Below are 115,343 nucleotides of genomic sequence, written 5' to 3' on the forward strand. Positions count from 1 at the left end.
GAGCATAAATCCGGTATAGAACCCCAAAATAAGCGATCGATGTGGCGTGAATTGACGCATCATGATTGCTCCTCCACTATCTCTTCTGCCCGCATATCCACTATTTCTTCCATCGGCGTTGGATGAACACGTTGATAGGTGGGATAGGCCAGCCACACCAGTCCGGCCAACCCGAGGAAGAGGTAGCTGGCCAGTAGAAACGCGTCGTTCAACGCCAGGATGGCGGCATGCTGCTTGATGAGGGTCAGGAGCTTGCCATTGACCATGCCTTTATCAAGGCCGGAGGCCTCCAGCCGCGAAGAAAATCCTTGCAGCACATCAATGGAGGCGAATTGCCGCCCCCCGAAATGATCCGCCAAATGAAGCTGATGAAAGGGGGTACGCCGAAAAAGCACGACGCCTTGCAAAGTGATGCCGAAGCCGCCGGCAATAATCCGCAGAAACCCAGCCTCTTCGGCCGCGCGTATCTGTTGATTGCCAGAAAGTCCGTGCAGGGTCAATTTGGTCAATGGCGGAAAAAACGAACCCACAAAAAAACCAAGAAGCAACATGGGCCAAAAAATTTGATCGAATGAGCCGGGATCATCAAATAGACCTAGCCAATAAAAGGTGGCAGCGAAACCAAGAAGATTGAGGCAGGCCAACAGGCGAGCGTCGAGCCCTTTGGGCAGCTTATGTATCAGCACGGCCACCGGCACCGCAAGCAGGATCATAGGCATGTAAACCATACCCGCCAGAAATGAAGAATAACCCAGCAAAACTTGCATCTGAACAATAAACACAGAGAGCAGTCCCTGAATTGAAAAAAATCCCGCCGTGAGACAAATCACGCCTATTGTAAAATTACGGTGTGCGAAAACACGTATGTTGAAAGCGGGGTGGCTTTCGTCGAACTCCCAGATAAAAAAACAGGGCACCGCTACGATGAGGACAATCAGCATACTTTGCAGAAAGGGCGAATCCAGCCAGTCAAAATCGTTACCCATATTCAAAATAGTCTGCAGGCTGCCGAGAATCAAAGCCAGGAGTACAAAACCGATGCCGTCGAAACGCGTGTGTCTGTGTTCGAATCCACGCCCGGTTAGCAATGAGCCGGTAATCCCGGCAATGGCCAGGGCGATAGGAACATTCAGATAAAACAGATAACGCCAGCCAAGTTCGTCGGCGATCACGCCGCCGATCGGAAAGCTGATGGTAAACGGCATCAGCGTGACCAGCCCCCATATTCCTAAACCCAACAATTTCAGTTGGTCAGGGTACTCTTTCAACAACAGGGACTGTCCAATAAAGAGTGTAATTCCACCTGAAAATCCGAGTAAAATGCGAGCCGGAATAAACAACCATAAGCTCTGGCTGATGGCGCATAGATAAGAAGCAAAGGCATACACGACAAACGCCGCGATAAACAAGCGATAATCGCCTACTAGGCCTGTCAGCCAGCGTGCAATAGGAAAGGCCAGCGCCAGGGCAATGATGAAATAGGTCTGGCCCCAGGTGCCAAAGCTCGGCAACACTCCGCCCAGATCACCGGCAACATGAGGCAGTAGTGCAATATAGGAGCCTACGCCGAACAGCACGATCATGTGTCCAAGACCGAGTACGACATTAAACAGAATGAAACGCCAACCGCGCAGACGTTCGTCGTAGGCGATGGTCATGGAGTTAACCTATCAACCGGTGATTTGGCAGGCATGATGTGCTGGCCATAAACCTTCAGCGGCAGTCCGAGGTCACTAAACCCGCGAGCAACCAATTGTGCTCCCATCTCGGTCATGAGTTGCTTGAACTTTTCTGCCTCATGATTGAGCAAGGTTTGTGGCGAGTCCTCAACAGAGAAGGTTTTCGCGCTGGTTCTTCCGATGATTTGTTGGGTATTGGGGTCGATCAGCTTGATCAATACCTGCAATGACGTTTGAGCGTCAAAAATCCTGTAGGTATCGATGCCTACTTCCAATACGGCATCGACGTGTTCCTGGCCAAGTTGTCGATAATCAATGGTGGATGTACCCTGGTTGTACCATTCCGAAATAGCATCATGCCAATGCGCTAACTGAGCATTGCGATCTGCATCGGCCATGGGTAAGCGATAATAATCTCGACTCAATATGGCTTTAATGTTGTTCTCGGTCAATTGAGTTACCGCTTGCTGCGCCAAAACAAGCGTTGGTATCCACGCTTGTTTTGGCTCGGTAGCGATTGCCAAGCTCAGGGGTATTTTGTCATCTTGGATAGTCACATCCTGTTCATCGTCGCCTGGACTGACCAAACCGGCAATAATGACGTCCCCAGACGTTCTGTAAAGTTTTTTCTCTAAAGGAAAATCTACGGACATATTTCGATAATGCCTATATGCCGGGATACGCTCTTCAATCGGGTCGGGAATGATTTCAAGCGGGGGTGACTCGACCGGCACGACCAGAATGGTGCTGAGTTTGTTGATTTCAGAAACGGGCGGTTTGATTGCTGCCGCCCAACAACCACTGACTAGCAAGACCAGCGCAACAGCAACGCTTCGATTTATTAAGTGGGAATTAAATATAGACTGAGAATCTTGTGCATTAATGGGTATGTTGGATGACGTTTGCATTCGATTGGACTCCCCCAGAGTGTTGTGTACCGCTTCTGCACTGATCGACGATTGTTATTGCGAACAACTATAAGAACGCAGTCGATATAAGACAAACGATTTTTATTGGACTTTAATATCGATAAGTCCGACACTAAACTGATGGATATTGATCAAATCAAAACTTTTTTAAGTGTTGCAGCCAACGGTAGCTTTGTGGAAGCCGCCAGTAGGTTGTATGTAACGCAGTCGACGGTAAGCACTCGGATTCAGCGTCTGGAAGCATATATGGGCGTTGTATTATTTGTGCGGAATCGTTCTGGTGCCACTTTAACGCTGCCAGGACGTCGCTTTTTACGTCACGCTAAATCGCTGCTGGTAACGTTGGAGCAGGCGCGACATGACATCGGCTTACCCAGTCGCTATCGTACCAGTATTACCATCGGTGCGCGGATTGCATTGTGGGAGGCCTTATTGTTACCGGAATGGATAGGTATCATACGGGCACAGGTACCGGATGTTTCAATACGCAGCGATATCGGTTTTGAAGAAGATCTAATGCGATGCCTCATCGAAGGTTCGATGGACATCGGCATGATGTATACGCCGCAACACAGTCCGGGACTGCAAGTTGAACATATATTTGATGAAACCTTGGTGTTGTTGACCACCGATCCCAACAAACCCTGGCCCAATGATGATTACATCTATGTTGACTGGGGGCCGGGCTTTTATGCCCAACATAGTAATAGTTATCCTAATCTGGAACGCCCAGCCCAGGTGGTCAATATCGGCTGGTTGGCTGTACAGTTAATTCTCAGCAACGGCGGTTCCGGCTTTTTGCCTATTCGCATTGCCGAACCGCTGATTAAAGCTAAAAAACTGTTTCATGTACCCGATAGTCCGCAATATAAATTAGCGGCTTATATGGTGTCGCAGCGCGATAGCGATTCGATCATATTACAACAGGTACTTAATAGCTTAAGGTCGTTAGCCGCGATTGAACGGCAAAAAAACTATTGCTGACATCCTGCCTAATTGGCCACTCTGAAGCACCAGAAAACTCATGGGGATATTAACTCTACTAGCTGATGTTTAGGAGTACATGAAAGGTCGCCACTATTTAATTCGCTCAGTTGTCCTGAAGTTGAGTGATCCAACCGCCAAAAAGCTGGCTAGGTTTTACGTTGATTTTTGAGAACTCATCTTTAAATAAATCAGGATGGGGCATTATCGACCTGAGTGGCGGCTTTGGGTTATAGCTCAGACTATTGATGAAAGTGGTGACCAATGTCGCCTATGGGTCGGTGGACTAAACCGCTACGCGCTATGGTGGCTGCGATTTTAAGCCTACCGGTGATTGAAAGAATGTAACTGTTCCCTATGTTAAGAAATGAGGCAATCCGCCTTGTTTCAAAATAGGAGCAGTGTTATGACTTCGACAAGTAAACCCATTACCCGTTACGCCAACGCATGATCGACGACATGCGGATGCGCAAACTTTCCCCCAAAACCCAGGCTGGTTATATTCGAGTTGTAAAGCGATTCGCAGCATTCCTGGGACATTCGCCGGATACAGCCAGTTCCGAAGATCTACGCCGTTATCAGTTGTATCTGGTCGATCACGGCATTTCGTCTATTTCCCTGAATGCGGCTATCACCGGGCTCAAGTTTCTGTTTGAAACGACGCTGGATCACCCGGAATTGTTGACCAAGATGCATCCCGTGCATGAACCTCGCAAACTGCCGGTGGTCTTGAGTCGTGAAGAGGTGGCTCGCCTGCTCGCTGCCATTGACAACCTCAAGCACCAGACTGCATTATCGGTGGCTTACGGTGCCGGCTTGCGTGTCAGCGAGGTGGTGTCGCTGAAGATCGGCGACATCGACAGCCAGCGCATGACGCTGCGCATTAGAGGCGGCGGGAATAGATAAGCGGGTAACGATGCATACGCTGAGACATAGCTTTGCCACACATTTGCTAGAACAGAAGGTAGATATTCGGATTATCCAGGTGCTGCTCGGTCACAAGAAACTGGAGACTACGGCGCTATATGCTCAGGTGGCCACCGATATTCTGCGTGAAGTGATCAGTCCGATCGAGACCTTACAACCTTTGTAGGTCAAGGCCATGATACGTCCCGCACTGGAGGTGGCGGATATCTTCCGCGCCCACGGCCCCGCTTGGCGACAAGTCCAGCAGAATCACTTAAGTCTGGGGCAGCTGAAAGTCATGTCCGCCATCGAACAGTATCGTACCTCAACCTTGGGTGGGCATGTGTTGCACTGTCCTGCCTGCGAGCATGACGAAATAGCTTACAACTCCTGCCGTAACCGGCACTGCCCGAAGTGCCAGGCCAGTGCGGCCAAACGTTGGCTCGAAGCCCGACAGGCCGATCTGTTGCCGGTGGACTATTACCATCTAGTGTTTACTTGCCCGCGCCGATCAGCGCCATCGCTTTTTACAACAAGGCGGTGATCTATGGTCTGCTGTTTGAGATTGCCGCCGAGACGCTGCGTACTATCGCCGCTGATCCCAAACATCTGGGCGCACGGATCGGGATCACCCTGGTTCTGCATACTTGGGGATCCGCATTGACGCATCATCTAAATGCATTATAATTTTAGCAAAGGTTTTTGCACTAAAAATCAAAGGAATTGCAATTGGAAAGATACGGTGAAGTTAGAGTGCAAAAAGTACACTTTTTGCACTCACTGAAAAGTATAGTGGACCCCGAAAACCGGACAATAGTTTAAGCTATGCTCTGTCGATAAATGAGAAGCAGGAAATGAGCGAAAGCAAACGGAAGATTTATACAGGGGCGCAAAAAGCCAAGATCGCCTTGGAAGCGGTTCGAGGCACAAAGACGATCAATGAGATCGCCCAGGATAACAACGTACACCCGACTCAGGTCAGTCAATGGAAAAAAGAATTGATGGACAATGCAGGCAGCCTGTTTGATGGTAAGCGGGGACCGAAGCCTACCGATGCACAGAGCGATCCGGATCGGCTGTATGCCAAAATCGGGCAATTGAACATGGAATTGGACTGGCTTAAAAAAAAAGTCTGGACTCAGCCTATAGATGAGCGGCAATCGTGGATAGCACCGGATAATACACTGGCGCTATCCCTGCAATGCAAGCTGCTCCAGGTTACGCGCTCGGTCGTCTATGCCCATAAAAAGCGTTTACTGAAAGCCGTTGATGAAGATGAATGCCTGTTGTTGCAGTTGCTCGATGAAGAGTATACGCGGCACCCCTTTTATGGCTCACGGCGTATGACGAAATACTTATGCGGACTTGGGCACAGGGTTAATCGCAAACGAGTTCAGCGCTTGATGCAAACGCTAGGCCTGGCTGGGATGGCCCCTGGCCCCAATACCGGTAAGCCGCATCCGCAACATAAGATTTATCCCTATCTGTTAAGGGGCATCGACATCATTCGCCCCAATCAGGTATGGAGCACTGATATTACTTATATCCGGCTACCGCGCGGCTTCGTTTATTTGGTGGCAATCATCGACTGGTATAGCCGCAAAATACTTTCCTGGCGGTTGTCGAACACCATGGATGCGGGATTCTGTGTCGACTGTTTGGAAGAAGCCATCAAGGCCTACGGGATGCCTGAGATCTTCAACAGTGACCAGGGATCGCAATTCACCAGCGATGCTTTTACTGGCGTGCTGCTCAACAGCGGCATCACGATCAGCATGGATGGGCGTGGTCGCGCACTGGACAATATTTTTGTCGAGCGGCTCTGGAGAACGGTGAAATATGAAGAAGTCTATTTGAAGCAGCATGACAGTGTACAGAGCTTGCTGATGGGATTGACCGACTACTTCATGTTTTATAATGAAGAGCGGCGTCATCAATCATTGGGCTATGAAACACCCAGTGTGGTTTACCAAACAGCTAGGGGTGGCGGTGCAATGATCGTGGATAAATACGGGGCGGCAGAAATATCAGTTCCCGTATCAAAAAATTGGGACAGCGCCATTCAGCTGGAGTGTGAACAGGCCTCTATCTTAAATTAAGGCATTATTTGCCTGGACAATGGGCTCCACTATAACATAGCTGGGCAGCTTTGGAAACCAACTGCGCAAATGGCGATCTGCGCACTCATAAATTTTCTTGAGTTCTCGGATTTTATCAATGACGCCAAATAGATAGAGCGTGATAACCTCTTCATCGCTAAAACTCAAATCGGCGTAAGAACTCATCCTTTGGCAATAAACACAAAGGGATTGTTGATAGTGCTTGCTTACATAAAGGTAAAGCGTTATTAATCGATCCTGCCAGTTCATCGGTTCTTGTCCTATTGAGAGGGAGTCGTGCTTTTCTCAATAGTTTACTGGAGCTTATGGACTGGCTCTACTAGCTCTTAATTCGCATTTAACATCAGGTATATTGATCGCTGAGTAGTTACAAAACATCTTGATTTTTACCTTTCACTTATTAACCTATGCCCTCTATCATTTGCTTCGATCAAGTATCGGTCACTAACCATAAAAAAACACTGCTCGCCAATATCAGCTTTGCGTTATTCGCTGGAGAAAAAGCGGTGTTATGCGGCAAATCCGGCTCCGGTAAAAGCAGCGTGCTGAGAACCTTGTTGGGGCTGCATCCTCTAAAATCCGGCACGGTTTATTTTCAAGGACAACCGCTAACGCCGAAATCTGTGCAAAGCATTCGAAGCTGCACGGCTTACATTGGACAAGAGCCGATATTGGGTGCAGAAAGCGTGCGGGAAGCATTGTTGCTGCCTTTTCAATTTAAAATACATCGTAATCATCAACCTACGGAAGCGCAATTGATAGAGGTATTGCAACGGCTGCAACTGCCGGAGGATATTTTAAACCGGGACAGCAACCGTATTTCCGGCGGCGAAAAACAACGGATTGCTCTGGCTCGGGGGCTATTATTGGGCAAAAGACTGTATCTGCTCGACGAGGTGACCAGCGCCTTGGACGCGGACAGCAAACAAGTGGTGTTCGAGGTTTTCTCCGATCCTCAGCTGACCGTTCTATCGGTAGCTCACGACCCCGAATGGCTTGAACGCTGTGACATTGTTTTTGAACTCGAAGCGGGTCGATTGACCGAGGTAAGGCGACATGGAAACCCTTGACATTAAGCTGCCGCAGATGGCTCTGCTTTACGGCCTCTGTTTTCTGCCCTGGTTATTGCTCTGGCTAATCGGCCTGCGCTTGAGTCGGGATATTGGCATCGGCATCCTGCGCATGAGTATCCAGTTAGCGCTGGTTGGCATTTATCTGAAAACGCTATTCGATCTTAACAATCCCTGGCTCAACGGCTTATGGATATTGGTGATGCTGATAGTTGCCGATTTCAGTATTTTGCGCCGCGCCGGGCTGAAAGTGCGTTATTTTGTCCTGGCTACCTTTATCGCGATTGCCTCCAGCATACTGCTATCCACCGCCTATCTGGTGATTCTGGTCATCCAGCCTGCGCACTTTTACGATGCCCGTTATATCGTGCCATTAGCCGGTATGATTCTCGGCAACTGCCTGCAAGCAAACGTGATCGCCTTGGAGCGTTTCTATTCGGCGCTACGCAAAAACGAGAACGAATACACCACCTTTTTAATGCTGGGTGCGACACGCTGGGAAGCCGTGCGTCCATATTTTCGTGAAGCCGTCAAAGCCGCAATCAATCCGACTATCGCCAGCATGGCAACAATGGGGCTGGTATCCCTTCCGGGCATGATGACCGGACAAATTCTGGGTGGCAGCGAACCGTGGCTGGCGGTTAAATACCAAATTGCTATCATGATCTGCATTTTCACCAGCGCCACCCTTGCCAGCATTATCAACTTGAAACTCAGCCTGGCTATTGCATTCAACGCGTTTGATGTGTTGCGGGATGAAGTGATTGAAAAAAAGAATATCCGGTAAAAAGAATGTCCAACTGTCGGACGATGTAACCTTAGTATAAGGCGGCGCACTTTAAATAACTACCTTCTTCGCCCCCAAACCCCTGCCAATGCGCTACCGATCAGGCAATGAAATACGGCTGAGATCGCAGCGGAGACCGGAGCCATAGCCATGCCTCCGGTTGCCACCATGCCCACAAACAGCCGCTTACTATCCACAATGGAAACCACTCGGCTATTTTTATGCAGTTCCGTTGCCAAACTTTTAACATGGTGATGATCCTTTATTGCTTTGGGTGATGGGTGAGTGAGTTATTTAACCCAGTTTTTCGCGTTAATAATGTATGTTTTAAAGGCGGCTTTCGCGACAAAATCGCAAAAGGCTTCATCGATGATGTGTTGTTCCGCAAGTTGCTGCAAGCTAAGCTCGGCATCAATGGCGGCTGACTTTATCAGGATAAGTTCAGTTGCCGAAAGCGTCTGCCCCAGCCATGCCGCCAAACTGTCTGAGCTTATATCCCAAGATGCCGGTATTCCCGCATTATCGAGTTCACTAATATCCGGTGACCAAATGACGGTTTTGTTCCGGTTCTGCGGGTGTTTAATTGCAGCGATATTTTCAGCAACAGCGAAATGGGGTTTAAGCCCATTAAACATCAAGGCCATTTGCTGCATGGCTAAAAGCGCCATGTGGTGGGCGGTGTTATCGTTGAATTGCCACTGTTGTTGGGCCAACCTGACCTGATCGGCAAACGCGCCGCCGCCGGGAACAATAACTACCGCCCTGCCCTGATAGTTTTCCTCTACCGTATTCAAGCAGTTAATCAAAGCATCCGAGCGGGACAGACTGCCTCCGAGTTTGATAACGATCATGTTACGTCCGCTTAAATGTCAAGTTAACTTTCCGTAAATTGCTGCAATAAATCGAGCATGGCTGCCGCTTTGTCAAAACTCTCCTGATACTCGTCTTCTGCTACGGAATCATTAACGATACCGCCGCCTGCCCAGAAACGAATCTTGTTTTCCGAATGCACCAGGGTTCTAATGGCAATATTGGTGTCCATATTGCCATTGAAACCGATGTAGCCGATAGCCCCGCAATAAACGCCGCGCCGGTTGGGTTCGAGTTCTTCTATAATTTCCATGGCCCTAATTTTAGGCGCGCCGGTAATCGATCCGCCCGGAAAACAGCTTTTCAACAAATCCAGAGCGCACTGATTTTCCGCCAAGATGCCGGTTACGGTACTGACCAGATGATGTACGGTGGCATAGCTTTCCACATCGAATAACATCGGCACTTTGACCGAACCGCTCTTGCAGGTTTTACTGATGTCATTTCTGAGCAAATCGACAATCATCAAATTTTCCGCCCGGTCTTTATTGCTGGCTTCCAGGTTTTTTATCTGCTGCTGATCTTCTGCGTAATCAAGTTTCCTTGGCCGCGTACCTTTAATGGGCTTGGTCTCGACCACACCATCAGTCAGTTTTAAAAAACGCTCAGGAGATGAGCATAAAATCTGCACTTCGGGCAAATTAAGATAGCAACTGAAAGGCGCAGCATTCAATTTACGCAAGGTTTGATAAGCCGCCCACGGATCGCCCTCGCAATCGGCTACAAACCGCTGCGCCAGATTCACCTGATAACAATCGCCTTCCCTGAGATAATGCTTGATTCGGTTAAAAGCATGAACATAGGCATTCTTGTCCATATTGGACTTGATTTCACCGACGACTTTGAACATAGGTTCATTCGACCTTACCGGTAATTGGCTGAACTGCTTGATCAAGTTTTGCCATTTTTGCTGTTCGCAATACCCTACCAGATAACTTTTTTGCTGATGATGATCGATAATCACGGCCCACGAGTAGATCCCTACCGCCATTTCGGCAATATGTTCTGCATCTGCCGCAGTTTTAGGCAATGCTTCCAATCGACGGGCCAAATCATAGGAAAAATAGCCAATGGCTCCGCCGTTAAAAGGCAAATCATCATTCGACGTAAAGTCCGGAAACAGACAAAGCTGTTGTTTAACTAAATCAAATGGGTTTTCAGTCGATGTGAGTGTCAGGTCATCACTGGTAATCTCGGTTATCTCACCATGTGTGATCAAGGTGCATACTGGCTCAGCCGCGATAATATCGTATCGCCCCTGATGACTGCCGGGAAAACCGCTATCCAGAAAAACGGCCCACATTTTATCTGCACAAACGGAAAACAGTTCTGCACTGTCAGTAAAATAAGGGATAGGAGTAATACGTTGATTCGGTGAGGACATTTTTATGAGGAGACTGGATATTCAATTGATGTTACGTACTGTCCACGAAAAGCACGAAAAAGCTTTAGGTTCAACAGATGCGTGAAATGCGTGGAGTACAAGGTCGGGGCTATGGGTTTGGCTTAACGTATCCTCGACACACGTCATTTGTATCTAAGGAGCGGCTAAAGCTGCTCCTGTATTTTTCATGCTTTTCGTGGATAGAACGTCATTTACCGATAAACTGTCCGAAAGCACGACTGCCTTCTCCGGTTTCAATGGTAGCTATCACTTTCAGGGTTTTGGCATCGATCACCGAAACAGTGCTGTCAAACCAGTTAGCCACATAGACATGCCGATCATCAGGATGAGTGTTAATGCCTTCAGGTTTGTCGCCAACGGTAATCAGGGCTATTTCCTTTAGGGTTTCTATGTCAATAACGGAAACCGAACCGTCATTCTGATTAGTCACCAACAGCCGACTATCATTAAGCGCCAGCGTTGTTGCATAAGGCAACATATGGACCTTTATGGTAGCAATGGGCTGCATTCGCGCTGTTTCTACAACGGTTACGTCATCACTTTTTACGTTAGCAACATAGATGCGCTCACCTCTGGCATCAATGGTAAGTCCAAACGGATGAGTCCCAACTGGCACGGTTTTTTTAACGGTAAGTGTATTCAGGTCGATTTTTGAAACTGAATTACTGATTCGGTTAGCGACATATAACCAGCGGTTATCAGGACTGACAATTAAACCAGATGGCGACTCACCAACAGCTATGGTTTTAATTAACTGTAGGCTTTTCGCATCAATAACCGAGACGGTATTTTCATACCAGTCTGCTACATAAATGCGCTCACCCTCCGCACCAACAGCAATGCCGAGTACGCCGTCATTGACAATAACGGTGGCGATCACTTCGCGTTTTTTGGTATCTACAACAGCAAAACCTTTAGCCTCCGGCGTACTGACGTAAACTTTACTGCCATCAGGAGCAACCGCAACCCCAGCGGGTTTACCGGCAACAGCAATCGTATCGACTACTCTGCCCGTTGCTGTATCGATAACAGATACGCTATCGTCTAATTGATTGCTGATGTAAGCAAAAGGCTGCGCGGCAAGCGGTGTAGATAAAAAGGCTGTAGCGATGCAAATCGCTACAGCCTTATAGTTCACTAGGAACATGCTTACTTTTCAGCTAAAGCTTTCAGATGAATCAATCCTGCTTCCAGAACGGCTTTTACTGCGTTATTAGCGGCTTCGTCGTTCATTTCTTCCGGTGGATTATTGTTCATGTAGGCACGGTAGTAAGCGGCTTTCCAATCAACCTCAGTACTACCACCTTTTTCAGTTAAATCAATACTTGCTGAATAGTCAGTTACGGGTAAAGCGGGAACTTCTTCTTCTGCGCCGGCATGAGTAATCTTTTTACTTGAACTCATTTCAGTAATTTTATAAGCATAAGACAGCTTCTTGTCGTCATACTTTTTTAATTCTTCAGTAATCGTGTTGCCGTCTTTTAAGGTTAAAACACGCGTCGCACCTTGGGTATTGCCACCCTGAATGCTGGTGTTAACAATATCAGGATGCCAGGACATATCACCAAAGTCTTTGATAAGAGCCCAAACTTTTGCAGCAGGTGCATTGATGGTGATTTTCTCAGCGGTTTTTTGACGCACAGGACCATGAGCGCTGGCTACTGAAGTAAAAAAGAACAGTAAAACTGAAACAAATAAAGCAATTTTTTTCATATTAACTTACCTTCCGGGAACATAAAAATCTAAAACTCACATTATATGACAACCAAGCGCTGCAAGCATCAGCTTAAGCTAATTTAAAATATAATAGGACTAATATGTTTAAAAACAAGCCTAATATATTGTCAACTATTCACCGACTCAATCAGTCATCTGAACTATGGAATTTATAAAATTAGCAGTCAAAGAACAACTGCCAGTATAGATATTCGGTAATTGCAGTTGCATTTACCGATTTAATTTAAATAGGCCATCTTAATTCAAGCACTTGTTTTCAATAATAGCCAGTTTGTCAGATTGAATTCCCAGTAATAATTCGCCTTTTAACAAACCGACCAACTCCATTCCGGCCATGTTAAAACGCCAACCATGCAATAATGGACACTCATTACCGTCATTAAACAGCAGCTCTTCCAGATCTTTACGTGTCGCAAGAATAACGGGGTTTAATGCGTTTTCTTCGGCGCGTATTCTAACCAGTGCCGTTAAAATATCCAGTACCGCTTCTTGTTGCTGGGTTTTTTTTACAGGTCGTCCCTTTTCATTTAAAGGTATCGGTGCACGGTTCTTGGCAGCCATAATTAAGTCGCACAGTTCTGCGCCATAACGATTAGCCGTACGTTCATTAATGCCTCGAACATTGGCCAATTCGCTCACTGTTTCCGGTTGCAGCTTGGCTAAATCGAACAGCATCTCATCACGCAACAGCCAACTCTTGGGGCGATCTTCAGACTGCGCAGTATTTTCCCGCCATTCGGCCAAGGTTTGAACAATCGACAGTTGTTTTCCTGTTAGCTTGTTTTTACCTTTAATTTTTAACCAAGATTTTTCAGGCTTTACCTCATAAAGATCGGGATTAGACAATTCAGCAAAATCACGCTCCAGCCAATCGCCCCGTCCCAACTCGGCTAATTTCTGCAACATCATTTGATAAATCTTGCATAAATAAATGACATCATCCGCAGCATATTGAATTTCCGCCTCTATCAGCGGCCGCTTGCTCCAATCAGCCCGAGTATGGGCCTTGTTTAAATTCACATTTAATAAACTGGAAACCAGCATCGCGTATCCCGGATTCTCCTGAAAACCCAGCAACGGCGCAGCAATTTGGGTATCAAAAATCGGCTCGGGTAATTTTCCGGTTAATTGATAAAATATCTCCAAATCCTGGCGACAGGAATGAAATACTTTTACGATGGATGGGCTGTATAAAACTTCAAAAAGGATATCCAGAGATGGTAATGCTATGGGGTCAATGCATGCCACCCATTCCGGCGTAGCTATTTGTAGCAGACAAAATTTTGGGTAATAGGTTTTTTCCCGTAAAAACTCGGTATCAAGAGCTAACCAAGATTCTTTTTTTATCTGTTCACACAGCTTCGCCAGCTGATCAGGAGTATTAATGTATTGTATAGTTGTCATAATGTTAAACGAGCAGTCGTTAAATTAAGGGTAAAACTTATGTGTCTTACCCTTAATAGTGGTTTTTCATGTTAATGATAAAGTTTTGTTTGTTGTCTCCCATTACATAGGCGAGTTTATATTATTCCAGCTAGCACTTATCAATAGGACCGTTCCCTGCTGATTTTGCGAACAGTCCGATAAAGCTGCCATTATTGATCCCGGAGGCGATATGGGTAGAGCGATATTATTAAGGTGGACGAAGAAATACTGGATGTTTTTCACTGCCCTGAATATACACGAGGATATAGGTTTTTTGTTCGCCGCAACACCAAACTGGCCATCGTCGACGGCGTGTTATTTAAAGCCTCAATCGGTCGAACCGATTTGCCAAAAGGATATCAATACCCTGATTAATGCAATCAAAATAATCTATCGATTGCATTGACAGATAGGAGATAAAGCACCAAAAGTAGGCGCTTTTAGGCAATACAGGAGCAACGTAACAATGTGCAGAGAAGAACTTGTATTACTCCCGGTCACGGCCCCATGTCTACTTTTGATGAAGAAATGCTTAATAATGCCTACGTCGGTCGGTAACATTTAACCTTTGAATCCGTTCGATCGAACTAACTGCTACTGACTCGCTCGGAGCCGCTATTGCCGGACGAGCGAACACGCTGTTTTCCTCGTCGACATTGGTTTTTGTCACGTTTTTTATTACGTGATTTTACCCGCCTTATGTCCAATTTATGTTGTTTAATTTCCACTGATTTTAAATGCAGAAAAATATCCTGAGGCATTTCATCGGGCAACTCAACAAGCGTATAGTCACCTTGTATATTAATATTATTAATATTATTTTTGTCGACTCCAGACTCATCAATTAACACTTTTTTAAGCTCTTCCGAGTTAATCTGATGTTTACACCCCACACCCAGGCGATAGCGAACCATTTTAATACCCGGTTGGGCAACCACAGTCCCTGCGGTCCTTACATTCATGGGTTGTTCTACCTCCACCTCTGGGGTTATAACTCCTGCTCTGACCTCCATGGACGGAGGAAATGCTGCAAGACTGTCGGGAAAAGTCACGGTCACGGCCATGCCGTCTTTATGATTGCTATTTATTTGTTTCACGATGTTGACGACCTGTAACCGCACTAAACTGTTTCAAAGTCTATCCTGATAAATTTCCACAAAAGCCTCGTCACGCAATCGGCGAACCCAGAGCTCTGTTTCTTCTTCGATTTTCCGCTTACGAATAGCCTCTCTGACTAAGTTCTTTTTAAACTCATTACTATCGTCCTTATTTTCCCGGCCTAAGACTTGAATGATATGCCAGCCAAACTGCGTCTGTACCGGCTCACTCACTTCATTAATGCCGAGATTTACCATGGCTTCTTCAAATGGCTTAACCAAGTCACCAGGACCTACCCAGTCAAGTGAACCGCCTTTTAATGCCGAACCTTTATCATCTGAATGCGCCCGCGCCAAGGCGGCAAAATCATCACCATCAGCAATGCGAACTTTTAATGCCAACAAGCGTTTTTTTGCCTCGGCATCATCAATCAACTCATTAGTTTTAATTAAAATATGCCGAACTTTAGTTTTGATAATCATGTGGTTATCCATGCCTTTCAACTGCAACATTTTAATGATATGAAAGCCGCTCGGACTGCGTATAGGGTCAGACACATCGCCTTGCTTCATTTCCCTGATTTCATTAACAAACAAGGTTGGTATTTCACTCATGGCACGCCAACCCAGATCACCACCTTTTAGGGCATTTGCATCTTCTGAATCACTTATTGCTGTTTGGCTGAAATCTTGTCCTGCCCGCAGTTTCTTAACCAGATCATCGGCTTTGCTCATTGCACGCTGTACCTCTGTCGATGACGCACCTTCTTTGACTGCAATCAATATATGGCCTAAATGATACTGCGTAGACTCTTCGCCAATTTTATCCTGGGTTTCCAAATAGTGTTCAACCTCGCGGTCAGTCACCTTAATACGTCCGCCTATCTCTCTGCCGCGTAATTGATTAATAATGATTTCGTTGCGCATATTATCCAAAAAACTTTGATAACTAATGCCCTGCCCTTCCAGTTCTGCCCTGAATTGTTCGACATCCATATTATTTCTTCGGGCTATATCTGCAGTCGAACTGTTAAGCATTTCTTCGCTGACGGTAATTCCGGCTTTTTCCGCCAGTTGCCGCTGGAGTTTATCAACAATCATTTTTTCCAGTACTTGTTTACGCAGTATGTACGCAGGCGGAATCGCGGCCTTACTCTGCTGTATTCTTTGCTCAATAACCGTAACTTCTTTTTGCAGTTCCCGCTCAAGAATAACGTCATCTTCAACCACAGCAATTATGGTATCCAGAACTTCGGCGTGCGCTAAAAAGCTGCCAAACAATAAATTACACAGCAGCACTGCAATAATAGTTTTTTTCATGTTTTCTTGTTTGATCATTTTTGAGGTTTCCGATAACCATAAATTTGATTTTCAAAAAACTCGTCAAGTTTTTCGCCAATACCGGTCAATCCTTTAAGTTCTATCTGAAAAAACACCCCTGTCTGGCTTATACCTGTCGCATCGACAATAGGCAGGGCATCAGGCGTATTTGGATTTTGATTAAGATTTATACTATTAATCCAACGTCGCCCGATAACACGAAAACGCCAACAACAATTTTCTTTTTCCAGGCCAAAAAAACTTTCTTGGGTAGAATTGTTCAACAATGAATACGTCCAACGTCCAACCACAGACCAATTATCATAAACCGGCCAGTGGAAGGAAGCATCGCTTTGAATAATATCATAAAGTCTCTTCCCCGATAAATCAGGGATAACCGTGTTTTTTCTATAACGATAGCCAAGATTAACAATCTCACCCGGCTCATTAACATAATGCAAGCCAGCGTTATATCTAACGATATCATTAAGATGAGAATCCCATTGTACTCCAGAACTCACTGAAACATGATCAGTCAGTCCAGCATTCAACTCAGCTACCAAAGGCGATAATTGGTTGGTTTCTATAGGGTAACCTGGCAAAGTCACTTTTCTATCCTGAAAATAAATAATTTGACCCACACTGAGTTTTAGCTTTTCCTTGCCAGATGTAGCATCAACCAAACGTGTGGTTAAGGCTGCTGTAAGCTGATTGGCATCCTGTACCCTATCTGTGCCGCTAAAGCGGTTTTCCAAGAACATGCTATTAAATGAAAAATCAGTCAATGCCGTATCAAATATCGGAATGTCGTTCTGATCTGCGCTGGGAATATATAAATAAAACAATCGGGGTTCAAGGGTATGCAGATAAGATCTGTTAAAAAAATTCACGTCCTTTTCTGTATACAGACCGCTATCGGCAGAAAAAATCGGCAAAGTTCTTGACAGGCTGTCCGTGGCTAATACGCCGCCTTTAGGATTGTTTAGCGCATACTGGGTATGTTGCAAGGACAATTTTGGCGTTAAAAAAGCACTGGCCGTTTGCAACGGAAAACTGACTGACGGCTTAACATTAGCTCGCTGTCCATTGATGACAGAGTCATGTTGAAAATACACATATTCGGCATCCATCAAGGTATTCAATGGCATAAAATCGAATGAGTGATTTAAATTCAGATTAACTTGCGGCAATCTCCGATAGGGTAAGCGCTCATTGGTTATCGCTTTATCAATCGATTGATAATTATCAACATGGCCTCTTAAAGAAACCCCCTCGTTTGCATATCCCAAGTTAGCCTGGCTTACAAGATAACTGTTGTACGTCGAGGTACTAAGAGCATTACCCAAATCAGAGAAATACTCTTTATCCGACACATAATTCAAATCAAAATTTGAATTAATATGTGGGGTAAATTGAGTATTATTTTTAAGCGCTGCAAAATACCTGGAATTGTCGCGAAGACTGTCATTAGGCATGAATTCCAGATCCGTCGTCCCAGCTGTCATCTCTGTCAAATAACGGAAACCCCCGCCCAGTATGGCGCCTCTATTTGCCAAATATCGCGGTCGTAAAGTTGCATCGAAATTAGGCGCTATATTCCAGTAATACGGCGTTTCCAGCCTAAATCCGCCCCGTTGCGTGTTGCCAAATGAAGGCGCAAGAAAACCGGAAAGTCGTCTGTCATCTATCGGAAAAGAAAGATAAGGCGAATAAAATACAGGCGTACCTTTAAATTCAAGCCAAGCATTTTTAGCCGCGCCTTGACCGGTCGTTTTATTCAGTTTCAGCTCAGCCGCATGCACGACCCAATCCTGATTGCCGGGTCGGCAGCTGGTATAAGCAACACCTTTATATCGAGTTAAGGAGCGATTTTCCTTATAAATTGTTTTGGCCCGGCCTCTGAGCGGCGTAGACGGGGAAATAAACAACGCCTCCCTTAATCTAGCCTGATCGGACGCCAAGTTAAGGGAGGCTGATTCACTGTGCAAGGCCAATTCATCTTCACTGTAATAGACGCTACCCTGTAAATCCAATGTCTCCGAAATAGTGTCGTAACTCGCTTTATTGGAAACCGATCGCTGATCCGCGCGGGTCATTTCAACATTACCGACATAACTGTAAATTTCATTGTCGAATATTTCTGCATAATCAGAATTAATATCCAACGGCGACACCTTCCTCAAATCCTTTTCAGGTACAAAACCCGGTTTCCCACCACCAGGCGCAGTACAGTTTAGCCAAGGATCATATTTCAGTTGCGACTTAAGATTGCTAAAGGTTTGCTCTTCATTATGATCAAACGCCGGAGTGAGCAAACTTATACCCTGCTCATAGGTTTCAACAGGCCGCGCCTGTGCCTTAGGATCGGTACCGACCAGCTTACAATCCCAGTTTTTACCCTCGGCATTAGCATCGCAACTCCAGCCTGGACGATTGGATTCAGTTTGAAGCAGTTTTTTTGAATCAGGCGTCACAGGTAGCGGATTGACTGGCTTTGACTCTGCGCTAACTTGCCGGGTGTCTTTATCGGTCTCAATACTCTCGGAGCGTTTTGGAGCGCTGGGTTCAAGCTCTGCACTCTCAACTGGAACGGACTCGGATTCAACGTTTACCGGCTCTGCCACAATCGGCTGCGTAGTTGTAATAGCCTCAGGCTGCACGTCTTTAACCGGTTCAACCTGATCAGGAATTTTTGCCGCACTGGTTTTATTTGCAGGTTTTTTTTCACCTACACAAACCCACTCTTTGGTATCCTTACTTTGCACGCAATTCCAGAGCGCCTCATTGGCAACGCTGACCGGTGTATAAATAGAAGGTAAAAAAAGCAAAAATAAACGACGGCGCATAGGTAATATCAAGTTTAGTAGCGTAATGGATCATAAATCGAATAGAATGCCGGACGCTTATTTTACCTTACTACTACAGCATTATACTAATCTATCCTAAACATCATGATGCCTGAAGATTTAAGATCAATATCGATGTTTGACTGGCTTGAGCATGATTTATTGCTCACCATCACCCATTGCGAAATCGCTTCCAGCGATGCCAGCTTCCGGCGTTACTTTCGGGTAAAAACCCCGGACGGACAATTCATTATTATGGATGCCCCGCCAAGCAAGGAAAACATTGAACCTTTTATTAGAATTGCCGGACTGCTGACGCAGTCTCAGGTCAACGTCCCGATCATATTCCATCAAAACCTGACTGACGGCTTTTTACTGCTGGAAGACTTCGGTAGCCAATGTTTTCTGGATCAACTTAATGCGAGCACTGCGACCGATCTATATCAAAGCGCTTTCGACAGTTTATTCAAACTGCAAACCCAAACGCCCGTACAACACGCCGGACTGCCCGACTATGACCAGGCGCTGCTGCGCAGAGAACTGGCTATTTTTGACGAATGGTTTTTAGGTCGATTTCTGGATATTCAAATCCCCTCAGCTATTTGGGAGAACGTCAACGCCTTGCTCACGGCATCAGCCCTGGAGCAACCAAGAACCTGCGTACACCGGGATTATCATTCCCGCAATCTGATGGTTTTAAACTACGATTCACCCGGAGTCATCGACTTTCAGGATGCCGTCATCGGCCCGATTACCTACGACTTGGTATCGTTATTGCGCGATTGTTATATTGCCTGGCCTGAACAACAGCTTGAACAATGGCGATTCAACTACTTTGAGCGACTCCTGCAGACAGGACTGATTCATTGTAGCGAAGCCCAGTTTAACCGCTGGTTTGACCTGATGGGACTCCAACGCCATCTTAAAGCCATCGGCATTTTTTCTCGTTTGCACTTAAGAGACGGCAAGTCCAACTATCTGGGCGACATACCGCGCACGCTGAACTACGTCACTGCCGTGTGCGCGATTTACCCTGAACTTGCCGAATTTAACGACTTTCTGCATGCCCATGTATTACCTATATTGAGCGAAGTCTACATATGAAGGCCATGATTTTAGCGGCAGGGCGCGGCGAAAGAATGCGGCCATTAACCGACCACACGCCCAAACCTTTACTGCAAGCCGCCGGCAAACCGCTGATCGAACATACCATTAAACAGCTGGTTGCCGCCGGCTTTAATGATATAGTCATCAATCATGCCCACCTGGGCTTACAAATAGAAGAACGGTTAGGCAACGGCAATCAATTTGGCGCCAGCATAAATTATTCGCCGGAAGGCGAACACGCATTGGAAACGGCGGGCGGCATCATTAACGCCTTGCCTTTATTAGGTAACGAGGTATTTTTGGTCGTCAATGGCGATATCGCCACAGACTTTGATTTTTCCGAACTCAAAAACCTGACAGTCGATTTGGCTCATCTAGTTCTGGTCGATAATCCAGCACATCACCCAGAAGGCGATTTCAGCCTGGATAATACCGGATCTGTCGTGTCAAACAGCAGCGAACACCTAACCTTTAGCGGAATCGGACTGTATCGCTCCGAGCTGTTTAGTCACATAGCCACAGGTCCCAGTAAACTAGGACCTGTGTTACGACTGGCAATAGCGAAGGGCCGGGTTTCAGGGCAAAAAATAAACGGCTTCTGGATGGACATAGGCACACCGGAACGTTTGCAAGAACTGGATTTTTATTACACACAACAAAGGAAACGATCATGACCGAACATGTTTACAAAAAAATAGAACTCACCGGCTCATCAACCATGAGTATCCAGGACGCTATCGAAAATGCGGTAAGCAAAGCAGCCGAAACCATCACAAACATGCGCTGGCTTGAAGTTATCGAAACCCGTGGACACATAGAAAACGGCAAAGTCGCACACTGGCAAGTCACCATTAAAATCGGCTGCGCTCTGATCGAATAAAAATAGTGTCATTGAGGTGACCGCTAATGAATAAGCCAACCGAAAAAAGCCAAAATACCGTATGGCATCGTGCCACCGTCACCCGGCAACGGCGCCAACAAAAAAACACGCATAAATCGGTGGTCCTTTGGTTTACCGGCCTATCCGGCTCCGGTAAATCAACACTGGCCCATGCCGTAGAAGAACACTTGCATCAAAATGGTTTACATACCTTTGTCCTGGACGGCGATAATGTGCGCCACGGCTTGTGCAGCGACTTGGGCTTTAGCGATAAAGACCGCAAAGAAAATATCCGCCGCATCAGTGAAACGGCAAAGCTTCTGCTTGAAGCTGGCGTGATAACGCTTACCGCATTTATATCACCCTTTAAAGCGGAGCGCGCCATAGCAAGAAGCCTGATGCCGCATGGCGATTTTATCGAAATTTATTGCTACTGCCCGTTACCGATTTGCGAGCAACGGGATGTTAAAGGACTTTATAAAAAAGCGCGGCAAGGCGAAATAAAAGACTTTACCGGCATTTCTTCGCCTTACGAAGAACCTGAAAACCCGGAGTTAAAAATCGATACCAGCCAACTTTCGCTCGAACAGAGCATACAACAAGTCATATCGCTATTACGCGCTCGAAACATCTTATCCATTCAGGAATAAGCGCATGCATTTCGATGTTTTCAATGGCGACGCTGACGGTATTTGTGCACTGATTCAACTGCGCCTCGTTCAACCGCTGGCATCAAAGCTCATTACCGGCATTAAACGCGATATTCAGCTACTCGATAAATTTACCGCAAGCTCAGGCGACTACGTCACCGTGCTGGATATTTCCCTGCAACAAAACAGTGTTCGGGTTAATGAATTTTTAAACAACGGGGCGCATATTTTTTATGTAGATCACCACCAGTCGGGCGACATTCAAAAGCATCCTCATCTAAAAACGCTGATTAATACCGACAGCGCCGTCTGTACCAGCCTGCTAATCAATCAGCACTTAAAAGGGAAATACCCGTTGTGGGCAATAACAGCCGCCTTTGGCGACAACCTGAACCACAGCGCCGAACAATTGGCCGCCACCCTAAACCTAAATCCAGCAAAGCTCGACATCCTGAAAAACCTAGGTATTTATATTAACTATAACGGTTACGGCAGCTGCATGGCTGACCTGCATTTTGCGCCGGATAAACTGTATCTGGAAATGGCCGATTTCCAATCGCCTTTTGACTTTATCAGCGACAATCCGCACCTCTTTGCTCAACTGCAACAAGGCTACCAAGAAGACATGACTAATGCCAGGAGCATTCATCCTGAATACCAAAGCGATGCGGTCGCTGTATTCATCCTGCCTGACACTCTCTGGGCAAGACGCGTTAACGGCGCATTCGGCAATGATTTAGCCAACCTAAATCCTTCCAAAGCCCATGCCGTGATCACTTATAACCAGGACAATAGTTACCAAGTTGGCGTCAGAGCGCCAGCATGTTACAAAAATCAGCCCAATAAAGCCGGCGCTGACGAACTATGTTCCAACTTTCCAAGCGGCGGCGGACGCAAAGCTGCTGCCGGCATCAATCATTTACCTTCCGATCAGCTTAATGTTTTCATTCAAAAGTTTGAGAAATTTTATTCCTGAGTAGCTGGTACAATAAATAAAACGCCAACCAGACCGCCGGAATCAACACGCATGAACTCATTGACCCATAAAGCCCGCCCAGATTCATCCATCCCTAACCGACTGGAAAAACTGCAATACATTAACCTGCAACTGGCCGCGCTGGGTCAACCAACCTGTGCTGTGGAAAACGACCCGCAATATCTTAAAATTGCCGATGGTTTGTTAAAAAACTATTCCCAGCAACGTCGCCTGCTGGCACTGACCAACTACCGCTGCCCGGCCGACCGACGCATACAGGATTTCCTTAACCATTACTTGACTGAAAACGGCGTATCCGTTGATCAGAATGCATTCATCAGTTTGCCGGGTGAAACCTTTGTGCTGGAACAGAAAGGACTGGCAAGGGAACTATCCCTGCCCTTCCAACATAACGAATTTCATTCGGCTTATATCGACTCTTACCGGATACAGCAAGGAGTGCTGCATAATCCGCAAAATGACCGGCGCACCACCAAAGGCGTGTTCCATATTGCCGCCGGTGGACTTCCGGTTCCGGCTGATAAAAACGAAGTGCCGGTAGCGGCTTACGCGGCGCTGCTCCGCGAAGCACTTTCGCCTCCGGCCGACCTTTTGAGCCTGCCTTTTACCAGCACCCAACAAAACAGCGCAAAACTCTGGGTGTCGTCGCTGATGCGGCCTATCGTATGCCCGGAAATTTCCGATACTATGCCGGTCAAAACCATGGAAGTCCGCTTTTTCGCACCCGGAGGACTGGTCGCCAACCTGGATTTTGTTGAATCCATTTTCGGCAATGCAGGCAACCCGTTTCTACCCGAGAACGATGCCGCATTAGATAGCGCTCATTGGACCGGACATACCGGCTGTATTATTCTCGCGCCGCATCTGGTTCATTGCCGCAAACAAGCTCTGGGACTGCCGCATGTTGATGATGCCACCGAGCGCCAGCGTAAAGACGGCATGTGCTGGGAGCATGAAAATGATCTGTACAATAACGGCCAACCGTTTAAACTGGTATGCCGCAATATGCAGGGCGTGATTGTCACTATTATTGCCGACAACTATTTCGGCTACAGCAAAAAAGAAATCAAATCCCAGATCAGTTATTCGGCTAATTTATACGGCGGCTGTGAAGAAGAACATTCAGGAGGTGCGCTAGCTTTTCCTAGAGTCATCCTTGGGGAAATCTTTTTGCCGCATAGTTCCTTTATCGGCGAACAGTATTCTTTCGATAAAGTCTGCCGGCAACTGGCGGCCGTCATAGAGACTAATGAACAAGGCTACGCTATTGATAAAAACCATGCCGACATCATTTACATCCCCAATTCGGCAAAGATCAACATTCAACTACAGAAAATCAGCTGGACGCATAACAAGCAGCCGCAAACACTTAAACTGCTGTTCAACCACACTTATGTGTATCCCAATGGCTTTAAAGTCCACATGGAACGTCACCCTAATGCGCCCAGCTGGCGCTTGATCGGCACCCATCAGGAAGGCACTTTTTGTCATAAACCGAGCACAGTATCCGGTGGCGGCAAGTCGGAAATCTCAAAATCCATTGCTGGAGCGACTATTTTTGGCGCCGTCTTTATCGATGATTTCGACAAAGACATGGCGATAGTCACCCAACTATTCGAATACGATTACTCCTCCCGATTTCGAGATCCGGCACTGCACGGTCTCGACCAACGTCGCTTACTCAGCAGCGAACGCAGCCTGGGTTCGGTAATCAAGCTATTAACGCCATCGGCAAGCCAATATTCGGATGCCTATAACCGATGGCTGGAGGAAATTCCCCGGCATATTCTGGCGGTGGTACTGATGATTAAACGTTTTTACAAGGAAGAATGGCAGTCAGACTGGATGAAATATTTCTCCGTTGATATGGTCAACAGCCATCCTGGCAACGAACTGAAATTTCAAAACCGTAAACTGATCGCCAGCTATCTGCGCGTAGGTTTTGACGAAAAAGGTGCGTGGCGAGTGTTCAAACTGCGCCAAGATTTTATCGCCTCGGCCAAAGTCCAGATGGAAGATGATATTTCCGCGTCCACCGTGGTGCCGCTGCGTTATCTGACCGGCCTTAATCCCGACTATAAAAACCCCAGCGTCAAACTGGTCGAAAACTGCGAACAAAGTTTCTTTCAGCGCCCTGATGATGCGATTCATCGGGGTACCGATTTACAGACCGAACTGGATTTTTCGGGTACCGATAACTTCATCTCCAATTTTCAACCGCTGACCCCGCAAGATGCCCGCGAGTTTATCGAAGATGTTATTCACTTCGACAAATTCAGCGCACCGATGCAAAACGTCATCATCCAGGCCGCAGCAGGCCAAGAGGGCGAGTACTTCGTATCCTCGGCGCATCCTCGTCTGGTTGACGGCGAACCCAGTCTCAATGTCCGCTACCTGCAACTGCGTCCCGATATTACCGACCCAAAAGCGCGCTATATTGCCGAGCAATCCACCCGTTTAGCACGGGGTCTTAATGCCGATCAAACCGTTTATTTTCCGGTTAACTCGGTATTGACTGGACGGCGCAATAATCCTGCCGACCTGGAGGCGGGCATCCGGCCGCTGGCTATCTATAATCCAATTCATTACCAGGAACTGCCTGAGCTGTTTATGGATTTTATTTGCAGCCTGACCGGAAAATCGCCCTCTACAACCGGCGCGGGCTCCGAAGGCGCATTGACCAAAGGCCCGTTCAATGCCGTATCTGCGACCGCCGACCTGAACACCGCACTGGTTTCATTCATGCTGTGCGGCTACGACGGCTTTTCCACCGCGGCGGGATTCATCGGTTCACAGCGCCGAATCGATCACGACATCAGCTTGCTGATTCCGGAAATCTGGTCACGCTTGCCGGTAGCCGAGCGCGACCCGCAGTATTTGATTGAACAGGGACAATTGGAAAAACTGGAAGATTTTGAATACGAGGGTCGCACTGTTTTCCAAAGCCGTCTGGGTTACCGCATTACCGAACGCTTTGTGCATACCAATTTCGGCAAAATGTTCGATTACCCAACGGCAGTATTCGACGAAGCCATGTTGAAACCGGAAACACAAGATCTGCCGAGCTATGTTGACGGTATCGACAATGTTTTTGAGGCGCAGCAACGGGTAGCGCAACTGTATTTTCAGGACGGCTCCATTGATGATGCCTGTCCGTCTTTAAAAGCACTGCTGCACATCATGGCTCACGGCCATTATGCGGGTAAAACCATCAGCGACTCGGATATCCGCACCCTATTTACCCGCGACTATTTACTGCAAAGCGACTGGTATCAACAACGCCTTGAGATTAAACAGCAACGCGACAGCAAACTGTGGCAGCAACACCAGACTTATATCCAGCAACAATTGACGGCAACTGAACAGAACGATTCATCACAGGCTGTCTTTGCTTGTGCCCCTTCGGGGGCTTTGCGTGCCAATCCGCTCCTGGCGGATTGGTCGACCGTTCGCGCCGAGTTAAATCAAAAACTCGAAGCGGCAGAACGGATGCTGGCCGAGATCAACGATCCGGCTTATCTGCAACAACTACAAGGAACTTTAGGGGCGGATTGGGTGCATCATTCGTAGGCAAGAATAAGCCGGCTTGAGCGACACCAGAAACGACTGTTTCCGGGAATTACCACGAAGAACACGAAGTTTTCAACATATTGTTATTTGCTTTATGTCCTTCGTGTCTTCTGCGGTAAATAATGTCTGTCTACTGGAAACCAAGAGCCGAAGCAAAAAATAAGCGACTTAAACTTGAGTTTTAAGGCTTTCCGCAATAAGCCGAGCCAGCTGTTCATGTCCGTTATTTTCAATATCTGCATAGCGCAGTCCAATTTTGCACTGATCGCTGGACATACGCCGAGAAAAAACCACATGGCACCGTGCGACTATTTTGGATAACGATTCATCATCATTAGACAGATTCAGCTCGACAAACACGGATACCGGCCTGCCGTCACGGACAAAACTCCCTCCCGGCGTAAGCATGTTCCGTTGTGTGATATTACACTCTACACTTAGCCCGCCCCTGGATACATCTATCACAACCACCTTAATGCACACGCCATCGCCGGTAGTAACCATGGCGGAAACCTGTACAGGAATCCTTTGATAAAACCTACGCTCCATAACTATCCACACTTAACTATTATCAAAATCACTTAAAAATTTCAGTTTAAAAAAAATTATTCCGCTGTAATTTAAGGGCTTTTCACCACGCAGCCATAATTTTATGATTCACCGTGCTTTTGCCTAACGATCAAATAATCGGTTCGCCTTTGGCTAGCTTCGGTAAATTGCCTTCCAAACCCATCGCACTGCGCATCACTTTATTTTTAGCGGGTAAAATTCGTTCGGCTAAGCCCAGTCCAAAGTTGCGCAAGAACTTGACCGGCAACGCCTGATTGCTGAACACTCGGTAAAAAACATCCATGACCGTCATCATTTTCAGGTTTTCATTGCGGCGCATTTTTTCGTAACGCCTTAAAACCGTCAAATCACTCAACTCAAGACCTTGCTTATGAGCCTCAATGAGAACCTCACCCAAGGCCGCCGCATCCAGCAAACCGATATTAACACCCTGCCCTGCCAACGGATTAATCATATGCGCCGCATCACCTACCAGAACTACACCGGGTTTAACATAGCTTTGCGCATGTTGACGTTTCAACGGAAAACTCGCCGTTCCCAAGATAGCGTTAACCTTGCCCAGACAATCAGGAAACGTTGCTGTCAATTCGCGTAGCAAATCATCCTTAGGCAATGCTTTCAACCGGCTTATCTCATCCGGCGAGTTATACCAGACTATTGATCCGTAATGCCCGGTTAACGGCAAAAATGCCTGCGGCCCGCTAGGAACAAAGCGCTGCCAAGTTATATCCTGCTGCCCGTAATCGGTTGCGATATAAATCACCAGCGCATGCTGCTTATAATCCCAACTGGTTACGCCCAAACCCACTGTTTGCCTAACTCTGGATTGACCGCCATCTGCGGCAACCAACACTTTTGCCGACAAAATACGGCCATCAGCCAGTTCCACTACAGTCAGGTTTCCAGCAGAATAGTTGATTTTATCAATGGTAGCCGGGCACATCAGCTCGATATTGGCAAAATCGTGTAATCGCTCCAATAACGCCAGTTGAGTCACCCTGTTTTCAACGATATAACCCAATTCGGAATAATGAATATCATCGCTGCAAAACTCGGTATCCCCTGCGGTTTCCCAGACACGCATCCTGCGAAACGGACAAAGCCTGCGCTTGACCACACCATTCCAGGCACCTACAGTTTCAAGGATATTTTTTGACGCAATACTCAGCGCAGAAACCCGTAAATCATGAGGCTGATCAGCCGCAAAAGCTTGCGGAGGAACACTTTCTATCACCGCCACTTTCAATGAGCTTCCGCCAAGACTACAGGCAACGGCAGCGCCAACCATGCCCCCGCCAACAATTACAACATCAAAATTTTCTTTCATCATTAACCAGTCAACATATGAATTTACTTAACGCTAGAATAAGCAGATTGATTATTAAACCACGAAGACACGAAAAACCCAGGTAAAATCGGTAACTATTCAGCCTTATTCCTTGCTTCATTTAGTTCTGTAGCCCCGCTTGAACCCCAAAAATCACCGTCAGCATAATTCAAAGCATGCTTTTGCACTTTCAGCCGTGTTATTAAACAGCGGAACGAGCGTCGACACGAGTGAATAAACTGAATATTCTATTTCATTAAAACAACCGAAATAAACACCGCATCTGTATAAATCGTCAATAAAAGACCTCTGCCAACCTCATAATTATGAACAGTAACCAACACTGTTTACTAGTGCTGGCGACAAAAGACTACGTGACAGAATTATCTGTCATCCGTATAATTAGATAATTTTGCCGCCCCTGCGACGGCTGATGCGAGCATCAAAACAGGTGCGGAACGAGGGTTATTAACATAAAAAAATAACAACCCTTTTGTAATATTTTTCAGAGGTGACAATGAGTCAAAGTACGCTACCGACCAGACAGGGTTTATATGATCCACGCAATGAACATGATGCATGCGGCGTGGGTTTTATCGTTCATATAAAGGGTCAAAAAAGCCATGAAATCGTACGTCAGGGTTTGGAATTACTGACCAACCTGACCCACCGTGGCGCGGTCGGCGCAGATATCCATGCGGGCGATGGTGCTGGTATTTTACTTCAAATCCCCGACACTTTTTTCCGTGCGGAATGCGACAAACTTAGCATCTCCCTGCCGAAAGTCGGAGATTATGCGGTTGGCATGATATTTTTGCCTAGCGACGCCGCCAATCGAGCCACTTGCGAGAAACTGTTAACCGACATTATTGTTCGTGAAAATGCCGTAGTGTTAGGTTGGCGCGATGTACCTGTCGACAATCAAACCCTGGGTGAATCGGTAAAACTGGTTGAACCGTTTATACGGCAGATTTTTATCGGTCGCGGATCAGATTGCTCTAATCAAGACGCTTTCGAGCGCAAGTTGTTTGTCATTCGCAAGCAAGTTGAAAACACTGTGCGTGATTTAAAGCTAGATCATGGACACGCTTTTTATATTCCGTCGTTATCGTCACGTACCATAGTCTACAAAGGCATGTTGCTGGCAGATCAGGTCGGAGCATTTTATCCGGATTTGAACGACGAGCGCATGGACAGTGCTCTGGCCTTGGTGCATCAGCGTTTTTCCACCAACACCTTCCCAACCTGGGATTTAGCGCATCCTTTCCGGCTGATCGCCCATAACGGTGAAATCAACACCTTGCGCGGCAATGTTAACGGCATGGCGGCGCGTCGTCATTCCATCGCGTCCAAGGTACTGGGCGACGACATGCATAAACTGTGGCCGTTGATCGACGAAGCGCAATCGGATTCGGCCTGTTTCGACAATGCACTGGAATTATTGGTTGCCGGCGGTTATTCACTGGCCCACGCGATGATGTTGCTGATCCCCGAAGCATGGTCCGGCAACGTGTTAATGGACGAAAAACTGCGCGCGTTTTATGAATATAATGCTGCCTTAATGGAACCCTGGGACGGCCCTGCGGCTATCGCCTTCACCGATGGCCGTCAAATCGGCGCAACCCTGGATCGCAACGGCTTGCGTCCTGCGCGTTACTTGGTCACCGATGACGATTTCGTTATTATGGCCTCGGAAATGGGCGTTTTAGAGATTCCCCAGCACAAGATTATCAAAAAATGGCGCTTGCAGCCAGGCAAAATGCTGTTGATCGACACCGAACAAGGCCGCATTATCGACGATGCGGAATTGAAAGCCAATTTAGCCGCTTGCCACCCTTATGCCGAGTGGCTAAGTAAAACACAAATTATGCTTGCCGATCTGCCTGCTGAAATTTCTGCAATGGCACCCGATGCGCATACCCTGCTGGATAGACAACAAGCTTTCGGTTATACCCAAGAAGATATTGAACTTATCCTGAAACCGATGGCAAAAACCGGACAGGAATCGATCAGCTCAATGGGTATTGATGCTGCACTGGCGGTATTATCGGAGCGTTCGCGCTTACTGTACGATTATTTCAAACAAGGTTTTGCCCAAGTCACCAACCCGGCCATAGACCCTATCCGCGAAGAATTGGTCATGTCTTTGGTTTCACTAATTGGTCCACGCCCCAATTTATTGGGCCTGGACGAAGGCGGAACCCACATGCGCCTGGAAGTGGAACAGCCTATCTTGAGCAACCAGGATTTAGAAAAAATTCGCCGTATCGAAACGCGTACCGGCGGCGTATTCAAGACTAAAACCCTGACGTTTTGTTATCCTTTCGATTTGGGAGCAAACGGCATGGAAGCGGCACTGGATAACCTGTGTCTTGCGGCAAAACAGGCTGTTGAAGAAGGTAATAATATTCTGGCTCTGTCCGACCGCGACCTGGATATTGCCCATATCGCGATACCTGCCCTGCTCGCAACTTCTGCCGTGCATCACTACCTGACCCGCGAAGGTCTACGCACTAAAGTAGGCTTGGTTATTGAAACCGGCGAAGCACGCGAAGTTCATCATTTTGCGTTGTTAGCGGCTTACGGAGCGGAAGCGGTTAACCCTTATCTGGCGTTTGACACGCTCTCCGGTTTATGCGAAAACATTCCTGACCTAACCGAGTATGAAGCACACAAACGCTATACCAAGGCGATCTCCAAAGGTCTGCTCAAAGTCATGTCCAAAATGGGTATTTCGACTTACCAGTCTTATTGCGGCGCGCAAATTTTTAATGCGCTCGGTTTAGCAGAACCCTTTCTGGATCGCTATTTCACCGGAACAACCAGCACTATCGAAGGCATCGACTTAGCCCAAATCAGCGAAGAAACCACTCGCCGCCATCAGATTGCTTTCGGCAATGCCCCGTTATACCGCGACGCACTAGATGTTGGCGGCGAATATGCCTACCGCGTACGCGGCGAAGCGCATACCTGGACACCTGAAACCATCAGCACCTTGCAACACGCGACGCGCAGCAACAGCTACGAAAAATATGCTGAATTCGCTCGCCTGATTGATGAGCAAGGCGAATCCTTGCTGACCTTGCGCGGCTTAATGTCATTCAAGGAAGATGCGACCCCGGTGCCATTGGATGAAGTGGAATCGGCTGCGGACATCGTCAAACGTTTTGCAACGGGAGCTATGTCGTTCGGTTCAATTTCCTACGAAGCGCATACTAATCTGGCTATTGCGATGAACCGCATCGGCGGCAAATCCAATACCGGCGAAGGCGGAGAACTTCCTGAACGCTTCAAGCCTCTGCCCAACGGAGATTCGATGCGTTCGGCGATTAAACAGGTCGCATCCGGCCGTTTTGGCGTAACCACCGAATATCTGGTCAATGCCGACGACATTCAGATCAAAATCAGCCAGGGCGCAAAACCCGGCGAAGGCGGACAACTGCCCGGCCATAAAGTCGATGCGGTTATCGCTAAAGTGCGCCATGCCACTCAGGGCGTAGGCTTAATATCGCCGCCGCCGCATCATGACATTTATTCGATTGAAGATTTGGCGCAGCTGATCCATGATTTAAAAAACGTCAATCCCGAAGCGAGGATCAGCGTCAAACTGGTATCGGAAGTCGGTGTCGGCACCGTTGCAGCGGGCGTTTCCAAAGCCCACGCCGATCATGTGACCATTTCCGGCTATGAGGGCGGTACCGGCGCAAGCCCAATGAGCTCGATCAAACACGCCGGTTTGCCGTGGGAAATCGGCCTTGCCGAAACCCATCAAACACTGATACTCAACAAGCTGCGCGGACGCATCGCCGTCCAAGTCGATGGCGGTTTGCGCACCGGCCGCGATGTCATCATCGGCGCCTTATTGGGCGCTGATGAATTCGGCTTTGCCACTGCGCCCTTGATCGTGTCGGGTTGCTTAATGATGCGCAAATGCCATTTGAACACCTGCCCGGTCGGCGTGGCGACTCAAGACCCGGTACTGCGCAAACGTTTTACCGGACAACCGGAACATGTGGTCAATTATTTCTTCATGGTCGCAGAAGATGTGCGTCAATGGATGGCAAAACTGGGTTTCCGCAGCTTTAATGAAATGATCGGTCGCTCGGACAAGCTGGACATGCAGCGCTCACTAAACCATTGGAAAACCGAAGGGCTGGACTTTAGCCGGGTTTTCTATAAACCCGCCGTTGAAAATGGCACAGTCCTTTATCACCACGAACGCCAGGATCACGGCTTGGAACATGCGCTGGATCATACCTTAATTGCGCAAGCACAACCTGCGCTGCAAAACGGACAACCGGTGGTCATCAATACGCCTATCCGCAATATTAACCGCACTTTCGGCGCGATGCTGTCCGGCGAAGTCGCCAAGCGTTATGGACATAAAGGCTTGCCTGAAGACACCATTGCGATCCATGTTAAAGGTACCGCAGGGCAAAGTTTCGGCGCGTTTTTGGCGCAAGGCATCAGCATCGAGCTTGAAGGCGAAGGCAATGATTATGTAGGCAAAGGCATGAGCGGCGGACGTATCGCCATTTACCCGCCTAAAGACTGTCCTATTAATCCTGCTGAAAATATTATCGTCGGCAACACTGTGTTATATGGCGCCATCAGCGGTGAATGTTATTTCAGCGGTGTTGCCGGTGAACGTTTTGCGGTGCGCAATTCGGGCGCTGTCGCGGTTATCGAAGGCGTGGGCGATCATGGCTGCGAATACATGACCGGCGGTGTCGTGGTCGTTCTCGGACAAACCGGCCGCAATTTTGCAGCCGGCATGTCAGGCGGTGTGGCTTATGTACTGGATGAACAAGGCGACTTTGAAAAGCGTTGCAACATGGCCATGGTGGAACTCGAACCCATCCCCGAAGAAGATGACACGCTGGAAGCCATCGCGCATCAGGGCGGCGACATGGAAACACATGGACGCGTCCACCTTATGTCCGATATGACCCGTCATGATGCACAACGCTTAAAGCATTTAATTGAAAACCATAAGCGCTATACCAACAGCGCAAGAGCGCTGCACATTTTGGATAACTGGCAGGATTATTTGCCACGTTTTGTTAAGGTCATGCCGGTCGATTACCGCGAAGCGCTCAAACAAATTCAGGCTGAACAAGCATCCGCGACTGCATAATCGTTGCGACACTATAGGCTACAACTTAAGACAGAAAACAACCCAAGGCTTAACCGTTCGCCCTAAGCCTGTCGAAGGGTGGACGGTTAAACCGTTCATGGTTCGACAGACTCACCACGAACGGCTTAACCTTAGACTGTCCCGTATTGAGTTAGTAGCCACACTATTTAAGTAGAAGGTATTAAAAATGGGTAAACCAACCGGGTTTATGGAACTAGAACGCACTGAACGGCACACTGCATTGCCGAGTGATCGTGTCCTGCATTATCGCGAATTCACGCTAGCCCCCAGCGACGCCGAACTGGCTGAGCAGGGTTCGAGATGCATGGATTGCGGCATTCCTTTTTGTCATCAAGGCTGTCCTGTTAATAATATTATCCCGGATTGGAATGACGGGGTTTATCAAGGGAATTGGCAGCAGTCGCTGGAAATTTTACACAGTACCAACAACTTTCCCGAGTTTACCGGACGCATCTGCCCTGCGCCCTGCGAAGCGGCTTGCACACTCTATTTGCAAGATCAGCCTGTAGCCATTAAATCGATAGAATGCGCCATTATCGACAAAGGCTGGGAAATGGGCTGGGTAAAACCGCAAATTCCAGAGCAACGCACAGGAAAACGCGTGGCGGTGATCGGTTCGGGCCCGGCGGGACTCGCCTGCGCACAACAGCTGGCGCGCGTCGGACATGAAATAGTAGTCTACGAAAAGAACGACCGTATCGGCGGCTTGTTGCGCTACGGCATACCCGATTTCAAGATGGAAAAAAACCATATCGATAGACGCATTGCGCAAATGCAAGCCGAGGGCGTCAGCTTCAGGCCCAACAGTCATATCGGCGCCGACATTTCCGCACAGAAAATACTCGCCGACTACGATGCCGTGGTCTTGGCGGTAGGCTCGGAACAGCCGCGTGATCTGGATGTTGAAGGACGCAATGATTTTACCGGCGTTCATTTTGCGATGGATTTTTTGCGCCAGCAAAACAAACGCAATGCCGGTGACATCATAGCCGAAGATAGCGCCATTACCGCCACCGGCAAACATGTAGTGGTGATCGGCGGCGGCGATACCGGTTCCGATTGCATCGGCACATCGATTCGTCAGGGTGCAGCCTCCGTGGTACAACTAGAAATCATGCCGCAGCCGCCTGAAAAAGAAAACAAGTCGCTGACCTGGCCGCTGTGGCCTAACAAGTTGCGCACCACGTCTTCACATAATGAAGGCATCAAAAAGCGTTACTGGAGTGTAAATACCAAAAGTGTTACCGGAAAAGAGGGGAAAATAACCCATCTGAACGCGGTAGAAGTGGAATGGAAGCAAGAAAACGGTCAGTGGAAAATGAGCGAGAAGCCCGACAGCGCTTTCACCTTGGACGCAGATATTGTGCTGATAGCCACGGGTTTTGTTCACCCCGTACACGAAGGCTTATTGCAGGAACTTGGCGTTGAACTCGAGCGTAACAACATCAAAGCCACTGATAAACAGTACCGCACCTCAATCGATAAAGTATTCGCCGCAGGTGACGGCCGACGTGGACAATCGTTGGTAGTATGGGCGATACGTGAAGGCAGACAAGCTGCCAGAGCAGTCGACGAGTTCCTGATGGGAACATCGGAACTGCCGAGGTAATGATTTAGCTGTTAGCTGTTTTGTGGGATTGACTTTAGACGTTCCCACAAAACAGTCCGCTTAAAGTGCTTTAGATTTTATTTTTGAACACCGTTTACACTGATAAACGGTGATTAGTTTTCCTTGTTTAACATCAAACTGCTGTTCATTTACGACTTCCCATTTATGAAAACCGCTACGGCATAAGGTATTGCCTTTATGCAGTTGTGACAGCTTGGGTCGGTTGAATTGAACTACCTCCCCCATGATTTTCCTCCAGGCCAAAGTTACGACCAAAGCCAGCTTTGGACTCCGGTAGATAGGTAGTTTTGGAGTCCAAAGCTGGCTTTGAAGTTTAAACGTCACAACCTGTGACCCACTAACGTACTAGCGCATTTTCCAAAAGCAGATGAACGAGTGCCGTTGGAAAATAAGCAGTTGCAATTTTTAAATAACTACAAAAAATTTGTGTCTTCGTAAGAACGCATCAACCTGCTCATTTCTTAGCAAGAGCATTCCACGCCGCAAGCCAAGCTTGCGACTGATAAAAATCTGCTTTCCTGTCAAGAAAACCTGTCAATACCAGTCGCAAGGTGTTATCAATAATACCGAAGAACTCGGCGTAGCCCAACTGCGGACTAATATTACGTATCTCCCCTTCCTTAATGCCAACTTCAATGATACTGATGATTTTCTTGAAAGCTGCAGATTCATGTAACGGCTTTGCTTCGGGCAAAAATTCATTGACGTTCAAAACCAACAAAAACCGCGACACATCGGGCGCATCATCGGTTAATTTGAACAACAAATCGACAATACTGCGTAATTGCTCGGATGATTTTTCGTTGGTGCGCCTTATGTCATCAATGGAGATGCTTAAACTGTCGAATATATTTGCATGCAACTGCACTGCAATCATTTGTTTGGTTTTAAAATGCTGATAGATTATGCCGTTTGTCTTTAGTCCGGCCGCCTCTTTAATATCGATTAACGATGTATTGAAATAACCTTTTTCGGTAAATAATTTCAAAGCCGCCAACAATATTTTATCCTGCACTTCAGATTGAGTCTGAATATCTTCTATTTCCTGATCCATGTTCTTCTTTCACAGCTGATTCAATGCGCTGTATTGTGTGTTATTGAAAATCCAAGCAGTCTACAAGTTATAGACCCAATTCTATTTTGCGGTCAATACCGCTAGTGCTGCCCTTAAGTAATTAATCATCGACCATAATGTCAATATCGCCGCAATATACAACAAACCGTAGCCGCAATAATTTATGGGCAGACCCAGTAAATCTTCGCGATATAACAACAGGCCGATCGCCAGCATTTGCGCCGTAGTTTTCCATTTTCCTAATTGGGAGACTTTAACCTGCGCCCGCTGTCCGATTTCTGCCATCCATTCTCGCAACGAAGCAATAGTGATTTCTCTGCCGATAATGATAGCGGCAGGAATAGCCAAATAAGGACTGGCTTGCTGCTGGACGATCAACACCAAAATCATGGCCACCATCAATTTATCCGCCACGGGATCTAAAAAAGCTCCAAACGGCGTCTCCAACTGCATCTTTCTAGCAAGATAGCCGTCTAGCCAATCGGTAATCCCTGCCGCTAAAAAAATCAGCATGCAGGCAACATTGGAATATTCCCAAGGCAAGTAAAAAACCACGGTTAATAAAGGAATTAACGCAATTCTTAACAGCGTAAGATTTGTAGGTAAGTTAAATTCAATCATCTTGATGATGAAATAGCTCGTATATCCGTTGTGCTAAAGAACGGCTTATGCCGTTTACACTGCAAAGGGCATCCACGCTAGCTTGTGAAATACCTTGCAGTCCCCCAAATTGTTTCAATAAAATCTGTCGCCGTTTAGGCCCCAATCCTGGAATGGCTTCCATAGCCGATTGTTTTTTAGCCTTGCCTCGACGTTGCCTGTGTCCTGTTATTGCAAACCGGTGCGCTTCATCACGAATATGTTGAATCAACAACAGACCGCTAGCGCCAGGCTTTATATCTATCGGCTGAGCCTCATCCACCAGAATCAGCTTTTCCATGCCGGGTTTTCTATCCGGCCCTTTAGAAACACCGACTATCATAACATTATTTATGTCTAATTCCGCCAGTGCCTTTTGCGCTTCATGAACCTGACCTTTGCCACCGTCGATGAGCAATATATCCGGAGCAGTATGTTCTCCCTGTTTGAGCCGCTTAAAACGCCTGAATACCGCTTGATGTATAGCTGCATAATCATCGCCGCCGGTTATGCCTTCGATATTAAAGCGGCGATAAGCCGATTTTACCGGCCCTTCCCGGTCAAAAACAACGCAGGACGCAACCGTCTGTTCGCCCTGGGTGTGACTAATATCAAAGCATTCGAGGCGTTTCGGCAATTCCTTGCAGCCCAATTCTTCCTGCAAACTGAGGAACCGGGCATAAATACCCTGTTTATCGGACAACTTGCTCAACAGGGAATTTTGGGCATTGGTACAGGCCAAAGACAGCCATTTTAAGCGCTCGCCCCTGACATTATGGGAAATGGTCACCGCATGTTTCGACTGCGTCGCCAACACCTCCATCAATAAATCGACTTCTTCCGGTTGATGACTGACGATCAATTCATCCGGCGTTTGTTTATCTAAGTAATATTGCGGAATAAACGCCTGGACGATAGCGGCCTGATCATATTCACCGGTTATCTTGGGATAAAACACCTTGTTGCCCAGATGCTGTCCGTTGCGGATAAAAAATACCTGTACACAGGCCACGCCGGCTTTGGTCGCGCAGGCAATAATATCAACATCGCCGCGTTCACCCTGTACAAACTGTTTTTCCAGCACCGAGCGCAATTTTGCAATCTGATCCCTGAAACCGGCGGCCTGCTCATATTCCAGACTAGCCGCCGCCTGCTCCATCTTAACAATCAACCGGTCAATCAGCAGACCGCTCTTACCTTCCAGAAACAGCACTGTGCTGCCAACATCCTGCGCATAGCTGGCTTTATCGATTAGACCGACGCAGGGCGCAGTACAGCGGCCTATCTGGTATTGTAAACAAGGCCGGGAACGATTGTTAAAAACAGAATCCTCGCATTGTCTGATCGGAAAAATCCGTTGCAGCAATTTCAGACTTTCCTTGATGGCGCCGATACCCGGATAAGGACCGAAATATTTACCCTTACGCTTTTTTGCGCCGCGATGCAGGGTGATCTGGGGAAAATCCTGATCCGTAGACAGGAAAATATAAGGATAGGACCTATCGTCTCTTAAACAGATATTGTATCGGGGTTTATGGCGTTTGATTTGCTGGCATTCGAGCAACAATGCCTCGCCTTCGGTATGCGTTACCGTAACTTCAATGGCCGCAATCTTGGTGACCATCGTCTGTTGCTTGGTCGAGGCTGTTTGCTTTTTAAAGTAACTGGAAACCCGGTTTTTAAGGTTTTTAGCTTTGCCGATATAAATAATCTCGCCCTGGTCATTCAGCATCTTGTAAATGCCGGGGCGCGTGGTCAGATTTTTTAAAAACGCTGTTACGTCAAACTGGTTTTCTGATGAATCGGGATTCACGCTTTATCCTGGTAACATAAAACATTGCAATGCTTTCATGATCTTACATTACGCTATATCCGCCAAATTACCCTTGGTTTCCAGCCACACTTTCCGGTCTTGCGAACGTTTTTTAGCCAGCAACAAATCCAGCTGACCGCTGGTGTCGTCATTTTCCTCAACCGTTAACTGCACCAGTCTGCGGGTGTCCGGGTTCATCGTGGTTTCCCTCAGCTGGCTGGGATTCATCTCGCCCAGACCTTTAAAGCGCTGCACATTGATTTGGCCTTTGAGTTTTTCGGCGGCAATGCGATCCAGCACGCCGAGTCTTTCAGCTTCATCCAGCGCATAAAACACCCGTTTGCCGACATCGATACGATACAAGGGCGGCATCGCGACAAAGACGTGACCGGCAACCACCAGCGCATTGAAATGCTGATAAAACAACGCGCAGATCAGGGTCGCAATATGGTTGCCGTCGGAATCGGCATCGGCCAGGATACACACCTTGCCGTAGCGCAGGTTCTGCAAGTCGGAAGAACCCGGCTCTATCCCCAAGGCCACCGCAATATCGTGAACTTCCTGCGACGCCATCACCTGAGCGGACTCGACTTCCCAGGTGTTCAAAATCTTGCCGCGCAACGGCATAATCGCCTGAAAGTCACGCTCCCGCGCCTGCTTGGCCGAACCGCCAGCAGAATCGCCTTCGACCAGGAACAATTCAGTTCGGGATAAGTCCTGCGCCGAACAGTCGGCCAATTTTCCCGGCAATGCGGGGCCTGAGGTGATTTTTTTGCGAATGATTTTTTTATTGGAGCGCAGCCGCTTTTGCGCGCTGGAAATGATGATTTCGGCGATTTTCTCGCCTTCAGCGGGGTTCTGGTTTAACCACAGACTGAAACCGTCTTTAGCCACGCCGGACACAAAAGCCACGCATTCGCGGGAGCTGAGTCGCTCCTTGGTTTGCCCTGAAAACTGCGGATCTTCCAATTTTACCGACAGCACAAAATGGCAGTTTTCCCAGACATCTTCCGGGGCGACTTTAACGCCGCGCGGCAGGATATTTCGGATGTCGCAAAACTCGCGCATCGCTTCGGTCAGGCCTGCCCGCAAGCCGTTGACATGAGTTCCGCCTTGCGCAGTCGGTACCAGGTTAACGTAACTTTCGGCCAGCACTTCCGCCGGATTTTCAATCGCCCAGACGATACCCCATTCAACGGCTTCATGGTTAGCAGCCATGTTGCCCATAAAAGGCTGCTCCGGGCTATAGTCAATATCGCCTATGCGGTCGAGCAAATATTCCTTGAGACCATCCTGATAACACCAGAAATACTCTTCATCGGTTTGATCGACTTTCAACGATATTTTTAAGCCCGGACATAAAACCGCCTTGGCGCGCAACACATGCTTAAGCTTTAAAACCGATATTTTATTGGAATCGAAATATTTTTCATTCGGCCAAAACCGGATAGACGTTCCGGTATTATTTTTGCCGACTGTTCCGGTCTCCGCCAGCTCGGTTTGTTTTTCGCCATCGGCATAGTCCATTCGATAAATCTTGCCATTCCTTTTGACTTCTATTTCCAGTTTTGCCGACAATGCATTAACGACCGAGACGCCCACCCCATGCAATCCGCCGGAAAACTGGTAATTCTTATTGGAAAATTTGCCGCCCGCATGCAGCTGGGTCAAAATCACCTCGACGCCAGGAATGCCTTGCTCAGGATGTATATCGACCGGCATACCTCGGCCATTATCACTGACCTGCACCGAACCGTCTTTATACAAGACCACATCGATGGCCGTAGCATGGCCTGCCATTGCTTCATCGACACTGTTATCAACGACTTCCTGCACCAGATGGTTAGGTCGGGTAGTGTCCGTGTACATGCCGGGGCGCTTTCTCACCGGTTCCAGTCCGCTTAAAACTTCAATGGCCGACGCGTTATATTCGTTACTCATACTTCCCAATCACTCACAATTCAATTTCATATATAATACGGAGGCGCAAGGTACAAGGCGAAAAAACCTTGCACCGTGTACCTTTAAGCTTGCATCTTTACTATCGTATCATTAAAAATATTTTTATCTCATGCCGAAAAAAAAAACCACGACTTTATTTGAAGACTCCCTCGTCGAACTTGAACAGTTGGTTAACCAGCTTGAACAAGGCGAACTTTCGCTGGAAGACTCATTAAAGTCATTTGAACGCGGGGTTAACCTGACCCGAATTTGTCAAAAAGCCCTGCAAGGGGCCGAGCAGAAAGTTCAAATCCTAATTGAAAAAAACGGCACTCAAACCCTGGAGCCATTTACCGATGAGTAATGCGTTAAAAGACTATCTTGATTTTTGTCAAACCCGCGTGGAAAAAGCTTTAGAGGCTCGTCTTCCCAGTGCAACCATACTGCCGCAAAAGCTGCATCGAGCCATGCGCTACAGCGTGCTGGACGGCGGCAAACGCATGCGCCCCATGCTGACCTATTGCACCGGAAAAACGCTGGGCATTGCCCCGGAAGCATTGGACGGCCCGGCTTGCGCTGTCGAATTCATCCACGTTTATTCGTTGATTCATGACGATCTTCCGGCGATGGACGATGATGATCTCAGACGCGGAAAAGCCACCTGCCATATCGCTTTTGATGAAGCCACCGCTATTTTGACCGGCGATGCGCTGCAAGCTTTGGCTTTTGAAATACTGGCCAATGATCCCAGCATCACTGCAACTGCTGAAGGCCGTTTGAAAATGATTGCCGCTTTAACCAAAGCCAGCGGCTCCCAGGGCATGGTAGGCGGTCAAGCCATCGATCTGGAATCGGTAGGAACCAGCTTGACGCTGCCTGAACTTGAAAACATGCATATCCACAAAACCGGCGCGTTGATTCGCGCCAGCGTCAACATGGCTACGCTGGCGAAAGCCGATATAGATCCCAATATTGCCAAAAAACTGGACAACTATGCCAAATGCATAGGTCTGTCGTTTCAAGTTAAGGATGATATTCTCGACGAAGAAAGCGATACCGCAACCTTGGGCAAAACCCAGGGCAAAGATCAGGATAACAACAAACCCACCTACCCTGCCCTGTTGGGTCTGGCCGGGGCCAAACAAAAAGCGCAGGAACTGCATGAGCAAGCACTGGAAAACCTGAGTATTTTCGGCAGCGAAGCTGATTTATTGCGCGATTTATCGCTTTATATTATTCAGCGGGATCACTAGGAGGCTATCCGAAAATCATAGGATTAGAAGAAATTTAGACCGATTGAAATCTCTTCTTCACCACAATACCGAGCAGCTAAATGATTTCTTTAAGGATTGAGTGGTTGCGTTGAATGCACATCAAACAACACAAATCTGTCGAAGCAGATTTGTGTTTAAGTGCATAACAGAATAAACCTTAGATAAATTATTTAACGTCCAGGCAAATTTTAATAATAAGATTGTTACCGTAATTTTTTGCTAATTTAGTGACGTTATCAATTATTGATTGATCCACTACACAATTTCTAATATAAAGCTGTCCCCCAAAATAGATTCTATCCACTTTCATACCGATTTTCAGTTGTGGCAATGCAATTTCAACAATCGAAATGGGTTTTATAGGTTTATTTTGGCTATTCATGACAAAACCTTTACGCCATCGTTCTGTAGCCACAGCAAGCAGTTTCGATTTAGCCAGTGCCTCTTTGAGCTCCTCAACAGTTGCCCCTTTGAGTACATTAGCAAAAATATCGACAATATCAGGGTCATAACAACTTTCTTTCCGAATCATTAATTGACTGAGTGCAGCGTCAGCGTACATGACCTTACCGGTCATTGAACCCTCAAGATACTCGATATAGTCACTGACCACACTGAGAATACGCGATCCTAATGGAATGTTTTGTTGTTTCAAGCCATCGGGAAAGCCTTGACCATTATAGTGTTCATATTGATGCCGGATTAAAGTAGTCGCCCCTGCAAACTGTGTCAAACCAAGCAATAAAACTTCACTTTCAACTGAATGACCTAAATAGCGGTATTTGTCGACAACAGACATTGAATAGAAAGGTTTAGTCAGTAATTTATCCGGCAAAGTTATCTTACCGATTTGCATCAGCAATGCGGCATAAAAAATATCTTTCTTCTCTTCTGTGCTCATATCCAATACACAGGAAATCAGCAAGGCTTTTTCAGCGATATATTTTGACCGGCCGCTTTTAATACCTGGGTGCGTTTCGACAATACGTGAGAGTGCCCTGACGAAATCAATATCTTGTTTTTTTATACGCTCATCGGCATGCTCAAGAGACTGGATCGCAGCCTTAAACCGTTCAATATACGTCTCAACTTTCTTTTTCATTTGTTTATTTTGTTTGATGATTTATTGATGACAACTCATATCAGATTCACAATACCATGAACTCCGCAAGCTCTATCCAGGCTACGCGCTACGGTTGTTTACAGTGCATTTGTGACCACGAATCGCGGCGCAACGCACCTTGACTGCATTCCCACGTAGCCCGTGGGAATGCGACAAACCGGATAGGAACACATTGTTGTTTTCAACAAGGAAAAATGCAAGACCTGGAATCTTTTTACATTTTCTAAAGCGCCCAGCGATAAAGTTAAAACATATTTTCCGTGACATAAATTTCGGATCCGGAAATAGCGACCCCAATGCCTTGTTGGTCGTAGTTTGGCGACAGGATGTTTTTTCGATGCGGCGGACTTTCCATCCAACCCTGCACGGTCGATTGCACAATTTCTTCCTGAGTTTTCCAAAGATATTCTTTTTTTACCATGACCCCGTTTTGTGTCGTCGTAACGACCTTATCGTAAAGATGGTTCATAAATATATTTTCACCCGGACCGATTGCCCAAGCATTAGGGGCGTATTGCTTTTTCTTGTTCCATCCCAGATTTTTAGCTCGCTCGACGGGATCTTCCCCCTGCAAATTCGTGTGACTAAAAAAATGATAGCTCGCCATGTCGCTGCTATGCTTGCGGGCGATGTCGGCGAGTTGCTCATCCCTATCCAATTGGGACAATCCGTGATTTTGTCGCACCCGGTTTATTTGTTGATGAATTCGGCGTTCAAGATCAGCAGCCGTTATCTCCGGCGGCGCGCCAGCATCGGCTGCTACCGGATAATGAGCAAGGCCGAGGCAAAAAATGAGCATGGATAAAATTCGTTTCATAATGTTGATACGGGAATAGTGGCGTAAATAAGGAAAACGTAAAGGGACATTCGGTACTCGGAAAAAAGCAAAAAAAGTGTCAGATCTTGCCTTATGCATAATTAAGCGAGTAATTTATCGTACTCTGCATGACTGCCAATCCAAAACCACTGCACACCTTGCTCGACTGGAACTCCAAGTGCGCGATAACCCAAGCTAACGCGAACGCTACGAAACGCCCCATTTTTAACGGGTTTGAATTGTAACGAGGGATGATGCGGATTTTGTTTGAGCAGCTCATAGCTGTTACGCGCTTGCTGCTGGATATTAGCTGGCAACGCATCGAAATATTGCCAAAACTTTGAAGAGGTAAAATGCTTCAAAGCTCACGCGTCGTGCCATTGTGATATTCAGCTAAAGCTTCAGCAGCCAGTGCATCAAGCTTTCCTGCATTAGCGTCTGCTTCAATCTGCGCATCCCAAACAGCCTCATCAAACTGAGCAAACCACCGGCGAAACTCAGCCAACTCGTGTGCAGGTAATTGCTGAACCGCCTGTTCAATAGCTTGGATAGAAGTCATAAATTACTCCAAAATGTTTTCGTTAAAGCATTATATTACAAATCACTCTTTCTCATCCCAAGCCTTATCCATCCGCTTTACAGAAACCGGATAGGCCGTTTTAAGCTGCTGGGCGAACAGCGACACCCTGAGTTCCTCCAGCATCCAGCGGAACGGGTCTTGTTCCGGGATAACCTTGTCTTTTTTGGCTTTCTTCTCTACATCCTTCCAATACCGTATCGCATAACGGCTGACTTCCTGAACTTTTTGCAGATTGTTATCCCGTTTATCCAGCCGGTATTGTACGGCCTTCAAATAGCGCGGAATGGCTTTGAGCTGCTGATAAGGCGTGTTGCGGATAAATCCGGCATAAATCATCAAATCCAGCTGCTCGTTAATATCTTTAGCCAGCGGATCATTGGCATTCAGGCGGTTCAGTTGCGTTTTGATAGTGCCGTACAGTTCCATGATTTCCAGCGCGATTTTCCCGGCTTCATTGGCGGCGTTGATCAGCCCGGCTTTATTGGCTTGCAAGGTTTGTTCAAAAGCCTGCTGGGTGCGAATAATTCGGCTCTCAATAAACACTCCGTACAGCACTAAATAAAGCAGGTCGTCTTTATACGATACGTTCGCGTCTTCGCCGATAAGCGGATGTTTCGGCAAGCGGTTATAGGTCAGTTCTGCGACCGCCGACTTCGGCATGTTTTTGGTTACATAGGTGCATTCCTTGCGCAGTTGCAGCTGGAACAGGCGCATTAATCCGGCCTGATGCTGTAACGCGGCTTTTTGCTCGGTGTCGAAAATGCGCACGCCGACCGCATCGCCTTCATCGATGATCGCGGGGTAGCCGACAAAAGCTTGTTCATTCTGGACAAACCGGTAAGTCTCCGGCAGGTCGTCGAATGCCCAGCCGATGCAGCCGGTATAGTTCAGCTCGTCGGCGGCAATCTGGTCGAAGCTGTCCCCGGCTTTGACTGTATGCTTGAGCTGCAATTTTTTCAGGTCGCGCCCGTAATCCAGCAGCTGGCCTTGATCGTCTATGACCCTGAAATTCATCCTCAAATGATCGGTCAAAGTCTCGGTATTCCAAGCGTTTAACGGAATCGCCTCGCCAGTCAGTTTTCTTAAGCGGTTGCCCAACCATTCCTGCAACGCGCCTTTAAAATCCGGCTCGATTTCAAGACACTGTTTGACTTTTTCAGGCACGGGCACAAAATGTTTCCTGATGTTTTTGGGCAGGGATTTAATCAGCGCGATACATTTTTCTTCCAGCAGTCCTGGCACCAGCCAGTCGAAGGACGTTTGCGAAACCTGATTCAATTGATGCACCGGGATGATTGCCGTGACCCCATCTTCATCATGGCCGGGTTCAAAGCGGTATTGCAACGGGATGGTCAGGTTGCCGACCTTCTTGCTGTCCGGGAAATCCCATTCGTTGACATAGTCTTCCTCATGCTCACGCGTCAAATCCTCCTTGGTTAGAAACAGGATTTTGGGATTGGCGCGTTCCACTGTTTTACGCCAGGTATCCAGGGCAACGCCGCTGACAATCTCGGGCGGCAGTTTGCTGTCGTAGAATTCATAAAGCCATTGCTCGTCCTCGACCAGATCGACCCGGCGGCCTTTATGCTGAATCATGCCCACTTCTTCGAGCAGTTTCTGGTTGGCGACATAAAACGGCGCATTGCTGTGGTAATCATGATCGACCAGCGCTGAGCGGATAAAAATCTCCCTGGCAGCTTTTGGGTCTACATGGTCATAGGGAATCTTGCGCCCGGTTTGCAGCGTCAAGCCGTACAGCAAAGTGCGTTGAGACACCATGCAACGCGCGCCTTTCTTTGACCAATGCGGATCATAATAGTTGTGCTTGACCAAATGTTCGGCGCATTGCTCTATCCATTCCGGCTCGATTCTGGCGACATTGCGCGCATAAACTTTACTGGTTTCGACCTGCTCCGCCGCCATGATCCATTTAGGTTTGAGCTTATGCAGCCCGGAACCGGGGAATATGAAGAATTTCAGGCCGCGTGCGCCCAGGTATTCGTACTGCTCATGGCGAAAGCCGATATTGGACAACAAGCCCGGCAACAGGGCGCGATGGATTTTTTCATACCCCGGATCATCGGTGTTCGGGTGCATTTTTAAATCGCCTTTAACCACCTGCATGATTTGCGCGTGAATGTCGAACCACTCGCGCATCCGCATATAAGACAGGAAATTATCGGTGCAGTATTTGCGCAACTTACTGTTGGACAGGTGTTTTTTCTGTTCCTCGTAGGTATTCCAGATAGTTAAAATGGTTAAAAAATCGGACTCGGGATGACGAAAAGCCGCGTGTTTGGCATCGGCCTGCTGCATTTTATCGGCGGGTTTTTCCCTCGGGTCTTGCACGCTCAGCGCGGAAACGATAATCGCAACTTCGGTCAGGCAATGCTCATGCGCGGCCGCGATCAGCATTCGGGCAAGCTTGGGATCGGTCGGGAATTTGGCCAGCTGTTTGCCGACTTCGGTGAGCTTGCCCGCTTTATCCAACGCATTAACTTCATGCAGCACGGTTTTGCCGTCGCGGATCATTTTATCTTCGGGCGGCTCCAGAAACGGAAAGTCTTCAATATCGCCAAGCTTTAACGACATCATCTGCAAAATAACCGCAGACAAATTGGTGCGCATGATTTCCGGCTCGGTAAACTCAGACCTCGCCAGATAATCATCGTGCGAATACAGCCGGATGCAAATACCCTCGGCAACCCGACCGCAACGCCCCGCCCTTTGGTTGGCGCTGGATTGCGAAATGCGCTCGATTGGCAAACGCTGAATCTTACTGCGATGACTGTAACGACTGATCCGCGCGTGACCGGTGTCGACCACGCAACGAATGCCCGGAACCGTCAATGAAGTTTCCGCGACGTTGGTCGCCAGCACGATGCGCAGCTTGCCGCCTTTGGGATTGAATACCCGCTCCTGTTCGCTGACGCTGAGTTTTGAATACAGCGGCAAAATTTCATATTGAGTCGGGTGATGCTTTCTCAGCGAATCGGTCGTTTCCCTGATTTCGCGCTCGCCGCTGAGAAAAATCAGGATGTCGCCGCGCAAATCGCGATACAGCTCATCAACGGCATCCAATATCGCGTTTTGCAATTCATCGCCGGTTTCGTCTGTTGCTTTTTCGCCGTCCGCTTCCTCCTTAGGAACGATAGGCCGGTAACGCATGTCGACAGGGTATGTCCGCCCCGACACTTCGATAATCGGCGCGTTATTAAAATGCGTGGAAAAACGCTGGGTGTCGATGGTTGCCGAGGTGATGATCAGCTTTAAATCGGGGCGTTTTGGCAGCAGCCATTTCATGTAACCGATCAAAAAATCAATGTTCAAGCTGCGCTCATGCGCCTCATCGATGATGATGGTGTCGTATTGGTTTAAATAAGGATCGTTTTGCGACTCGGCCAGCAAAATACCGTCAGTCATCAGTTTGATTAACGATTCGGCGTGGGTTTTATCGTTAAAACGGATTTTGTAACCGACCGATTTGCCCATCGGTTCGCCGAGTTCTTCGGCGATGCGGTCGGCGACAGTACGCGCGGCAATCCGTCTAGGCTGAGTATGACCGATAAAACCTGCCGCACCTCGGCCTATCGACAGGCAAATCTTGGGCAATTGGGTGGTCTTGCCGGAACCGGTTTCGCCGCACAGTATCACCACCTGATGCTCTTGTATCAGCGTGGCGATGTCATCTTTTTTGCCGGCAACCGGCAAATCAGGAAAGGTAAGCACCGGAAAACTGGCAAGGCGCTTGTTCCTGGCGGTGATTGATCTTTCAATCTTACTTGCCAGCACATTTAATTCTTCAATTGAATATTTGCTGCGGCAGCGGTCTAACTGCCGTTTTAATAGAGGCCTGTCCTGGTTAAGACACTGCGCTAACTGATGGGTGAGTTGCTTGATAAGATCGGGGTTGGACATTAAAAACAGCCGGATAAAATAAGACCATTATACGTTAATTTATCTGTTTTTAACTTTATCAGACCCTTAGCTTTATTCAGGCTTATTTAAAGTATCTAAAAAATCAATCAACCAAGGTTCATGGAAATAATGTGTTATCAGCTAAACCCCCAGTACCAGGCTGTATTTTGTTTGTATTGGAAGCTTCGGTATTCCGCCGCTACATCATCTGAATGAGTGCTTATAGGTTCTTATACTAATTGCTTAACCCGCTGGACTATTGATATTTTAAATGCGGAGAAGAGAACCAAATAATCACTTATTAAACATCATTGTCAAAAGCATAAAAAGGATAGACTTATGAAAATATATACTGCAGAGTTTTTAGGTACATTTTGGCTGGTGCTTGGCGGTTGTGGCAGCGCTGTATTGGCAGCGGCATTTCCTGATGTCGGCATCGGTTTGCTCGGGGTTTCTCTGGCTTTTGGTTTAACCGTACTTACCATGGCCTATGCAATCGGACATATCTCCGGTTGCCATCTCAATCCGGCTGTTTCTATCGGACTATGGGCTGGCGGTCGTTTCCCGGCAAACCAGTTACTGCCTTATATCATCTCTCAAGTATCGGGCGCGATTGTTGCCGGAGGCGTTCTTTATCTTATCGCCAACGGTAAGGCCGGGTTCGATGTTTCAGCGGGTTTCGCTGCCAATGGCTATGGCGCTCATTCGCCAGGAGGTTATTCGCTGCTTGCGGCCCTGGTCTCTGAAGTTGTTATGACCATGATGTTTTTGCTGGTTATTCTCGGTGCGACCGACAAACGCGCACCCCAGGGAATGGCGCCTATCGCTATCGGTCTTTGCCTTACCCTGATTCATCTGATCAGTATTCCTGTAACCAACACCTCGGTAAATCCTGCACGCAGCACCGGTGTCGCCGTCTTCGTTGGTGACTGGGCAGTTGGACAGCTGTGGTTGTTTTGGCTCGCCCCGATCATTGGCGCGGTACTCGGTGCTTTAATCTACCGCTTCATAGGTAGCGCGGAAGAATAAGGCTGAACACTGTCATTTTCCCATCAACATAAAATACTCAAGCGATACCTGATCTTAAAATTCGCTTAGTGAATGGGTCTCCTTTTTACGCAAGATAGCCATTAAATCTTCGGCCAAACTCGTTACATCGCCCTCGGTAATAAACACCAAGCGACCTTTACCGTCATCGATCGATCTAACGGGCAGCCGGACAGGCGCATAAAGCCTATTGGTAACACCCTGAATCAATAACGGCTCAGGGGATTCAGGCGTAAAAACAACGCCTTTTAAACGTACTAACTGCTGCGGGTGTTTGTTAAGTAAAGACTTCAGCGCAATCTGTAAGCGCGGCCAGGCAATAGGATCATCCAGCTGAAGGCTGATGCTGTTAAATCGGTGCTCGACATCATTTTGCATTTGACCTAGCGGGCGAATTTTCTTTGACAACCCCAGTAATAAATCAGGCGCTACCGCCCCCTGCACGACATTCAATCTGACAGCACTCGGTGCCAGTTTATCAAGCCAGGCGCTGGTCGCCGCCAGTTGTGCCGTACTGGCTAAATCGCCATGGGTGAGCGCTACCGTATCTGCCCAGCCGAGTTGCGCTTGAGCTTCAGTGAAACGCTCAAGAGACTCTGCGCCAGTGACTGCCGACACCGTCGCAATCACTCCCTGCAGATGATAACGGGCTGATAGCCAGCGTTCCCTTAACAGGGTATCCAGTACCGGTTCGGGATTGGCGACGCCGCTAGTTTCGATGATGACTCGATCAAACGGTTTATCGGTCTTAGCCTCCCAGGCCATGCGCAGGTTTTTTAATACCGGCGTTAATGAACCACGAATTTGGCAACACAAGCAACCTCCAGCCAACACCGACATCGGCACGTTGTGATCTCTGAGCAGTTGTTGGTCAATCGGTGTGGTTCCGAATTCATTGATAATCACCGCAGACTTCGGTGCATGCTGCAACAGACGGTTAAGCAACGTGGTTTTGCCACTGCCTAAAAAGCCGCTGATGACGATGACCGGAATGCGCTCGATGATTTTGCTTTTGTTCATTTCGTCTAATCTCCCGAAATCGCATGATAAGGTTGTCCGCAATTATGCATCACAAAACGCTCACCGTCAGTTTGGTTAAAACTAACATCCCCGACCGCAAAATTATCCGGGCTTAAATTATAAAACCGGTCGTAATAGGCTTGAATGTCGCGTCTGATACGAAAGTCAAATTGCGCTTGTATCGTTGCGGAGGCCTTGAGCCAAAGCATCGAACGGAAAAAAAACTGGGCACCGTCAAACCTTTTGAAGTATTCCAGTCGCAACAGTTTTACCTGCAGGCGCAGATCGACTAGTTGCAGGCTGTTGCCGACTGCAACAAGGCGCGGTTTGCGTTAAAAGTCGCTCAAGGTGAAATCCTGGTATCTGATTGATACGACCTCTTCCTCCTGAAATATGTGAATCGTAACGTTGAATAAAGGCCACAATAAATGAAAATATCCGGTATCTGCGCCATCAATAGTGAAAAATTTACCCATGAGGATACAATGCCATCTGATTTTACTTACTGGTAACGGTATGAACCTAACAATTGGCAAACTTGCCAAACAAACCGAAGTCACCATCGAAACCATCCGTCACTATCAACGCATTGGTTTACTGACGGAACCAGAGAAACCCCATGGCGGTTATCGATCGTATTCGGCTGATGCGATTACCCGAATACGCTTTATCAAACGCGCTCAACAGGCCGGATTTACCTTGAAGGAAATTGCCACTTTATTATCTCTTGATGGGGCGCATTGTGCTGATGTACGACAACTCGCCGAGCAGAAATGCCAGCAGATCGATAAACAAATCAAAGATTTAACAGCTCTCCGTCAGGTATTGGGAACTCTGGTCAACGACTGTCAGCAGACAACTCCATCCGCGCGTTGCGCTATCCTCGATGCGTTTAGCGATGATGCATCAACCAAACCCTGATTTTAAGTAAGACACCACCGCCCACTTGACTCTGTTCTAAACAACAGGGTTTAAACTTCTTGCCAACATTGAGCATTGTTTGGTTTAGGAGATTCGCATGAATACAGACCCTGAAACACCCATTAACACCCCGTCATGGTTTGGTATCGGCGCCCTTTTAGCCGCTATAGGGGCTTCGGCATGCTGTGTCGGGCCTTTTTTACTTTTATCTTTAGGCATTGGCGGAGCCTGGATGAGCACGTTGACGGCACTGGAACCGGTCCGTCCATTTTTCATTATCTTAACCCTGCTTTTTATAGGACTCGGGTATCGAAAACTCTATCTAACGCCTTACCGCTGTGAGGCAGGCGAAATCTGCGCCACATCGGACATCCAACGCCGACAACGCCTAATTTTTTGGTTGGGTTCTGCATTCATTTTGATACTGCTGGCCTTTCCCTGGTTAGCGCCTTATTTCATGGCTTGAGAGGATTCCGATATGAGAATTAAATCCGGACTGTTATTTATAAGCCTGTTGTTACCGGGCACTTTGTGGGTGCCGACGGCCTATGCTGAAACAACTGTTGCACCGCCAAACCAACAGCAAACGGTGACGCTGAATATAGAAAACATGAGCTGTGCCATGTGTACAGTCACCATTAAAAAAGCTTTGCAGAAAGTCGATGGTGTACAGCAAGTGACTGTCGAGTACGATTCCAAAACGGCTGTGGTCACTTTCGATGGCATAAAAACCGATAGTACAGCCTTGATCAAAGCCACGACCGATGCCGGTTATCCGGGAACCCTTGTCATCCCGGTTTCTCGATAAAGCCAAAGATACATCTATGTCTGATTGCTGCTGCCCAAATACATCCACCAAAACCAAACAGATTTGTCCTGAATGCGGTTCCACTTGTAAAAGTGTCGGCATGTCTACGCTTTACCATCAGGTCAGGTTTCCCGAGAATCAGTCAATCATCACTGACAGCTATTATTTTTGCCCTGCAAAAACATGCTCAGTTGGCTACTTTTCCAGTGCAGGCAACACTATTCCCAAACAGCATTTAAGAAGCTATCAAGCCATTCAAAACGATGCACTTTGTTACTGCTTTGATATTGACGCCGAGCAGTATTTATCAGCGTTAAAAGCTCAACGTGCGGAACCGATAAAAGATTTTGTTATGCAACGCACCAAAGCTCGGGAATGTGCCTGTGAAATCAGGAACCCGTCAGGCCAGTGCTGTTTAGCGAATTTTAAATATTTGGAAAAAAGTCATTGAGACACGCTCATATAGGGCTAACATCAACCTGATACGCACAAACCTGCTATAGATTCACTCCGAAGCCTTAGCGTACTATTTTTCCGAATGCTGAGATTACCCCTAATTTAAAGCAGAGTTTTTTTCGCCTTGTGACTATCTTTAAATATCGCCTGCAGGTAATCCTTTACGACAACACAGCCTCAGCCTAAATCTCCACTATCCTGTTCTGATCGAATCCAGGTACGACTTTTGTCCCGAAATAGCCTCTGGGATTGCACAGTATCCTGGCCCCCGCTATACGATAATCTACCTGACTGTGAATATGACCGTGAAACCAGGCGGCAATCTCGTATTCATGCAACAATGGTTTTAAATCACTGCAATAAGCCAGTTTCTTAAGCGCATAAGCCGCATCATTCCAGCTCCATAGAGACGGTGCGTGATGGGTTACAACGACGGTTTTACCTGAAAATGGCTGGGCTAATTCCTGCTCAAGCCATGTCTTCGAGCTTTGATGCAAATGACTAAACAGTAACGCATCAAAAGGCTTATCGGCGAATTGAATCTTCCTGAAATCGTTTATAGTCTTGCCTAAAGCCTCGGCTTTTTCATTTCCTTCAACAAACAAATCGGCCCAGAGCGTACAACCTAAAAAACGCACACCCTGAAATATAAAACTGTCGTTCTCAAGAAAGCGCACATTGCTGCCCTCACATTGTTTACGGATCAAACGTAACGTTTGCCGATATTCCTGCGTATAAAACTCATGATTCCCGGCCACATAAATAACCGGCTTACTCAATGCCTTAAGCCAGTCTATGCCTTGCGTACTGACACCTATATCACCGGCCGCGACAATGATGTCAGCATCATTATCAGGCGCTTCCAGCACTCCAAACTCCAAATGTACGTCGGAAAAATAATTTATCCTCACACTAAACTCTATTCAATGGCCGGTATCGGCGTATAATTTAACAACATTCTTCCCGATCACTGTAACTTTTTTCAAAAGATTTTTTATATGTCTATTAGCCTTAGAAAAATTACCCATCAAGTTTTAATCGGCGACGTTAAAGTCGGCGGCGGCGCTCCAATCGTTGTTCAGTCCATGACCAATACCGATACCGCCAACATTACGGCAACCGTTAATCAAATCATCGAACTGGCCACCGCCGGTTCCGAGATTGTTCGCATCACGGTCAATTCCGAAGAAGCGGCTGCGGCCGTTGCTGAAATTCGCAACCAATTGGATAAAAAAGGCAACTCGACCCCGATCGTCGGCGACTTTCATTTTAACGGTCACAAACTGCTGGAAAAATACCCCGACTGCGCCCAGGCTCTGGATAAATACCGAATTAATCCGGGCAACGTAGGCCGCGGTAAGAGCCGTGATCCGCAATTTCAGCAAATGATCGAATTTGCCTGCCAGTATGACAAACCGGTACGTATCGGCGTCAACGGCGGCAGTTTGGATCAAGCAGTATTGACCCGCTTACTGGATGAAAACAGAAGCCTGAAAACACCCGAACCTTTGGCCGCCGTTACCCGCAAGGCAATCGTACTGTCGGCACTTGAAAGCGCCGCTAAAGCAGAAGAACTGGGACTGGGCAAAGACAAAATCATCCTGTCCTGCAAAATCAGCAATGTGCAGGAACTGATCAACATCTATCAAGACCTTTCCAGCCGTTGCGATTACGCACTGCATCTGGGACTGACCGAAGCCGGCATGGGCTCCAAAGGCATCGTGTCTTCGGCCGCCGCTTTATCGGTATTGATGCAGCAAGGCATCGGCGACACCATTCGTATTTCACTGACGCCAGAACCCGGCGCATCCAGAACCCAGGAAGTGATTGTCGGCCAGGAAATTTTGCAAACTATGGGCTTTCGTTCATTCACCCCCATGGTTATCTCCTGCCCCGGTTGCGGCCGCACCACCAGCGATTATTTCCAGAAGCTGGCGATGGATATTCAAAGCTATTTACGCGATCAAATGCCGGTATGGCGCAGCCAATATCCGGGCGTCGAAACCATGGAAGTAGCGGTTATGGGTTGCGTGGTCAACGGGCCTGGCGAAAGTAAAAGCGCCAATATCGGCATTAGCCTGCCCGGCACCGGCGAAACCCCGGTAGCGCCGGTTTATGAAGATGGCGAAAAAACGGTTACTTTGAAAGGCGACAGAATCGCTGAAGAGTTTCAGGAAATCGTGCAACGCTATATTGAAACGCATTACGCGCCGTAAAGCGGCTTTCATAGGGACGGGGGTGACGACTGCATGGACAGATTTTTGCTCCATGCAAAATCTGCATTCCCCACGTCCTTGTGGGTTATTCAGGAGGTGGAGCAATGCAGAAGCAATTGCCGAGGCCTGTCTTTTTGCGCCGTAACCGAATACTGTCGGGTTAGGCTACTACCACTAACTCGGCCTACAGGCACTACCAATCACCATGCCTGCCATGCTCTTCAATAAATTTACTTGCCCCTGTCGATTTACTGGTTATTTCAAAACAGAATACTTCCGCCTGCTCCGCTGCTGATCCAAACCCTTCAATCTCAACTTCAAATTCAGTGGCTTCTTGTATTAAATTATCATCCTCATCATACTCGGCGTTAACGCCATAGCAATCACCGTAAACGCCCATAATAAGACTGTCATAAACTGTCAAATATCGATCATCATCTGACAGATAATCTTTAGTAGGCGTCCATGTTGTAATTTGCATTTGATATAACTCTGCGAATTTTTTAGCTATTTGTATTTTTTCACTGTCGCTGATCATTTTTTATTTACGGCTAGTTATTTGTGGACTGACTGACATCATTTAATGCCTCGAAGCGAAAAATGTCGGTTATATATACGCTAACTCGACCGACGGTGTGACTGCACGACTAAACAAAAAAAGGGACTGTGACGAATCACAATCCCTTTTCTACACCTTTAAGCTGCCCTTTTATTAAGAGCAGCAAAACAGCACAAGGTTATTCTGCTTCGATTTCTTTCATGCTCAATCTGACTCTGCCTTGACGGTCTATTTCAAGTACTTTGACTTTGACCACATCGCCTTCGTTTAATCGATCGCTGACTTTATCAACGCGTTCATCTGAAATTTGCGAGATATGAACTAAACCGTCTTTACCAGGAAGTATGGTAACAAAAGCGCCGAAGTCCATTAATCTGACGACTTTGCCTTCGTAAACTTTACCGACTTCAACTTCTGCGGTAATTTCCTCGATCATACGACGCGCTTCTTCACCGGCGGCTTTATCAACAGAGGCTACTTTAACCACACCGTCATCGGTCAAATCAACGCTGGCACCGGTCTGCTCGGTAATGCTGCGGATGGTTGCGCCGCCTTTACCGATAACTTCGCGAATTTTGCTAGGATCGATTTTGAAAGTAATGATCCGCGGTGCGAAATCGGACATTTCTTCGCGTGTAGAGGACAACGCTTTGTTCATTTCGCCCAGGATATGCAAACGACCGTGTTTTGCTTGTTCCAATGCTGACTTCATGATTTCTGCGGTAATGCCATCGATCTTGATGTCCATTTGCAGTGCGGTAATACCGTCTACAGATCCTGCAACTTTAAAGTCCATGTCGCCTAAATGATCTTCATCGCCCATGATGTCCGACAATACGGCAAATTTGTCGCCTTCTTTAATCAGGCCCATCGCAATTCCGGCAACCGGTGATTTAATCGGCACACCGGCATCCATTAACGCCAAGCTGCTGCCGCAGACCGAAGCCATGGAGCTTGAGCCGTTGGATTCAGTGACTTCAGAAACAACGCGAATGGTGTACGGGAACTCTTCCATGTTCGGTAACACGGCGGCAACGCCACGTTTCGCCAAGCGGCCATGACCGATCTCACGACGTTTGGGTGAGCCGACAAAACCGGTTTCACCAACGCTGTATGGAGGGAAGTTGTAATGCAGCATGAACGGTTCTTTGTACTCACCGGCCAAGGCATCGATGATTTGCGCATCACGTTGCGTGCCCAATGTTGCAACCACTAAGGCTTGCGTTTCGCCACGGGTAAACAATGCGGAACCATGGGTTCTAGGCAATACGCCGGTTCTGACGGTAATCGGTCTGATTTTGTCTAACTCGCGTCCGTCAATACGTTTGCCTTCGTTAAGAATAGCGTTACGAACGATGCTGTATTCCAGATGTTCGATAATGCCGCGAATCTCACTTTCTGCATACTCGGCATTAGCTACCAGTTTTTCAACGACGGCATTTCTAATTTCTTTCAGTTGTTCTTGTCTAACCAGTTTTTCAGCAACTTGATAAGCAGCTTTAATACCTGCTTCAACTTCTGCAGTAACCCGTTTTTTCAGTTCGGCATTAACTTCGGGGGCTACCCACTCAACAACGCCTGCACCGGCAGCAGCGGCAAATTCGTTAATCGCATTAATGGCAACCTGCATTTGCTGATGGCCGAATAAAACCGCACCTAACATCACTTCTTCCGACAGGTTGTCAGCTTCTGACTCTACCATTAATACGGCATGTGCAGTACCTGCAACCACTAATTGCAACTTAGATTCTTTTAATGCAGTAGCAGTCGGGTTTAAGAGATATTCGCCGTCTTTAAAACCCACGGTAGCGGCGCCGATTGGGCCGTTAAAAGGCAAACCTGAAACTGCTAATGCAGCAGAGGCACCCAATAAAGCAGGAATTTCTGGATCAACGTCAGGATTCAGCGATACAACGGTTGCAATAATCTGAACTTCGTTGGTATAGCCCTCTGGGAAAAGGGGACGAATAGGCCGGTCAATCAGGCGAGACGTTAAGGTCTCTTTTTCACTGGGACGACCTTCTCTCTTAAAAAAACCGCCTGGTATTTTACCGGCCGCGTAAGCTTTTTCTTGATAGTTTACAGTCAACGGGAAAAAATCACCGCCGCTTGCCTGTTTTTTACCGACGACGGTAACCAACAGTGTCGTACCATCTACATCGATCATCACAGCACCGTCTGCTTGACGTGCTACTTCACCGGTTTCTAATTTAACGAGTCGATCGCCGTACTGAAATTCTTTCCTGATAGGATTCACTATAAGGTTCCTTTGCGAGGTTATTAAGGAGGGGTGTCAGGTTACGCTATCGCTAACCCGACTTACAACAAAAACGGCACAAGAGGGTTGTGCCGTTTCTTTGTTCTGTTACTTACGTAAGCCGAGACGTTCAATTAAAGTACGGTAACGGTTTAGGTCTTTATTCTTTAGATAATCCAGCAATTTACGACGCTGATTAACCATGCGCAGCAGTCCACGACGCGAATGATTGTCTTTTTTGTGTTCTGCAAAGTGCGGCGTTAAATGGGTGATGTGTGCTGTCAATAAAGCAACCTGTACTTCAGGTGAACCGGTATCGGTTTCTGACTGACGATAGGCTTCAACGACTGCCTTTTTTTGTTCTGCTGTAAATGGCATTTGTAATCCCTATGTAGATTAAAAATTAAAAAATAAAGCCGCCGAAAGTGGCGACTCCTTAAGTACACTGTTTCCACGATAGGGTGTAGAAACAGGTGTATTCTTTGCTGCCCGAGCGCTTGCTTTAGGGCAAATCGTTGTTCATATTAAACAACTTTTTCGGCACTAGTTTACCATCACTGAGTAATTCCCCCAAACCTAAAAACACGGTATCGTTATACATACGCACGGTACCTTGGCATTCGTTCTGCCCGAGTTCGTCGAAAGGTAATAAGCTAAGCGACTGACCGTATTTAATACAAATAGTTTGTTCATCAGTCAACTGCACAGCGGGTAGAGTTTCGAGCGGTTTATCGACATTTATCAAGCATTGAAACAAGTCGTGCTGATCCATTGCCGTCAATTGTTCGATAGTTCTGGCATTTTCAATGTTGAATTGCCCCGCTTCCAATCGCCGCAATTCTTTTACTGTTCCGCCGCAACCCAGAGCATGACCGATGTCTTCGGCCAACGAACGAATATACGTGCCTTTTGAACAATAAACTTCAAGCATCAACTGATCCAGTTCCTTGGCTAAAGATTGGGAATCAGTCAGTAACTTCAGTTCAAGTATAGTGATGCGTCTGGCTTTACGCTCAATGGTTATTCCTTCCCGTGCGAGCTCGTAAAGCTTTTTGCCGTTATGCTTTAAAGCCGAATACATTGGAGGAACTTGATCGATTTCGCCGATAAATTTTTGAAGACAAGCCAGGATGGCATCAATAGATAATTCAGGTACGGGGTTGGTCTCGATAACCGTACCTTCAAGGTCGCCTGTATCGGTCATAACCCCCAGCTGAACAACAGTCTGATAACGTTTATGGTCATCAAGCATCATCCCCGACACCTTAGTCGCTTCGCCGAAACAAAGCGGTAACAAACCGGTAGCCAGCGGATCAAGGCTGCCGGTATGCCCGGCTTTATTGGCATTAAACAAGCGCCTGACTTCCTGCAAGGCTTTGTTTGAAGATATGCCCAGGCGCTTATCTAACAGCAATATACCGTGAATATTGCACCCGGACTTGCGTTTACTCATGTAACCTAACCTTCTTCGGGTTTATCCAGATCGCGCTCGTGCAAATCACTTAGCAGCTCCGATACCCGCATGCCGGTATCAAACGAATCATCGTAATGAAAACGCAAATCAGAGATGTGCCGCAAACGCATCCTTTTGGCTAATTGATGCCGAATGACAGGCGACAACTCGTTAAGCAATTTAACGTTGGCTTTTTTGCCCTGTTCATCGGCATTCAATACCGTGACATACACTTTTGCCACAGCAAGGTCTTTAGTGACTACAACCTCATTGATAGTAATAAATCCCAGCCTGGAATCATCGATGTCACGCTGCAAGACCAAAGAAAGCTCTTTTTGCATCTGTGATGAAACACGGGCATTACGACCGAATTCTCTTGCCATACCGTTTACAGTTCCCGTTTAACTTCGATGCGTTCAAAAACTTCGATCTGATCGCCGGGTTGTACGTCGTTGTAATTTTTTACCCCGATACCGCACTCCATGCCCATCTTGACCTCGGCCGCATCATCTTTGAAGCGACGCAAAGATTCCAGCTGTCCTTCATAAATCACTACGTTCTCACGCAGTACCCGGATAGGCAGATTTCTCTTCACAAAACCGTCAATAACCATACAGCCGGCAACCGCACCGAATTTCGGCGATTTAAAGACATCGCGCACTTCGGCAAGACCGACAATCTGCTCTCTGATTTCAGGCGCCAACATGCCGCTGATGGCTTTTTTAACCTCATCTATCGCTTCATAAATGATGCTGTAGTAATGCAGGTCGATGCCTTTTTCTTCGATCAGTTTGCGTGCAGTGGTATCGGCTCGGACATTAAAGCCCATCAGAATCGCACCGGAAGCCAAGGCCAAATTCGCATCGCCTTCATTAATGCCGCCCACGCCGCCAAAAACAACCTTAACTTCGACTTCGTCATTAGACAAGCCGATTAAGGAGCTACGCAACGCTTCCAAACTGCCCTGTACATCCGTCTTAAGCACCAGATTGACGCTGGCAATTTCACCGGTAGCCATTCTGGAGAATACTTCATCCAGTTTAGAGGCGTGTTGCACGGCATGCCGGGACAGCTTCATGCGGTCTTCACGATGCTTAGCCAAATCTTTGGCAATACGTTCGTTTTGGACAACCAGAAATTCATCGCCGGCATTTGGTGTACCCGAAAGCCCTAGAATCTCAACCGGCGCACAAGGGCCTGCCTCTTTAATGGTTTTTCCGTTCTCGTTAAACATGGCTCGAACCCGACCGTATTCATGACCGCACAACACCATCTGACCGCTTTCCAACGTACCTTTTTGAATCAATACCGTTGCCACGACCCCACGACCTTTATCCAATCGTGATTCAATAACAATACCTGATGCCGGGCCTTCAATAGGCGCTTTCAGCTCAAGAATTTCAGTTTGCACAATCAAAGCTTCGATTAACTCATCGATGCCTTCACCGGTTTTCGCCGAAATTTTAAGGAACTGCACATCGCCGCCCCACTCTTCAGCGAGAACGTTCAAGGTTGACAGCTCCTGCATCACTTTGTCAGGATTAGCAGCGGGCTTATCGATCTTATTCATCGCCACAATAATCGGCACATTGGCTGCTCTGGCGTGTTCGACCGCTTCCCTTGTTTGCGGCATAACGCCGTCATCCGCTGCAACCACCACAATCACCACGTCGGTAACGTCGGCGCCTCGGGCACGCATGGCGGTAAATGCCGCGTGACCCGGTGTGTCTAAAAAGGTGACTGAGCCGTGATCGGTTTTTACCTGATAGGCGCCGATATGCTGGGTAATACCGCCCGCTTCACCGGCAGCAACACGGGTTTTACGGATGTAATCCAACAGCGAGGTTTTACCGTGATCGACATGTCCCATGATGGTAACAATAGGTGCTCGCGGTAATGCCACACGATTATCTTCTTCTTGCGCCTCAGCCAGCATTTCCTGCTCAAGATCGTCATCACTCTGCATAATCGCTTTGTGACCCATTTCTTCAACTAAAATTGCTGCTGTTTCTTGATCTATGCTTTGATTAATAGTCGCCATAATGCCGAGTTTCATCAAGTGTTTAATTACCATCGCGGCTTTAACACTCATTTTTTGAGCAAGATCAGACACCATAATCATTTCAGGTATACTGACTTCTTTTACGACAGGTTCAACCGGCATTTCAAATTGATGCTTGCCATCAGACTTCACGCTGACGCGTTCAGCTTTCTTACCTTTTTTCTTCGGTCTTTTGGCATCTCTGCCACCTGCTCCAGCACGCGCACTTTCTTCTTGTTTCTTTCTATGCAGTATTTCCTGCTTAGCTGAGGCTTGCTGCCTTACTTTGTCAGCATTTCTTTTGATGGACTCCTCAAGTCGAGCGTCTTTTTCCTGCTGTTTTTTTCTGGCTTCAGCCGCTTCTTTATTTTTAGTCAATTGTTCTTGATTGACTTTCTGTTCTTTCTTCGGCTGCACAGAAGCAAGAGGTTGAGTAATGTCGGGAGCAGTGGAGCGGTGTGACGAAACGGGCAATATCTCAGTCTTTTCTTCGACTGACAGAGATGGCGAAAGTGTCGCAACGGGTAGAGAACCGGCGCGACCGCCTTCAGGCGCGCTAGCGACTTCAGGCTTAGCTACTTCGACAGCGGGTTTAACTGCCGACTCAACGACAAGATCTTCTTTCTTTTCTTCCAAAACGACTTTTTCTGCCTTTATCTGCGCTTCAATTTCAGGAACATTTTCAGTTTGCTGTACAACCTGTTCTTTAGTTTGCTTGGCTAACTCCAAGTTCCTTTGTTCATCGGATTCTACTACTTCACTGCGTTTTATGTAAGTTTTCTGCTTTCGAACTTCAACGCTAATCGTTTTGGTCGTACTGCCTGGTACGCTAGACTGTTTAAGCTCACTCACGGTTCTACGTTTTAAAGTCACCCGTTTCAGTGAACCATCAACCTCGCCTTCGTTCTTACCATGGCGTTTGCGCAAATGCGCAAGCAACTGCATTTTTTCATCTTCATTGATCACATCATCAGGGGCACTGGCAGATAATCCTGCTTCTTTCAGTTGCTCTAATAATCGTTCCAAAGGTATTTTTACTACCTCAGCTAATTGTCGTACTGTTTTATTACTCATTTCATACCCCTTACCTACTCGCCTGTTCCTCAGCAAACCAAGGCTCACGCGCCTTCATAATCAACTTTGCCGCCCGATCTTCGTTCATTCCTGGAAAACCCAACAAATCATCTACTGCCTGCTCTGCCAAATCATCCATCGTAATAATGCCATGACTTGCCATATCATAAGCCAAATCCCTGTTCATGCCTTCCATTTCCAACAAATCCTGTGCAGGTTCGGCTGTTTCTATGACTTCTTCAGCCGCAATAGCATTAATCAGTAATGCATCCTTAGCTCGGCTTCTAAGCGCATTAACAAGATCTTCATCAAAGCCTTCAATTTCCAGCATTTCACTAACCGGAACATAGGCGATTTCTTCAACCGTATTAAAACCCTCTTCAACCAGAATCAAGGCAATATCTTCATCGACACCCAGCTGATCGACAAATAATTGTTTTATCTTATCGGCCTCGGCTTGACTGTTTTCTTCTGCCTTAGAGGCATCGATGACATTCAGCTCCCAACCCGTCAATTGAGTCGCAAGACGTACATTTTGTCCGCCGCGACCGATAGCCTGAGACAGATTATCTGAACTGACCGCCAAATCCATGCTGTGCTTGTCTTCATCGACAACAATAGACTGGATTTCAGCCGGTGACATCGCATTGATCACATATTGAGCATCACTTGCATTCCAAAGAATAATATCAACGCGCTCTCCAGCCAGTTCATTTGAAACCGACTGCACTCTCGAGCCTCTCATGCCGACGCAAGCGCCGACAGGATCCAGTCTTGGATCATGACCTTTGACGGCAATCTTGGCTCTGGAACCGGGATCACGGGCAGCGCCCATCACTTCGATCAAACCTTCGCCCACCTCAGGCACTTCAAGACGGAATAAGGCAATCAGCAATTCCGGCGCAGTCCGACTAACAAACAATTGAGGGCCACGAGGTTCTGAGCGTACATCTTTCAGATAACCCCTGATTCTATCGCCAATACGAATAGCTTCACGAGGTATCATGTCTTCTTTAGCAATATAAGCTTCTACATGCCCACCCAAATCCAGATAAACACAGCCCTTTTCAATACGTTTTACGATACCGGTGATGAGTTCGCCTACGCGACTCTGATAGGCATCAACTATTTTCTTGCGTTCAGCTTCCCTGACCTTGTGAATAATAACCTGTTTGGCCGTCTGTGCAGCAATACGTCCGAAATCGACAGATTCAATTTCCTCTTCGACCAAATCACCGACCTGGACATCAGAATTATCGAATCTAGCAACTTCCAATAAAACTTGCGTTTCAGGGAACTCGACATCGCCATCAATTTGATCATTGGCATCAACAACTTCCCATATTCTATAGGTAACGTAATCACCGGTTTTCCTGTCAATACTAACACGAGCTTTAATTTGATTTACGTGACGCTTGATTGTAGCCGCTTCTAATGCTGACTCTATAGCCTGAAAAACAATCTCTTTTTCAATATCCTTTTCATTAGAAAAAACATCTACCACCAACAAAATTTCTTTATTTGCCACTGCGCCCTCCTTTTTCAATTAAATACTCAGGAACCAAACGCGCTTTACTCATCGCGATAAATGGAACCTCAAAAATCTGATCGCCTTCTTGAAGTGAAATCGCATCACCTTCAACTTTTACTATAAGGCCTGTAATTTTTCTACGGCCATCTATGGCTTTAAATAAATTTACCAACACCCTACTGCCAATATATCGTTCAAACTGGCTCACTTTAAAGAAAGGTCGGTCTGCACCCGGCGAAGAAACCTCCAAATGATAGTTGCCTAATATGGGATCTTCCACGTCCATAGCCCCACTGATTTGGTGACTCACTTTAGTGCAGTCTTCAACCAAAATCCCGTTTTCACTATCAATATAGATTCTTAACAGACCATGTTTAGGGTGAGGATTATATTCAATGCCTACGCATTCATAACCTAAACCTTCAACAATTGGCTCAATTAGGTCAACCAAATGTTCAGGAGCCTGCTTCATCTTTTCCTCACTTACTTTCGCACAAAAAAAAAGAGCCGACGGCTCTTCCATTAACAATCAACTATGAGCCTTTAAACCACTAAAGGCCAGAAAACAAAAAACCCCAAAATGGGGTTTTTTGAAACCAATCCTTGCGTCACACTAACTCCTGCATCCATGCAGTTTTATATGGTAGCGGGGGCAGGATTTGAACCTACGACCTTCGGGTTATGAGCCCGACGAGCTACCAAGCTGCTCCACCCCGCGATTGATTTGGCTATTATAGGGTATTCTCAGTATTTAGCAAGCTATTTATCAATCTATTTATCAGCTACGCTAAAATTCGCTACTACCAGACTCATTACATACCCTCTGCATCAATTTTAGAGGCGACAACATTATAATTTCAATCAACCTGAATACCGAATGCAGCTTTTTTTTCAAGCGCATAAGCATTTAATGCGTCAATAATACCGATATTTGTATTTTCGTCACTGCGCAACTCTTTCAGGCGACTAAAATAATCATCAAGCAAAATACCAGAACCCGCTTGACGACCGGTTAACCGCTTAACACAAAACGCATTCCACCTTAACTGCTCATCACCAGTCAAAGTTTCCGGATAATTTCTGGCCCGGTATCGAAATAGCATTTCCGGCAATCGGCTATCAATAAATTTAAATGTTGCTTTGGCTAATTGCTCAGGCAGCATACCTCTAATTTTAGCCATTTGCTTTTTATCGTTTTCAGTGAAAAAACCGCCGCTGTAAATTTCCAAATCGGGATCGGAATCTTGCTCGGCGTAAGTATGGCCGCTAAACACTGCCGCCAACTTTTCAGCCAAGCCGACAGCAGCTTTAATCCTATCGATATTGGCATGGCATAACGCCAAATCGATTGCCAGTCGCTGCGCGTCATCCGGTCTAATAACAGACACAGGTGCTAACACAGGACATTTGTTGATATGCACGGTTTTTAACGGGATTCTTGCCACACCTTCGGGCAAATCAGCCGTTGCGGTGAAGATTCTCCGCTGAATTTCTTCCACCGATAATCTAAGCATCGGCTCTGGGTCGACGGAAAGGTCATAAACGATGATACCGTTGGTATTGGTAGGATGCTTGCAAATAGGAAGCACTATAGCCAGACAATTTTTAGCAGCAAGATATTTACCTGAAATATGCACTACCGGCTTAAAACTACCTAACTGAAGCAAGTTAAGCACCTCGGCTTTAACCCGGTGCTGCAACAAAAATTGATAAAGCTTAGGCTGAGCCTGCTTGACCAGTTTAGCGATTGCCAGGGTAGCATAGACATCGGAAAGCGCATCATGCGCCGCCTCATGAGCTATGTTATTGTCACGAGTCAGTTGATCCAACCTAAAACTAGCCCCGCCCTCCTCGTTAACAGGCCAGACGATGCCTTCAGGACGCAAGGCTTTAGCCGCCCTGACCACGTCGATTAAATCCCAACGGGAATTGCCGTTTTGCCATTCCCTTGCATAGGGATCATAAAAATTACGATAGAGACAGTTCCGGGTGACCTCATCATCAAAACGAAGACTGTTGTAACCCAGGGTACAGGTATTGGACGCAGCTAATTGATCATGTATCAGGCGAATAAATTCGGCTTCGCAAACGCCTTTTTGCTCAGCGAGTTGCGGGGTAATTCCGGTAATTAAACAGGCATCAGGGTGAGGAAGGCAGTCTGCCGCCGGTTTGCAGTAAACGACTAAAGGATCGCCTATGATATTGAAATCAAAATCGGTTCTAATTCCGGCAAATTGAACGGCTCTGTCTCTTCTAGGATCGGTGCCGAATGTTTCGTAATCATGCCAATAAAAGGTTTGCGTAGCGCTCATTACTTTCAACCGTTATCGGTGATGGAACCAAAGGTAGGCACTGGCAATTGCTCCTGCGTCCCTATAGTCGCAGGAGCAGTTACAATCCTTAATGACTTGAAGCCAAAGCCTTTAGGACATCGGTGCGACTGACGATCCCAACCAGCTCATTATCCTGAAAAACCGGAAAACTCCTGACAGTAGTCTGCTGGAACTTCTCTGCCAAATCCACGATACTGGATTCAGCATCAACACTGATGACCTCTGAACTCATATAATCGCCAACCTTGCCGCTCATACTTTGGTTGTAAACAGCCTCTAAAACAATTCTCATGACATCCTTTTCAGAAAACATGCCCAGCAAGCGCCCCTGCTGATCAACAACCGGAGCACTGGTGATTTTATGATCCAGTAATAATTTTACGGCATCGATCACCCCGGCATCCCGAGTAAGCGTAACCAATCTTTTCGACATATAATTTGCGATAGTAATTTTCGCCAGCATAATGAACTCCTGCTTATTGTTATTATTGTAAAATTCCGGTCGGATCGCCTCAGCAATAACTGCTGCATTGCGTTACCTTTTGCATAACCCACAGGGACGAGGGCATGCAGATTTTTCCATGGGCAAAAATCTGTGCGTACAGCCGTAAAACACCTACTCTCGATAGCTTTGGTGCAATCCAATAATCGAAGCTGCTAGCCTTGATTCAAATTAGCTTCCAATTTCTTTCTTTTATCACACTTTTCCACACAAATACAATTTGCGTTGTTTGCCGCACCGCCACATGAACCTTTAATAGCGCGTCTTCCGAAAATCACACCTATCGCCATAATGGCAATAACAAAAACCATAAACACAAAAGTCACTAAAAAATAAGTCATGGTAACACCTCGTAAAATTTGTAAAGGCCTACAATAAAAAACGAGGAGTGGGCTTAGCCGCACTCCTCGTGTAGGTTAAATTAGCGTAACCTACGCTTCTTATCCGCCAAAATCGTCCAAGAAGATATTTTCCGGCTCTACGCCATTATCCAACAACATTTTGATCACCGCTGAGTTCATCATCGGCGGCCCACACATGTAGAACTCGCAATCCTCTGGGGCAGGATGATTCTTAATGTATTCTTCGAAAAGAACATTATGAATAAAACCAGTATACCCCGTCCAGTTATCTTCCGGCAACGGATCGGACAAGGCAACATGCCAGTCGAAATTGTCATTTTCCTTGGCCAGCATATCAAAATCTTCTACATAGAACATTTCGCGTTTGCTACGGGCGCCGTACCAGAAAGTCATTTTACGCTTGGATTTCAGCCGGCGCAACTGATCGAAGATATGCGAACGCATCGGAGCCATACCGGCACCGCCACCCACAAAGACCATTTCTGCTTCAGTCTCTTTAGCATAGAACTCGCCATAAGGCCCTGAAATAATACATTTATCGCCGGGCTTCAAGTCAAAAATGTAAGAAGACATGATGCCTGGCGGTACGCTATCTGATGCACCGGGAGGCGGTGTCGCGATACGAACGTTCAGCATGATTTCTTTTTCTTCAGGATAACTTGCCATTGAATAAGCACGTAACGCAGACTCCTTCACATCAGAAACATAACGCCATAAATTGAATTTATTCCAATCATCACGGAATTTTTCTTCAACGTTGAAATCGCTGTATCTGGCGACATGCGGAGGACATTCAATTTGAATATAACCGCCTGCCCGATAGTTAATTTCTTCACTTTCAGGTAAATCAAGCACCAGTTCTTTAATAAAGGTGGCAACGTTATGGTTTGATTTAACCGTACATTCCCATTTTTTTATGCCAAAGACATCATCTTCGACCTCAATGCTCATGTTATGTTTTACAGTAACCTGACATGAAAGGCGCTCGCCGTGAGCGGCTTCGCGCTTGGTAATATGGGTCAGTTCAGTCGGTAAAATTTCGCCGCCGCCTGAATGCACTACGACTCTGCACTCGGCGCAGGTACCTTTGCCGCCACAGGCTGATGCTACAAACAGGCCGTTATTGGCCAACGCAGTTAATAATTTTGACCCCACCGGTACATGAATTTTCTTGTCATCATTGATCAGGATCTCAACATCCCCAACAGCGACCAATTTGCTTTTAGCGCCGATAATAACGAATACCAGTGCTATCACAAAAGCCGTGAAAATTATGATCCCTAATAGAATTTCCAGCATTACGCAATTCCTTAAAGTTGGATTCCAGAGAAAGCCATGAAGCCAAGCGACATCAGACCCGCAGTAATAAATGTAATACCCAATCCTTGTAAACCGGCAGGAATATCACTGTATTTAAGTTTTTCGCGTACACCGGCCATAACCGTAATGGCCAATGCCCAGCCCAGGCCACTGCCCACACCGTACGTGACACTTTCGCCGAAATTATAATTACGCTCAATCATGAACAAACTGCCGCCAAGAATCGCGCAGTTTACCGTGATTAAAGGCAGAAACACGCCCAAGGCGAAATACAACGCAGGAAAAAACTTATCCAAAATCATTTCCAGAATTTGCACCAAGGCTGCAATCATACCGATACAGCTTAACAACGCTAAAAAGCTTAAATCCACACCGGTAATGCCCATCCAGGACAGCGCATCTTCTTTTAATAAGGCATGGTAAACAATATTGTTGGCCGGTACCGTAATGGCTTGCACCACCATCACCGCAACGCCTAAACCCATCGCGGTCGAGATTTTCTTGGAAACCGCGATAAAGGTGCACATGCCCAAAAAGAAGGACAATGCCAGGTTTTCAATAAAGACCGCCTTAACAAATAAACTGATATAAGCTTCCATTAGTGATGCCCTCCTTCACCATGAGCAATCGACATAATCTTGAACTCCACCTTTTCAACTTGCTCCGGCTTCCATTGACGGACAGACCAGATAATCAAACCGATGATAAAGAATGCACTCGGTGGCAACAGCATCAAGCCATTAGGATCATACCAGCCGCCATCCTTGGTTAGCTTGAAGACTTCGATGCCCAATAATTTACCAGAACCCAAGGTTTCTCTAAAAAATGCCACGATAATCAATATCAAGCTATAACCCAAACCATTACCGATACCGTCCATGAAACTTTCTAAAGGCGGATTTTTCATCGCATAACCTTCAGCACGTCCCATCACGATACAGTTGGTAATGATCAAACCGACGAATACCGACAATTGCTTGCTGACATCATAAGCAAAGGCTTTCAACAACTGATCAACCACGATAACCAAGGAGGCAATAATGGTCATCTGCACGATGATTCGGATGCTGCTCGGAATATGGTTTCTGATCGCACTGATCGCCGCACTCGAAAACGCGGTTACCAGAGTCAAGGCCAGCGCCATAATCAGCGAGGTCGACATTTGCGACGTCACCGCCAACGCCGAACAGATACCCAATACCTGCAAGGTAATCGGGTTGTCATTGACCAGCGGAGCGATCAATACCTTTTTTGTTTCATCATTTAATATTGCTGTTACTGCACTCATAATTTAACTCCTTTAACCGTTCTTACTTTAGCTAAATACAGGGCAAAACCTTCATTGCTCATCCAGTACCTGACCAGATTAGTTACACCGGTACTGGTTAATGACGCGCCCGCCAGACCATCGACCTGGTATTGAGATCCCGGCTTGGTGTTATCAACCACGCCTTTAATCAGGCTCAATGCAGGCTCACCCATTTCAGCGCTCTCAATCAGGCCTTTTTCTGCCGAAGGTTGATTGCTTTCCGCATAGACTTTCTTGCCTTTCCATAGCGCACGCCATTTGGGATTGACCACTTCGCCGCCCAATCCCGGCGTTTCCGCCTGATCGTAAAAATTGATGCTTTGCACAGTTTGCCCATCGGGATCCAGTGACAGGAAACCGTATAAAGTCGACCATAAACCATAACCGTTTACCGGCAGAATAATCGACTTGATCGCGCCCGACTCTTTGACCAAATAGACCTTGGCGTATTTAGCCTTGACCCGGATATGAGCAATATCCTTATCCTTAGGAATAGCGACGCTTAAAGCAGGATCTTTGGCCGCTTTACGTTGATCGTATTCAGCGGCATTCATATCCTCAACATAGTCGCCGGTTTCCAGATTGACGATTTTAGCTTCAATTTTGTCGCTAAACTCCGAGTCAATATTACTGCCTTCCTGAAGTAAACCTGCCACTTCAAGAATATTCTTTTTCATGTCCAGTTCTTTGTTATGGACTTGAAGAGACTTTAAAGCGACCGCAGAGAATGAAACCAGAACCGCACACACCAGACACAGCGCAACCGCGATAGCAATAGTCTTTTCCAGACTATCATTACCCATGGCAAGCACTTTATCCCGGTAAACTTTGAATTTTTGGTAATGCTCGCAATTATCCAGTGCGACGCATATTTTATTGAACTGTTCGCACTTAAGCATGACGTTTCATCCTTCTTCTGATATTGGCCTGAATGACAAAATAATCTATCGTAGGCGCAAACATGTTGGAAAATAGAATTGCCAGCATAATGCCTTCAGGGAAGGCCGGATTAACAACCCTGATTAATACCGTCATCCCCCCGATTAAAGCCCCGTACACCCAGCGACCGGTATCGGTCATTGCCCCACTCACCGGGTCGGTCGCCATATAAACCATGCCGAACGCAAAGCCGCCCATCGTCAAATGCCAGTACCAAGGCAACGCAAACATATGATTGGTGTCGCTGCCGATGAAGTTAAACATCAACGAGGTCACTACCATACCTGCAAATACGCCGCCCATAGTGCGGTACGACGCAACTTTGGTGTACAACAGGAAGGCCGCGCCGATTAAAATAGCCAGCGTTGAAGTTTCGCCAAGACAGCCCGGTTCAAAACCAAAAAAGGTTTGCATCCAGCTGTAATCAGCCGCATAAATTGCATCAAGCCCACCGTTTGCAGCCAGTCCTAAAGGAGTCGCTGCGGTATAGCCATCAACGGCAACCCAGACCGAATCACCCGAAATAGACGCAGGGTAAGCAAAATACAAAAACGCCCGTCCAGTCAACGCAGGATTCAAAAAGTTTTTACCGGTTCCGCCGAAGACTTCCTTACCGATAACGATGCCGAAAGAAATACCCAAAGCCACCTGCCATAAAGGCATATCGGGCGGCATAATCAAAGTGTACAACATTGACGACACTAAAAAGCCTTCATTCACTTCATGGCCGCGAACCGTTGCGAACAATACTTCCCACACACCGCCGACCGCCAGTGTCACTATATAAATAGGCAGGAAGTACAAAGCGCCGTGAACCATATTGGAAAACGGATTCATCGTACTGTAGCCGAAGATCATCATCGGGATACTGCGCCAGTTCTGAGCTTGCTCCAGGCCCATTGCTGCCAGGGCTAAATTGGCCTGATAACCGGTGTTATACAAGGCCATCAAGACGCAAAAAAACATTGCGATTACCACAAAAGTCATGGTCCGTTTCAGGTCATTGCCGTCACGAACATGCGTGGTGCCGCGCGTCACATCAGCCGGGGTATAGATGAAAGTATCCACCATCTCGTAGAGACCGTAATACTTTTCGAGCCGCCCACCTTTGGTGAAATGCGGTTCTATGCTATCTAAAATATCTCTAGGCGACATTATCCTTCCTTCTCAATTTTAGTTAAATTCGCTCTCAGTACAGGAGCAAAATCATGTTTACCGGGATCCACAAACGTAAATAAGGACATATCTTCCTCATCAAGCTCTAAACAGCCTAATAATTGAGCCTGATCCGTATCGCCGACCACCAGCGCTTTTAACAGCGGTGTAGACAAAATATCCAGCGGCATAACGGCCTCATAAACACCAACAGGAACAATGGCCCGGTTGCTGCCGTTTTTATCGGTTGTTAAGGGGAATTTACGATTCAACTTACGGTCAACGCTGGAGGTATAAACATTAAGCGCTGAATATTTGTTTTTACCCGGAACAATCCAGCCGAACAATTCACGAGCGCGACCTTCTTGCAATACCGAAATCTGGTTGCTATAACAACCCAGAAAAGCGGCCCAATCTGCAGCCAGATGCCCATACAATACCGAACCTGAAATCACCCGATTTTCGATCCCCTCTAATTGACCCGCAACCAAATCATTGGTATTAGCGCCAATACGGGTACGAATCAACCGGGGTTTTTTAACAGTAGGTCCCGCCAATGACACTACGCGTTCAACATTGATTTTACCGGTAGTAAATAATGCACCGATGGCGATTACTGCCTGATAATCCAGATGCCAGACGAATTTATTGATATTGACCGGATTTATTAAATGAATATGAGTGCTTGGCAGTCCCGCAGGATGCGGTCCTGAAAACTCGGCCGTGATTACCGGTGCATTACCGGTGTTAATGTCAGCGTTGGTCGCCTTACAAACGTAAGTCTTACCATCCGTCAACTTGGCAATAACCGCCAAACCATTGGCGAAATCATCGCTACGCTCTTTAATAATAACCGCAGGATTTGCCGCTAACGGACTGGTGTCGATTGCAGTCACAAAAATAGACCGGGGCTTGCTGTCTACAGCAGGAATTTTGCCATAAGGACGAGTACGCAATACCGTCCACAATCCGGATGCCAACAGATTTTCTTTAACCTGCTCTGCCGATAAATCATTCAGTTCTGAAGCCTTGTATTTTGCAAATGACTCCGCTGCCGTTCCTTTCAGTTCGACAACAACAGACTGCAAAACCCGCTTAGCACCGCGATTAATGGATTGCACGACACCCGCACCGGGTGAAGTAAACACAACCCCAGGATTCTTCTTGTCAGTAAACAGGACTTGGCCCAACTTGACCGTATCACCCTCACTGACCATCATAGTAGGCTTCATGCCTACATAATCCATCCCCAGAACAGCAACGGAGTTAACCTTATTGCCATCCTCAATAACTTGTTCGGGCTCTCCTGTAATAGGTAGATCCAAACCTTTTTTAATACTAAATTGCATAGTGTGAGCCTGCTCTCCAATCAAGTTGCTTTGATCCCATCCTTTCATTTCAAGTACAAATAAAACAAGAGGCGCATTAAGACGTAAAAACGTGGCATTAGACCACAAAAACGAGGCATTCTCAAGACATATAGAATGTGCTGGCACAGGGATGTAGGGCTTGCTCTACTTGGCTTCGATTGTTATCCGAAAGCAACAGTCAAGTAGATTGCGCATAAAAATTTTTTGGGCCTTTCATGGACAGTGCCTAGCATCAGGTATAATTCAAACCATCATAGTAAACTTAAGTTGACTTTATCTTGACAAAATACCATCCGACTTAAAGTTTTCACACACCCGCCGCCGTAATGCTGCGCAAACAGAGCATCTCGCAATGACCCAGAAAAAAACCAAACCGACCCCATCGCCGCGCTCGAAAAATCCGCCCCCACAAAATAGCGACTTCCCGATAGTCGGCTTGGGCGCTTCCGCTGGCGGACTAGAGGCCTTCGAGCAGTTCTTCCGCCATGCTCAACCCGACAGTGGCATGGCTTTTGTTTTGGTCTCGCATCTTGATCCCAGCCACGCCAGCATTCTCACAGAAATCCTGCAACGCATCACGACCATGCCGGTGGTGGAGGCGCAAGATCAAATGCACGTTATGCCTAACCAAGTCTATGTGATTCCGCCCAACCGCGATATGACCATCTTCCACGGCGCGTTGCAACTGAGCATACCCGCAATGCCTCACGGTCAGCGCATGCCTATCGATGCGTTCCTGCGCTCGCTGGCTGAAGATCAGGCCGAAAAAGCCAGCGGCATCATTTTCTCCGGCACCGGCACCGACGGTACCCTAGGCTTGCGCGCCATCCTCGGTGCCGGTGGCATCACCCTGGCACAGGAGCCGACTACTGCCAAATTCGACGGCATGCCAGTCAGCGCCATCCAGGCCGGCTATGTCAGCCATATTTTACCTGTGGAAAAAATGCCGGCAATGCTGTCAACCGGCCTACGCACACTGATCCAGCAGCAACCCATACCCCAAATTGCTTTAAGCGGCATCAATCGCATCCTGCAACAGTTACGCATCAGCACCGGTCACGATTTCTCACTCTACAAAAAAAGCACCATCACCCGCCGCATTCAGCGGCGCATGTCGCAAAACAACACCGAGGACACCGACAGCTACGCCCGCTTCCTCAAGGAGAATCCGTCCGAAATAAAGTCGCTATTCAAAGAGCTGCTGATCAATGTCACCAATTTCTTTCGCGATCAGGAGGCCTTTGTCGCGCTTAAGCAGGACATCCTGCCAACCCTGCTTGCGGACAAACCGGACAACTACATTTTCCGCGTCTGGGTGGCGGGTTGCGCTACCGGCGAAGAGGCCTATTCCATTGCGATAGTGTTGCGTGAACTCATAGATGAATACCGCTACGTGTTTAAAGTGCAGCTATACAGCACCGACCTTGCCGAAGATACCATTACCACCGCCCGCGCCGGTTACTATCCGCCCAATATCGCGCAGGATGTTACGCCTGAACGACTGCGCCGGTTCTTCATTAAGGAAGACGCAGGCTATCGAGTGAAAAAAGAAATTCGTGAAATGGTAGTCTTTGCCGTTCAGAACGTCATCAAGGACCCGCCTTTTACCAAACTCGATCTGCTCAGCTGTCGCAATCTGATGATTTATCTGGAACCGGAACTGCAAAACCGCCTTATCCCGGCCTTTCACTACGCACTCAAGCCGGGCGGGGTGCTGTTTCTGTCGCCGTCGGAGGGCATCGGTAACCATACCGAGTTGTTTGCGCCGCTCAACCGCAAATGGAAGTTCTACCGCGCCACCCCCACCACTGCCTCAACTCGTGCTATGTTGACCAGCAATTTGAACTGGACTACAGAACCGGCTCACAAAACGCCGGAGGACATCATAAAAACCGTCAAAGATGCCAACTTGGCCGAACTGACCCGGCGCATGCTGCTTCAGTTCTACGCCCCTACCTCGGTGGTGACGGATATCAAGGGCAATATCCTCTACGTCTATGGCGAGACCGGCAAATACCTGCGTCCTGCGCCAGGTCATGCCACCCTCAATATGGTCGATATGGCGCGAGAAGGCCTGCAACTGGAACTGCGCTCCGCTGTTTCGGCCGCCGTCCAAGGCACACAGACTCTAAGCCGGGAACTGTCGGTCAAGACCAACGACGATTTTCACCCGGTACTGCTCTGCATACGCGCCCTGTCGAATCCGAATGACCAGCAAAATCTGCTGCTGGTAAGCTTCCAAGAACTAACGCACCCGACATCCAGCAAATCTGGGCGCACCAAGCGCAGCTCCAAGCCGAATGAACTGCGCCATATCGAGGAACTGGAGCGCGAACTGGCCTATACCAAAGAGAACCTTCAGGCCACCATTGAGGAACAGTATGCATCCAACGAGGAGCTTAAATGCACTAACGAAGAGATGCAATCTACCAATGAAGAATTGCAATCCACCAATGAAGAGCTGGAAACCTCCAAAGAGGAATTGCAGTCCATCAATGAAGAGCTGGTCACCGTGAACTTCGAACTACAAGCCAAAATTGCACAACTGGCCGACATGCAAAACGACATGAAGAATCTGCTCGACAATATCCACGTCGGCACCATCTTCCTCGATCAACAGCTTATTATCCGGCGTTTCACCCGCGATGCTGCCCAAATCTATCGTCTGGTTGCCTCGGATGTGGGCCGCGTACTGAGCGACATCAAGCCCGAACTGGAGGGCGAAGACCTGCTGGACGTCGCCCATGCCGTGCTCGATAATCTGGTGCCCATAGAGCGTGAAGTAAAAACGGTTAATGGCAATTGTTATCTGGCACGCATTCAGCCTTACCGGACGCTAGACAACATGATCGATGGCGTGGTGCTGACCTTCACCAACATCACCGAACGCACTCGGGCTATAGCGGTGCAGGAAGCGAGACTATTAGCCGAAAGCATCGTCGATACAGTGCGCGAGCCGCTTATTGTACTCAATGACGAATTGAAGGTCGTCACCGCCAGTCGTTCGTTTTACCAACACTTTAAAGTGACTGCCGAAGAGACCGTAGGACGCCCACTCTACGAACTGAGCAAAGGTCAATGGAACATCTCCGCCTTGCACGAGCTTCTGGAAGCCGTCCTGTCGCACAACCAGGCTTTTGACAACTATCAGGTAGAGCATCATTTCCCCACCATCGGTCACCGCAAAATGCAACTCAATGCCCGCCGCATCATCGGCCGGACCGGAGAACCGCAATTGATCCTGCTGGCGATAGAAAATATCGTCGACCAGGCATAGACAAGCGCATGGCGTGAATTACCGATTTTAACGGGCACAAAACGGGCTTTGTATGACGACATAAGCTATCCAGCTTAACAGCAGAGCCCCCTAAACTAGGTAATAGCACATATTGATTGAAAACACCTAACCCCTTACCCTAGACGCTTGAACTCTCCCTATCGAGCTACCCTAAATCACAGTGAGGAGTTTAGATGCCCAACAAATCCAACAAGCAGGGAAAGCCACCTACCGAGGCAGAGGAAGAACTACTACACGAATTACGGACATACCAAATTGAACTGGAGACGCAAAACGAGGACTTACGGGCACACCAGATCGAGCTGGAAATGCAAAATGAGGAGTTACTGCGCGCCCGTACCGCTCTGGAAGCATCCCGTAGCCGCTATTTTAATCTCTATGAATTTGCTCCCGTTGGCTACCTTACCCTCAACTCCGAGGGTGAAGTTATCGAGATCAATCTGACTGCCGCCACGCTATTCGGCGAGGAACGCAACAATCTGCTAAACCGTTATTTTGTCGACTTGATCACGCCAGAAGACTGCGGCCGCTGGTATCTTCTACTACAAAACCTGCTACAGCACGAAGGCGAGAAAAAAAACTTCGAACTGACGCTGAAACGCGGCGATAGTCACTTTCATGCTCGGCTGGACTATTTGTCGGTAATAAACGACGATCAAACATTATTGCAGCGTATCACGCTCACCGACATATCCGAAAGCAAGCACGCCGAACAAGAATTACGCATCGCCGCCGTCGCATTCGAGGCTCAAGAAGGCATCATGATCACCAATGCCAACAAAGTAATTTTGCGCGTCAACCAGGCCTTTACCGACATTACCGGTTACAGTGCCGAAGAACTCGTAGGCCAGACGCCCCACCTACTCAACTCAGGACGTCACAATGCAGCCTTTTACGCCGAGATGTGGGAGTGCGTTAATCGCACCGGATCCTGGCAAGGCGAAATCTGGGACCGACGCAAAAACGGTGACATTTATCCCAAATGGGTAACTATCACTGCAGTAAAAGATAGCAATGGAGTTGTCACCCACTATGTGGGTTTACATACCGACATCTCTGCACGCAAAGCCTCAGAGGAAGAAATAAAACAACTAGCTTACTACGACCCACTGACCGCATTGCCGAACCGAAGACTGCTGCTCGACAGACTACAACAAGCACTGGCGACCAGTTCGCGCAATAATAAATACGGCGCCTTGCTGTTCATTGACCTGGATAATTTTAAGTCCCTTAATGACAATCTGGGGCACGATATGGGGGACGTATTATTACAACAGGTCGCACAGCGTCTTATTGCCTGTGTGCGAGAAGGCGATACCGTGTCTCGCCAAGGTGGTGACGAGTTTGTGGTCATGCTGGAAGAGCTGGATGATCATGCTGAAGAAGCCGCAGCCAAAACCAAAACCATAGGCGAAAAAATCATTACCTCGCTCAATCAACCCTACCAACTCAGCCATCACGAATATCAAAACACCCCGAGCATTGGCATCACCTTGTTCATTAATCATCAGCATAGTATTAATACGCTACTGAAACGGGCAGATATCGCCATGTATGGAGCCAAGGCAGCTGGCCGAAACACCCTGCGCTTTTTCGATCAGGACATGTACGAGGCGGTTATGACGCGTGCCGCCCTGGAAGCGGACTTGCGCTTTGCGCTGGCAAAAAATCAATTCCAGCTTTATTTTCAGCGGCAAGTGCGCAACGGCAAAATCATTGGTGCCGAAGTGCTATTGCGCTGGGAACATCCTGAACGCGGCTTTATAGCACCACTTGAATTCATTCCACTGGCCGAAGAAATTGGACTCATCATTCCTATTGGACAGTGGGTATTGGAAAATGCCTGCGCCCAACTTAAACGATGGCAAGATCATGAGCAAACACGGCATTTACAGCTTGCCGTTAATATCAGCGCACGCCAGTTCCACCAAACTGATTTTACCGAGCAAGTCTGCGCCATGCTGAAAAAAAACGTCATTACAGCGGATCGACTCAAACTCGAATTCACCGAAAGCCTGGTGTTCGACAACATCGACGACACCATTGCCAAAATGCAAGCGCTCAAAAAAATCGGCGTAAGCTTCTCGGTGGATGATTTTGGTACCGGTTATTCATCACTCATCTACCTGACGCAATTGCCCTTCGATCAATTGAAAATCGATCAATCTTTCGTCAACAACATTGGGATCAAACCTGTCGATACGGTGATCGTGCAGACCATCATCGGCATGGCCAACAACTTGGGAATGGACATCATTGCCGAGGGCGTAGAAACCCAAGAACAGCGCACATTTCTTGAGCTTCACGGCTGCCATACCTACCAAGGCCATTTGATAGGCAAAGCAATGCCGCTAGCGGAGTTTGAGCGTTTTTTTGGAATTTGAATTTCGTGTTCTTTGTATTCTTAAACAATGACTACCAGGTGTCCTCTAGAACGGAATATCGTCATCAAAATCATCATAATGTGGCGGCTCAGGCGGCATCGATGAGCCGGAATCATTTTTTGGTGCCGCTTGCTTGGGTTGATTGGACGGTCTTGATGAAGATGAAGGTGCAGAATATCCGCCCTGCGACTGATCACCACCAAATTCGGCGGTACCGCCGCTACCGCTACGACTGTCCAGCATGTTCATGCTGTCGGCAACGATTTCAGTACTATAACGATCCTGACCGTCTTGGCCTTGCCATTTCTGTGTACGAATACGGCCTTCAACATAGGCTTGACTGCCTTTTTTTAAATATTCACCGGCGATTTCAGCCAAACGATTAAAAAATACCACACGATGCCATTCGGTCTCTTCTTTACGCTCCCCTGTTTGCTTATCTTTCCAGCGCCTGGACGTCGCCAGACGAATGGTCGCAACGGCACTGCCACTAGGCAAATAACGCACCTCAGGATCGGCACCTAACCTTCCTATTAACATCACTTTATTCAACATCTATTTCTCCAATTGTTTTTGCAGATTTTATCAAGTTAAGTATTGACGTACTGTGTAATCAAACCCTGCAACTTATCTTTATCCAACTGCTGATTATCAACTTTTAGGTAAGCCAAAGCCTCGTCATAATGCAAGGTGATTTCTTCTACACCGCTGAGCTTACCCATTTCAACAATAAACGCATTGGCATCCGGTTCGCTGAGCTTTTCCAGCGATATCAGCAGATTTGCCACATAACGGGGAGGCTTCATCCGCAAAGACACTAACAACCAGCTGAACGCGGCAGCGGCGGAAAATAAAAACACCGCTGTAACCCCGAATACGCCGTTAAACCAACCGCCCACTAAGCCGCCTATAAACAGACCCAAAAACTGAGAGCTTGAATAAGCGCCCATAGCCGTGCCTTTTAAATCGGCTGGCGCGGTCTTCGATATTAAAGAAGGCAGTGTCGCTTCCAGCAGGTTAAAGCCGCAAAAAAACAGCCACAAGAACGCTATAATTCCGATCAAGCTTTGATGCATAAACGACAATCCCAGTTCAGCCGCCATTACCACCGCAATGGCGCCGATAAACACTTGTTTCATCTTGCGTTTTTTTTCTGCCAGGATCACGAACGGCACAGCAAATGCCATCGAAATAACAAAAATCGGCAAATAAACCTTCCACTCGCCCCCGGCCAACAACCCCGCATCTCTCATCAACGAAGGCACAACAACAAAGATAGCCATTAAAATCATATGCAAGGTAAAAATCCCGTAATTCAGGCGCAATAAATCCGGGTTTTTCAATACATGCATGGTTTCTTCGGGAACGAACTCAGCATCCCGATGCAGTTTAGTCTGATGAGGATCGGGGACGATAAAAATTATCGCTAAAATAGCTAATGCAGTGAGCACCGCCGTTACCGCAAAAACGCTTTGCACACCGCCGAATCCTGAAATAACAGGCCCGGCTATGATGCCGACACCAAACGACGCTCCGATACTAATCCCGATAATCGCCATGGCTTTGGTGCGATGAACTTCCTGAGTCAAATCAGCCACCAAGGCCATGATAACGGCCGACACCGCACCTGCGCCCTGAAAAGCCCTGCCCACCAAAACCCCGTAAATCGTCGTCGATAGCGCAGCTATCACGCTACCGATCATAAATAGCACTAGGCCGATAATGATCATTTTTTTACGACCGAAGCGATCCGATAACAAGCCGAAAGGGATTTGCAACAGAACTTGAGGCAAGCCGTAAATACTCATAGCCAGGCCGATCAGCGCTGGCGTTGAGCCTTCCAACTGCTCGGCAAATAAAGATAACACCGGCAAAATCATAAACAACCCCAGCATTCGCAAAGCATAAATGCCTGCCAAAGACCAGGTAGCGCGTTTTTCCGATAAAGTCATCGAACTTGTAATGTCTTGCATTGTTGTCAAAACCAGCTTCTCCTTTTTGAACCAGAATTATCAAGAAAAATAAACGCAGCTGAGCGCAGGCTTTACAATCAAATGCAAATGCCGGACTAATCTAGTGGTTTATCTCATTATTTTAATGACGTCCATTATAACAAGCTTTATTTATAGGTTTCGCTCATTTGTGCTTGAGGTGCTATTTAACTGAACAGTGCTATGATCTGGGTTATTAAGTGCAGCCAAGCGGCTTTAACATCAATGACTGAAATTTGACTGGCTCTAACCATTCCAATAATGCCGACCATAATCCAGAACACGTTCAGCAAAGTATAAGCACTATCTTTCTTGAGTATGGAACACCATGAAAGTATCAACGCATCTGTGGTATTAAAAGCCCACACAAACAGAAACGGACTTTCCGGACCCAGCCAACTGACCAGAGAAAAACTGAAAATGCGCATCAGCACACCCAGCATTTCGATAAACCGAATATATTTGAAAACGAATGAATTTAATGTGTTGATGAGCATTAGTTAAAGTCGGCTAGTGTCTACGCCGTTTGTATTAACACGGCTTTGCTCGTATATTATACGGTTGTTTGAATTGTCGGAATTATTTAATGGATACGATCAGCATTCGTGGTGCCAGAACACATAACCTGAAAAATATCGATCTCGATCTGCCCAGAGATAAACTCATCGTCATCACCGGGCTTTCCGGCTCGGGCAAATCATCGCTGGCCTTCGACACCATTTATGCCGAAGGACAGCGACGCTATGTAGAATCCCTTTCTACTTACGCCCGTCAGTTTTTAGCCATTATGGAAAAGCCCGACGTCGACCATATTGAAGGTCTGTCACCGGCTATTTCGATTGAACAAAAATCCACCTCGCACAACCCGCGTTCCACCGTCGGCACCATCACCGAAATCTACGATTACTTAAGGCTGCTGTATGCCCGTGCCGGTACGCCGCGATGCCCCGAGCATCAGGCTTCGCTGGAAGCGCAAACCGTCAGCCAGATGGTCGACCATGTACTCTCGCAAACTCAGGATCAGCGCTGGATGTTGCTGGCTCCGGTGGTCAACGACCGCAAGGGCGAGCATATCCAATTGCTCGACGACCTGCGCGCCCAGGGCTTTATCCGCGCCCGGATTGACGGCACGGTGTATGACCTGGATGAGCCTCCAGTACTGGATTTAAAAAAGAAACATACCATCGAGGTCATTGTCGACCGTTTCAAGATTCGCGACGACATCGCCTTGCGCTTATCCGAATCCTTCGAGACGGCTTTGCGCATTGCCGACGGCATCGCGATCGCCGCCTGTATTGACGACGCAAGCGAACTGATGTTTTCCGAGCGCTACGCCTGCCCTCTTTGCGGCTACAGCCTGACCGAACTGGAACCGCGCATCTTCTCGTTCAACAACCCCAAAGGCGCATGCAGCAGTTGCGACGGACTGGGTGTGCGACAGCATTTCGATCCCGACCTGATTATCCATAACCCCGACATCAGTCTTGCCGGGGGCGCGATTCGCGGCTGGGACCGACGCAATGCCTATTATTATCAAATCATCTGCTCACTAGCCAGACACTATAACTTCGACCCGGAAGCGCCGTTTTCAGAGCTGTCCAAAGAAACTCAGGCCATTATTCTTTATGGTAGCGGCCATGAAGTTATTGAATTCAAATTCATGACCGGAACCGGATCGGTCAAAAACAAGCGCCATAGTTTTGAAGGCATCATCGCCAATATGGAAAGGCGTTACCACGAGACCGATTCGCAAATGGTGCGCGAAGAACTGGCAAAGTATTTATCCCAAAAAACCTGTAACGTATGCGATGGCGCCAGGCTGAATGTTTCTGCCAGAAATGTGTTTGTTCAAGATTTGCCGATACACCATCTGACCCGTTTCCCCATCCGCAAATCCTTAGACTTTTTTAAGCAGCTGAACCTGACCGGCAAACGCGGTGAAGTTGCCGCAAAAATCGTCAAGGAAATTCAGGAACGGTTGGAGTTTCTGGTCAACGTAGGCCTCGACTATTTAACGCTGGATCGCAGTGCGGACACCCTTTCCGGCGGCGAAGCGCAGCGTATCCGCCTGGCCAGTCAAATCGGCGCGGGTCTGGTCGGCGTGATGTATGTGCTGGATGAGCCGTCGATAGGCCTGCATCAACGCGACAACCAGCGCTTGCTGAACACCTTGTTCCGCCTGCGCGACCTCGGCAATACCGTGATCGTAGTCGAGCATGATGAGGATGCGATCCGTTCGGCGCAGCATATTGTCGATATAGGCCCCGGTGCCGGTGTCCATGGCGGACGCATCATTGCGCAAGGCACCCTGGAGGATATACTGAATAATGAAGACTCGTTAACCGGCCAATATTTATCGGGAAAAATCGGCATTACCATTCCCGAAACATTAACGCCGGCAGATAAAGACAAACAAATCACCATCCGCAATGCGCACGGCAATAATCTGAAAAATGTCGATATTGCCTTCCCTATCGGTTTGCTGACCTGCATCACCGGTGTCTCCGGTTCCGGCAAATCGACGCTGGTAAACGATACCTTATACTGTCATGCAGCGCGGTTAATCAACCGTGCCGGCGTCATTCCCGCGCCCTGCGCTGCCATCGAAGGCCTGGAGCATTTCGATAAAGTCGTCGATATAGACCAAAGCCCGATTGGCCGCACACCCCGGTCAAATCCAGCCACCTATACCGGTTTGTTCACACCGATACGCGAATTATTTTCAGCGACGCCTGAAGCACGGTCGCGCGGTTATTCGCCCGGCCGGTTCAGTTTTAACGTCAAAGGCGGTCGTTGTGAAGCCTGCAAAGGCGACGGCGTGATTAAAGTCGAAATGCATTTTTTGCCGGATATTTTCGTCCATTGCGACAGTTGCGGCGGCAAACGTTATAACCGGGAGACGCTGGAGATACGCTACAAAGGCAAAACCATCCATCAGGTGCTGGACATGACCGTAGAAGATGCGGCCGAATTTTTCAAACCGGTGCCGGTGCTGGCCCGTAAACTACAGACCTTGGTTGAAGTCGGCTTAAGTTATATCACCTTGGGACAGAATGCGACCACCCTGTCCGGCGGCGAAGCGCAGCGGGTAAAACTCGCCAAAGAGCTGTCCAAACGCGATACCGGCAAAACTTTATACATCTTGGATGAGCCGACCACCGGCCTGCACTTCCACGACATCAAACAATTGTTGACCGTGTTGCATACCCTGCGCGATCACGGCAATACCGTCATCGTCATCGAACACAATCTGGATGTGATCAAAACCGCAGACTGGGTCATCGACATGGGGCCCGAAGGCGGCGATGGCGGCGGAACGCTGGTTGCGGAAGGCACGCCTAAGCAGGTTTCTGAAAATAAAGCCTCGCATACGGGGGAGTATTTGAAGCGGTTTTTTGAGTAGCAGGAATATTTATAAAATGTGGGCGCGAATTTATTCGCGCTTCTTAATGCCTATTGCGCGAATAAATTCGCGCCCACGACAGTCAACCACAATCATTTTCGGCCTAAGTTAAATCACTGCTTACATTCGACTCATCAACCCACTCATAAATCTCCGTCAAAGTCGTATCGCATTGACAGCAACTGGTACCGCAAGAAGCAGTCAACGGCAGTTTGCGCACCTTGCCTTTGCTGATCCATTTGCCCAGCATGCCTCTTAGGGCATCGGCATCCATGTCGAAATGGATGATTAAATCCGCCAACGCAATTCGGTGCTGCGCCCTTAAATAGGCTCTCAAATCAGACAGTATCATGCAAGGATTCCCTCCTATGCTTTACCTCTGTGGCCTCAGCGCTTTTACCCAATAGCCACAGGCCGAGTAATACCGCGAAAAAGGCAATGATTAGTCCGCTTATCCAAACCAGCGAATAATCTGGATGCTCACTATAGGTCATCGCTTGATAAAATATAGTGGCAGTCATGTAGGCTATACCGGTCGTCCAGAACACCACAAACACCGTCCAGTTCATGTTAGTTTCCCGGTAAATTGCAGCGGTTGCCGCAACGCAAGGGGCATACAATAAAATAAATATCAGATAGGCGAAAGCCCCTGCCTTGCCATCAAAACTTTGCTGCATGGCAGCAAAAGTACCGGCATTGACTTCCTGTTCACCGGCTGCTGCAGTCATGTCGTCAACGTTGCCGATATTCAAGCCCAATGGATCTAACAGGTTATCGGCAACGTCTTGCAGGTTTTTAGGCACGGTTAAACAGGCGTCAATCAAAGCCTGTTGAAGATTGAACGGTGCTTTATCGGCGGCTGTTGTATCGGCCACCGCAAGCTGGCTGTATAACGCATCCAGGGTTCCGACCACCGCCTCTTTGGCTAAAACGCCGGTAAATATACCGACCGTAGCAGGCCAATTGTCTTTTTCTATGCCCATCGGTTTAAACGCCGGTGTCAGGCCGCGCCCGATCTCGCTTAATACCGATTTATTGCTGTTTTCCTGGCCGAATGAACCATCCGTACCCAGCGCATTAAGAAAGTTCAGTACCAGCACCATCGGTACGATGACTTTGCCTGCATTGAATAAAAACGACTTCAGCCGATCCCAGGTTCTGATAAAAACGCCGCGCACTGTCGGCATGTGATAAGCGGGCAATTCCATAATAAAGGGGGATGATTCCCCTTTAAATAAGGTGTGCCGCATGATTAAACCGGTTAACACCGCGACTGCAATGCCCAACAAATACAAACCGAACACCAGATTCTGGCCGCCAACCGGGAAAAATGCGGCGGCAAATAAGGCGTAAACCGGCAATCTGGCACCGCAAGACATGAACGGATTCATCAAGTTGGTCAATATCCGGTCACGTGGGTTTTCCAGAGTCCGCGTGGCCATAATCGCCGGGACATTACAGCCGAAACCGACGATCATCGGTACGAAGGATTTACCGGGCAAACCGATTATGCGCATGAATCGGTCCATAACGAAAGCCGCCCTAGACATATAACCGGAGTCTTCCAGTGCCGACAGAAACATAAACAGGAAGCCGACAATCGGGATAAAGGTGGCAACGACCTGTATGCCGCCGCCCATGCCATTGGTGATTAATACAATCAGCCATTGCGGCAAGTTCAGCTCGGTGAGCGTCAGACTTAGCGCGTCGATCAATAACGCGCCTACGGCTTGATCGAAAAAATCGACGAAGGCGCTGCCGATATTAATGGTGAACATGAACATCGCGTACATGACTAACAGAAAAATCGGGATACCCAGAAAGCGGTTTAAAACGATGTTGTCGATTTTATCGGTTGTGTGGCGAGTTACCTCGGTTAGCTTGCAGACTGCGCCATTGGTTAATTCATTGACGAATCCGTAACGGGCGTCGGCGGCGAGAATGTCGATTTCGTCATCGGTTTCGGTTTCTACCCGGCGCTGTAATTGCGCAACTGTTTGTAGGAGCGAATTTATTCGCCCTTGGGCGACCAAGGTCTCCCTTACAATCTGTTTGGCCAAGGTATCGTCTTCCAGCAAGCGAATAGCCAGCCAACGCAGGTCGCAGTCGTGCTGCTGTGCGGCCTCAATCAACGACGGTGAAATGTCATTGATGGCTTGCTCCAGTTCGGGGATATAGCTGATTTTTACCGAAGGTATAGGCTTGGCGATAGCCGCGCTATTGATGGCTACTTTTAATGCGCCGATACCGTCCTTATTCGAGGCGCTAATCGGAATAACAGGACAACCCAATAGTCGCTCAAGAAAATCAATATCAATTTTGATGCCACGGTGTTTAACCGCATCCATCATATTGAGCACCAAAATCATCGGTACTCGCATTTCAATAAGTTGCGAGGTTAAGTAAAGATTTCGCTCTATATTTGATGCGTCAACAATATTAATAATCAAGTCGGCATTTTTGGATGCAACATAATCACGGGCGACTTTTTCATCTAAAGAAACCTGATCGTCGGCAGCTTCCAATGAATAGGTGCCGGGTAAATCGACTAATTCGATCACTTTAAGATCGAAACTGTATTCACCGGTTTTTTTCTCGACGGTAACGCCGGGCCAATTGCCCACATGCTGCCTGGCACCCGTTAATGCGTTAAATAGTGTGGTCTTGCCGCAATTCGGATTGCCGACTACGCCAACTGTAAAATCAGTTTTCATCAGAGTTTCTCTATCAATAATATTGCCGCTTCATCCTTACGCAGGGTTAATGAAAATCCACGCAACTTAATCTCAACCGGATCTCCCATCGGCGCAAAACGGGTGACGCTAAACTCGGTTCCCGGCGTTAAGCCCATAGCCAGCAAGCGTTTTCGATAAGCTTTTCCCGATGATTCAAAGCCAACGATTTTTCCCGAATCACCCACCGTCAGGTTTTTTAAGCTTATTGCCATAAAGTAAGTATTAAAATAAAGTGCATTAAAATCAACCGCTCCAGGAGTTATCAACAATCATTCTCATTAAGATAACTATATCATATAACCGAATCATATAATCGGTATTTTCATAAAGAGTAAAAAAAAGCTAGTATCGAGCAATTTCGTGCCGTTCAGACCTTAGAGACAGCGACATTTCTCTGATGCGGCCAAAGTTTTTTATGGGGCAGAATGAGATAAGTTACGATAAAAGCTGGGGTAGCGAAGTATGAATCCTGCAACGCTTCACCCCGTGTTAGATACAGAACGACGCTGTTATCAAGGTAAGCCGAGGATAATTGTGGCGTATGTTATGGGCGCGAATTTATTCGCGCCCATAATGTATAAACTTAATGATAGTGACGGCTGCTTTAGTTTTTACTAAACCTAGCCAATTGCAGTACAGGAAAAGAGACTTGAATACACTCGTTTATATAAAAAAGCTTAATATCCTAAGCTTTATACTTCAAATTCAGCGCGTTGATGTCCAGCATTCAGCAACTCTTGCATCCATTTTGGCGCCACCCCGCGTCCCGTCCATGTTTTGTTAAAATCATCAGGGTGACGATATTTAATGGCAACTTTTGTACCCTTGCGAACTGACTTCTTCTCAGGTTCGTGGATTTCTACAATAACATTAATAGAGGCTGCCAATTCTTTAATTTGCGCCATAACATCTTTGCGCTTGTTAGCTTGCATATTTTTTAATGCTTTTTCTGCGTTTACAATAACAGATTGTAATTCATGCTCAGAAAGATCTTGATACTCGGTCATTTTTAGCCCTTAAAATAAATAAAAAAGATATATTAACTTTATCATTAATCTTAATATAAATATATTAAATTATTCAACAAAATATATGCATCTACCCATCTTACTTTGAAAGCAATATAATTATTTATCAATTACTCCAAGTTAAGTTTTACAGACTCAGGTTATTTATCACACAACAGGAAATAGTTATTCAACCTTAAAGTTTTTTTCATTTAATAATCGGTCGTTTTTATCAAACAGCCTTACAGTCCAGTTACCTTTTTCAGCATCAGAAAATAACTTGCGACTTGAAGTGCGCCATCTATTGCCCGATATAATTAATGCCCTTCTAGTATCAACAACACCATCTTTCAACCATTCATGGTAAACCTTGCTACCCTTCATTTCTTTCAATTCAGTAAAATAATAAACCCATATCGGCTTCTTCTTGCTAATGTTAATAATCTTGACTATTTCACCTACCGGCTCTTTATTATTAATCTCGTAAGTTAACACAGCCCTTACTTCATTAGTATTAACTTTTGAAGACTCTAATTCTTTAATAACTTTTTTGTTCGGTTGTTCTTTTATAATTTTCTTAACTGGAATTTCCGCAACTTGTTGACTGTTCTTATTTGGCTCTTTACTTGACTTAGCCGACAGGTTGTTTTCCGCAATTCCCTGCGTTGATATGCCCAGGTTTTTTGTCTCAACTTCATTAAACTCAACCGGCGGCGCTAGCTGTTTTTCTGTAGCATTAACTATCACCGCAACATTATCCGGATCGATATTTTGCGTACCCTTATTAATAATATAAAACAACAATACTAAAATCAGAACCAGCATACTGGCAGCGAGCAATATCCTTTTGATATTCCACTCCGTTATCATCTTGGGTGCCAAGTCCACCGCCGCTTTTCCAGATATAGGATATTTAACTTGAATTACAATATTTCGTTTGTCTGTCATAAAATCATATCGACCCTGCTTTAGGTGAAAACACTCGGTTGCTTTTCTTAGCTTAACACCGCATATTTTAGTCAGCGAATACGCTAAACCTTGGTAATATACTACTTAAGAGTTCAAACAAAGACAAAATCCTTGCAGAATAAATTTGGATATTCAAAATGAGTAAACTGCTTAAACTTTTTCAAGATTCTTCTTCTCTCTACGGCAGCAACGCCAGCTTTGTTGAAAATTTATATGAACGATTCCTCGAAGACCCGGACTCAGTTGAGCCGAGCTGGCAAAAAGAATTCAATAAAATCCACAACGGCACTGATTTTGAAACGCCTCACAGCCCTGTCGTAGAGCGCTTTGCGCAACTTGCCGTTAAATCTCAAGGCAGATTGGCAAAGCTACAAGGATTTACCGAAGAAAGCGTTAAAAAACAATCGGCTGTTGCCAGACTTATTAATCATTACCGGGTTCGCGGGCATCAGATTGCCGCCAATAATCCATTGGGGAAAACAATGCCCCCTCCTCCCGATATGGATCCCGCTTATTACGGTCTTTCCGAACCTGATATGGATACTTTGTTCGATACCGATTCACTTTATGGCGTTGACCGGCTACCTTTACGAGACATTATTGCCAACCTGAAAGAGATTTACTGCGGCAGTATCGGCTCTGAATACATGCATGTCGTCGACACCCATATCAGGCGCTGGATCATAAACCGTCTGGAAAGCTCTAAAACCAACTTAGAACTCACTCTTGAAAAAAAACACTGGCTGTTAAAATTATTGACTGCCGCCGAAGGCATAGAAAGCCATTTGCACAATCGATTTGTCGGCCAAAAACGTTTTTCTCTGGAAGGCGGAGAATCGCTGATTCTCATTCTGGATGAATTAACGCAAGGATTTGGCACAAATGGCGTTAATGAAGTTGTGATCGGCATGGCTCACCGAGGTCGCTTGAATGTGCTAGTCAACATCCTGGGAAAAAGTCCTGCCAGCCTGTTTAATGAATTTGCCGGTATATCGCCGCTTTCTCCGGGTGTCAGTACCGGCGACGTGAAATATCACCTGGGGTTTTCATCAGACATCAGTACGCCCGGCGGCCCTCTTCATATAACGATGGCATTCAACCCTTCACATTTGGAGATCATCAATCCGGTGGTCGAAGGTTCGGTTAAGGCCCGTCAGGACAGAGCGGGGGAAAACGGCAAAAATACAGTCATCCCCATTTTAATCCACGGAGACGCAGCCTTTTCTGGACAAGGCATCGTCATGGAAACCCTGAATATGTCGCAAACCCGCGCTTTTTCCACCGGCGGAACCGTGCATATTGTTATTAACAACCAAATCGGCTTTACTACCAGCAACTCACGGGATGCGCGCTCCACACTTTATTGCACCGATGTGGCCAGCATGATTCAGGCGCCAGTTTTCCATGTCAACGGTGACGATCCCGACGCAGTCATCTTTGTCACCAAACTGGCAATGGATTACCGGATGACCTTTAATAAAGATGTGGTCATCGACCTTATTTGCTATCGCAGACTGGGCCATAATGAAGCCGATGAGCCTTCTACTACCCAACCCTTGATGTATAAAAAAATCCGCAAACTCAAGACGACGCGGAAACTTTATGCCGAAAAACTCATCAAAGCCGGGCTTATCACTGTTGAACAAGCTGCAGAGTTGGAACAAAATTACCAAAAACAGCTAGAAGCCGGTGAAATTGTTTCCAGGCCTATCCTAGCCGACGGCCCCTACCCGTACACTAATCAATGGAATAAATTCCCGAACATCGACTGGAATCCAGTCTGCAATACCGCAGTTTCGATGGATCATCTGCGCTTTTGTAACGACAGAATGCAACGCCTGCCAACCGGTTTCGAATTACACGCCCGAGTCGCAAAAGTCATGGATAACCGGCGTAAAATGGCGGCTGGAGCCATGCCGCTGGACTGGGGTTTTGCCGAAAATATGGCCTATGCAACACTGCTGCTGGATAAATATAACGTTCGTTTAACCGGCCAGGATGTTGGTCGCGGCACCTTTGTGCATCGTCATGCTGTTTTGCATAATCAACTCAATAATAAAACCTATACACCGATCAAACATTTAGACAAAGATCAGGGCAACGCGCAGATTTTCGACTCACTGCTTTCCGAAGCAGGCGTGTTAGGTTTTGAATATGGTTACAGCACCACAATGCCGAATACCCTGGTTATATGGGAAGCGCAATTCGGCGATTTTGCCAACGGCGCACAAGTGGTTATCGATCAATTTATCAGTTCCGGCGAAACCAAATGGGGCCGCTTATGCAACCTGGTCATGCTGCTGCCGCACGGCTTTGAAGGCCAGGGACCGGAACACTCCTCCGCTCGACTGGAACGCTATCTGCAACTGTGCGCTGAACACAATATTCAGGTTTGCAGCCCGACTACGCCTGCACAAATATTTCACTTATTGCGTCGCCAGATGCTGCGACCCTACCGTAAGCCATTGATAATCATGAGCCCAAAGAGCTTACTACGCCATAAACTCGCAATCTCCACGCTTGAAGATTTAACCCACGGTCAGTTTCAGCCCCTTATCGGCGAGCAGGACGACATCAATCCCAAAAAAGTGACCCGCCTGGTCATGTGTTCCGGCAAAGTCTATTACGATCTGATCGAAACCCGGCGTCAGGACGATCTCAAGCACGTCGCCATTACCCGCATAGAGCAACTTTACCCTTTCCCCGATGAATTGTTTAGAGCGGAAGTCGGCAGATACCCGCAACTTAAAGAATTTATCTGGTGCCAGGAAGAACCTCAGAATCAAGGCGCCTGGTATCAGTCCAGACACCACTTTACCGACAACTTAGGCCCAAAAATCAGTATGACTTATGCCGGTAGAGATGCCTCGGCCGCACCGGCGGTCGGCAATTTCCGCGTCCATATCGAACAACAAAAAGCCGTCGTTCACTCGGCTCTTTACGGCAATCCTTCAGGAAAATAACAATGAGCATTGAAGTCCTAGTTCCCAACCTACCCGAATCCGTTTCCGATGCAACGCTGATCACCTGGCATAAGCAGCCCGGCGACACCGTGATTAAAAACGAAAATCTCGTCGACCTTGAAACGGACAAAGTGGTACTTGAAGTGCCTGCGCCGGCATCAGGCATCCTTAGCAAAATACTGCAGCAAGATGGAGCCATTGTTGTCAGCGGCGATGTACTAGCCTTGCTCGAACCTCAAACCGTAGAAGCAAGCCCAACAACGGCAACCGAACCTGACCATGATGAGGAGCCGGACATCCCGCTAAGCCCTTCGGTACGTCGGCTAATTGCTGAAAATACGCTGGATCCTTCCGTCATCAAAGGCTCAGGAAAGGACGGCCGTCTGACTAAAACCGATGTGTTGGATTATTTGCATAAAAAAACCCTGCAAGAAGCTCAACTTATAGTCCCAACGGCCAAAGCCGAAACTCCTTCCAGCTCCCCTTTGACAAAAGGAGAAGCCGTTACCTCCAGCAGTCACCCGCTGCCTAAGGAGGGAGCAGGCAAGGGAATTTCAAATCTGCGCCCGGAACAGCGCGTCCCCATGACCCGGTTAAGAGCCAAGGTAGCCGAACGCCTGTTGCAGGCACAGCAAAATGCGGCCATGCTAACCACATTTAATGAGGTCAACATGCAAAACGTGATTGATCTTCGCAACCAGTACAAAGAACGCTTTGAACAAAAACATCATGTCAAATTGGGTTTTATGTCTTTCTTTGTTAAAGCCTCTATCGAAGCATTAAAGCGCTTTCCGGCAATCAATGCCTCCATTGACGACAACGATATTATCTATCACGGTTACTATGACATAGGCATTGCAGTCAGCACCGAGCGCGGCCTGATCGTGCCGGTTTTGCGCGATGCGGATCAACTCGACTTTGCCGGGATCGAACAAAGTATCGTCGATTTCGGTGCCAAGACCAGGGCCGGCAACTTGACTTATGATGACTTAAAAGGCGGCACCTTCACCATTACCAACGGCGGTATTTTTGGCTCTATGCTGTCCACGCCGATACTCAATCCGCCGCAATGCGCTATCTTGGGCATGCATGCGATTAAAGAACGAGCCGTTGTTGAAAATGGCCAAATTGTTATCAGGCCGATCATGTATCTGGCTTTATCGTACGATCATCGACTGGTTGACGGTCGAGAGGCCGTGCAATTTCTAGTCACCATTAAAGAATGCTTGGAAGCACCCGCTCACTTATTGCTAAATATATAAAGCCATGTCAAAAAAACACGTGCAAACATCATTTGATGTCATCGTCATTGGCGCCGGACCGGCAGGCTATTCCAGCGCTATTCGATGCGCCCAGCTCGGCTTAAAAACCGCCTGTATCGACAACTGGTGCAACAAGAAAGGCCTAGTCAGTCTGGGGGGGACTTATCTTAACGCGGGTTGTGTTGCCTCTATCGCGTTGCTCGAATCGGCGAAAATTTATCACTCGCTGAACCATAACCTAAAAGAACACGGCATCCAGGCAGAGGCGATTTCTGTGGATATTGCGCTAATGATGCAGCGCAAAAACAACATTATTGACGCACTCAGCCAACAAATTGCCGACTCGTTTGTGGATCACAACATTACCTATATGAAGGCAGAGGCCCGGTTACTCAATGATCGACAGGTAGAAATTACACCGCTTGATCAATCGGGTGTTTCAATGCTCGAAGCCAAGCATATTATTCTGGCCTCCGGCTCCTCCCCAATCGATTTGTCCTGTGCGCCGATAGACAATGAATTCATTATCGATTCGACGATGGCTTTAAATCTCGGCGCAATACCCAAGCGCTTAGCCATTATCGGTGCGGGGGTTATCGGCCTAGAATTAGCCAGCATCTGGAACAGGTTAGGTGCGGAAACAATTTTGCTGGAAGCTCAGGAAACATTTTTAAGCATGGCCGACCAGCAAATTGCGCTGGAAGCCTATCGTATCTATACCGAACAGGGACTGGAACTGCGCCTGGGTGCGCGGGTTATTTCAGCAAAAAAAGGCAATAAAAAAGTCACCGTAGAATACCAGGATAGCGACGGCACTCATACCCTGCGTGTCGATAAACTGATTGTTGCCTCCGGCCGTAAACCCAATACCGAAAATCTGGCTGCGGCTGAAGCCAATTTACTGCTCGACGAAAACGGCTATGTCCATGTCGATGAAAACTGCCGCACCAACCTGCCCGGCGTTTATGCCATCGGCGACCTGACCTTGCTCGGCCCGATGATTGCCCATAAAGGCATAGAAGAAGGCTTGTTTGTTGCCGAACAAATCGCCGGCATTCGCAACCCTATCAACTACGATCTCTTGCCCAGCGTCGTTTTTACCGATCCTGAAATTGCCTGGGTAGGTCAAACCGAACAAGGTTTAAGAGCCATGGGCGAATCCATTAAAATCGGCACCTTCCCGCTAAACGCCACTGCCCGTGCTCACGCCATGAGCCAAACTGAGGGTATAGTTAAAATCATCGCTCACGCCGATACCGACGCGATACTCGGTGTTCATATCATTGGCATGCAAGCCTCCGAAATGATTGCCGAAGCCGTGCTGGCTATGGAGTTTTCCGCCAGCAGCGAAGACCTGGCCAGAACCATACACGCCCACCCTACCCTTGCCAAAGCCCTGCATGGCGCGGCGCTTACCCTGACAAACAAGACATAACGACTAGAGCCGTCTCTATTGCGATTGGCTCACCTGCCTGCTACATCGCTGCCATTAAGATAAGAATTTACTCTAGTGTGGGCGCGAATAAATTCGCGCCCACGGCATATAACCCACAGCATTCGTTATTCTTGTCTAATCGGTTTTACCCACATCAAGGTTCGACTCCCAACCGCCGCCTAAAGCCTTGTACAATGCCACCAGCGCTGTCGCCGTCGCGGTTTCGCTCTGGGCCAGACGGTCCTGGTCTTGCAACAGACGCAATTCGGTATCCAGTACCGTCAGAAAATCGCTGATGCCTTCCGCAAAACGCAGATGGGCCAGTTCATGAGCTCTTTCGCTGGCAGTAGCCGCCGAAGTGAGCAATCCTCGCCGGATTCGCGCCCGGTTGTAATTCACCAGCGCGTTTTCCGTTTCTTCCAAAGCGCTCAGCACCGTCTGCTCGTACTGGGCCAGACTGGCCTCGGCACGGGCATCGGCGGCTTTAATGCGAGCATACACATGACCTAGATCCAACGCTGCCCAACTGATTTTTGGGCCCAAGGAATAAGCATCCGACCGAGCCGCCCCTATACCCGAAAAAGTACTAGCCTCTAGTGAAAGAGTGCCGACGAAGGTTACCCGTGGAAACAGATCAGCGGTAGCAACGCCGATGCGGGCAGTAGCCGCTGCCAGCGTTCGTTCGGCGATGCGAATGTCAGGTCGGCGGCGCAATAGCTCCGCAGGCTGACCGATGTGGATGGTCTTGGGAATCTTCGGCAGTGGCGCAGACTTCGACAGCTTCTGTGTCAGGGCGCCAGGAAACTGCCCGGTGAGTACGCTAAGACGATGCATGGCCTGATAAATGCCGTTCTCCAGAGGCGGAATAATGGCCAGAGTGGAATCAAGCTGAGCTGTTGCCCTCGACGTATCGAGTTCGGTACCGCGCCCATTTTCAAGTCTCACCTGGGTTATTTCCAGCGTTTGAGCCTGGTTTTCAGCATTCTTTTTCGCCGTCGTCAACTGGTTTTGCAGACCCCGCAATTCAAAATAATTTCTCGCTACCTCGGCGATCAGGCTAACACCGAGATCCCGAAGGCTGGCTTCCTGCGCATCGACTTCATCGCTGCTCGCTTCCACATTGCGGCGCACACGGCCAAAGAAATCAACTTCCCAAAAAGCGTCGAAACCGACGTTGTAGAGTTTCAGGTCGCGCGGAGCGAAAGACAGGTTGTTCATAGCACCGGCACTGCGTTTCTGATCGGTGTAATTGGCGTGTGAGCTCACGATAGGCGCTAAATTCAGCCCAGCATCCATATACAAAGCTCGCGCCTCCCTAAGATTAGCGCGGGCGATCTGGAGATCTCGGTTGTGCTGCACCGCCTGATCGACAAGCTGGGTTAGCGCCTTATCTTCAAACAGTTTCCACCACGCTACGTCCACACCTTGCACAGAAAATTCCGGGGTGTTGGCATTAACGAAAGCTGGGCCGGCATCGGTTGTCGGCACCTTATAATCGGGACCGACCGCGCAGGCACTCAGTGTAGCAGCGCAGATCAAGGTTAAGCCGACAATACGGCTACGTTCAAGCACAACGACTAAAGCATTATCCACTGCTGGAATGCAGGCTCTGCCTGCATGTACAAGCAAAGCTTGCACTCCTGCTACAGCGTGTTGCTGGCTTTGCCCCAGCATGATGGGACATGCATGATCTTTCATAGTTAACGGATAATAGGGATTTTTCATAAATCGTGACCCGAAGACGCATCATCAGACAACTTGTGCCGGGAAGCGTGCCTACGTTGTGAAAAACCCTGGGCGATCACGTAGAACACCGGCGTTAACAGCAGACCGAATAAGGTCACACCTAACATGCCGCTAAACATCGTCGTACCCAGCAGCTGCCGCGATTCCGCACCCGCGCCTTGAGCGACTACCAGCGGAAACACACCCATGATAAAAGCAAACGAGGTCATCAAAATGGGCCGTAGCCGAATTTTTGATGCCTCTATTACCGCATCAAAGCGGTTAAGACCCTCTTCCTGGCGCCGCTTGGCAAATTCCACAATAAGGATGGCGTTCTTGCTGGCCAAGCCCACCAGCACGATGAAGCCGACTTGGGTAAAGATATTATTGTCCATATCGCGCAACCAAACTCCGGCCAAGGCAGACAGGATGCACATGGGTACGATCAGAATCACCGCAAAGGGTAATGACCAGCTTTCATACTGGGCTGCCAAGGCCAAAAATACAAAGATGACACTCAGCGGAAAAACCAACAGGGCGACGTTTCCGGCCAACACTTGTTGCAGACTGAGCTCAGTCCATTCAAAATCGAATCCCGGCGGCAACTCTGCACCCATGAGTTGATTCATGATGGTGATCGCCTGACCGGAACTGACTCCCGGTAAGGTACTGCCATTAATTTCGGCCGCAGGATACATGTTGTAGCGTGTAATTTTGTCAGGACCGGTAATTTCTTTAACCGACATAAGGGAACCCAGCGGCACCATACCGCCTTGAAGATTCCGCGTCTTCAAAGCAGTGATGTCTACCGGTTTCATCCGAAAATCCGAATCGGCCTGCGCCACCACCTGATAGGTTCTGCCAAAACTATTGAAATCATTGACATACATCGACCCCAGATAGATCTGCAAGGTATCGAACACCTCTTTCAACGGCACGTCCATAGACATGGCTCGGGTACGATCTACGTCCAGAAAAAGTTGCGGCACTTCGGCGCGAAAAGTGGTAAACAGTCCGACCAAACCGGGTTGTTCATTACCCTTGGCGATGAGTTCGTTGACCGTGTTCTGTAGTGCGTCGACACCAGCGTTGGCGCGATCCTGAACTTGCAGTTTGAAACCGCCGGTCGAACTCATGCCCCGGATGGGCGGCGGAGCAAATACGGCAATATGGGCACCTTCGACCTGAGCAAGGCGCTCATTGAGGCTTGTAATGATGGCATCGGCATGAAGTTCAGGATGACCGACGCGCTGGTCAAAGTCATCCAGCAGCGTAAACATCGTTGCGACATTGGACTGACTGGAACCGCTCAGGATCGAAAAGCCGGCGTAGGCGATGACATGTTTGACGCCTTTAGTTTCCCTAATAATGCGGGTAGCTTGCTGAACCACGTTCTGGGTGCGTGCTAAAGATGCCGCATCGGGTAACTGCGCATACAGAATCAGGTAACCCTGATCCTGTTGAGGAATAAAACCCGTCGGCACTTTTTCAAAAGCCAGAAAGTTGAGCCCGTTGAGACCGACATAGACCACTAAAACGACCACCGTCATACGAACCAGCCTTCCGACTAAGCGCCCGTAGCCCGCACTGAATGAATCAAAGAACCGGTTAAAGGCTCTGAAAAACCAGCCGAACAGTCGATCAAGCAGCCGCGTGAACGCATCTTTATTGCCATGCGCCCGATCCAACAGCAGCGCGCACAAAGCCGGACTCAGGGTCAGCGAGTTGAACGTCGAGATCACCGTGGAAATGGCAATAGTCAGGGCAAACTGCTTGTAGAAAGCGCCCGAAACGCCAGTGATAAAAGCGGTGGGAATGAACACCGCGACCAAAACCAGAGACGTGGCAATAATCGGACCTACGACTTCGGTCATCGCCTTTCGGGTTGCATCCCGAGCCGACAAACCCAGGGCAATATGGCGTTCCACGTTCTCTACCACCACGATGGCGTCGTCCACCACAATGCCGATAGCAAGTACCAGTCCGAATAACGATAAAGTGTTCAGTGACAAACCCAATGCCGACATCACCGCGAACGTGCCGATTAAAGACACCGGTACGGCAAGTAGCGGGATAACAGTCGCGCGCCAGCTCTGCAAAAATATCACCACGACCAGAACGACCAACAGCATAGCCTCAAACAGCGTCTTGACTACCGCGCCGATCGACTGCTGTACAAAGACAACGGTATCGTAAATAAGCAGATAATCAAGACCTTCGGGGAAACGCGGCTTCAGCTGCTCCATCGCGGCGACCACCGCTTTTTTAGTGTCTAGTGCGTTGGAGCCGGGCAGTTGGAAGACCGCGAGACCCACGCTAGGTTCGCCGTCCAAAAGCAGTCCAGAACTGTAATCCTTAGCGCCCAACTCGATGCGGGCGACGTCTTTGAGCTGAGTCACCTGGCCATTTTTCCCGGCTTTGATAATGATATCGGCGAACTCCTCCGCTTCCATCAGGCGTCCCGTGGTAGTGACCGTGTACTGAAAATCGGTGTTTTCCTTAGTGGGTTGTTGCCCCACCACGCCGGCCGCCACCTGGATATTTTGCTCGCGGATAGCGTTAACCACGTCGCTGGCAGTCAGGTTGCGCGCGGCAACTTTCTCTGGATTCAGCCAGATACGCATGCTGTAGTCTCGGGCGCCAAATACCAGAATTTCACCCACACCGGGCAATCGCGCCAGCGTATCCTTGATTTGCAACAACGCGTAATTGCTCAAATACACACTGTCATAGCGTTTATCTGGAGAAACCAGGTTGACCACCAGACTCAAGTCAGGGCTGCGCTTTTTGACGCTGATGCCTTGCCGACTCACTTCCTGAGGCAGTTTTGGCTCGGCCAAAGCGACCCGATTTTGCACCAGCACCTGAGCCTTATCCAGGTTAGTGCCCGGCTTAAAGGTAATGGTAAGCGCCATGTTGCCGCTGTTGGTGGACTGAGAAGACATATATAACATATCCTCGACACCATTCACTTCCTGCTCGATAGGCGTCGCCACGGTTTCGGCCACCACCTTGGCGTTGGCGCCAGGATAAACCGTGCTCACGACTACGGTGGGAGGTGCAATCTCGGGATATTGGGCAATAGGCAGGTTGATCAGCGCGAGGCTTCCGACCAGGACAATGATGATGGATAATACCGCTGCAAAAATGGGGCGGTCGATGAAAAAGTGAGTGAATCGATTCATGGTTTCAACCCTTCTGTTTGTCCTGACAGCGAGATGCGTTCCGAATTCACCTTAATACCCGGCTTAAGCTTTTGGATACCTTCGATAACCGCCCATTCTTCAGACGTCAACCCTTCGATGATCACGCGGGACTCGCCGATATGAGCGCCGAGCACCACCTTGCGATATTCCACCTGATTTTCCTGATTCACTACCCAGATGAAGCGTTGCGCCAGATCCGTACCGATGGCCCGATCAGGAAGCAGAATAGCGCGGTACGGAGCGCTCGCACGAACCCGAAGCCGGGCAAAAAAACCGGGACTTAACAATTCGTCCGGGTTGGCGAATACGCCTCGCAATGAAAGTGTGCCGGTAGCCGTATCTGCACGCGGCGATATATAATCGAGATGACCTTGGTGAGGAAAGCTAGGTTCATCGGCTACAGCCAACTCCACCGGCGTCTGTTCATCGCCTAGATTACCTCGACCGCTTTTCTTGGCCTGACGCCGGTATTTCAGTACCGAGCGTTCGTCCGCATCCACGTAAACATAGACGGGATCGGTAGAGACGATGAAGGTCAACAAGGTTGCATCGCCTCCGCCACCGTTGACCAAATTGCCGGCAGTGATTAATTCGCGACCGATCCGGCCACTTATCGGGGAGCGTACCTGAGTAAACTCCAGGTTCAAACGTGCCGTGTAAACACTGGCTTTTGCAGACTGAACGGCTGCAAGGGTTTCTTGCAGGCCCTTGCTCCGGGCATCATGTTCTTCTTCGGAGATGGCTTTGACGCGAAACAAACGCTCGGCGCGCGACAGGTCATTTTTTGCCAATTCGTGCTTGGACTTGGCGCGTTCCAGTTCAGCGTCGGCATAGTTCAATTGAGCGGTGAAAGGTTTCGGATCGATCTGGAACAAAAGATCGCCCTGATTGACCCGGTCTCCTGCCTTGAAGTTGACTTTATCCAGGTAGCCGCTCACCCGGGCGCGTACGTCTACCGAATTAACCGCTTCGATGCGGCCCGTGTATTCATCCCACTCGGTAACGTCTTGCGACAGGGCTTGGGCGATTTTGACATTGGGTAACTGTCCCTGCCTTGGCTGCGAACCCGAATCATCAGGGTTTCCGCATCCGGCCATAACCATCAGAATTGCAGTGGCCAACAGGCCATTTCGTGTGCGTTGCATGACTATCCTTTCATTCGAAGATGTTCTTTGATGCCAAGTATCGAGACCTGATGCTCGCGGTAAATTGAAGCGATGAATGACAATCGACAAGCGCGTTTCTTTTTTCATCTTTTTGACACTCGGCTCTATAAATATAAAACGGTAAGACATATTACCATTTAATTTAAGGTATGCTTTATAATTTAAATACATTACTTTTGTGAGCACTACACCATGATTAAATGCGGACGACCTCGCAAAGGCGAAGAACTGATAAGTCGAGATCGATTACTGGACACCGCCTTCAGCCTGTTTCTTGAATGCGGCTACGGTAATCTTAGTCTGGAAACTATCGCTCGAGATGCGCGCGTGTCAATGCGAACTATTTATAGCCAGTTCGGCGGTAAAGCCGGACTATTCGGCGCAGTGATAAGACGCTGCAGCGACGAAATCGTCACCGACCTTTCTGACGAGTACGTCTTGGAGCGCTCGCCAAAAGAAGCATTAAGCGCATTTGCAAAGCAGTTTCTATACCGCATAACAAGACCGGATGTAGTGCGCATACGCGCCATACTGATTGGCGAGTCGTTACGCTTCCCCGATCTTGCCACTCAATTCTATGAGCAAGGGCCGCAACGCACCCTTGATCTTCTGACCCAGTTTTTCGCCAGGCAGCAGCAAACAGGCTATTTTGCCGCAATGGATCCGCATTTTCTCGCCGACCAATTTCTGAGCGCATTACGTAGCGAACGCTTTCAAAAACTGCAACTCGGTTTGGAACCAACGCCCGACGAAGCGGAAATCGATGCCTGGGTGCGACAAACTACCGACTTGTTTCTGCGCGGCAGCTTGAATACCAAAGACATCGTGGCTGAATAGACCGGACGCTAAAAATATTTTTTCCAGGCCAGGGTTTTTGGCATAAGGCTTAAGCCAAACCACGCAGCTCCTGTAATAAAAAACAATAACACGAGCCACACTACATGACTGTAAAAACGCCCGCTCAAATCAGTTTTCAACAAGGCGAACATCAACGCGCTATCAGCGTTTATCAACAAGCCATCGCACTGAAACCCGATTTTTTTCTGGCATACCATAATCTGGGCAAAGCCTTGGTCGCTGAAGGTGATTTTACCCAAGCGCTAACGGCCTATCAACAGGCCATATGCTTACAACCCGATACGCCGGATCTTCAGTTCGAATGCGGCAACCTGTATCAGCGCTATGGTTTCATGCAAGAAGCGATTGCCTGTTACAAGGCCGAGATTCGCAGCCAACCTAAATCCGCACCCGCTTACAACAGCCTGGGCGCTGCTTTGCAACAGTGGGGCGAAATGAAATTGTCCGAGGCCGCTTACCGTCGCGCCTTGACCTTGCAGGCCGATTGGGATGATTACGACGACCGCGTCGCCGAATTAAGCACCCGTACCGAAGCTTATCTGCAACACGATAATGCCGACGCCTTACCGGCGATGATGACCTTGGCTTTTCCCTTGTCGATGCCGTTACGCAAAGCCGTCGCCGAACAACTGGCCGGTCATCACGCCAAAGCGGCAACCGCGCTGCCCGAACCGTTTTCTGCACCGGCCGAGCTGAATCCGGCGCGTTTGCGGATTGGCTACGTGTCGCCCGACTTTCGCATCCATGCCGTAGGCACACTGGTTTGCAGCCTATTTCAGCATCATCGGCGCCCCGAGTTCGAGATTTTCGCTTACAGCTTAGTGCCGGTTATTGATGATTGCACCGAAACCATCCGCCGGGGCTGCGACCATTTTATCGACGTTTCCTGCCAAGCGCCGCTGACCATTGCCCAGCGCATTCATGCCGACGGCATTCACATCCTGATCGATTTGGCGGGCTACACCGCCCATTCCTGCACCGACGTGTTTGCCTGTAAACCGGCGTCGGTGCAAATGCAGTTTTTGGGTTATCCGGGCACCCTGGGTGCCGAATTCATCCCCTACATCATCGCCGATGCCCAGCTAATCCCCGAACACTTAGCCCAGAATTACACTGAAGAAATCATCTATTTACCGCGCGCCTGGGTGGTGTCACCGATGCCGATAGCCACGTCAATCATGCGTCGTCGCGATTTTGGCCTGCCCGAAAACGCCACCGTATTTTGTTGTTTTAACGGCACCTACAAAATCACCCCTGAGGTGTTTGCCCTGTGGCTGCGGATTTTGCAGCAAGTCCCCGGCAGCGTTTTGTGGCTGCTTGATGGCGGCGATACCGTTAACAACCGCTTCCGGCCAACACGCCGTCGCCGCGCACATCGAAGCTGACCGTCTGGTTTTTGCCGCGACTATCCCTCATGCCGAATACCTCGCCCGTTATCGTTTAGCCGACTTGTTTTTAGATACCTTAGTCTACAACGCCGGCGCCACTGCCGCCGGGGCATTATGGGCAGGGTTGCCGGTATTGGCCTGTCCGGGCGAAAGCTATGCCGCCCGTATGGGTGCCAGTCTGTGTCACGCCGTCGGTTTGCCCGAATTGGTCTGCGCTTCGGCATTAGCTTATGAACAATTGGCCATAGAACTGGGCAATCATCCCGAACAAATGGCCCAACTCAAAGCCAAGCTCGCGCAATTGCTGACCGACTCGCCGCTATTTCAGCCGCAAACCTTTGTCTTGGCATTAGAACAGACGTTGCGCAAAGTCTGGCAAAAATACAGTTGTAGGAGCGGGCCATGCCCGCGATGAAGGGACTGCAACTCTGCAATCGCTGCCCAAATGTCGCGGGCATGGCCCGCTCCTACGATCTCTTATCTCGTTCCCACGCGCTGCGTGGGAACGAGGGCAATGACGTAGTCTACGGCGGTGCCGGTAATGATCAGCTCAGCGGCGGTAGCGGCAACGACCAGATGAATGGCGGTTTCGGCTTTGATGTTGCGCTGCAAGTTGGGGCGCTTAGCGATTATCAAGTCATGAGTCTGGGCTCTTCGGCAATCCTGACCCATAACGGCACCGGCGAACAAGACAGCTTTACTGATGTCGAACAAATTCGTTTTGACCGCGGCCCGGCGTTAACACTGGCCCATAGTCAAGCCGAAGCGGTAGCCGAACACTATCCTCAACTGGTTTCAAGATCGTGCCAATCTGCAAGGCCTGAATAATAATGACTATATTCAAACACTTCATCAAAACACCTTCAACAGAGCGGCAAGCCTAGAAGAACTCGGTCATTATCAGCAACAGCTTGACCTGGGTACGCTGGACAGAAACGGGTTAGCGGTAGAGCTTGCCGCGAGTAGCGAGGCTATTGCCACGGTGGGTACGGTCATGCAATTCGAGGGATGGCTGTAACCGGATAATCCTCAAAACGGCGATGAGTCCACGAAAATCAGCCACTGAACAATCACCCGCTTTAGTGGCTGGTTGTTCAGTTAATAGGCCTATTTCCTATCCCTGTCTTACTGTAAAACCGTACCATTTTAGGCTTCCCATTTAAAGCCGGACAGCGTGCCATGCGGAGTGCAAGCTCTGCTTGCGAACAGGCAAAGCCTGTACTCCGATTTGTCCCGTTTTAAGTAGGAAACTCAATTTTAGACAACACAAGTCCATTAAAGCCCCATTTATAAAACATCCTGCCTTATTTCGTGTCAAAATATACCTTTATCTACTGTATTAAATTGAGAACTTAAGTCTTTATGAGAATTGCTATTTTGTCCCGGAACCCAAAACTGTATTCGACCTCTCGGCTGGTTGCAGCTGCAGAAGAACGAGGCCATAAGGTGCGGGTGCTGGATGTATTACGTTGCTATATGAATATTACTTCCCATAACCCCTCTATTCATTATCGGGGCGAAGACTTGACGGGATTCGATGCGGTTATTCCCAGAATAGGCGCTTCAGTCACTTTCTATGGGACTGCGGTATTAAGACAATTTGAAATGATGAATGTTTTTCCTTTAAACGAGTCGGTGGCCATATCACGCTCACGCGATAAATTAAGGTCGATTCAGTTGCTGGCGAGAAAAGGCATCGGCCTGCCGGTAACCGGTTTTGCTAATAATCCTGACGATATTGAAGATTTAATTGCTCAAGTGGGCGGCGCTCCGCTGGTGATTAAGTTGCTGGAAGGTACGCAAGGCATCGGCGTGGTCTTGGCCGAAACCCATAATGCGGCGGAAAGTGTTATTCAAGCTTTTATGGGCTTGAAAGCCAATATCATGGTGCAGGAGTTCATCAAGGAAGCGGGCGGTAGTGATATTCGCTGCTTTGTGGTCGGCGATAAAGTGGTTGCCGCAATGAAGCGACAAGCTGCAACCGGTGAGTTTCGTTCGAACTTACACCGTGGCGGTTCTGCAACTTTAGTGCGGTTAACACCGGAAGAACGCTCTACTGCGGTACGCGCTGCTAAAATCATGGGGCTCAATGTCTGCGGTGTCGACATACTGCGTTCCAATCACGGCCCGGTCATTATGGAGGTTAATTCATCTCCGGGACTACAAGGTATTGAGAACGCCAGCGGTAAGGATATTGCGGAATTAATTATCAAATTCATTGAAAAACGCTTTGAAACCATGGAAATCTCTAAAGATAAGTCGCCTACCAATTCAGACACTAGAACCCGTACTCGCGGTAAAGGTTAACCGCGCTGTGCACCTCGCCAATTAAACGCGTAGGCTACCCTTTTCATTCTCTTAAACAAGGCGGAATATGAAGGCGGAATATGTCGGATTTTAAAAAATATCAGTGTTTAGAATGTGAACATATTTATGACGAAGCCAAAGGCAATCCTAATAGCGGTATTGCACCGGGAACCCGTTGGGCGGACATTCCCAATAGTTGGGATTTCCCGATATGCGGCGCGCCAAAAAGTTTTTTCAAATTAATGGAATAAGCATTAATTTTTATAACCGTTCAGCGCTTTTGAACCCGGGAATATCAAAAATGAAACTTAACCGTAGTTTTTGCATTGCCTACGTGGATAGAGGCAATAGGCGTGAACAGGCAGCAGTCGCTTTACCCGACTACACGCCATCGGCATTATTCAACAAAATGGCTCAACGCCTTTTTTTGACGCTGTTGTTTTTTTATCCCTTTAGCGTATCGGCTGCCGATACCTGGAACTATCATCAAGAAAAAGACCGGTTAAGCAATCGAACTTATAGCTTGGCTCAATCACCGTTGCCTCCTCGCGGTCTTTATGACAACATCCGGCTGGAAATTATCTGCAAGGACAATAGCTTGCAGGTAGTTGTTGATGCCCATAGCCTGATCGCTTCGCAAGGCAGCGGCTTTGACTTTGAATACCAAGTCGACAAAAACCCTCGCGTCACCCTTCAGATGAATACTTTTAAGGACTCAAAGCGCCGAGGCTATAACGAAGACCAAGCAAAACGTATTATCGATGAAATAGTGACAGGGCAATCTCTGTTTATTCGCGTCAATACCATGATACGCAAAGTGCTATCGGCGAAAATACCTTTAGAAGGTGCCGCTGAACCGGTTAAACAGGTCGTTTCCGATTGCGGCCTTAGCTTAGCCGATAACGCAACCAGTGAATCGGCCTATAGCTTGGCCGAATTCGAACGGGAATTTGGTCAACTGACGCCAGAGCAGCAACGGCAAGTTCTGAATAAAATCAAAATAATCATCATGGAAGCGCAGAAAGCTCTTTTGATAGAAAACTAAGGCTACTACGCAACGTTCCATTGTATTTGATGGCGCTGAGTCGTTATGAAATGCGTATAATTAACGACATTCTCGAACACAGAACTGAACCGTCTGGAAAACACCGCAATGAAATCACAACCTATTTTTGATTACCCCCTTTTTGCCCTGGGATTTAGAGCCTTTTTTGCCCTGGCAGGATTCGCGGCACTGGTTCTCATCGTCTTTTGGAATGCCCTGTTCAACGGCACCTTAACGGCGGAACATTATTTCCCTGATAGCTACTGGCATGCACACGAAATGCTGTTAGGTTATGCTGTAGCCGTCATTGCAGGTTTTTTATTGACAGCGATTAAAAACTGGACCGGCAAACCGACGGTAACCGACGATCAATTGGCGGGCCTGTGCCTGTTATGGCTGTATGGGCGCATCCTGCCATTTTATGCAGGTGAATTGCCAGACATCTTGATTGCGCTGGTGGATTTTGCTTTTTTGCCTGCCCTGGCTTATCAAGTCAGCAAGCCGATTATTCAGGCAAAGCAGTATAGAAATCTATTTTTTATCGGACTGATACTGCTGTTGGCGCTGGGCAATGGCTTAATCCATGCACAAATGCTGGGTTTACAAGAAAACACTGCAACGACAGGCATTCAACTGGTTGTTGCGACTATCATTATTTTGATTTTGATCATCGCCGGACGCGTGTTTCCTTTCTTTACCGAACGGGCTATACCCGGAACGCTGACCATCAAAAATCCGATGCTGGATAATCTATCTGTAGCGTCAGCCGTTATTGTCTTTGCCCTGCAATTATTCGATATTTCAGGAACCTTGTTAGCCTTGGCGGCGATGGTTGCCGTGGTCGTTAATATTGCCAGGCTATCGATTTGGTATGTACCGCGCGTCATCTATGTACCGCTGTTATGGGTGCTTTATGCCGGTTACGGCTGGATCGTTTTAGGCTTTATATTGACCGCCTTATCGGCCTATTCGATAGTATTGCCGTCGTTGGCCCTGCATGCTTTTACGCTGGGAGGTATCGGCGCATTAACCTTGGGCATGATGGCCAGGGTATCACTAGGCCACACCGGCCGTGCGCTGAAAGCGTCCAATGCGATAGTCATTGCCTTTGCTTTAATTAATGTCGCCGCCTTGTTTCGAGTTTTATTGCCTATCGCTATGCCGGGCTGGTACGAAAACTTAATGTATGTATCAACACTTTCCTGGCTGGCCGCATTCTCGTTATTCATCTTTGTTTATGCACCGATATTAAGCAGCGCAAGACCCGACGGTCAGGACGGTTAATGCTATCCAAATTTGATGGTATTGTTGAACTGGTAACCAGCTCCCTGGTTTTGTTTTCCAGTATCGGTATTTTCGTACTGACCTTAAATGCCCGCTATACCCATGCCATAGGCCGGGTCAGAGACATTTACGATGAGTTAAAAACCAGTTCACAGGCACAAAAACTGGAAATAGAACTCAATACCATGGTGTACCGGTGTCACGTACTCAAGTGGAGCTTCGGCCTGCTGTTATGTAGCGCGATTAGCAGCGGCGTGTTTGTTCTGGGTTCAATATCTTCACGATTCATCGGACATATCAGCGCTGATTTTTTGATTTTATTTGTCGTATTCAGCGTGTTGTTTATCTTCAGCTCAATGGTTTGTTTGTTTATCGACGTGCTGGCGTCTTTACGGGCGACTATGATTCATATTGAGAGAATCAAATAATCACACATCCTTGTTTTGCCTGTTTGATTTTTTTCGTAACAAGTCTAATAACTGTTCGGAAAAACCGATTTCAGGAACAGCTTTTACCGGAACATACCAATGCTGCTCACCTGCAAAGGCCATGCACTTGACGGCATCTTTCTCGGTCATTAATATCGGATTGGAATCTTGGAATGAGATATCGCTAGGCTGGAATTTATAATGATCCGGAAAGCTGTGCGTTTTACAGGTCAAACCGGCTGTCTCCAGCAGTTTAAAAAACCGGTTCGGATTGCCTATTCCTGCCAAGGCATGGCAGTCGGATACGGTAAACTCTTGCAAGTTTTTTTGTCGGCCGGTGACTAAATTGACAGCGGTATTTCCGGTGATTTGCATTGAAAATTCGTTGTCTTGATATTTTTCCCCATTCACAATAATAAAATCGACGCTCTGCAATCTTTCTATGGGTTCGCGGAGCGGCCCTGCCGGTAGGCAATAGCTGTTACCGAAACGCCTTTCCCCGTCGATCACGGCGATCTCAATATCCCGATTTAGGGCGTAATGTTGCAGGCCATCGTCGGATAAAATGACATTGCAGCCTGATTTTTCAAGCAATAGCCTGGCCGCATCAATCCGTATCGGACTTACGGCCATTGGGCAACCTGTTTGCTTGGCTATCAACAGGGCTTCGTCTCCGACCTGTTCCGCGGTGCTGTTGGCATCGATCCATTGCGGCCAGACTTCGGCCTGCCCGCCGTAGCCTCGGCTGATGATGCCGGGCTTAAAACCCTCGTTTTTAAGCAACTCGGCCAGCCAGATAATCAACGGCGTTTTGCCGGTGCCGCCCACGGTAATGTTGCCTACCACGATGACAGGAACCGGCAAGGTGTGTGTTTTCAACACCCCGATACGGTATAAAAATTTCCTGAATTTAACGAAATCGCTGAATAAAAATCCCAACGGAAACAAGATTAGACCAATAAGCTGATCTGTATACCAGGCGTCGATCAGCCATCGGGATACTGTTTTTTTCATGCTTAGTCGCTCGGTTTCAATGTGGCAAAAGTGATATGACTGAATCCCACTTGACCGGCAATATCCAGCGCAGTCATGACCGCTTTGTTAGGCGTTTCATCAGCGGCATTGATCACAAAAGGGAGATCTTTTGAATGCTCTGCAAGCTTACTCAATTCCTGTTTTAAACCGTCCCTGGTTTGATTGATTAATTGATGAGACAAGCCGTCATCGCCGACCAGGGAGTAAATACCATCTGCATCAATCATCAGGGAGACCGTTTTAGGATGCTCCTCGGCCGCAGATCCTTCCGCTTCGGGAAGCTTGATATTGACTTCCGTATGTTGATTAAAGGATGTAGAAACCATGAAAAAAAGCAACAACACAAAAAGCACGTCGATCATTGAGATCAACGTAATATCGACATTTTCCCTTTTTTTACGCTGAAACTTCATCAGGACTCTTTCCGGTCTTCATGCAAAATATCAACCAGTTTTAACGCTTCTTCTTCCATGGTAACTACATATTCGTCGACCAATCTTTCAAAATAGCGATGAAAAACCAAACTGGGGATAGCCACCGTCAAACCCGACGCCGTAGTAATCAGCGCAACCGAAATACCGCCGGCCAAAACGGCGGGATTACCGGAACCATGCTGCAAAAGCGAGGCAAAAATATCAATCATGCCGAATACGGTACCCAATAAACCCAGTAACGGGCTGACTGCGGCAATCGTACCCAGGGTGTTGAGAAAGCGTTCCAGGTCATGCACGACCCTGCGACCGGTTTCTTCAATGCATTCCTTCATGAATTTCCTGCCATGATGGCTATTGGCAAGACCTGCGGCCAAAATACAGCCGAGCGGCGAGCTGTTTCTCAAATGACGCAAAGTGGCGTCATCCAGTTTTTTTTCACGGGATAACCGCCATACCTGCGCAACAAGCTCAGGCGGCAAAATCTTCTTTCTTCGTAAAGACCAAAAACGTTCCGTGATAATGCCCATGGCACCAATGGAACTCAGTATGATCGGCAACATCATCCAGCCGCCGCTTTTTATAATTTCAAACACATTATTTCCTAAAAAAATTACAGGCCGGATTCGCTCAACCCGAGCGCTATTTTAACCTAATACCGCTCTATCTTGAGAACTTTCCCGTCCAACCCAGATATAGGCAATCACAAAAGCAATGCCACAAAATACTGCGGCCATTGAATAGACAAATTCCGCACCTAATGATTCCCAATAATAACCGCTATAGTAACTGCCCAGCATCCCGCCCAAACCAAATGTTAAGCTGGCGTATAGCGCCTGGCCTTTACCTTGATGTCGGTCGCCAAAATACAAATGCACCAAATGAATGGCGACAACATGCGCACCGGCAAACGTTGCCGCATGCAATAATTGAGCAAAAATCAACAGCCAAAAATAATCGACGCACCAGGCAATCATCAACCAGCGAACCACCGACAGTAAAATACTGAACAATAAAATCGCTCTTAGCGAAATGCGCTTCAACACACGGCGCATGCACATAAATAAAATAATCTCGGCAAAAACAGCCAGCGCCCACAAAAATCCAGTCAGGCTTGCCGTGTATTGATAATGTTTGAGATAGATCGAATAAAAAACGTAATAAGGGGCATGCGCCAGCTGTAACAGCATATAAACGACCAGAAAAGCCCACAGTTCCGGTTTTTTCATGATTTGCATGATGCCGACAGCGGCGGTCTGATGATGCGCAGCCTGAATGGGCGGCGTCATTAAGCTGACCAGCCAGATGAGGGTCAGCAATGCAATAATCGCTATAGGAATGATGCTTGAGGACTGATAATCCAACAACCAACCTACGCCCAGCACCGCAACAATAAAACCGATAGATCCCCACAGCCTTATCTGGCTGTAGCGATGCGCTTCATCTTTTAAATGGTATAAAGTTACTGCTTCAAACTGCGGTAAAGCGGCGTTCCAAAAAAAACTAAAGCCTATCGTTATCCAGGCAAACCAGAAATAACCCTGAACAAATAAAAATCCGGCAAAAAATGCGGTGGTTAAAAACGCGACTATGCGAATAATCCGCACGTTTCTTCCGGTATGATCGGCAATCCAACCCCATAGAACCGGCGCAATAACTCTTGTGCCGTTGAGCATCGCCGAAAGTTCGCCGATTTCGACAGGATTAAAGCCCCTTTCTTTTAAATAGAGGCCCCAGTAAGGGAGAAAAACACCGACTGTGGCGAAATAAAAGAAGTAAAAGCCTGACAGGCGCCAGTATGGGATAGACATTTAAATTAAATAGATAGCTTGTGCAGGCTGGTTTCCCTGGCTCCCACGGGCTCCGTGGGAGCCAGGGAATTACTGATGTGGGGGCAGCTTCGCCTAAAGTGCCTACTGTTGGTAGTCGCCAATTGAGTTACTTACTGGGCGACTAAAGTCGCCCCCACAATGACACTTAATGGCAGTGGCGCCGCCGCGCGTTGGAACGAAAGAACGATACAACAAAAACGTTTACCTTAAAACCGGCAATCCCGATTGCACGTTGATGTTTTGCGCCCGATGCCGCAACAAATGATCCATGATTACTATCGCCATCATCGCCTCGGCAATCGGGGTTGCTCTTATGCCTACGCAGGGATCGTGGCGACCTTTGGTGCTGACTTCAATAGCGTCACCGTGCACATTGATGCTTCTACCCGGCAAGCGCAAGCTGGAAGTCGGTTTTAAGGCAATACTGGCCGTTACATGCTGGCCGCTGGAAATTCCGCCCAAAATGCCGCCGGCATGATTACTTAAAAAACCGTCCGGGGTAATTTCATCACGAAACTGCGTGCCTTTACTGTCGACACAGGCAAAGCCGTCGCCGATTTCTACGCCTTTGACCGCATTAATGCTCATCAAGGCATGAGCCAGATCAGCATCGAGTCGATCGAAAATAGGCTCACCCAAGCCCGGCGGGACGTTGGTTGCGACCACTTCTATTTTGGCGCCGATAGATTCGCCTTCTTTACGCAAGGCATCCATATAAGCTTCCATTTCTGCGACTTTATCGACATCGGGACAGAAAAAAGGATTACTGTGGATAACAGACCAATCGAGTTTTTCGATTTTTATCGGCCCCAGTTGCGATAAATAACCGCGTATTTCTATACCGTGCTGTTCTCTCAGGTATTTCTTGGCAATACCGCCCGCCGCCACACGCATGGCCGTTTCACGCGCCGATGAGCGCCCTCCTCCCCGATAATCCCTGAACCCGTATTTGTGCTGATAGGTATAGTCCGCATGGCCGGGTCTGAACGTTTCTGCGATGTTGGAATAATCTTTGGAGCGTTGATCGGTATTTTCGATTTGCAGGGCTATCGGCGTACCGGTAGTTTTGCCTTCAAACACGCCGGACAGGATTTTGACTTCATCGGCTTCGCGCCGCTGGGTGGTGTGTCTCGACGTTCCGGGCTTCCTGCGATCCAGGTCCGCTTGCAAATCGGCTTCGGTCAAGGCCATGCCCGGAGGGCAGCCATCAACGATGCAGCCGATTGCAGGACCATGACTTTCACCAAACGAAGTCACGGTAAATAATTTTCCTATTGAGTTTCCAGACATAGTTATAAAGCCGTTAAAAATAATTCGTTATATTGACTAAGCTGTTCAGCCGTCAGCAAAAATACGCCATCACCGCCGCGTTCAAAATTCAGCCAGAAAAAAGGCACGTCGGGAAAGGTATTTTGCAAGGTTTCAGCACTGCTGCCTACTTCCACAATCAAAATACCCTGCTCTGTCAGATACTGCCCGGCTTCGACCAGAATGCGCAACACAATATCCAGTCCCGAATACCCGCCTTTAAAGCCCATATCGGGCTCGGCGCGAAACTCTACGGGTAATTGCTCCCATTCTTCAAGGGATACGTAAGGCGGATTACTGACGATAATGTCATAACGAGTATCCGGCAGTTCTTTAAACAAGTCAGACTGATAAAGAGTCACCACATCGACCAGCTGATGTTTGGCAACATTCAGTTCGGCGACGGCCAGCGCATCGGCCGACAAATCCACTGCATCGACATAAGCGTCAGCAAATGCATAAGCGCAGGCTATCGCGATACAGCCGCTGCCGGTACACAAATCCAGAATGCGCACCACCTGGTCTTCCTCGACCCAGGGCGAAAATCGCTGTTCGATTAATTCGGCAATCGGCGATCTGGGCACCAGTACCCGTTGATCCACATAAAATGATAGCCCAGCAAAAATAGCTTCATGGGTTAAATAAGCGGCCGGTATACGTTCGTTGATACGCCGGTCGATTATGTCGATGACTGCCTGGCGCTCACTGAGCGTTAAAACGCTTTGCAGATACGCATCGGCCAGATTATAAGGCTGATGAATAGTGTGTAAAACCAGTGCCGCGGCTTCATCCAGCGCCGTTGTCGTACCATGACCGAAACTCACTTCGGCCTCGGTAAAACGGCTGGCGGCCCAGCGGATGTAATCGCGAATAGTGGATAAGGTGGTTAAAGCTTCAGAGGGTGTTGTTTTCATGGCTGGACAAAGTAAGATAGCGTCAATACGGTTCGACGTAGCGGGAGATTTTAAACTAAACTTTGTGAGCTTGTTTGAATATTAACTAAACACAACATGAGCCCAACCCATAACAACAACAGCAATACCCCAGCAAGTTTAGCTAAAAATAAACTTTTAATGGACTGTTATCGGCATATGCAATCCAACAATCTAGTCTTGCCCACTATCCCGGACGTGTCTTTTAAAATTCGCCGCGCTATTAATGACGACAAATCCAGCGTCTCTTCAATAGCACGCATCGTTCAAATTGATCCATCCATTACCGCGAAACTGATACAAATTGCCAACAGCCCCTTATATAGGGGAAGAAAAAAAATTGAAAGCTGCCCCGAAGCGCTGACCCGACTGGGATTAAAAACAGCTCAAGACATTATTACTACGGTTGCGATGAAATCGGTATTTAACGCCAAGTCTCCGCTTATTCGTCAAAAAATGACGGCATTATGGCTGCACAGCAGTTACATTGCCTCCATCAGCGCCGTGTTTGCCCATAAAATTCCGGGCTTCGATCCGGATCGAGCCATGCTGGCCGGGCTGATTCATGATATTGGTATCGTGCCCATTTTGACTTATGCCGACAATCATCCCGATATTATGGCTAATCCGAGGGACCTGATAGACACAGTAAGACAACTACGCGCAGACATTGGCATACAAATTATCCGCCAGTGGGATTTTCCTGATGATTTTGAAGATGTGGTGATTAATGCCGAAAACTGGTTTCGTCATGACAAAAATCCAAGCAATTATGCAGACATCGTCATGATCTCGCAGTTACACAGTTTTATCGGCAAAGTTGGGGTGAAAAAGATACCTAAAATTGATGACCTGCCCGCTTATAAAAAACTGGCCAGCCATTTAAATGCAAGCGACAGCATTAATATATTGGATACTGCCAAAGATGAAATCGAGCATATTTGGCAAATGTTGGCTTAAGATAGTGCTGAATGGATATTAACTCGCCAATAAACCCTAAAGCCCTATTCGGAGCGAACAGGCCGCTGGAAAACACCTTAAACCTTAAAGTCGGGCAAAAGCTTGATGCAAAAGTCATCAGTGCGGATATTCAGGCGGCAAAAAATGTCATTACCTTAGCGGTGGGTAACAAGGACATTACCGTACAAAGCAATCAGCCGATGCCGACAAACCCTGGTCAAAATTTAAAAATCCAGGTGACTCAAACCATCCCGGTCGTGGAGTTTAAAATTCTCAATTCATCCCCCGAATTGGCTGAATTGCGCCTAAAATTAATCATCGCAAACGGTGGGGAGTCGGTGCGACCGACTGCCGTTGAAAAACAAGACAGTGCAACCTTGTCATCGCCGGTAAAACAGCCGTTAGACGCAAAGATAATCGGCATCACCGGCAACAAACTCCAGCTACAGATTCTTACCCCATCAATAACGGATATGGGCAATAAACAAGTCGGCCTTATCACTATTGACCGCTCTCAACTGACCCATGCACCGCAGAATTTAAAAATCGGGCAAAACCTGAATCTGGAGATGCTCAAAGCAGGAACCACAGCCGAATTTAAAGTTATTTCAGCTTACAATGCTATCCCTGAAGCAAAAATAGCCGAATTTATAAAGCAGTTTCTGCCTCGACATGAAGCTAGCCCTCTCTTTTTAAATCAGTTAATAAAGGATTTACCGCAACTGATGAACAACGAAAGCGTTCCTAAAGTGCTAAAGGATATAGCCGCAAAAATAATTCAGAACTTGCCGCCAAAAGAACAGCTGATCACTAGCCAAGGCCTAAAACAAGCCATTGCCAATTCAGGATTGTTTCTTGAGGCCAAGCTGCCGCCAGCGATGGCTCAAGCTGAACTGATTAAAGAGCTGCCCCAGTTGATAAAAAATGAAACTGTACCTCAATCATTGCAACGCATTGCCGCTGAAATATTGCAAAATCTGACCCAAAAAGAGCCTTTGCTTAATAGTCCATCAGCCGCTACTGCAAAACAGCTTGCTGAAGCCGAGTTATTAACTTTAAAGCTCAATATGGCAG

Annotated in this window: 99 protein-coding genes, 1 tRNA gene and 2 pseudogenes (2 of these 102 running past the window's edge); 40 read left to right on the forward strand and 62 right to left on the reverse strand. The window is 47.7% G+C overall.

The annotated features are described in order from the left end of the window. The 3 genes in view from ABXJ76_RS09405 to ABXJ76_RS09415 are tightly spaced (each overlapping or abutting the next) and all read right to left on the reverse strand, a layout consistent with a single transcriptional unit that may run on beyond the window. Positions 1–63: the 5' portion of an efflux transporter outer membrane subunit gene (locus tag ABXJ76_RS09405; RefSeq protein WP_432746327.1), read on the reverse strand. It extends 1,482 nt beyond the left edge of the window; 63 of the gene's 1,545 nt are visible here — the first part of the coding sequence; the start codon lies at positions 61–63; the stop codon falls past the left edge of the window. Next, positions 60–1,658 carry a DHA2 family efflux MFS transporter permease subunit gene (locus ABXJ76_RS09410; RefSeq protein WP_432746329.1) on the reverse strand — a complete coding sequence of 533 codons (1,599 nt, stop codon included), beginning with the start codon at positions 1,656–1,658 and terminating at the stop codon, positions 60–62. The genes ABXJ76_RS09405 and ABXJ76_RS09410 overlap by 4 nt, the downstream gene beginning before the upstream one ends. Next, a complete protein-coding gene (locus ABXJ76_RS09415; protein ID WP_432746330.1) occupies positions 1,655–2,587 on the reverse strand; it encodes a hypothetical protein in 933 nt (310 codons plus the stop codon). Before ABXJ76_RS09415 ends, ABXJ76_RS09410 begins: the two co-directional genes overlap by 4 nt. A 105-nt stretch (positions 2,588–2,692) precedes the next feature. Here ABXJ76_RS09415 and ABXJ76_RS09420 point away from each other — a divergent pair, with 105 nt between their 5' ends. The 5 genes and pseudogenes from ABXJ76_RS09420 to ABXJ76_RS09440 all read left to right on the forward strand — a co-directional run bounded on the left by ABXJ76_RS09420 (position 2,693) and on the right by ABXJ76_RS09440 (position 6,597). Next, complete coding sequence (locus tag ABXJ76_RS09420; RefSeq protein ID WP_432746332.1) at positions 2,693–3,592, forward strand: LysR family transcriptional regulator; 900 nt, start codon at positions 2,693–2,695, stop codon at positions 3,590–3,592. A gap of 459 nt (positions 3,593–4,051) precedes the next feature. Next, on the forward strand, positions 4,052–4,498 hold the full coding sequence (locus tag ABXJ76_RS09425; protein WP_432746334.1) for a tyrosine-type recombinase/integrase: 447 nt from the start codon (positions 4,052–4,054) through the stop codon (positions 4,496–4,498). 10 nt (positions 4,499–4,508) lie between these two features. Continuing rightward, entirely contained in the window at positions 4,509–4,685 is a 177-nt protein-coding gene (locus ABXJ76_RS09430) for a tyrosine-type recombinase/integrase (RefSeq protein WP_432746336.1), read from the forward strand. Positions 4,686–4,694: 9 nt separating this feature from the next. After that, positions 4,695–5,170 (forward strand): annotated as a pseudogene (locus tag ABXJ76_RS09435) (IS91 family transposase); the annotation flags it as partial. A 182-nt stretch (positions 5,171–5,352) separates the two neighbouring features. Next, entirely contained in the window at positions 5,353–6,597 is a 1,245-nt protein-coding gene (locus ABXJ76_RS09440) for an IS3 family transposase (protein WP_432746338.1), read from the forward strand. 36 nt (positions 6,598–6,633) lie between these two features. On the opposite strand, the pseudogene ABXJ76_RS09445 reads toward ABXJ76_RS09440, so the two are convergent. Then, positions 6,634–6,867: pseudogene (locus ABXJ76_RS09445) on the reverse strand (IS982 family transposase); the annotation flags it as partial. Positions 6,868–7,025: 158 nt separating this feature from the next. Between ABXJ76_RS09445 and ABXJ76_RS09450 the strand changes: the two are divergent. Together ABXJ76_RS09450 and ABXJ76_RS09455 are read left to right on the forward strand one after the other, a co-directional pair. Continuing rightward, positions 7,026–7,688 carry an ABC transporter ATP-binding protein gene (locus ABXJ76_RS09450; protein WP_432746340.1) on the forward strand — a complete coding sequence of 221 codons (663 nt, stop codon included), beginning with the start codon at positions 7,026–7,028 and terminating at the stop codon, positions 7,686–7,688. Beyond that, positions 7,675–8,475 (forward strand): ABC transporter permease, encoded by an 801-nt coding sequence (locus tag ABXJ76_RS09455; protein WP_432746342.1) that lies wholly within the window; start codon positions 7,675–7,677, stop codon positions 8,473–8,475. Before ABXJ76_RS09450 ends, ABXJ76_RS09455 begins: the two co-directional genes overlap by 14 nt. Positions 8,476–8,534: 59 nt before the next feature. On the opposite strand, the gene ABXJ76_RS09460 is transcribed toward ABXJ76_RS09455, so the two are convergent. The 9 genes from ABXJ76_RS09460 to ABXJ76_RS09500 form a co-directional block, all read right to left on the reverse strand. After that, positions 8,535–8,714 carry a hypothetical protein gene (locus ABXJ76_RS09460; RefSeq protein ID WP_432746344.1) on the reverse strand — a complete coding sequence of 60 codons (180 nt, stop codon included), beginning with the start codon at positions 8,712–8,714 and terminating at the stop codon, positions 8,535–8,537. Between the two features lie 51 nt (positions 8,715–8,765). After that, positions 8,766–9,326 carry a uridylate kinase gene (locus tag ABXJ76_RS09465; RefSeq protein WP_432746345.1) on the reverse strand — a complete coding sequence of 187 codons (561 nt, stop codon included), beginning with the start codon at positions 9,324–9,326 and terminating at the stop codon, positions 8,766–8,768. Between the two features lie 23 nt (positions 9,327–9,349). Then, positions 9,350–10,729 carry an aminodeoxychorismate synthase component I gene (gene pabB, locus ABXJ76_RS09470; RefSeq protein WP_432746347.1) on the reverse strand — a complete coding sequence of 460 codons (1,380 nt, stop codon included), beginning with the start codon at positions 10,727–10,729 and terminating at the stop codon, positions 9,350–9,352. A 208-nt stretch (positions 10,730–10,937) separates the two neighbouring features. After that, positions 10,938–11,897 carry a cytochrome D1 domain-containing protein gene (locus ABXJ76_RS09475; protein ID WP_432746349.1) on the reverse strand — a complete coding sequence of 320 codons (960 nt, stop codon included), beginning with the start codon at positions 11,895–11,897 and terminating at the stop codon, positions 10,938–10,940. Positions 11,898–11,899: 2 nt separating this feature from the next. After that, positions 11,900–12,463 (reverse strand): SRPBCC family protein, encoded by a 564-nt coding sequence (locus tag ABXJ76_RS09480; protein ID WP_432746351.1) that lies wholly within the window; start codon positions 12,461–12,463, stop codon positions 11,900–11,902. Between the two features lie 261 nt (positions 12,464–12,724). Next, on the reverse strand, positions 12,725–13,891 hold the full coding sequence (gene rnd, locus ABXJ76_RS09485; protein WP_432746353.1) for a ribonuclease D: 1,167 nt from the start codon (positions 13,889–13,891) through the stop codon (positions 12,725–12,727). A 608-nt stretch (positions 13,892–14,499) separates the two neighbouring features. Then, positions 14,500–15,009, reverse strand: a complete 510-nt coding sequence (locus ABXJ76_RS09490) for a DbpA RNA binding domain-containing protein (protein WP_432746355.1) — start codon at positions 15,007–15,009, stop codon at positions 14,500–14,502. Positions 15,010–15,042: 33 nt separating this feature from the next. After that, positions 15,043–16,329, reverse strand: coding sequence for a peptidylprolyl isomerase (locus ABXJ76_RS09495; protein ID WP_432746357.1), 1,287 nt, complete (start codon positions 16,327–16,329; stop codon positions 15,043–15,045). Positions 16,330–16,343: 14 nt separating this feature from the next. Further along, positions 16,344–19,175, reverse strand: a complete 2,832-nt coding sequence (locus ABXJ76_RS09500; protein ID WP_432746359.1) for an LPS-assembly protein LptD — start codon at positions 19,173–19,175, stop codon at positions 16,344–16,346. Positions 19,176–19,280: 105 nt separating this feature from the next. Between ABXJ76_RS09500 and ABXJ76_RS09505 the strand changes: the two genes are divergently transcribed. The 6 genes from ABXJ76_RS09505 to ABXJ76_RS09530 are packed head-to-tail and all read left to right on the forward strand — an operon-like array spanning position 19,281 to position 26,379. Then, positions 19,281–20,279, forward strand: coding sequence for an aminoglycoside phosphotransferase family protein (locus ABXJ76_RS09505; RefSeq protein ID WP_432746361.1), 999 nt, complete (start codon positions 19,281–19,283; stop codon positions 20,277–20,279). After that, positions 20,276–20,956, forward strand: a complete 681-nt coding sequence (murU, locus tag ABXJ76_RS09510; protein WP_432746363.1) for an N-acetylmuramate alpha-1-phosphate uridylyltransferase MurU — start codon at positions 20,276–20,278, stop codon at positions 20,954–20,956. The genes ABXJ76_RS09505 and murU overlap by 4 nt, the downstream gene beginning before the upstream one ends. Beyond that, positions 20,953–21,162: a dodecin gene (locus ABXJ76_RS09515; RefSeq protein ID WP_432746365.1), complete on the forward strand. Its 210-nt coding sequence runs from the start codon at positions 20,953–20,955 to the stop codon at positions 21,160–21,162. The genes murU and ABXJ76_RS09515 overlap by 4 nt, the downstream gene beginning before the upstream one ends. A gap of 26 nt (positions 21,163–21,188) precedes the next feature. Next, positions 21,189–21,812, forward strand: coding sequence for an adenylyl-sulfate kinase (cysC, locus tag ABXJ76_RS09520; RefSeq protein ID WP_432746367.1), 624 nt, complete (start codon positions 21,189–21,191; stop codon positions 21,810–21,812). 4 nt (positions 21,813–21,816) lie between these two features. Further along, a complete protein-coding gene (locus tag ABXJ76_RS09525) occupies positions 21,817–22,788 on the forward strand; it encodes a DHH family phosphoesterase (protein ID WP_432746368.1) in 972 nt (323 codons plus the stop codon). Between the two features lie 51 nt (positions 22,789–22,839). Beyond that, the gene (locus tag ABXJ76_RS09530; RefSeq protein ID WP_432746369.1) at positions 22,840–26,379 is read left to right on the forward strand and encodes a hypothetical protein; all 3,540 of its coding nucleotides are present in this window, start codon (positions 22,840–22,842) and stop codon (positions 26,377–26,379) included. Positions 26,380–26,547: 168 nt separating this feature from the next. On the opposite strand, the gene ABXJ76_RS09535 is transcribed toward ABXJ76_RS09530, so the two are convergent. Continuing rightward, positions 26,548–26,928, reverse strand: a complete 381-nt coding sequence (locus ABXJ76_RS09535) for a PilZ domain-containing protein (RefSeq protein ID WP_432746370.1) — start codon at positions 26,926–26,928, stop codon at positions 26,548–26,550. A 130-nt stretch (positions 26,929–27,058) separates the two neighbouring features. Then, on the reverse strand, positions 27,059–28,276 hold the full coding sequence (locus ABXJ76_RS09540; RefSeq protein WP_432746487.1) for a UbiH/UbiF/VisC/COQ6 family ubiquinone biosynthesis hydroxylase: 1,218 nt from the start codon (positions 28,274–28,276) through the stop codon (positions 27,059–27,061). Positions 28,277–28,793: 517 nt separating this feature from the next. On the opposite strand from ABXJ76_RS09540, the gene gltB reads away from it, so the two are divergent. Both gltB and ABXJ76_RS09550 read left to right on the forward strand, forming a co-directional pair. Further along, positions 28,794–33,413, forward strand: coding sequence for a glutamate synthase large subunit (gene gltB, locus ABXJ76_RS09545; protein ID WP_432746372.1), 4,620 nt, complete (start codon positions 28,794–28,796; stop codon positions 33,411–33,413). Positions 33,414–33,600: 187 nt separating this feature from the next. Next, on the forward strand, positions 33,601–35,043 hold the full coding sequence (locus ABXJ76_RS09550) for a glutamate synthase subunit beta (protein WP_432746374.1): 1,443 nt from the start codon (positions 33,601–33,603) through the stop codon (positions 35,041–35,043). A 60-nt stretch (positions 35,044–35,103) separates the two neighbouring features. Here the strand turns inward: ABXJ76_RS09550 and ABXJ76_RS09555 are convergent, their stop codons facing one another. The 5 genes from ABXJ76_RS09555 to parE form a co-directional block, all read right to left on the reverse strand. Then, complete coding sequence (locus ABXJ76_RS09555; RefSeq protein ID WP_432746375.1) at positions 35,104–35,289, reverse strand: hypothetical protein; 186 nt, start codon at positions 35,287–35,289, stop codon at positions 35,104–35,106. 229 nt (positions 35,290–35,518) lie between these two features. Continuing rightward, positions 35,519–36,118: a TetR/AcrR family transcriptional regulator gene (locus tag ABXJ76_RS09560; RefSeq protein WP_432746377.1), complete on the reverse strand. Its 600-nt coding sequence runs from the start codon at positions 36,116–36,118 to the stop codon at positions 35,519–35,521. Positions 36,119–36,199: 81 nt separating this feature from the next. Then, entirely contained in the window at positions 36,200–36,760 is a 561-nt protein-coding gene (pgsA, locus tag ABXJ76_RS09565; RefSeq protein WP_432746379.1) for a CDP-diacylglycerol--glycerol-3-phosphate 3-phosphatidyltransferase, read from the reverse strand. Then, positions 36,753–38,591 (reverse strand): excinuclease ABC subunit UvrC, encoded by a 1,839-nt coding sequence (gene uvrC / locus ABXJ76_RS09570; RefSeq protein ID WP_432746381.1) that lies wholly within the window; start codon positions 38,589–38,591, stop codon positions 36,753–36,755. Before uvrC ends, pgsA begins: the two co-directional genes overlap by 8 nt. Before the next feature lie 48 nt (positions 38,592–38,639). Beyond that, positions 38,640–40,532 carry a DNA topoisomerase IV subunit B gene (parE, locus tag ABXJ76_RS09575; RefSeq protein ID WP_432746383.1) on the reverse strand — a complete coding sequence of 631 codons (1,893 nt, stop codon included), beginning with the start codon at positions 40,530–40,532 and terminating at the stop codon, positions 38,640–38,642. 130 nt (positions 40,533–40,662) lie between these two features. Between parE and ABXJ76_RS09580 the strand changes: the two genes are divergently transcribed. Further along, positions 40,663–40,896, forward strand: a complete 234-nt coding sequence (locus ABXJ76_RS09580; protein WP_432746385.1) for an exodeoxyribonuclease VII small subunit — start codon at positions 40,663–40,665, stop codon at positions 40,894–40,896. Further along, positions 40,889–41,785 carry a (2E,6E)-farnesyl diphosphate synthase gene (gene ispA, locus ABXJ76_RS09585; protein ID WP_432746387.1) on the forward strand — a complete coding sequence of 299 codons (897 nt, stop codon included), beginning with the start codon at positions 40,889–40,891 and terminating at the stop codon, positions 41,783–41,785. Before ABXJ76_RS09580 ends, ispA begins: the two co-directional genes overlap by 8 nt. Positions 41,786–41,972: 187 nt before the next feature. Here the strand turns inward: ispA and ABXJ76_RS09590 are convergent, their stop codons facing one another. The 5 genes from ABXJ76_RS09590 to hrpA all read right to left on the reverse strand — a co-directional run bounded on the left by ABXJ76_RS09590 (position 41,973) and on the right by hrpA (position 48,244). Then, positions 41,973–42,908, reverse strand: coding sequence for an HD-GYP domain-containing protein (locus ABXJ76_RS09590; protein WP_432746388.1), 936 nt, complete (start codon positions 42,906–42,908; stop codon positions 41,973–41,975). A gap of 265 nt (positions 42,909–43,173) precedes the next feature. Beyond that, positions 43,174–43,746 carry a CAP domain-containing protein gene (locus tag ABXJ76_RS09595; RefSeq protein ID WP_432746390.1) on the reverse strand — a complete coding sequence of 191 codons (573 nt, stop codon included), beginning with the start codon at positions 43,744–43,746 and terminating at the stop codon, positions 43,174–43,176. Between the two features lie 101 nt (positions 43,747–43,847). After that, positions 43,848–44,108 carry a hypothetical protein gene (locus tag ABXJ76_RS09600; protein WP_432746392.1) on the reverse strand — a complete coding sequence of 87 codons (261 nt, stop codon included), beginning with the start codon at positions 44,106–44,108 and terminating at the stop codon, positions 43,848–43,850. Beyond that, positions 44,105–44,305, reverse strand: a complete 201-nt coding sequence (locus ABXJ76_RS09605; RefSeq protein WP_432746394.1) for a hypothetical protein — start codon at positions 44,303–44,305, stop codon at positions 44,105–44,107. The genes ABXJ76_RS09600 and ABXJ76_RS09605 overlap by 4 nt, the downstream gene beginning before the upstream one ends. A 42-nt stretch (positions 44,306–44,347) precedes the next feature. Next, positions 44,348–48,244, reverse strand: coding sequence for an ATP-dependent RNA helicase HrpA (hrpA, locus tag ABXJ76_RS09610; protein ID WP_432746395.1), 3,897 nt, complete (start codon positions 48,242–48,244; stop codon positions 44,348–44,350). Positions 48,245–48,583: 339 nt separating this feature from the next. On the opposite strand from hrpA, the gene aqpZ reads away from it, so the two are divergent. Further along, positions 48,584–49,273 (forward strand): aquaporin Z, encoded by a 690-nt coding sequence (gene aqpZ / locus ABXJ76_RS09615; protein WP_432746397.1) that lies wholly within the window; start codon positions 48,584–48,586, stop codon positions 49,271–49,273. A gap of 54 nt (positions 49,274–49,327) precedes the next feature. Here the strand turns inward: aqpZ and ABXJ76_RS09620 are convergent, their stop codons facing one another. After that, entirely contained in the window at positions 49,328–50,311 is a 984-nt protein-coding gene (locus tag ABXJ76_RS09620; protein WP_432746399.1) for a CobW family GTP-binding protein, read from the reverse strand. Between the two features lie 516 nt (positions 50,312–50,827). Between ABXJ76_RS09620 and ABXJ76_RS09625 the strand changes: the two genes are divergently transcribed. The 3 genes from ABXJ76_RS09625 to ABXJ76_RS09635 all read left to right on the forward strand — a co-directional run bounded on the left by ABXJ76_RS09625 (position 50,828) and on the right by ABXJ76_RS09635 (position 52,491). Then, on the forward strand, positions 50,828–51,232 hold the full coding sequence (locus tag ABXJ76_RS09625) for a MerR family transcriptional regulator (RefSeq protein ID WP_432746401.1): 405 nt from the start codon (positions 50,828–50,830) through the stop codon (positions 51,230–51,232). Between the two features lie 97 nt (positions 51,233–51,329). Further along, entirely contained in the window at positions 51,330–52,040 is a 711-nt protein-coding gene (locus tag ABXJ76_RS09630; protein WP_432746403.1) for a MerT/CopZ fusion-like heavy metal transport selenoprotein, read from the forward strand. Between the two features lie 16 nt (positions 52,041–52,056). After that, entirely contained in the window at positions 52,057–52,491 is a 435-nt protein-coding gene (locus tag ABXJ76_RS09635) for a putative iron-sulfur cluster-binding metallochaperone (protein ID WP_432740220.1), read from the forward strand. 187 nt (positions 52,492–52,678) lie between these two features. Here the strand turns inward: ABXJ76_RS09635 and ABXJ76_RS09640 are convergent, their stop codons facing one another. Next, entirely contained in the window at positions 52,679–53,407 is a 729-nt protein-coding gene (locus tag ABXJ76_RS09640) for a metallophosphoesterase (RefSeq protein WP_432740222.1), read from the reverse strand. Between the two features lie 87 nt (positions 53,408–53,494). Here ABXJ76_RS09640 and ispG point away from each other — a divergent pair, with 87 nt between their 5' ends. Then, positions 53,495–54,712 (forward strand): flavodoxin-dependent (E)-4-hydroxy-3-methylbut-2-enyl-diphosphate synthase, encoded by a 1,218-nt coding sequence (ispG, locus tag ABXJ76_RS09645; protein ID WP_432740223.1) that lies wholly within the window; start codon positions 53,495–53,497, stop codon positions 54,710–54,712. A gap of 193 nt (positions 54,713–54,905) precedes the next feature. On the opposite strand, the gene ABXJ76_RS09650 is transcribed toward ispG, so the two are convergent. The 18 genes from ABXJ76_RS09650 to ABXJ76_RS09735 form a co-directional block, all read right to left on the reverse strand. Continuing rightward, positions 54,906–55,250: a hypothetical protein gene (locus tag ABXJ76_RS09650; RefSeq protein WP_432740225.1), complete on the reverse strand. Its 345-nt coding sequence runs from the start codon at positions 55,248–55,250 to the stop codon at positions 54,906–54,908. A gap of 199 nt (positions 55,251–55,449) precedes the next feature. Beyond that, positions 55,450–57,528, reverse strand: a complete 2,079-nt coding sequence (gene pnp / locus ABXJ76_RS09655; protein WP_432740227.1) for a polyribonucleotide nucleotidyltransferase — start codon at positions 57,526–57,528, stop codon at positions 55,450–55,452. A gap of 108 nt (positions 57,529–57,636) precedes the next feature. Then, positions 57,637–57,906 (reverse strand): 30S ribosomal protein S15, encoded by a 270-nt coding sequence (gene rpsO / locus ABXJ76_RS09660; protein ID WP_300485838.1) that lies wholly within the window; start codon positions 57,904–57,906, stop codon positions 57,637–57,639. 124 nt (positions 57,907–58,030) lie between these two features. Beyond that, the gene (gene truB / locus ABXJ76_RS09665) at positions 58,031–58,981 is read right to left on the reverse strand and encodes a tRNA pseudouridine(55) synthase TruB (protein ID WP_432740228.1); all 951 of its coding nucleotides are present in this window, start codon (positions 58,979–58,981) and stop codon (positions 58,031–58,033) included. A gap of 5 nt (positions 58,982–58,986) precedes the next feature. Continuing rightward, complete coding sequence (gene rbfA, locus ABXJ76_RS09670) at positions 58,987–59,364, reverse strand: 30S ribosome-binding factor RbfA (protein ID WP_340123803.1); 378 nt, start codon at positions 59,362–59,364, stop codon at positions 58,987–58,989. A 5-nt stretch (positions 59,365–59,369) separates the two neighbouring features. Continuing rightward, the gene (gene infB, locus ABXJ76_RS09675) at positions 59,370–62,096 is read right to left on the reverse strand and encodes a translation initiation factor IF-2 (protein ID WP_432740229.1); all 2,727 of its coding nucleotides are present in this window, start codon (positions 62,094–62,096) and stop codon (positions 59,370–59,372) included. 10 nt (positions 62,097–62,106) lie between these two features. Continuing rightward, complete coding sequence (nusA, locus tag ABXJ76_RS09680; protein WP_432740231.1) at positions 62,107–63,624, reverse strand: transcription termination factor NusA; 1,518 nt, start codon at positions 63,622–63,624, stop codon at positions 62,107–62,109. Next, positions 63,614–64,099 carry a ribosome maturation factor RimP gene (gene rimP, locus ABXJ76_RS09685; protein ID WP_432746488.1) on the reverse strand — a complete coding sequence of 162 codons (486 nt, stop codon included), beginning with the start codon at positions 64,097–64,099 and terminating at the stop codon, positions 63,614–63,616. Before rimP ends, nusA begins: the two co-directional genes overlap by 11 nt. A gap of 169 nt (positions 64,100–64,268) precedes the next feature. Next, a tRNA-Met gene (locus tag ABXJ76_RS09690) sits at positions 64,269–64,345 on the reverse strand. A gap of 139 nt (positions 64,346–64,484) precedes the next feature. Then, positions 64,485–65,939: an exodeoxyribonuclease I gene (gene sbcB, locus ABXJ76_RS09695; RefSeq protein WP_432740232.1), complete on the reverse strand. Its 1,455-nt coding sequence runs from the start codon at positions 65,937–65,939 to the stop codon at positions 64,485–64,487. Between the two features lie 88 nt (positions 65,940–66,027). Next, positions 66,028–66,423 carry a CBS domain-containing protein gene (locus ABXJ76_RS09700; RefSeq protein ID WP_432740234.1) on the reverse strand — a complete coding sequence of 132 codons (396 nt, stop codon included), beginning with the start codon at positions 66,421–66,423 and terminating at the stop codon, positions 66,028–66,030. Positions 66,424–66,617: 194 nt separating this feature from the next. Next, positions 66,618–66,803 (reverse strand): (Na+)-NQR maturation NqrM, encoded by a 186-nt coding sequence (nqrM, locus tag ABXJ76_RS09705; protein ID WP_432740236.1) that lies wholly within the window; start codon positions 66,801–66,803, stop codon positions 66,618–66,620. Between the two features lie 99 nt (positions 66,804–66,902). Then, the gene (gene nqrF, locus ABXJ76_RS09710; protein WP_432740237.1) at positions 66,903–68,123 is read right to left on the reverse strand and encodes an NADH:ubiquinone reductase (Na(+)-transporting) subunit F; all 1,221 of its coding nucleotides are present in this window, start codon (positions 68,121–68,123) and stop codon (positions 66,903–66,905) included. Positions 68,124–68,134: 11 nt separating this feature from the next. Next, entirely contained in the window at positions 68,135–68,743 is a 609-nt protein-coding gene (gene nqrE, locus ABXJ76_RS09715) for an NADH:ubiquinone reductase (Na(+)-transporting) subunit E (RefSeq protein WP_432740238.1), read from the reverse strand. Further along, complete coding sequence (locus tag ABXJ76_RS09720; RefSeq protein ID WP_432740239.1) at positions 68,743–69,432, reverse strand: NADH:ubiquinone reductase (Na(+)-transporting) subunit D; 690 nt, start codon at positions 69,430–69,432, stop codon at positions 68,743–68,745. Before ABXJ76_RS09720 ends, nqrE begins: the two co-directional genes overlap by 1 nt. After that, positions 69,429–70,352: a Na(+)-translocating NADH-quinone reductase subunit C gene (locus ABXJ76_RS09725; RefSeq protein WP_432740240.1), complete on the reverse strand. Its 924-nt coding sequence runs from the start codon at positions 70,350–70,352 to the stop codon at positions 69,429–69,431. The genes ABXJ76_RS09720 and ABXJ76_RS09725 overlap by 4 nt, the downstream gene beginning before the upstream one ends. Then, on the reverse strand, positions 70,345–71,547 hold the full coding sequence (locus tag ABXJ76_RS09730) for an NADH:ubiquinone reductase (Na(+)-transporting) subunit B (RefSeq protein WP_432740242.1): 1,203 nt from the start codon (positions 71,545–71,547) through the stop codon (positions 70,345–70,347). The genes ABXJ76_RS09725 and ABXJ76_RS09730 overlap by 8 nt, the downstream gene beginning before the upstream one ends. Next, entirely contained in the window at positions 71,547–72,896 is a 1,350-nt protein-coding gene (locus tag ABXJ76_RS09735) for a Na(+)-translocating NADH-quinone reductase subunit A (protein ID WP_432740244.1), read from the reverse strand. Before ABXJ76_RS09735 ends, ABXJ76_RS09730 begins: the two co-directional genes overlap by 1 nt. A gap of 373 nt (positions 72,897–73,269) precedes the next feature. On the opposite strand from ABXJ76_RS09735, the gene ABXJ76_RS09740 reads away from it, so the two are divergent. Further along, positions 73,270–76,194 carry a chemotaxis protein CheB gene (locus ABXJ76_RS09740; protein WP_432740245.1) on the forward strand — a complete coding sequence of 975 codons (2,925 nt, stop codon included), beginning with the start codon at positions 73,270–73,272 and terminating at the stop codon, positions 76,192–76,194. A 194-nt stretch (positions 76,195–76,388) separates the two neighbouring features. Further along, positions 76,389–78,599, forward strand: a complete 2,211-nt coding sequence (locus ABXJ76_RS09745) for a putative bifunctional diguanylate cyclase/phosphodiesterase (protein WP_432740246.1) — start codon at positions 76,389–76,391, stop codon at positions 78,597–78,599. Between the two features lie 45 nt (positions 78,600–78,644). Here ABXJ76_RS09745 and ssb read toward each other — a convergent pair whose 3' ends face one another. The 3 genes from ssb to ABXJ76_RS09760 form a co-directional block, all read right to left on the reverse strand. Continuing rightward, entirely contained in the window at positions 78,645–79,154 is a 510-nt protein-coding gene (ssb, locus tag ABXJ76_RS09750; protein ID WP_432740247.1) for a single-stranded DNA-binding protein, read from the reverse strand. 35 nt (positions 79,155–79,189) lie between these two features. Next, entirely contained in the window at positions 79,190–80,572 is a 1,383-nt protein-coding gene (locus ABXJ76_RS09755) for an MFS transporter (RefSeq protein WP_432740248.1), read from the reverse strand. 185 nt (positions 80,573–80,757) lie between these two features. Beyond that, positions 80,758–81,087, reverse strand: a complete 330-nt coding sequence (locus ABXJ76_RS09760) for a hypothetical protein (RefSeq protein WP_432740249.1) — start codon at positions 81,085–81,087, stop codon at positions 80,758–80,760. Between the two features lie 89 nt (positions 81,088–81,176). On the opposite strand from ABXJ76_RS09760, the gene uvrA reads away from it, so the two are divergent. Then, positions 81,177–83,993, forward strand: a complete 2,817-nt coding sequence (gene uvrA, locus ABXJ76_RS09765; RefSeq protein ID WP_432740251.1) for an excinuclease ABC subunit UvrA — start codon at positions 81,177–81,179, stop codon at positions 83,991–83,993. Between the two features lie 103 nt (positions 83,994–84,096). Here uvrA and ABXJ76_RS09770 read toward each other — a convergent pair whose 3' ends face one another. The 5 genes from ABXJ76_RS09770 to ABXJ76_RS09790 all read right to left on the reverse strand — a co-directional run bounded on the left by ABXJ76_RS09770 (position 84,097) and on the right by ABXJ76_RS09790 (position 88,683). Continuing rightward, the gene (locus tag ABXJ76_RS09770) at positions 84,097–84,345 is read right to left on the reverse strand and encodes a FeoC-like transcriptional regulator (protein ID WP_432740252.1); all 249 of its coding nucleotides are present in this window, start codon (positions 84,343–84,345) and stop codon (positions 84,097–84,099) included. Then, the gene (gene feoB / locus ABXJ76_RS09775; RefSeq protein ID WP_432740253.1) at positions 84,332–86,707 is read right to left on the reverse strand and encodes a Fe(2+) transporter permease subunit FeoB; all 2,376 of its coding nucleotides are present in this window, start codon (positions 86,705–86,707) and stop codon (positions 84,332–84,334) included. The genes ABXJ76_RS09770 and feoB overlap by 14 nt, the downstream gene beginning before the upstream one ends. Continuing rightward, positions 86,707–86,940: a FeoA family protein gene (locus tag ABXJ76_RS09780; RefSeq protein ID WP_432740254.1), complete on the reverse strand. Its 234-nt coding sequence runs from the start codon at positions 86,938–86,940 to the stop codon at positions 86,707–86,709. The genes feoB and ABXJ76_RS09780 overlap by 1 nt, the downstream gene beginning before the upstream one ends. A gap of 480 nt (positions 86,941–87,420) precedes the next feature. Continuing rightward, the gene (locus tag ABXJ76_RS09785) at positions 87,421–87,735 is read right to left on the reverse strand and encodes an H-NS family nucleoid-associated regulatory protein (RefSeq protein WP_432740255.1); all 315 of its coding nucleotides are present in this window, start codon (positions 87,733–87,735) and stop codon (positions 87,421–87,423) included. 186 nt (positions 87,736–87,921) lie between these two features. After that, positions 87,922–88,683 (reverse strand): DUF2914 domain-containing protein, encoded by a 762-nt coding sequence (locus ABXJ76_RS09790; protein ID WP_432740256.1) that lies wholly within the window; start codon positions 88,681–88,683, stop codon positions 87,922–87,924. A gap of 158 nt (positions 88,684–88,841) precedes the next feature. Between ABXJ76_RS09790 and ABXJ76_RS09795 the strand changes: the two genes are divergently transcribed. From ABXJ76_RS09795 to lpdA, 3 genes are read left to right on the forward strand one after another with little or no spacing between them, the layout of a single operon-like run. Further along, positions 88,842–91,667 carry a 2-oxoglutarate dehydrogenase E1 component gene (locus ABXJ76_RS09795; RefSeq protein ID WP_432740258.1) on the forward strand — a complete coding sequence of 942 codons (2,826 nt, stop codon included), beginning with the start codon at positions 88,842–88,844 and terminating at the stop codon, positions 91,665–91,667. Between the two features lie 2 nt (positions 91,668–91,669). Beyond that, positions 91,670–92,929 carry a 2-oxoglutarate dehydrogenase complex dihydrolipoyllysine-residue succinyltransferase gene (gene odhB, locus ABXJ76_RS09800; RefSeq protein WP_432740259.1) on the forward strand — a complete coding sequence of 420 codons (1,260 nt, stop codon included), beginning with the start codon at positions 91,670–91,672 and terminating at the stop codon, positions 92,927–92,929. A gap of 4 nt (positions 92,930–92,933) precedes the next feature. After that, entirely contained in the window at positions 92,934–94,364 is a 1,431-nt protein-coding gene (gene lpdA / locus ABXJ76_RS09805) for a dihydrolipoyl dehydrogenase (RefSeq protein WP_432740260.1), read from the forward strand. A gap of 135 nt (positions 94,365–94,499) precedes the next feature. On the opposite strand, the gene ABXJ76_RS09810 is transcribed toward lpdA, so the two are convergent. Genes ABXJ76_RS09810 through ABXJ76_RS09820 form a run of 3 tightly spaced genes read right to left on the reverse strand, consistent with a single transcriptional unit; the run spans position 94,500 to position 100,440 of the window. Continuing rightward, positions 94,500–96,062, reverse strand: coding sequence for an efflux transporter outer membrane subunit (locus ABXJ76_RS09810; protein WP_432740261.1), 1,563 nt, complete (start codon positions 96,060–96,062; stop codon positions 94,500–94,502). Positions 96,063–96,085: 23 nt separating this feature from the next. After that, positions 96,086–99,274 (reverse strand): efflux RND transporter permease subunit, encoded by a 3,189-nt coding sequence (locus tag ABXJ76_RS09815; protein WP_432740263.1) that lies wholly within the window; start codon positions 99,272–99,274, stop codon positions 96,086–96,088. Continuing rightward, the gene (locus tag ABXJ76_RS09820) at positions 99,271–100,440 is read right to left on the reverse strand and encodes an efflux RND transporter periplasmic adaptor subunit (protein WP_432746490.1); all 1,170 of its coding nucleotides are present in this window, start codon (positions 100,438–100,440) and stop codon (positions 99,271–99,273) included. Before ABXJ76_RS09820 ends, ABXJ76_RS09815 begins: the two co-directional genes overlap by 4 nt. A 213-nt stretch (positions 100,441–100,653) precedes the next feature. Here ABXJ76_RS09820 and ABXJ76_RS09825 point away from each other — a divergent pair, with 213 nt between their 5' ends. The 10 genes from ABXJ76_RS09825 to ABXJ76_RS09870 all read left to right on the forward strand — a co-directional run bounded on the left by ABXJ76_RS09825 (position 100,654) and on the right by ABXJ76_RS09870 (position 107,771). Next, a complete protein-coding gene (locus ABXJ76_RS09825; RefSeq protein WP_432740265.1) occupies positions 100,654–101,298 on the forward strand; it encodes a TetR/AcrR family transcriptional regulator in 645 nt (214 codons plus the stop codon). 104 nt (positions 101,299–101,402) lie between these two features. Beyond that, entirely contained in the window at positions 101,403–102,704 is a 1,302-nt protein-coding gene (locus ABXJ76_RS09830; protein ID WP_432740267.1) for a tetratricopeptide repeat protein, read from the forward strand. Beyond that, positions 102,640–103,122 carry a hypothetical protein gene (locus ABXJ76_RS09835; RefSeq protein WP_432740268.1) on the forward strand — a complete coding sequence of 161 codons (483 nt, stop codon included), beginning with the start codon at positions 102,640–102,642 and terminating at the stop codon, positions 103,120–103,122. The genes ABXJ76_RS09830 and ABXJ76_RS09835 overlap by 65 nt, the downstream gene beginning before the upstream one ends. Continuing rightward, complete coding sequence (locus ABXJ76_RS09840) at positions 103,110–103,535, forward strand: hypothetical protein (protein WP_432740269.1); 426 nt, start codon at positions 103,110–103,112, stop codon at positions 103,533–103,535. The genes ABXJ76_RS09835 and ABXJ76_RS09840 overlap by 13 nt, the downstream gene beginning before the upstream one ends. 10 nt (positions 103,536–103,545) lie before the next feature. Then, the gene (locus tag ABXJ76_RS09845; RefSeq protein WP_432746491.1) at positions 103,546–103,725 is read left to right on the forward strand and encodes a DUF4214 domain-containing protein; all 180 of its coding nucleotides are present in this window, start codon (positions 103,546–103,548) and stop codon (positions 103,723–103,725) included. Between the two features lie 344 nt (positions 103,726–104,069). Further along, positions 104,070–105,014, forward strand: coding sequence for a 30S ribosomal protein S6--L-glutamate ligase (gene rimK / locus ABXJ76_RS09850; protein ID WP_432740270.1), 945 nt, complete (start codon positions 104,070–104,072; stop codon positions 105,012–105,014). Between the two features lie 80 nt (positions 105,015–105,094). Beyond that, the gene (locus ABXJ76_RS09855) at positions 105,095–105,265 is read left to right on the forward strand and encodes a rubredoxin (RefSeq protein ID WP_432740271.1); all 171 of its coding nucleotides are present in this window, start codon (positions 105,095–105,097) and stop codon (positions 105,263–105,265) included. Positions 105,266–105,315: 50 nt separating this feature from the next. Further along, positions 105,316–106,059, forward strand: coding sequence for a hypothetical protein (locus ABXJ76_RS09860; RefSeq protein WP_432740272.1), 744 nt, complete (start codon positions 105,316–105,318; stop codon positions 106,057–106,059). Positions 106,060–106,167: 108 nt separating this feature from the next. Next, on the forward strand, positions 106,168–107,343 hold the full coding sequence (locus ABXJ76_RS09865; protein WP_432740273.1) for an NnrS family protein: 1,176 nt from the start codon (positions 106,168–106,170) through the stop codon (positions 107,341–107,343). Continuing rightward, positions 107,343–107,771: a DUF2721 domain-containing protein gene (locus tag ABXJ76_RS09870; protein ID WP_432740275.1), complete on the forward strand. Its 429-nt coding sequence runs from the start codon at positions 107,343–107,345 to the stop codon at positions 107,769–107,771. Before ABXJ76_RS09865 ends, ABXJ76_RS09870 begins: the two co-directional genes overlap by 1 nt. On the opposite strand, the gene lpxK is transcribed toward ABXJ76_RS09870, so the two are convergent. The 6 genes from lpxK to prmB form a co-directional block, all read right to left on the reverse strand. After that, entirely contained in the window at positions 107,772–108,785 is a 1,014-nt protein-coding gene (gene lpxK / locus ABXJ76_RS09875) for a tetraacyldisaccharide 4'-kinase (RefSeq protein ID WP_432740276.1), read from the reverse strand. It abuts the gene before it with no gap. Between the two features lie 2 nt (positions 108,786–108,787). Beyond that, a complete protein-coding gene (locus ABXJ76_RS09880) occupies positions 108,788–109,219 on the reverse strand; it encodes an ExbD/TolR family protein (protein WP_432740277.1) in 432 nt (143 codons plus the stop codon). Continuing rightward, positions 109,219–109,833: a MotA/TolQ/ExbB proton channel family protein gene (locus tag ABXJ76_RS09885; protein ID WP_432740278.1), complete on the reverse strand. Its 615-nt coding sequence runs from the start codon at positions 109,831–109,833 to the stop codon at positions 109,219–109,221. Before ABXJ76_RS09885 ends, ABXJ76_RS09880 begins: the two co-directional genes overlap by 1 nt. Before the next feature lie 51 nt (positions 109,834–109,884). After that, positions 109,885–111,048 carry an MFS transporter gene (locus ABXJ76_RS09890; protein WP_432740280.1) on the reverse strand — a complete coding sequence of 388 codons (1,164 nt, stop codon included), beginning with the start codon at positions 111,046–111,048 and terminating at the stop codon, positions 109,885–109,887. A 222-nt stretch (positions 111,049–111,270) separates the two neighbouring features. After that, positions 111,271–112,359 (reverse strand): chorismate synthase, encoded by a 1,089-nt coding sequence (gene aroC, locus ABXJ76_RS09895; protein ID WP_432740281.1) that lies wholly within the window; start codon positions 112,357–112,359, stop codon positions 111,271–111,273. Positions 112,360–112,361: 2 nt separating this feature from the next. Further along, entirely contained in the window at positions 112,362–113,291 is a 930-nt protein-coding gene (gene prmB / locus ABXJ76_RS09900; RefSeq protein WP_432740282.1) for a 50S ribosomal protein L3 N(5)-glutamine methyltransferase, read from the reverse strand. A gap of 96 nt (positions 113,292–113,387) precedes the next feature. On the opposite strand from prmB, the gene ABXJ76_RS09905 reads away from it, so the two are divergent. Both ABXJ76_RS09905 and ABXJ76_RS09910 read left to right on the forward strand, forming a co-directional pair. Beyond that, positions 113,388–114,269: an HDOD domain-containing protein gene (locus ABXJ76_RS09905; RefSeq protein ID WP_432740283.1), complete on the forward strand. Its 882-nt coding sequence runs from the start codon at positions 113,388–113,390 to the stop codon at positions 114,267–114,269. 11 nt (positions 114,270–114,280) lie between these two features. After that, positions 114,281–115,343, forward strand: the 5' portion of a protein-coding gene (locus tag ABXJ76_RS09910) for a flagellar hook-length control protein FliK (protein ID WP_432740284.1). It continues 590 nt past the right edge of the window; the window shows 1,063 of its 1,653 coding nt (coding positions 1–1,063); it begins with the start codon at positions 114,281–114,283; its stop codon lies beyond the right edge, outside the window.

The organism is Methylobacter arcticus, assembly GCF_050917435.1.
GTDB classification, from domain to species: Bacteria; Pseudomonadota; Gammaproteobacteria; order Methylococcales; family Methylomonadaceae; genus Methylobacter_A; species Methylobacter_A titanis.

Coding starts and splice junctions, on each gene's coding strand:
- ABXJ76_RS09410 (WP_432746329.1), bottom strand. CDS start 1,658: ATGACCATCGCCTACGACGAACGTCTGCGCGGTTGGCGTTTCATTCTG.
- ABXJ76_RS09415 (WP_432746330.1), bottom strand. CDS start 2,587: ATGCAAACGTCATCCAACATACCCATTAATGCACAAGATTCTCAGTCT.
- ABXJ76_RS09425 (WP_432746334.1), top strand. CDS start 4,052: ATGCGGATGCGCAAACTTTCCCCCAAAACCCAGGCTGGTTATATTCGA.
- ABXJ76_RS09430 (WP_432746336.1), top strand. CDS start 4,509: ATGCATACGCTGAGACATAGCTTTGCCACACATTTGCTAGAACAGAAG.
- ABXJ76_RS09440 (WP_432746338.1), top strand. CDS start 5,353: ATGAGCGAAAGCAAACGGAAGATTTATACAGGGGCGCAAAAAGCCAAG.
- ABXJ76_RS09450 (WP_432746340.1), top strand. CDS start 7,026: ATGCCCTCTATCATTTGCTTCGATCAAGTATCGGTCACTAACCATAAA.
- ABXJ76_RS09455 (WP_432746342.1), top strand. CDS start 7,675: ATGGAAACCCTTGACATTAAGCTGCCGCAGATGGCTCTGCTTTACGGC.
- ABXJ76_RS09465 (WP_432746345.1), bottom strand. CDS start 9,326: ATGATCGTTATCAAACTCGGAGGCAGTCTGTCCCGCTCGGATGCTTTG.
- pabB (WP_432746347.1), bottom strand. CDS start 10,729: ATGTCCTCACCGAATCAACGTATTACTCCTATCCCTTATTTTACTGAC.
- ABXJ76_RS09475 (WP_432746349.1), bottom strand. CDS start 11,897: ATGTTCCTAGTGAACTATAAGGCTGTAGCGATTTGCATCGCTACAGCC.
- ABXJ76_RS09480 (WP_432746351.1), bottom strand. CDS start 12,463: ATGAAAAAAATTGCTTTATTTGTTTCAGTTTTACTGTTCTTTTTTACT.
- rnd (WP_432746353.1), bottom strand. CDS start 13,891: ATGACAACTATACAATACATTAATACTCCTGATCAGCTGGCGAAGCTG.
- ABXJ76_RS09495 (WP_432746357.1), bottom strand. CDS start 16,329: ATGAAAAAAACTATTATTGCAGTGCTGCTGTGTAATTTATTGTTTGGC.
- ABXJ76_RS09500 (WP_432746359.1), bottom strand. CDS start 19,175: ATGCGCCGTCGTTTATTTTTGCTTTTTTTACCTTCTATTTATACACCG.
- ABXJ76_RS09505 (WP_432746361.1), top strand. CDS start 19,281: ATGATGCCTGAAGATTTAAGATCAATATCGATGTTTGACTGGCTTGAG.
- murU (WP_432746363.1), top strand. CDS start 20,276: ATGAAGGCCATGATTTTAGCGGCAGGGCGCGGCGAAAGAATGCGGCCA.
- ABXJ76_RS09515 (WP_432746365.1), top strand. CDS start 20,953: ATGACCGAACATGTTTACAAAAAAATAGAACTCACCGGCTCATCAACC.
- cysC (WP_432746367.1), top strand. CDS start 21,189: ATGAATAAGCCAACCGAAAAAAGCCAAAATACCGTATGGCATCGTGCC.
- ABXJ76_RS09525 (WP_432746368.1), top strand. CDS start 21,817: ATGCATTTCGATGTTTTCAATGGCGACGCTGACGGTATTTGTGCACTG.
- ABXJ76_RS09530 (WP_432746369.1), top strand. CDS start 22,840: ATGAACTCATTGACCCATAAAGCCCGCCCAGATTCATCCATCCCTAAC.
- ABXJ76_RS09535 (WP_432746370.1), bottom strand. CDS start 26,928: ATGGAGCGTAGGTTTTATCAAAGGATTCCTGTACAGGTTTCCGCCATG.
- ABXJ76_RS09540 (WP_432746487.1), bottom strand. CDS start 28,276: ATGAAAGAAAATTTTGATGTTGTAATTGTTGGCGGGGGCATGGTTGGC.
- gltB (WP_432746372.1), top strand. CDS start 28,794: ATGAGTCAAAGTACGCTACCGACCAGACAGGGTTTATATGATCCACGC.
- ABXJ76_RS09550 (WP_432746374.1), top strand. CDS start 33,601: ATGGGTAAACCAACCGGGTTTATGGAACTAGAACGCACTGAACGGCAC.
- ABXJ76_RS09555 (WP_432746375.1), bottom strand. CDS start 35,289: ATGGGGGAGGTAGTTCAATTCAACCGACCCAAGCTGTCACAACTGCAT.
- ABXJ76_RS09560 (WP_432746377.1), bottom strand. CDS start 36,118: ATGGATCAGGAAATAGAAGATATTCAGACTCAATCTGAAGTGCAGGAT.
- pgsA (WP_432746379.1), bottom strand. CDS start 36,760: ATGATTGAATTTAACTTACCTACAAATCTTACGCTGTTAAGAATTGCG.
- parE (WP_432746383.1), bottom strand. CDS start 40,532: ATGAGTAACGAATATAACGCGTCGGCCATTGAAGTTTTAAGCGGACTG.
- ABXJ76_RS09580 (WP_432746385.1), top strand. CDS start 40,663: ATGCCGAAAAAAAAAACCACGACTTTATTTGAAGACTCCCTCGTCGAA.
- ispA (WP_432746387.1), top strand. CDS start 40,889: ATGAGTAATGCGTTAAAAGACTATCTTGATTTTTGTCAAACCCGCGTG.
- ABXJ76_RS09590 (WP_432746388.1), bottom strand. CDS start 42,908: ATGAAAAAGAAAGTTGAGACGTATATTGAACGGTTTAAGGCTGCGATC.
- ABXJ76_RS09595 (WP_432746390.1), bottom strand. CDS start 43,746: ATGAAACGAATTTTATCCATGCTCATTTTTTGCCTCGGCCTTGCTCAT.
- ABXJ76_RS09605 (WP_432746394.1), bottom strand. CDS start 44,305: ATGACTTCTATCCAAGCTATTGAACAGGCGGTTCAGCAATTACCTGCA.
- hrpA (WP_432746395.1), bottom strand. CDS start 48,244: ATGTCCAACCCCGATCTTATCAAGCAACTCACCCATCAGTTAGCGCAG.
- aqpZ (WP_432746397.1), top strand. CDS start 48,584: ATGAAAATATATACTGCAGAGTTTTTAGGTACATTTTGGCTGGTGCTT.
- ABXJ76_RS09620 (WP_432746399.1), bottom strand. CDS start 50,311: ATGAACAAAAGCAAAATCATCGAGCGCATTCCGGTCATCGTCATCAGC.
- ABXJ76_RS09625 (WP_432746401.1), top strand. CDS start 50,828: ATGAACCTAACAATTGGCAAACTTGCCAAACAAACCGAAGTCACCATC.
- ABXJ76_RS09635 (WP_432740220.1), top strand. CDS start 52,057: ATGTCTGATTGCTGCTGCCCAAATACATCCACCAAAACCAAACAGATT.
- ispG (WP_432740223.1), top strand. CDS start 53,495: ATGTCTATTAGCCTTAGAAAAATTACCCATCAAGTTTTAATCGGCGAC.
- ABXJ76_RS09650 (WP_432740225.1), bottom strand. CDS start 55,250: ATGATCAGCGACAGTGAAAAAATACAAATAGCTAAAAAATTCGCAGAG.
- rpsO (WP_300485838.1), bottom strand. CDS start 57,906: ATGCCATTTACAGCAGAACAAAAAAAGGCAGTCGTTGAAGCCTATCGT.
- truB (WP_432740228.1), bottom strand. CDS start 58,981: ATGAGTAAACGCAAGTCCGGGTGCAATATTCACGGTATATTGCTGTTA.
- rbfA (WP_340123803.1), bottom strand. CDS start 59,364: ATGGCAAGAGAATTCGGTCGTAATGCCCGTGTTTCATCACAGATGCAA.
- infB (WP_432740229.1), bottom strand. CDS start 62,096: ATGAGTAATAAAACAGTACGACAATTAGCTGAGGTAGTAAAAATACCT.
- rimP (WP_432746488.1), bottom strand. CDS start 64,099: ATGAAGCAGGCTCCTGAACATTTGGTTGACCTAATTGAGCCAATTGTT.
- sbcB (WP_432740232.1), bottom strand. CDS start 65,939: ATGAGCGCTACGCAAACCTTTTATTGGCATGATTACGAAACATTCGGC.
- ABXJ76_RS09700 (WP_432740234.1), bottom strand. CDS start 66,423: ATGCTGGCGAAAATTACTATCGCAAATTATATGTCGAAAAGATTGGTT.
- nqrM (WP_432740236.1), bottom strand. CDS start 66,803: ATGACTTATTTTTTAGTGACTTTTGTGTTTATGGTTTTTGTTATTGCC.
- nqrF (WP_432740237.1), bottom strand. CDS start 68,123: ATGCTGGAAATTCTATTAGGGATCATAATTTTCACGGCTTTTGTGATA.
- nqrE (WP_432740238.1), bottom strand. CDS start 68,743: ATGGAAGCTTATATCAGTTTATTTGTTAAGGCGGTCTTTATTGAAAAC.
- ABXJ76_RS09720 (WP_432740239.1), bottom strand. CDS start 69,432: ATGAGTGCAGTAACAGCAATATTAAATGATGAAACAAAAAAGGTATTG.
- ABXJ76_RS09725 (WP_432740240.1), bottom strand. CDS start 70,352: ATGCTTAAGTGCGAACAGTTCAATAAAATATGCGTCGCACTGGATAAT.
- ABXJ76_RS09730 (WP_432740242.1), bottom strand. CDS start 71,547: ATGTCGCCTAGAGATATTTTAGATAGCATAGAACCGCATTTCACCAAA.
- ABXJ76_RS09735 (WP_432740244.1), bottom strand. CDS start 72,896: ATGCAATTTAGTATTAAAAAAGGTTTGGATCTACCTATTACAGGAGAG.
- ABXJ76_RS09740 (WP_432740245.1), top strand. CDS start 73,270: ATGACCCAGAAAAAAACCAAACCGACCCCATCGCCGCGCTCGAAAAAT.
- ABXJ76_RS09745 (WP_432740246.1), top strand. CDS start 76,389: ATGCCCAACAAATCCAACAAGCAGGGAAAGCCACCTACCGAGGCAGAG.
- ssb (WP_432740247.1), bottom strand. CDS start 79,154: ATGTTGAATAAAGTGATGTTAATAGGAAGGTTAGGTGCCGATCCTGAG.
- ABXJ76_RS09755 (WP_432740248.1), bottom strand. CDS start 80,572: ATGCAAGACATTACAAGTTCGATGACTTTATCGGAAAAACGCGCTACC.
- ABXJ76_RS09760 (WP_432740249.1), bottom strand. CDS start 81,087: ATGCTCATCAACACATTAAATTCATTCGTTTTCAAATATATTCGGTTT.
- uvrA (WP_432740251.1), top strand. CDS start 81,177: ATGGATACGATCAGCATTCGTGGTGCCAGAACACATAACCTGAAAAAT.
- ABXJ76_RS09770 (WP_432740252.1), bottom strand. CDS start 84,345: ATGATACTGTCTGATTTGAGAGCCTATTTAAGGGCGCAGCACCGAATT.
- feoB (WP_432740253.1), bottom strand. CDS start 86,707: ATGAAAACTGATTTTACAGTTGGCGTAGTCGGCAATCCGAATTGCGGC.
- ABXJ76_RS09780 (WP_432740254.1), bottom strand. CDS start 86,940: ATGGCAATAAGCTTAAAAAACCTGACGGTGGGTGATTCGGGAAAAATC.
- ABXJ76_RS09785 (WP_432740255.1), bottom strand. CDS start 87,735: ATGACCGAGTATCAAGATCTTTCTGAGCATGAATTACAATCTGTTATT.
- ABXJ76_RS09790 (WP_432740256.1), bottom strand. CDS start 88,683: ATGACAGACAAACGAAATATTGTAATTCAAGTTAAATATCCTATATCT.
- ABXJ76_RS09795 (WP_432740258.1), top strand. CDS start 88,842: ATGAGTAAACTGCTTAAACTTTTTCAAGATTCTTCTTCTCTCTACGGC.
- odhB (WP_432740259.1), top strand. CDS start 91,670: ATGAGCATTGAAGTCCTAGTTCCCAACCTACCCGAATCCGTTTCCGAT.
- lpdA (WP_432740260.1), top strand. CDS start 92,934: ATGTCAAAAAAACACGTGCAAACATCATTTGATGTCATCGTCATTGGC.
- ABXJ76_RS09810 (WP_432740261.1), bottom strand. CDS start 96,062: ATGAAAGATCATGCATGTCCCATCATGCTGGGGCAAAGCCAGCAACAC.
- ABXJ76_RS09815 (WP_432740263.1), bottom strand. CDS start 99,274: ATGAATCGATTCACTCACTTTTTCATCGACCGCCCCATTTTTGCAGCG.
- ABXJ76_RS09820 (WP_432746490.1), bottom strand. CDS start 100,440: ATGCAACGCACACGAAATGGCCTGTTGGCCACTGCAATTCTGATGGTT.
- ABXJ76_RS09825 (WP_432740265.1), top strand. CDS start 100,654: ATGATTAAATGCGGACGACCTCGCAAAGGCGAAGAACTGATAAGTCGA.
- ABXJ76_RS09830 (WP_432740267.1), top strand. CDS start 101,403: ATGACTGTAAAAACGCCCGCTCAAATCAGTTTTCAACAAGGCGAACAT.
- ABXJ76_RS09835 (WP_432740268.1), top strand. CDS start 102,640: ATGGCGGCGATACCGTTAACAACCGCTTCCGGCCAACACGCCGTCGCC.
- ABXJ76_RS09840 (WP_432740269.1), top strand. CDS start 103,110: ATGCCCGCGATGAAGGGACTGCAACTCTGCAATCGCTGCCCAAATGTC.
- rimK (WP_432740270.1), top strand. CDS start 104,070: ATGAGAATTGCTATTTTGTCCCGGAACCCAAAACTGTATTCGACCTCT.
- ABXJ76_RS09855 (WP_432740271.1), top strand. CDS start 105,095: ATGTCGGATTTTAAAAAATATCAGTGTTTAGAATGTGAACATATTTAT.
- ABXJ76_RS09860 (WP_432740272.1), top strand. CDS start 105,316: ATGAAACTTAACCGTAGTTTTTGCATTGCCTACGTGGATAGAGGCAAT.
- ABXJ76_RS09865 (WP_432740273.1), top strand. CDS start 106,168: ATGAAATCACAACCTATTTTTGATTACCCCCTTTTTGCCCTGGGATTT.
- ABXJ76_RS09870 (WP_432740275.1), top strand. CDS start 107,343: ATGCTATCCAAATTTGATGGTATTGTTGAACTGGTAACCAGCTCCCTG.
- lpxK (WP_432740276.1), bottom strand. CDS start 108,785: ATGAAAAAAACAGTATCCCGATGGCTGATCGACGCCTGGTATACAGAT.
- ABXJ76_RS09880 (WP_432740277.1), bottom strand. CDS start 109,219: ATGAAGTTTCAGCGTAAAAAAAGGGAAAATGTCGATATTACGTTGATC.
- ABXJ76_RS09890 (WP_432740280.1), bottom strand. CDS start 111,048: ATGTCTATCCCATACTGGCGCCTGTCAGGCTTTTACTTCTTTTATTTC.
- aroC (WP_432740281.1), bottom strand. CDS start 112,359: ATGTCTGGAAACTCAATAGGAAAATTATTTACCGTGACTTCGTTTGGT.
- prmB (WP_432740282.1), bottom strand. CDS start 113,291: ATGAAAACAACACCCTCTGAAGCTTTAACCACCTTATCCACTATTCGC.
- ABXJ76_RS09905 (WP_432740283.1), top strand. CDS start 113,388: ATGAGCCCAACCCATAACAACAACAGCAATACCCCAGCAAGTTTAGCT.